Origin of the sequence: Streptomyces sp. NPDC048718 (genome assembly GCF_043198875.1) — a bacterium.
Lineage (GTDB): Bacteria > Actinomycetota > Actinomycetes > Streptomycetales > Streptomycetaceae > Streptomyces.
Genome location: NZ_JBICVG010000014.1, coordinates 57,672 through 173,014, shown reverse-complemented (window position 1 = coordinate 173,014; position 115,343 = coordinate 57,672). Strand labels below are relative to the sequence as shown.

At 73.1% G+C, this 115,343-nt stretch carries 72 protein-coding genes, 1 pseudogene and 1 CRISPR repeat array (2 of these 74 cut by a window edge); of the genes and pseudogenes, 37 read left to right on the top strand and 36 right to left on the bottom strand.

Annotated elements, in window-relative coordinates; translation table 11 throughout:
* A protein-coding gene (locus ACGFRB_RS25315; RefSeq protein ID WP_393246206.1) for a glycosyl hydrolase family 18 protein crosses the window boundary here: on the bottom strand, positions 1–764 show its 5' portion. The gene continues 763 nt to the left of window position 1, outside the view; only the first 764 of its 1,527 coding nucleotides appear in the window; the start codon lies at positions 762–764; its stop codon lies beyond the left edge, outside the window.
* 460 nt (positions 765–1,224) lie between these two features.
* Between ACGFRB_RS25315 and ACGFRB_RS25310 the strand changes: the two genes are divergently transcribed.
* Positions 1,225–2,970, top strand: coding sequence for a sigma-70 family RNA polymerase sigma factor (locus ACGFRB_RS25310; protein ID WP_393246204.1), 1,746 nt, complete (start codon positions 1,225–1,227; stop codon positions 2,968–2,970).
* A gap of 95 nt (positions 2,971–3,065) precedes the next feature.
* Here ACGFRB_RS25310 and ACGFRB_RS25305 read toward each other — a convergent pair whose 3' ends face one another.
* Positions 3,066–3,587, bottom strand: coding sequence for a GNAT family N-acetyltransferase (locus ACGFRB_RS25305; protein ID WP_393246202.1), 522 nt, complete (start codon positions 3,585–3,587; stop codon positions 3,066–3,068).
* Here ACGFRB_RS25305 and ACGFRB_RS25300 point away from each other — a divergent pair.
* The 8 genes from ACGFRB_RS25300 to ACGFRB_RS25265 all read left to right on the top strand — a co-directional run bounded on the left by ACGFRB_RS25300 (position 3,586) and on the right by ACGFRB_RS25265 (position 10,106).
* Positions 3,586–4,245 carry a helix-turn-helix domain-containing protein gene (locus tag ACGFRB_RS25300; RefSeq protein ID WP_393246200.1) on the top strand — a complete coding sequence of 220 codons (660 nt, stop codon included), beginning with the start codon at positions 3,586–3,588 and terminating at the stop codon, positions 4,243–4,245. The genes ACGFRB_RS25305 and ACGFRB_RS25300 overlap by 2 nt on opposite strands.
* Positions 4,246–4,259: 14 nt before the next feature.
* Complete coding sequence (locus tag ACGFRB_RS25295) at positions 4,260–5,489, top strand: MFS transporter (RefSeq protein ID WP_393246198.1); 1,230 nt, start codon at positions 4,260–4,262, stop codon at positions 5,487–5,489.
* Positions 5,490–5,550: 61 nt separating this feature from the next.
* Positions 5,551–5,922: a zinc ribbon domain-containing protein YjdM gene (locus ACGFRB_RS25290; RefSeq protein ID WP_393246196.1), complete on the top strand. Its 372-nt coding sequence runs from the start codon at positions 5,551–5,553 to the stop codon at positions 5,920–5,922.
* Positions 5,923–6,353: 431 nt separating this feature from the next.
* A complete protein-coding gene (locus ACGFRB_RS25285) occupies positions 6,354–8,117 on the top strand; it encodes a SulP family inorganic anion transporter (RefSeq protein ID WP_393246297.1) in 1,764 nt (587 codons plus the stop codon).
* Positions 8,114–8,614, top strand: a complete 501-nt coding sequence (locus ACGFRB_RS25280; protein WP_393246194.1) for a pyridoxamine 5'-phosphate oxidase family protein — start codon at positions 8,114–8,116, stop codon at positions 8,612–8,614. Before ACGFRB_RS25285 ends, ACGFRB_RS25280 begins: the two co-directional genes overlap by 4 nt.
* Positions 8,611–9,066, top strand: coding sequence for an ATP-binding protein (locus ACGFRB_RS25275; protein ID WP_393246192.1), 456 nt, complete (start codon positions 8,611–8,613; stop codon positions 9,064–9,066). Before ACGFRB_RS25280 ends, ACGFRB_RS25275 begins: the two co-directional genes overlap by 4 nt.
* A gap of 251 nt (positions 9,067–9,317) precedes the next feature.
* The gene (locus ACGFRB_RS25270; protein ID WP_361223689.1) at positions 9,318–9,668 is read left to right on the top strand and encodes a metalloregulator ArsR/SmtB family transcription factor; all 351 of its coding nucleotides are present in this window, start codon (positions 9,318–9,320) and stop codon (positions 9,666–9,668) included.
* 129 nt (positions 9,669–9,797) lie between these two features.
* Positions 9,798–10,106, top strand: coding sequence for an immunity 53 family protein (locus ACGFRB_RS25265; protein ID WP_393246190.1), 309 nt, complete (start codon positions 9,798–9,800; stop codon positions 10,104–10,106).
* A gap of 158 nt (positions 10,107–10,264) precedes the next feature.
* On the opposite strand, the gene ACGFRB_RS25260 is transcribed toward ACGFRB_RS25265, so the two are convergent.
* From ACGFRB_RS25260 to ACGFRB_RS25235, 6 genes are all read right to left on the bottom strand, one after another.
* Positions 10,265–11,494 carry a cytochrome P450 gene (locus ACGFRB_RS25260; RefSeq protein WP_393246188.1) on the bottom strand — a complete coding sequence of 410 codons (1,230 nt, stop codon included), beginning with the start codon at positions 11,492–11,494 and terminating at the stop codon, positions 10,265–10,267.
* Between the two features lie 289 nt (positions 11,495–11,783).
* Positions 11,784–12,530 (bottom strand): SDR family oxidoreductase, encoded by a 747-nt coding sequence (locus ACGFRB_RS25255; RefSeq protein ID WP_393246186.1) that lies wholly within the window; start codon positions 12,528–12,530, stop codon positions 11,784–11,786.
* Between the two features lie 153 nt (positions 12,531–12,683).
* Positions 12,684–13,157 carry a carboxymuconolactone decarboxylase family protein gene (locus ACGFRB_RS25250; protein ID WP_393246185.1) on the bottom strand — a complete coding sequence of 158 codons (474 nt, stop codon included), beginning with the start codon at positions 13,155–13,157 and terminating at the stop codon, positions 12,684–12,686.
* A 135-nt stretch (positions 13,158–13,292) separates the two neighbouring features.
* Entirely contained in the window at positions 13,293–13,751 is a 459-nt protein-coding gene (locus ACGFRB_RS25245; RefSeq protein ID WP_393246183.1) for a sigma factor, read from the bottom strand.
* A 320-nt stretch (positions 13,752–14,071) separates the two neighbouring features.
* On the bottom strand, positions 14,072–16,879 hold the full coding sequence (locus tag ACGFRB_RS25240; protein WP_393246181.1) for an ATP-binding protein: 2,808 nt from the start codon (positions 16,877–16,879) through the stop codon (positions 14,072–14,074).
* 153 nt (positions 16,880–17,032) lie between these two features.
* Positions 17,033–17,812 carry a PIG-L deacetylase family protein gene (locus ACGFRB_RS25235; protein ID WP_393246179.1) on the bottom strand — a complete coding sequence of 260 codons (780 nt, stop codon included), beginning with the start codon at positions 17,810–17,812 and terminating at the stop codon, positions 17,033–17,035.
* A 118-nt stretch (positions 17,813–17,930) separates the two neighbouring features.
* Here ACGFRB_RS25235 and ACGFRB_RS25230 point away from each other — a divergent pair, with 118 nt between their 5' ends.
* Positions 17,931–18,326, top strand: coding sequence for a VOC family protein (locus tag ACGFRB_RS25230; RefSeq protein WP_363007130.1), 396 nt, complete (start codon positions 17,931–17,933; stop codon positions 18,324–18,326).
* A gap of 70 nt (positions 18,327–18,396) precedes the next feature.
* Positions 18,397–19,221, top strand: coding sequence for an alpha/beta fold hydrolase (locus tag ACGFRB_RS25225; RefSeq protein WP_393246177.1), 825 nt, complete (start codon positions 18,397–18,399; stop codon positions 19,219–19,221).
* 107 nt (positions 19,222–19,328) lie between these two features.
* Here the strand turns inward: ACGFRB_RS25225 and ACGFRB_RS25220 are convergent, their stop codons facing one another.
* The 4 genes from ACGFRB_RS25220 to ACGFRB_RS25205 form a co-directional block, all read right to left on the bottom strand.
* Positions 19,329–20,141, bottom strand: a complete 813-nt coding sequence (locus ACGFRB_RS25220) for a histone-like nucleoid-structuring protein Lsr2 (protein ID WP_393246175.1) — start codon at positions 20,139–20,141, stop codon at positions 19,329–19,331.
* A 336-nt stretch (positions 20,142–20,477) separates the two neighbouring features.
* Positions 20,478–22,373, bottom strand: a complete 1,896-nt coding sequence (locus ACGFRB_RS25215) for an amidohydrolase (protein WP_393246174.1) — start codon at positions 22,371–22,373, stop codon at positions 20,478–20,480.
* Positions 22,374–22,684: 311 nt separating this feature from the next.
* A complete protein-coding gene (locus ACGFRB_RS25210; RefSeq protein ID WP_393246172.1) occupies positions 22,685–23,491 on the bottom strand; it encodes a GPR1/FUN34/YaaH family transporter in 807 nt (268 codons plus the stop codon).
* Positions 23,484–24,494, bottom strand: a complete 1,011-nt coding sequence (locus ACGFRB_RS25205; protein ID WP_393246170.1) for an alpha/beta hydrolase — start codon at positions 24,492–24,494, stop codon at positions 23,484–23,486. The genes ACGFRB_RS25210 and ACGFRB_RS25205 overlap by 8 nt, the downstream gene beginning before the upstream one ends.
* Here ACGFRB_RS25205 and ACGFRB_RS25200 point away from each other — a divergent pair.
* Together ACGFRB_RS25200 and ACGFRB_RS25195 are read left to right on the top strand one after the other, a co-directional pair.
* Positions 24,479–25,114, top strand: a pseudogene (locus ACGFRB_RS25200) (hypothetical protein); the annotation flags it as partial. The gene ACGFRB_RS25205 and the pseudogene ACGFRB_RS25200 overlap by 16 nt on opposite strands.
* A gap of 290 nt (positions 25,115–25,404) precedes the next feature.
* Positions 25,405–25,938 (top strand): helix-turn-helix domain-containing protein, encoded by a 534-nt coding sequence (locus tag ACGFRB_RS25195; RefSeq protein ID WP_393246295.1) that lies wholly within the window; start codon positions 25,405–25,407, stop codon positions 25,936–25,938.
* On the opposite strand, the gene ACGFRB_RS25190 is transcribed toward ACGFRB_RS25195, so the two are convergent.
* The 4 genes from ACGFRB_RS25190 to ACGFRB_RS25175 all read right to left on the bottom strand — a co-directional run bounded on the left by ACGFRB_RS25190 (position 25,877) and on the right by ACGFRB_RS25175 (position 33,234).
* Positions 25,877–29,251 (bottom strand): S8 family serine peptidase, encoded by a 3,375-nt coding sequence (locus tag ACGFRB_RS25190; RefSeq protein WP_393246168.1) that lies wholly within the window; start codon positions 29,249–29,251, stop codon positions 25,877–25,879. The two genes, ACGFRB_RS25195 and ACGFRB_RS25190, sit on opposite strands and share 62 nt — an antisense overlap.
* A 390-nt stretch (positions 29,252–29,641) precedes the next feature.
* A complete protein-coding gene (locus ACGFRB_RS25185; protein WP_393246166.1) occupies positions 29,642–30,661 on the bottom strand; it encodes a quinone oxidoreductase family protein in 1,020 nt (339 codons plus the stop codon).
* An 81-nt stretch (positions 30,662–30,742) separates the two neighbouring features.
* Positions 30,743–31,804, bottom strand: a complete 1,062-nt coding sequence (locus ACGFRB_RS25180; protein ID WP_393246164.1) for a sulfotransferase family protein — start codon at positions 31,802–31,804, stop codon at positions 30,743–30,745.
* A 125-nt stretch (positions 31,805–31,929) separates the two neighbouring features.
* Positions 31,930–33,234, bottom strand: coding sequence for an MFS transporter (locus tag ACGFRB_RS25175; protein WP_393246162.1), 1,305 nt, complete (start codon positions 33,232–33,234; stop codon positions 31,930–31,932).
* A gap of 56 nt (positions 33,235–33,290) precedes the next feature.
* On the opposite strand from ACGFRB_RS25175, the gene ACGFRB_RS25170 reads away from it, so the two are divergent.
* A complete protein-coding gene (locus ACGFRB_RS25170; protein ID WP_393246160.1) occupies positions 33,291–34,064 on the top strand; it encodes an ArsR/SmtB family transcription factor in 774 nt (257 codons plus the stop codon).
* 87 nt (positions 34,065–34,151) lie between these two features.
* Here ACGFRB_RS25170 and ACGFRB_RS25165 read toward each other — a convergent pair whose 3' ends face one another.
* Together ACGFRB_RS25165 and ACGFRB_RS25160 are read right to left on the bottom strand one after the other, a co-directional pair.
* On the bottom strand, positions 34,152–35,135 hold the full coding sequence (locus tag ACGFRB_RS25165) for a class I SAM-dependent methyltransferase (protein ID WP_393246158.1): 984 nt from the start codon (positions 35,133–35,135) through the stop codon (positions 34,152–34,154).
* 108 nt (positions 35,136–35,243) lie between these two features.
* Positions 35,244–44,765 (bottom strand): amino acid adenylation domain-containing protein, encoded by a 9,522-nt coding sequence (locus tag ACGFRB_RS25160; protein WP_393246156.1) that lies wholly within the window; start codon positions 44,763–44,765, stop codon positions 35,244–35,246.
* Between the two features lie 208 nt (positions 44,766–44,973).
* Between ACGFRB_RS25160 and ACGFRB_RS25155 the strand changes: the two genes are divergently transcribed.
* The 7 genes from ACGFRB_RS25155 to tgmC all read left to right on the top strand — a co-directional run bounded on the left by ACGFRB_RS25155 (position 44,974) and on the right by tgmC (position 56,646).
* Positions 44,974–52,062: an amino acid adenylation domain-containing protein gene (locus ACGFRB_RS25155; RefSeq protein ID WP_393246154.1), complete on the top strand. Its 7,089-nt coding sequence runs from the start codon at positions 44,974–44,976 to the stop codon at positions 52,060–52,062.
* Between the two features lie 112 nt (positions 52,063–52,174).
* Complete coding sequence (locus ACGFRB_RS25150; RefSeq protein WP_393246152.1) at positions 52,175–53,350, top strand: helix-turn-helix domain-containing protein; 1,176 nt, start codon at positions 52,175–52,177, stop codon at positions 53,348–53,350.
* A 77-nt stretch (positions 53,351–53,427) separates the two neighbouring features.
* The gene (locus tag ACGFRB_RS25145) at positions 53,428–53,679 is read left to right on the top strand and encodes a hypothetical protein (RefSeq protein ID WP_393246150.1); all 252 of its coding nucleotides are present in this window, start codon (positions 53,428–53,430) and stop codon (positions 53,677–53,679) included.
* Positions 53,676–53,915: a hypothetical protein gene (locus ACGFRB_RS25140; protein WP_393246148.1), complete on the top strand. Its 240-nt coding sequence runs from the start codon at positions 53,676–53,678 to the stop codon at positions 53,913–53,915. The genes ACGFRB_RS25145 and ACGFRB_RS25140 overlap by 4 nt, the downstream gene beginning before the upstream one ends.
* Positions 53,916–54,260: 345 nt before the next feature.
* A complete protein-coding gene (gene tgmA / locus ACGFRB_RS25135; RefSeq protein ID WP_393246146.1) occupies positions 54,261–54,524 on the top strand; it encodes a putative ATP-grasp-modified RiPP in 264 nt (87 codons plus the stop codon).
* Between the two features lie 5 nt (positions 54,525–54,529).
* The gene (gene tgmB / locus ACGFRB_RS25130; RefSeq protein ID WP_393246144.1) at positions 54,530–55,486 is read left to right on the top strand and encodes an ATP-grasp ribosomal peptide maturase; all 957 of its coding nucleotides are present in this window, start codon (positions 54,530–54,532) and stop codon (positions 55,484–55,486) included.
* Positions 55,483–56,646 carry an ATP-grasp peptide maturase system methyltransferase gene (tgmC, locus tag ACGFRB_RS25125; protein WP_393246142.1) on the top strand — a complete coding sequence of 388 codons (1,164 nt, stop codon included), beginning with the start codon at positions 55,483–55,485 and terminating at the stop codon, positions 56,644–56,646. The genes tgmB and tgmC overlap by 4 nt, the downstream gene beginning before the upstream one ends.
* A gap of 147 nt (positions 56,647–56,793) precedes the next feature.
* Here the strand turns inward: tgmC and ACGFRB_RS25120 are convergent, their stop codons facing one another.
* The 4 genes from ACGFRB_RS25120 to ACGFRB_RS25105 are packed head-to-tail and all read right to left on the bottom strand — an operon-like array spanning position 56,794 to position 61,258.
* The gene (locus tag ACGFRB_RS25120) at positions 56,794–57,075 is read right to left on the bottom strand and encodes a phosphopantetheine-binding protein (protein WP_393246140.1); all 282 of its coding nucleotides are present in this window, start codon (positions 57,073–57,075) and stop codon (positions 56,794–56,796) included.
* A gap of 23 nt (positions 57,076–57,098) precedes the next feature.
* On the bottom strand, positions 57,099–58,544 hold the full coding sequence (locus ACGFRB_RS25115) for a cytochrome P450 (protein WP_393246138.1): 1,446 nt from the start codon (positions 58,542–58,544) through the stop codon (positions 57,099–57,101).
* 6 nt (positions 58,545–58,550) lie between these two features.
* Complete coding sequence (locus tag ACGFRB_RS25110; RefSeq protein WP_393246136.1) at positions 58,551–59,771, bottom strand: methyltransferase; 1,221 nt, start codon at positions 59,769–59,771, stop codon at positions 58,551–58,553.
* Positions 59,772–59,773: 2 nt separating this feature from the next.
* On the bottom strand, positions 59,774–61,258 hold the full coding sequence (locus ACGFRB_RS25105; RefSeq protein WP_393246134.1) for an amino acid adenylation domain-containing protein: 1,485 nt from the start codon (positions 61,256–61,258) through the stop codon (positions 59,774–59,776).
* 273 nt (positions 61,259–61,531) lie between these two features.
* Between ACGFRB_RS25105 and hppD the strand changes: the two genes are divergently transcribed.
* The 12 genes from hppD to ACGFRB_RS25045 all read left to right on the top strand — a co-directional run bounded on the left by hppD (position 61,532) and on the right by ACGFRB_RS25045 (position 74,837).
* Entirely contained in the window at positions 61,532–62,617 is a 1,086-nt protein-coding gene (gene hppD / locus ACGFRB_RS25100) for a 4-hydroxyphenylpyruvate dioxygenase (RefSeq protein WP_393246132.1), read from the top strand.
* Complete coding sequence (locus ACGFRB_RS25095) at positions 62,614–63,723, top strand: alpha-hydroxy acid oxidase (RefSeq protein WP_393246130.1); 1,110 nt, start codon at positions 62,614–62,616, stop codon at positions 63,721–63,723. The genes hppD and ACGFRB_RS25095 overlap by 4 nt, the downstream gene beginning before the upstream one ends.
* Positions 63,720–65,858, top strand: a complete 2,139-nt coding sequence (locus ACGFRB_RS25090; protein WP_393246128.1) for an aminotransferase class I/II-fold pyridoxal phosphate-dependent enzyme — start codon at positions 63,720–63,722, stop codon at positions 65,856–65,858. The genes ACGFRB_RS25095 and ACGFRB_RS25090 overlap by 4 nt, the downstream gene beginning before the upstream one ends.
* A 659-nt stretch (positions 65,859–66,517) precedes the next feature.
* Positions 66,518–67,378 carry a 2-keto-4-pentenoate hydratase gene (locus ACGFRB_RS25085; RefSeq protein ID WP_393246126.1) on the top strand — a complete coding sequence of 287 codons (861 nt, stop codon included), beginning with the start codon at positions 66,518–66,520 and terminating at the stop codon, positions 67,376–67,378.
* A 52-nt stretch (positions 67,379–67,430) separates the two neighbouring features.
* Positions 67,431–68,336 (top strand): acetaldehyde dehydrogenase (acetylating), encoded by a 906-nt coding sequence (locus tag ACGFRB_RS25080; protein WP_393246124.1) that lies wholly within the window; start codon positions 67,431–67,433, stop codon positions 68,334–68,336.
* Entirely contained in the window at positions 68,333–69,370 is a 1,038-nt protein-coding gene (gene dmpG / locus ACGFRB_RS25075) for a 4-hydroxy-2-oxovalerate aldolase (RefSeq protein WP_393246122.1), read from the top strand. The genes ACGFRB_RS25080 and dmpG overlap by 4 nt, the downstream gene beginning before the upstream one ends.
* Before the next feature lie 55 nt (positions 69,371–69,425).
* The gene (locus ACGFRB_RS25070; protein ID WP_393246120.1) at positions 69,426–69,674 is read left to right on the top strand and encodes an acyl carrier protein; all 249 of its coding nucleotides are present in this window, start codon (positions 69,426–69,428) and stop codon (positions 69,672–69,674) included.
* A gap of 70 nt (positions 69,675–69,744) precedes the next feature.
* Positions 69,745–70,872: a histidinol-phosphate transaminase gene (locus ACGFRB_RS25065; RefSeq protein ID WP_393246118.1), complete on the top strand. Its 1,128-nt coding sequence runs from the start codon at positions 69,745–69,747 to the stop codon at positions 70,870–70,872.
* Positions 70,869–71,945 (top strand): LnmK family bifunctional acyltransferase/decarboxylase, encoded by a 1,077-nt coding sequence (locus ACGFRB_RS25060; RefSeq protein WP_393246116.1) that lies wholly within the window; start codon positions 70,869–70,871, stop codon positions 71,943–71,945. The genes ACGFRB_RS25065 and ACGFRB_RS25060 overlap by 4 nt, the downstream gene beginning before the upstream one ends.
* Positions 71,945–72,553, top strand: coding sequence for an adenylyl-sulfate kinase (gene cysC / locus ACGFRB_RS25055; protein WP_363007043.1), 609 nt, complete (start codon positions 71,945–71,947; stop codon positions 72,551–72,553). Before ACGFRB_RS25060 ends, cysC begins: the two co-directional genes overlap by 1 nt.
* Entirely contained in the window at positions 72,550–73,485 is a 936-nt protein-coding gene (gene cysD, locus ACGFRB_RS25050) for a sulfate adenylyltransferase subunit CysD (RefSeq protein WP_393246114.1), read from the top strand. Before cysC ends, cysD begins: the two co-directional genes overlap by 4 nt.
* Before the next feature lie 2 nt (positions 73,486–73,487).
* Complete coding sequence (locus ACGFRB_RS25045) at positions 73,488–74,837, top strand: sulfate adenylyltransferase subunit 1 (protein WP_393246112.1); 1,350 nt, start codon at positions 73,488–73,490, stop codon at positions 74,835–74,837.
* A 14-nt stretch (positions 74,838–74,851) separates the two neighbouring features.
* Positions 74,852–75,369: a CRISPR direct-repeat array (repeat unit 29 nt; unit sequence CGGAACACCCCCGCGCTGGCGGGGAGGAC).
* 749 nt (positions 75,370–76,118) lie between these two features.
* Here ACGFRB_RS25045 and ACGFRB_RS25040 read toward each other — a convergent pair.
* The 4 genes from ACGFRB_RS25040 to ACGFRB_RS25025 all read right to left on the bottom strand — a co-directional run bounded on the left by ACGFRB_RS25040 (position 76,119) and on the right by ACGFRB_RS25025 (position 92,409).
* Positions 76,119–80,042 carry an amino acid adenylation domain-containing protein gene (locus ACGFRB_RS25040; RefSeq protein ID WP_393246110.1) on the bottom strand — a complete coding sequence of 1,308 codons (3,924 nt, stop codon included), beginning with the start codon at positions 80,040–80,042 and terminating at the stop codon, positions 76,119–76,121.
* Positions 80,039–88,093, bottom strand: a complete 8,055-nt coding sequence (locus tag ACGFRB_RS25035) for an amino acid adenylation domain-containing protein (protein ID WP_393246108.1) — start codon at positions 88,091–88,093, stop codon at positions 80,039–80,041. Before ACGFRB_RS25035 ends, ACGFRB_RS25040 begins: the two co-directional genes overlap by 4 nt.
* Positions 88,094–88,165: 72 nt before the next feature.
* Positions 88,166–89,224 (bottom strand): MupA/Atu3671 family FMN-dependent luciferase-like monooxygenase, encoded by a 1,059-nt coding sequence (locus ACGFRB_RS25030; protein WP_393246106.1) that lies wholly within the window; start codon positions 89,222–89,224, stop codon positions 88,166–88,168.
* A 62-nt stretch (positions 89,225–89,286) separates the two neighbouring features.
* Positions 89,287–92,409, bottom strand: coding sequence for an amino acid adenylation domain-containing protein (locus ACGFRB_RS25025; RefSeq protein ID WP_393246104.1), 3,123 nt, complete (start codon positions 92,407–92,409; stop codon positions 89,287–89,289).
* Positions 92,410–92,937: 528 nt separating this feature from the next.
* On the opposite strand from ACGFRB_RS25025, the gene ACGFRB_RS25020 reads away from it, so the two are divergent.
* The 4 genes from ACGFRB_RS25020 (at position 92,938) to ACGFRB_RS25005 (ending at position 98,654) form a co-directional block, all read left to right on the top strand.
* Complete coding sequence (locus ACGFRB_RS25020) at positions 92,938–94,317, top strand: MFS transporter (protein ID WP_393246102.1); 1,380 nt, start codon at positions 92,938–92,940, stop codon at positions 94,315–94,317.
* 690 nt (positions 94,318–95,007) lie between these two features.
* A complete protein-coding gene (locus ACGFRB_RS25015; RefSeq protein WP_393246100.1) occupies positions 95,008–95,220 on the top strand; it encodes a hypothetical protein in 213 nt (70 codons plus the stop codon).
* A gap of 190 nt (positions 95,221–95,410) precedes the next feature.
* A complete protein-coding gene (locus ACGFRB_RS25010) occupies positions 95,411–97,999 on the top strand; it encodes an ATP-binding protein (protein ID WP_393246098.1) in 2,589 nt (862 codons plus the stop codon).
* Positions 98,000–98,276: 277 nt separating this feature from the next.
* Positions 98,277–98,654, top strand: coding sequence for a hypothetical protein (locus tag ACGFRB_RS25005; protein ID WP_393246096.1), 378 nt, complete (start codon positions 98,277–98,279; stop codon positions 98,652–98,654).
* Positions 98,655–98,723: 69 nt separating this feature from the next.
* Here ACGFRB_RS25005 and ACGFRB_RS25000 read toward each other — a convergent pair whose 3' ends face one another.
* The 10 genes from ACGFRB_RS25000 to ACGFRB_RS24955 all read right to left on the bottom strand — a co-directional run.
* Complete coding sequence (locus ACGFRB_RS25000; RefSeq protein WP_393246094.1) at positions 98,724–99,644, bottom strand: NAD-dependent epimerase/dehydratase family protein; 921 nt, start codon at positions 99,642–99,644, stop codon at positions 98,724–98,726.
* Positions 99,645–99,664: 20 nt separating this feature from the next.
* On the bottom strand, positions 99,665–100,882 hold the full coding sequence (locus ACGFRB_RS24995; protein ID WP_393246092.1) for a hypothetical protein: 1,218 nt from the start codon (positions 100,880–100,882) through the stop codon (positions 99,665–99,667).
* On the bottom strand, positions 100,879–101,652 hold the full coding sequence (locus ACGFRB_RS24990) for an HAD family hydrolase (protein WP_393246090.1): 774 nt from the start codon (positions 101,650–101,652) through the stop codon (positions 100,879–100,881). The genes ACGFRB_RS24995 and ACGFRB_RS24990 overlap by 4 nt, the downstream gene beginning before the upstream one ends.
* Entirely contained in the window at positions 101,645–102,898 is a 1,254-nt protein-coding gene (locus tag ACGFRB_RS24985) for an acetyl-CoA carboxylase biotin carboxylase subunit family protein (RefSeq protein ID WP_393246088.1), read from the bottom strand. The genes ACGFRB_RS24990 and ACGFRB_RS24985 overlap by 8 nt, the downstream gene beginning before the upstream one ends.
* 212 nt (positions 102,899–103,110) lie before the next feature.
* The gene (locus ACGFRB_RS24980) at positions 103,111–105,609 is read right to left on the bottom strand and encodes an amino acid adenylation domain-containing protein (protein ID WP_393246086.1); all 2,499 of its coding nucleotides are present in this window, start codon (positions 105,607–105,609) and stop codon (positions 103,111–103,113) included.
* Positions 105,606–107,243, bottom strand: a complete 1,638-nt coding sequence (locus ACGFRB_RS24975) for an AMP-binding protein (RefSeq protein WP_393246084.1) — start codon at positions 107,241–107,243, stop codon at positions 105,606–105,608. Before ACGFRB_RS24975 ends, ACGFRB_RS24980 begins: the two co-directional genes overlap by 4 nt.
* Positions 107,240–108,529, bottom strand: a complete 1,290-nt coding sequence (locus ACGFRB_RS24970; protein WP_393246083.1) for an enoyl-CoA hydratase/isomerase family protein — start codon at positions 108,527–108,529, stop codon at positions 107,240–107,242. Before ACGFRB_RS24970 ends, ACGFRB_RS24975 begins: the two co-directional genes overlap by 4 nt.
* Positions 108,526–111,825, bottom strand: coding sequence for a condensation domain-containing protein (locus ACGFRB_RS24965; protein WP_393246081.1), 3,300 nt, complete (start codon positions 111,823–111,825; stop codon positions 108,526–108,528). The genes ACGFRB_RS24970 and ACGFRB_RS24965 overlap by 4 nt, the downstream gene beginning before the upstream one ends.
* A complete protein-coding gene (locus tag ACGFRB_RS24960; RefSeq protein ID WP_393246079.1) occupies positions 111,822–113,069 on the bottom strand; it encodes an MFS transporter in 1,248 nt (415 codons plus the stop codon). The genes ACGFRB_RS24965 and ACGFRB_RS24960 overlap by 4 nt, the downstream gene beginning before the upstream one ends.
* Positions 113,062–115,343 carry the 3' portion of an amino acid adenylation domain-containing protein gene (locus ACGFRB_RS24955; RefSeq protein ID WP_393246077.1) on the bottom strand. 1,849 nt of this gene lie beyond the right edge of the window, so the window shows 2,282 of its 4,131 coding nt (coding positions 1,850–4,131); the start codon falls outside the window, past its right edge — the gene reads right to left on this strand; it ends in the stop codon at positions 113,062–113,064. Before ACGFRB_RS24955 ends, ACGFRB_RS24960 begins: the two co-directional genes overlap by 8 nt.

Genomic DNA, 115,343 nt, shown 5'->3' with positions numbered 1-115,343 from the left:
AGCTTGGCGAGCTGGTTGTACAGCCCCTGGGCCGCGGTCTGGGTGTCCTTGGCCATGTCGTGCGCGGCGTTGTCGTAATAGTCGAACGTCATGAGGTTGACGACGTCGACCCGCGCGCCGTTGGTCACGGCGTTCTTCAGTACGGCGAGTCCGCTCGCGGCCAGGCCCGTGGTCGTGGTGGGCAGCGTGTACGAGATCTCCAGGGGTCGCCCGGCGGCGGCCGACCGGTCCTGGAGGATCTTGATGGCCTTGTTGCGGCGGTCGACGCCCGCGCTGTCGTCGAGCGAGTCGACCTCGATGTCCATGTCGAGCCGGCTCACGTTGTAGGTCGTGAGCACCTTCTCGTACGCGTCGGCGATCTTGGTGACATCCGAGCAGCTGTCGGCGATCTCGGTACCGGTGGTGTCCGCGGTGTAGCCGCCGAAGGAGGGGATCACGTCCCCGCCGCGGGCCTGCATCGACGTGATGTCGCTGCCGAAGACGGCCGGGGAGATCGGCATCCCGGTGTCGCCGTTCCAGTACGGCGTGCACGAACCCTTCGTGGCGGTCTGGAGGAACGCCATGGTCAGGTGCTTGGTGCCGGAGGCGGCGGCCAGGGCGGCCGGGCTCTCGCCGGTCCACGCCTCGAAGTACGGGGCGAAGACCCGTGACGGCAGCGGGGTCGCGGCCTGGGCGGTGCCGCCGGCGAGCGTGGTCAGGCCGGCCGCGGCGACGGTCGTGGTGACGGCCGCGAGCATCGCGCGCAGGGAACGCATGCGTCTCATGTCAATCCCAGGGGTGTGAGGGGTCGGTTGACGGGCAGGCGCCCCGGATGGAGCGTGCGGGTGCGAGGGGGTGCGGGTGGTGCGGGCCGCTGGGGATCACGCGGGGTCGAGCGGGGTCGAGCGGACAGGGGCGCCGGATAAGGGGATATCGGCGGCTCCCGAACCGGGTCAATGGTCTGGACCAAAGTGCGACTAGACCGGACCGGGTCGCTCCTCGCCGTTTCCCCTGCCCACCGTGGAGATTATTGGCGTAGACCAATTCCCTTGGGTTTGACGATTCTTGACCTTCCATCAGGGCGCGCCGCGATGCCCCGGTCATCCGCTGTACGCACCCCCGTTCCGTACGCCGGACAAGGAAGTGAAAAAATTCCCGGCGCTTTTTCGTTATCCGGGGCCCGCCCCGTGATCTCCCAGGTGTAGGGCATCGGCGACAGGCAGGACGGACAGGATGAAGCAGGGCATGGCAGTGATGAACGGCACGGACCTGGTCAGGGCCGCCCGGAACGGCGACCTCGAAGCGCGCGACCGGCTCGTCACCGCTCATCTGCCGCTCGTCTACAACATCGTGGGCCGGGCGCTGAACGGCCACCACGATGTCGACGACGTCGTCCAGGAGACGATGCTGCGGGCGCTCGACGGACTCGGGACGCTGCGCTCCCCGGACAGCTTCCGCTCCTGGCTCGTCGCCATCACCATGAACACCCTGCGCGCCCACTGGCACAGCCGGCGGTCCGGCCAGATCGCCGGCGCCCTCGACGACGCCCGCGACCTTGCCCACCCCGGCGCCGACTTCGTGGAACTGACCGTGGCCCGGCTGCACCTGTCCGGGCAGCGGCGCGAGACCGCCGAGGCGACCCGCTGGCTGGCGCCCGAGGACAGCGCGCTGCTCTCGCTGTGGTGGCTGGAATACGCGGGCGAACTCACCCGCCACGAGGTCGCGGCCGCCCTGGAACTGTCCCCGGAGCACACTGCCGTACGCGTCCAGCGGATGAAGGAACAGCTGGAGACCGCCCGGATCGTCGTCCGCGCCCTGGGCGCCGCACCGCTCTGCCCAGATCTGCGCACCGGCCTCGCGGGCTGGGACGGACGGCCCTCGGTGCTCTGGCGCAAACGCATAGCCCGGCACGCCCGTACCTGCCCGCACTGCGCCGGACTCTGGACCGGTCTCGTGCCCGCCGAGGGCCTGCTCGCCGGACTGCTCCTCGTCCCGCCGGCCGCCGCCCTCCTCGCCGCCTTCCGTGAGCGCGCGGGCCTCGGCCTGGTCGCGTCGGCGCAGGAGGCGGGTGCGGGCGCGGGTGCCGGTTCGGGGGTCGCTCCGGGTGTCGGTTCGGGTGCGGCGCCAGGGGCCGGCGCGGTGCCCGGCGCGCGGTCGGGGGCCCGGCATGCTGCCGATTCCGGTTCCGGTTCCGGATCGCGTGGCGCCCGCCGCCGGGAACGCGAGCGCAGGCGTGGCCGCCGGAGGGCCGTCGCCGCCGCGGGTATAGCCGTGGTCGCGGTCGCCGGAGGCACGCTCTATCTCGCCACCGGTCCCGAGGACGGCGAGAACGACCCGGCCGACACGGCCCGCGCCGCCGCCCCCGGCGTCACCGCGGCCACGACGGCCTCCCCGGCGGCCCCTACCGCGAGCCCGTCCGCGAAGGCGTCGAAGACGCCCGCCGCCTCGGCCAGGCCGTCGAGCCACTCGCCCCGCCCCACTCCGAGCCGTACGACGCACCAGGCCACCCCCCACCCCACGAAGGCGCCCGAGTCGCGCCCGCAGGCCACGAAAACCGCAGGCGGCCAGACCGGCTCCGGGTCCGGCTCAGGTCCCGGTTCGGGTTCCGGATCCTCGTCCACGTCCCAGCAGGTCATCGCCCTGGTCAACACCGAGCGCTCCCGCGCCGGCTGCGGGCCGCTCACCGGGAACGCCCTGCTGACCCGCGCCGCACAGGGCCAGTCCGACGACATGGCCGCCCGCGACTTCTTCGACCACACCAACCCGGACGGCGACGGCCCCGGCGAACGCGTCACCGCCACCGGCTACCAGTGGTCCACCTACGGCGAGAACATCGCCAAGGGCCAGCGCACCCCCGCCGAGGTGATGGAGGCCTGGATGAACAGCCCCGGCCACCGGGCCAACATCCTCAACTGCGACTTTCGCGAGATCGGCATCGGTCTGCGTACCGGCGGCGGCCCTTACTGGACACAGGTCTTCGGTGCTCGCTGATCCGGACCGGCCGGCCCGGATCAGCGGGCCATGGACCCGCGGGAGCCGGACCCGCGGCCACCGGTGCCGGGGTGACCGGCCGGGGCGGTGGCAGGTCAGGACAGCCGCAGGGTCAGCAGCGCCAGATCGAGCCAGCGGCCGAACTTCGTGCCGACCTCCGGCACCGTGCCGGCATGCTCGAACCCGAACCGCTGGTGCAGCCGGATCGACGAGGTGTTCTCCGCCTCGATGCCCGCGACGACCACATGGTGACCGGCCGCGCGGGCCGAGTCGATGAGGGCGGCGAGCAGGGCGGAGCCGATGCCCCGGCCGTGCCGGTCCTCGCGTACGTACACCGAGTTCTCCACCGTGTGGCGGAAGCCGTCCAGTTCCCGCCACGGGCCGTAGACCGCGAAACCGGCCACTTCGCCGTCCACCTCGGCCACGAGAGCCGAGCCGCGCCCCAGATGGACGGTGAGCCAGGCGGCCGCCTCCTCGGAGGACTGCGGAGTCCGCGTCCACAGGGCCGTCGAGTGCTCGATCGCGTGATTGCGGATCGCCCGGATCGCCTCGGCGTCCTCGGGCCGGGCCGCCCGTACGACCGGCCCGGCGACCGCCTCTCGTATATTGGATTCCATGTCCAACATAGTAGATCCTCTGGTGGGGCGGATCGCGGCCCGCGTCCGGTTCGAACGGGAGCGGCGCGGCTGGACCCTGGCCCGGCTCGCGGACGCCTCCGGGGTCTCCCAGGCCATGATCAGCAGGATCGAGCGCGGCGAGAGCAGTCCCACGGCCGTGGTCCTCGGCAAACTGTCGGCCGCCTTCGAGCTCACCGTCGCCTCGCTGCTCGCCCTCGCCGAAGGCGCGCCGGATACCGAGGGCCCCACGGCTGCGGACGCCGAGGCCCCTGCCGCATCGGACGCCGGGAGAGGTGCGGACGGCCCGGGTGGCGGAGGAATGGAGGTCCGGCGCGCGGATGGCGCGGACGAGTGGTGCGACCCGGACACCGGCTACCGGCGCCGCCAGATCACCGGCCCGCGGTTCCCCGCCGAGGTGGCCGAGATCCGGCTGCCGGCCGGCGCCCGCGTCCCGTATCCCGCCGCCGCCTTCGCCTTCGTCCGCCAGCTCGTCTGGGTCCTCGACGGCCGGCTGACCTTCCACGACGGCGACACCGTCCACGAACTCGGCCCGGGCGACACCGTCGAACTCGGCGCGCCCACCGCGCGCGTCTTCGCCAACACCACCGGCTCCGAGTGCCGCTACGCCGTCGTCCTCACCCGCGGCGCGCGCCCGTGACCGGGGCCGAGCCCGTGCCCGGAACCACGGCGACGAACGGGTCCACGGCGACGAACGGGTCCTCGCCCCGGCCCCTGCCCCGGGGTGTGACGCTCCTGCTCGCCGTCATAGCCGGGACGGCGATCGCGAACAACTACGCCCTCCAGCCCGCGCTCACCGCCGTCGCCGCCGACCTGGGCGTCCCGCTGTCGGTGATCGGCCTGGTCCCGACGGCCGCGCTGGCCGGCTCGATGACCGGCTTCGCGCTGCTGCTGCCCCTCACCGACCGACTCGCGCCCCACCGCCTGGTCGCCACGCAGCTCACCGCCCTGGCCGCCGGTCTCGTGCTCGCCGCGACCGCGCGCGGCCCGCTTCCCCTGCTCCTCGCCTACCTGGCCATCGGCGCCGCCGCGAGCGTCGCGGCCCAGGCCGGCAACATCGCCGGACGTCACGCCCCACCCGGACGCCGGGGGAGCGGTGTCGCGACCGTCGCCGCCGGCATGTCCGCCGGCATCCTGCTCAGCCGTCTGGTGGGCGGAGCGCTCACCGACGCGTTCGGCTGGCGGCGGATGCTCCTCGTCTTCGCCGGTCTGGTCCTGCTCGGCGCGCTCGCCGTGGCGGTGCTGCTGCCCCGGGAGCGGCCGCCGGGGCGGCGTGGTTACGGGGCCACCCTGGCCGCCCTTCCGCCGCTGCTGCGCGATCACCCAGGGCTGCGCGTCGCCGTGCTGACCGGCGGCCTGTGGTACTTCGCCTTCAACATCGTCTGGGTCACGCTCGCTCTCGCGCTCGCGCAGCCGCCGTACTCCCTGGAGCCCACCGCCATCGGCCTGTACAGCCTGGCTGGTCTGCTCGGCTTCGTCGCGCTCCCGTTCACCGGCCGCCTCACCGACCGGTACGCCCCGCGCACGGTGATCACCGGCTCGCTGCTCGCCGCCGCGGCGGGGACCGCTTTCCTCGCCACCGGTCTGGGCAGCCCCGCGATCACCGCTCTCGGCCTCGCCCTGTTCGACGCCGGCTGCTTCGCCGCCCAGGCCGCCAACCAGAGCCGGGTGATCGCGCTCGACCCCGCCCGCTCCGGCAGTCTCAGCAGCGTCTATCTGGTCCTCTATTTCACGACTGGTGCGCTCGGCGCCTCGGTGGCGGCCCCGTTGCTGGCCGCCGTCGGCTGGCCGGGTGCCGCGCTGACCGCCCTCGCCGCCCTCCTGCTGGCGGCGGCCTTGACCCGGGTCCTCGGGCGGTCGCCGGACGGTCGCCGGGAGGACTGAGGAAACGGGCTCGCGAGTTGCGGATTTTCGCAATTAATGGCGGCGCTCGTATCATCGCGCGGTGAACGAGAACCTGCCCCCCTGCCCCACGTGCTCCGGCGTCTACACCTACGAGATGGGCACCCTGCTCGTCTGCCCCGAGTGCGGCCATGAGTGGACCCCGTCCGACGACTCCGCCGACCGGTCCGATGAGGCCGGTGAGGGCGGCGGCGAGAAGGTGATCCGGGACGCTGTCGGCAACGTCCTCGCCGACGGCGACACGGTCACCGTCGTCAAGACCCTCAAGGTCAAGGGCAGCCCGAGCGGCATCAAGGCCGGCACCAAGGTCCGCAACATCCGGCTGGTCGACGGCGTCGACGGTCACGACATCGACTGCAAGGTGGACGGCTTCGGACCCATGCAGCTCAAGTCCAGCGTGGTCAAGAAGGCCTGACGGGCGCACGCCGCACGGTGCTCACCACCGGCGGCTCGCCATCTCTGCGAATTGCAGAAAATGGCAATTAACTACATGATGGATTTGTTGTGCCCGCAGGTAGCCGCGGGCACAACCTCGATCCAGGCCCCGCCCGCGCGGGGGGTGAGGAGTCCGAAGGCCGTGCCGGTTCCGCTGTACGAGGCGCGCGGCGAGCGCTTTTGGACGCCGGGCCACCCGGCCGGCGTCCGGGCGCCCCAGCCGCGACAGAACAGGCCCGCGGCGGTCCGCGAGCCGCTCCCGGGCATCGCCGGACCGTCCGCCCGTCAGGGCGCGGCCCGATGAGCCCGCTGCCCCCGCCTCAGCCGGCTTCCTCGGCGGCGTCGTCGTCGGCGTTGTCGCCGCTCCGCCGGCTGCGGGCCCTCCTCCCGGTCCGCGCCGACTTCGCGGCCATGGCCCGCAACCCCCGCCGCGATCTGCTCGCCGGTCTGACCGTGGCCGTGGTCGCGCTGCCGCTCGCGCTCGGATTCGGGGTCTCCTCCGGTCTCGGCGCCGAGGCGGGTCTCGCGACCGCGGTGGTGGCCGGAGCGCTCGCCGCCCTGTTCGGCGGCTCGAACCTCCAGGTGTCCGGGCCGACCGGCGCGATGACCGTCGTCCTCGTTCCGATCGTGGCGCGGCACGGCCCCGGCGGTGTCCTCACCGTCGGGCTCATCGCCGGCGCACTCGTGATCGGCCTCGCCGTCCTCCGCGCGGGCCGGTACATGGCCTACATCCCGGCCTCCGTCGTGGAGGGCTTCACCCTCGGCATCGCGCTCGTCATCGGCCTCCAGCAGGTCCCGAACGCCCTCGGCGTCCCGAAGCCCGAGGGCGACCGGGTCCTCGAGGTCGGCTGGAACGCCGTCCGCGCGTTCGTCCAGCACCCGAACTGGACCGCCGTCGCCCTCGCCCTCGGCGTCGCGGCCCTCATGCTGGCCGGCGCCCGATGGCGGCCGGGCATCCCCTTCTCCCTCGTCGCGGTGGCCGGCGCCACCGTCGCCACCCAGGTCCTCCACCTCGACGCCGCGGCCCCCATCGGCGACCTGCCCGCCGGACTGCCCGCGCCGTCCCTGGGCTTCGTCGACCTCTCCCAGCTCGGTTCGCTGCTCGCCCCCGCCGTGGCGGTCGCCGCGCTCGCCGCCCTGGAATCGCTGCTTTCGGCGCAGGTCGCCGACCAGATGACCGTCGGCCAGAAGCACGACCCCGACCGCGAGCTGTTCGGTCAGGGCCTGGCCAACCTGGTCGCCCCGCTGTTCGGTGGCGTCCCCGCCACCGGCGCCATCGCCCGTACCGCGGTCAACGTGCGCAGCGGTGCCTCGTCCCGGCTCGCCGCCCTCACCCACGCGGCCGTCCTCGCGGTGATCGTCTTCGCGGCCGCCCCGCTCGTCTCGAAGATCCCGCTCGCCGCGCTCGCCGGCGTCCTGATCGCCACCGCCGTCCGCATGGTGGAGGTCGGCTCGCTGCGCGCGATGGCCAAGGCCACCCGGTCCGACGCCGTCGTCCTCGTCCTCACCGCCGTCGCGACCCTCGCGCTCGACCTCGTGTACGCGGTGATCATCGGCCTCCTGGTGGCCGGCACCCTCGCCCTGCGGGCCGTGGCCGCGCAGGCCCGCCTCGCGGAGGTCGACTTCCGCGCCGATCTGCCGGGCGAGCACAGCGCCGAGGAACACGCCCTGCTCGCCGAGCACATCGTCGCGTACCGCATCGACGGCCCGCTGTTCTTCGCCGCGGCCCACCGCTTCCTCCTCGAACTCGCCGAGGTGGCTGACGTCCGCGTGGTGATCCTGCGGATGTCCCGCGTCACCACGGTCGACGCCACCGGCGCCCTCGTCCTCAAGGGCACCGTGGAGAAACTGAACCGGCGCGGCATCACCGTCCTGGCCTCCGGGATCCGGCCGGAGCAGCGCCGCGCCCTCGACTCCGTCGGCGCGCTGGAACTGCTGCGGCCCGACGGACGGGAGTACGCCACCACCCCGGAGGCCATCGCCGGCGCCCGCGCCCGTCTCCAGGGCGCCGGGATCCTCCCCGGCGGGACCGCCGTAGTCGAAGAGACCGCCGTATCCGAGGTGACCGCCGTGCCCCAGGCGACCGCCGTACCGGCCGCCGCGACGACCGTGCCCGTACAGCCCGCCGGCTCCTCGGCCGGGCGGACCGCGCACGCGGGAAGGACCCCTTCATGACGACCCCGACCCCCTGGCCCGCGGCCCCCCGCCGGATGACCGAGGTCACCGGCGCCGAGGCGCTGTGGCTCCTCGGCGGCGCGGCACGGGGCCGCCTCGTGCACGCCCGCCGCGAACAGATTCTCGTGCGCCCCGCCGTCCACGTCCTCGCCTACGGCCGGCTCGTCGTCCGCGCCCCCGTCCAGGCCGACGCGCTCACCGGACGGCCCACCCTCACGTACCACGCCGACGAGATCAGTACCGGCGCGGTCGCGGGGGCGGGGGTTGGGCCCGAGGCCGGGGCCGGGCCCGAGGCCGGGGCCGGGGTCGGGGCCGGAGCTGGGGCCGGGTGGAGCGTGACCGTCACCGGACCGGCCGAACCGGTCGACGACGCCGCCGAGGCCGCGCACTACCGGCGCACCCTGCCCGGCTGGACGTACGGACCGCACGACACCCTGCTGCGGATCACCCCGCAGACCGTCACCGGCTACCGGCTCGGCGCGGCGGCGACGCCGTGACCCCGGCCGTCCGGGCCGAGCCGGCCCTGCCCCTGCGGCACGTCCTGACGGTTCCGACCCTGCCGGCGGCGGTACGGGTGGTGCGCGAGACGGCGGAGATGACCTTCGCCGAGTGGGGGATCGGCCGCGCCCACCCCGTCATGGGCCCGGCGCTGCTGATCCTCAGCGAACTCGTCACCAACAGCGTCCGGCACGCCGCACCCCGCTCGCCCAGCCTCACCGTCACCTTCGCCGCCGGCGCGACGGCGCTCGGCTTCGCCGTACACGACCGGCACCCCGACCATCCGGGCGTCCCCGATCACCCGGGCGTCCCCGCCTCCGCCGCCTCCGGCAGTGGCGGAGGCGGGCTCTCCGTCATCGCCGAGGTGATGGCCGGATCCGGCGGTACGGGCGCGGTGCGCCGGGACGCGGACGGAGAGGGAAAGAGCGTATGGATCACCCTGCCCCGGTGAAGGACGCCGGATCCGTCCGGCGACACGGCCCTGCCCACGGCGCGGCCGGCGCACTGGGGTGGGGTCGAGGTGATGCCGCCGCCCCGGAGACGCGAGGATAGGGCCATGACGATGAGTGCGGGATGGACGCGAGAGGCGCGGAAGTCGCGAGGGACACGGGGGACGCGATGGACACGGTGGCAGTGCGGGCGGACGGCCGGCGCACCGGCGACGGCGTTTCCCGCGGACCGGCCGGCCCGGCGGTGGGGCCGTTGAGCGCGCCGCTCTACCAGCTGAAAGCCGAGTTCTTCAAGACGCTCGGCCATCCCGTGCGCATCCGGGTCCTGGAACTGCTGAGCCGGCGGGAACACGCCGTCTCGGAGATGCTCGCCGAGGTCGGGGTCGAGCCCGCGCACCTCTCGCAGCAACTGGCGGTCCTGCGCCGGTCGAACCTGGTCGTCGCCCGCCGCGAGGGCTCGACCGTCTACTACACCCTGACCGATCCCCAGGTGGCGGAACTGCTCGCCGTCGCGCGCTCCATCCTCTCCGGCGTCCTCGCGGGCCAGGCGGAACTCCTCGCCGACCTGCGCGCGACCACTTCGGATACGGCGCCGCCGGACTGAGCGCGCCCACGAAAGACGGGTGGCCGCCTCTTGCCGCACGACGATGGACAGCGTTGGTGCGGCGGGGGCGGCCACCTCTTTGTCGGTCCGGTCTTTGTCGGTCCGACACGCTCGGCCATACTCCTTGGCGTGATCGAATCCTTGAACGAGCTCGAGTGGCTGCAGAGCTGGTACACCGCACAGTGTGACGGCGACTGGGAACACGAGTGGGGCGTGCGGATCGCGACGCTCGACAACCCGGGCTGGACGGTCTCGATCGACCTCGACGAGACGGATGTGGCGGACCGGGAGATGCCCCGGCGGGAGATCCGCCGGGGCGAGCGCGACTGGATCATCGCCTGGACCGCCGACGGCCGGTTCAAGGTCTCCTGCGGGCCCGGCAACCTGATCGAGTCGCTGGGGCTGTTCCGCGCCTGGGTGGCCGGGAGCCCCGAGTGAGCCCTCTCGCCACCACCCCGGGTGCGCCGCGTACGGCGTGACCGGTCCGGCCGGGCGTGGAGGCGCGGGGCCGGGCGTGCCTGCTTCCCTCCTCGAAGTCCCCCCGCCCCGGCACCTCGGGGCTCCTGGCCGGAGCCGGAGTCCCTTGGCCGTGATCGTCAGGCCGCAGGCCCCAGCCGGACCGGCAGCGCGACATGCCCATTGCTGATGAGAGAGGGCAGTGGCCGCAGCTCGTCGGCCGGTACGGCGAGCCTGATGTGAGGGAAGCGATCGAACAACGCGCGCAGGACGGTGGCGACTTCGAGGCGGGCGAGCGGCGCGCCGAGGCAGAAGTGGACGCCGTGCCCGAACGCCAGATGCTCCTTGGAGGTCCGGGTCGCGTCGAAGCGGTCGGCGTCCTCGCCGTGCCAGTCCGGGTGGCGGTTGGCGGCGGCGTACGACGGCAGGATCGCCTCCCCGGCCCGGATGGTCCGCCCGTCGGGCAGCGGGATGTCCTGGAGCGCGACCCGTAGCGGCAGATGTTTGAGGGACGGCTCGAAGCGGAGAGTCTCCTCGACGATGTCGTTCCAGTCGCACCGTCCCGCGCGCACGTGGGCCCGCTGCTCCGGGTCGGTCAGCAGCGACGTGATCGCCTGGTCGACGACGTTGACGGTCGTCTCGTAGCCGGCGCTGATCATCAGGACGAGTGTGCCGCGCAGTTCGGACTCGCTGAGGGCGCCGCCGTCGCCTTCCTCGTCGCGGGTCGCGATGAGGAACGACGTCATGTCGTCGCCGGGGGAGGCACGCTTCGCGGCGATCAGCTCGTCGAGCAGCCGGTACAGGGTGGCGGTGTTCTCCGCGGCCTCGTCGGTGGTCAGGGTGGTGGCAAAGACCCGGTCCACCACCGAACGCAGCCCGCTCAACTGGGCGGAGGTGAGCCCCAGCATCCGGCCGATGACCGCGATCGGCAGCGGATACGCCAGCCGTTCCCGCAGATCGACCGTCTCGGCGGCCGGCAGGTCGTCCAACTCGTCGAGGAGGCCGGTCACGAGCTCCTCGACGACCGGGGCCAGGTCGGCGACCCGGCGAGGGGAGAGGGCGGGGGCGATGAGGCGGCGCAGCCGGCGGTGGTCGCCACCGTAGGCGGTGAACATGTTGTCGACCGCCACCCAGAGCGCGAGCGGCCAGGTGGCGACCGTCTCGGCGAAGGCCGGCCAGTGCGCCCGGGCGTCCTTGGAGACGTAAGGGCGGGTCAGCAGGCGCTTCAGCAGGGCGGGGTCGGAGACGGACCACGCGGTCACCCCGAGTATGTCCACCGGCGTCGCCGCGCCGCGGGCGCGCAGCGCGCGGTCCTCGGCGTGGTGGTCGGCGCTGGTGGGGTCGAGGGCGAAGGGCTGTTCGTCACGCATGTCCAAGTTCCTGTCTCACAAGGGTGGCGGAGGTTGTCGGAGGGAGCGGTACGGTCCGGGCCCCGGAGGCCGCGTGGGCCGCCGGGCCCGGACCGTACCGCTCCCTCCGTGCGACTGACCGGGCAACCGGAAGATCCGTGACACGGATGGAATGCGGATGCCTGTGCGGGTGTGCGGGCGTGCATATGTACGTGTGCGCGGAGCCGGTGGAGTCTGTTTCCGGCCGCACACGGGACGACGGACCCCGGCGACCGACCCTGCGATCGATGCCGGGGAAGCGCCGGACGGTTCAGCTCTGCCGCGCGAGCCAGTCGGCGAAGCGGGTCGTGGTGATGTGCGCGCCGGGGCCGGGCAGCAGGGTGGTCTCCCGCAGCCCGGCACCGAAGTACGTGGCGTGGGGGTCCGTCACGACCGTCCGCGGGTCGTTTCCGGCGGCGAGCCCCACGCGGACGAGTTCGTCCAGGTGGAAGGTGTCGGGCCCGGCCACCTCCAGCACTCCGCCGACGGGGGAGCCGACGGCCGTACGGCCCACCGCGTCCACCACGTCGCCGGAATAAAGGGGCTGGACCCTCGCGGACGGCAGCCGGACGGAGCCGCCGTCGGTCGCCGAATCGGCGATGCCCCGTACGAACTCGAAGAACTGTGTGGCGTGGACGATCGAGTACGGCAGCCCAGAGGCCCCGATCAGTTCCTCCTGGGCCTGCTTGGCCCGGAAGTAGCCGCTCTCCTGGAGCCGTTCGGTGCCGACCACGGAGAGCGCGACATGGTGGGTCACACCGGCGTCCGCCCCGGCGGAGAGCAGGTTCGCGGTCGAGGTGCGGAAGAAGTCCATGACGGCGTCGTCCGCGAACGAGGGGGAGTTCGACACGTCGACCACGACCGACGCTCCCTCCAGGGCCTCGGCCAGCCCCTTGCCCGTCAGCGTGTCGACGCCGGTCCGGGGAGAGGCGGCCACCGCCTGATGGCCCTGCTCGCCGAGTCTGGTGACGAGTTGCGAGCCGATGAGCCCGGTGCCACCGATGACGACGACCTTCATGAGGAGAATCCTTTCTCGGGGGATGACAGTGTTTCTCCGGCGTCCGTCCGCCGGTGCTCTGGTGCCTGGTGTGCGCGGATCGCGCCCGCCCGCCTGCCCGGCCGGCCGCGTACCGGGCCCGGCGGGCGGGCAGGTGCGGCCGGGGGCGGGGTCTCAGCCGAACATGCCGGGCTGGTAGTCCCCGGCGGGCTGGCGGATGACGACGTTGATCCGGTTGTACGCGTTGATGACGGCGATGAGGGAGACCAGCGCGGCCAGCTGGTCCTCGTCGTAGTACTTCGCGGCGTTCGCCCAGGCCTCGTCGCCGACCCCGCCGGCGGCGTCGGCGATCCGCGTCCCCTGCTCCGCCAGCTCCAGTGCGGCGCGCTCGGCGTCGGTGAAGACCGTGGCCTCGCGCCAGGCCGCGACCATGTGGAGCCGCTGGACGGTCTCTCCGGCGTGGGCGGCGTCCTTGGTGTGCATGTCGGTGCAGAAGCCGCAGCCGTTGATCTGGCTCGCGCGGATCTTCACCAACTCCTGCGTCGCCTGCGGCAGCGTCGAGTCCGACACCACCTTGGAGGCCGAATTGATGTGCCGGAGAACCTTGGCGGCGAGCGGGTTGCCGAAGAAATCGAGACGTGCGTCCATGACGTGTGTTCCTTGCTCTCGTACGGGCTCGCCCTGCCGGCGGGATGGAGCCGGTGGGACGGGGGAGGGCGGGCCGTGTCGGTGTGTGAGGTGTTTCGGTGCGTGCGCACGCACGTGCGTGTGTGGCGGTGCTGGTCAGAGAGGTGACGTCGCGTCGCGACGAAGGCCGCCCGGCGCCGGTGGTGTTCGCCCGTGTCGGCAGGCTCCCGCGGCTCGGTCCGCAGCCGTGGCCGTGGCAGCGGCCATGGAGTCCGGCAGCCCGGGGACGAGCGGGTGCCCCCGGCGGAACCGGGCGGACCGGGGCGCGTCGAGGGCCGGCCGGGTGGTCGCGAGGGACAGGAAGGCGGCGGGACTGGCCGCCGTCGAACGGTCGGTCCGCTGCCGGCGCACCCACACGTCCCGGAGGATGTCCTCGGCTTCGGCGGTGCCGCCCAGCACCCGGTACGCGATGCCGAAGAGGCGGGGACGCGGCCCGGTGAAGACGGTGGCCGCCTCGTCGAGGGAGCCCGCCGGTGGCGGTGCCGGGCGGTCGGCGGGCGGCTCTGAGGACATCGGCCAGGCCGGTGACTTCAGCGGCTTCGGGGGCACGGTCACGACTCCGTTCGCACGGGGCATCCGGCGATGCCCGTACGTCCACACTCCCGCCCGGCCCGGGTCCTTCGCGCCCGGGAAAACCCTGGCCCACCCCCTGGTCCATCCGGGTGAGCCCGGCCCGGGTCCGCACCGGCCGTCGGCGAGCGGGGCACGGCGAGCGGCAAGCGGTGAACGGGTGCGAAGCGCGGAGCACGCGGCGACGAGCGTGCGGCGCGAAGAGCGCCGAATGGGCACGAACCCGGGCACGAACCCGGGCACGAACCCGGGCACGAACCCGGGCACGGACCCGGGCACAGGCCCGGGCGGGGCGCGGGAGAGCGTCAGGTACGGGCCAGCGCCGCGCGCAGCTTGTTCCGCGAGCCGACACCGAGCTTCGTGAAGACCTTGCGCAGATGCCACTCGACGGTGCGAGGGCTGATGAACAGCTCGGCACCGATCTCCGCGTTCGTCATCCCGTCGGCGGCCAGCCGGGCGATCTGCGCCTCCTGCGCGGTCAGCGCCTCGCGCGGGTCGCGCGCCCAGGCCGGACCGTGCCGAGGGGTCTCACCGGTGGCCAGGAGTTCACGGCGGGCCCGCTCGGCGAACGCCTTCGCCCCGAAGCCCCGCAGCGACTCGTAGGCGGTCCGCAGATGCTCCCGCGCGTCGGTGCGCCGGTTCTCGCGGCGCAGCCATTCGCCGTACACCAGGTGCGTACGGGCGAGATGGACGGCGATCCGGCCGCGCCCGAGGTGGTCTAGGGCCTCGCGGTAGCGCCGGTCGGCGTCCGGGCCCTCGCTCAGGAGAGCCGCCGACCGGGCCAGCATGCCGAGGGCCCAGTCCGTACCGGCGACACGGGCGCGTTCCTCAAGGCGCCGCAGGGCCGCCTCGGCCGGTTCGGGGGCATCCGCGCGGGTGCCCGCCTCGACCAGTTCGGCGAGGGCGAAGCCGGTGACGGACAGGTCCTCGTGCTCCACCGCGTGTCCCGCGTGGGCCAGGGCGTCCTGGTACCGGCCAAGGCCGTTGTGCAGGATCGCGAGCAGATAGTGCTGGAGGCCGATGGCCCGCCCCTCGCCCCAGGTGGTCGCGTGCCTGGTGGCGCTCTCGATCAGCTCCGCGGCCCGGGGGTCCTCGCCGCGCCAGGCCGTGAGCAGCAACAGGGGGTACTCCATGGGCGAGTGGCCGGTCGCCTCCGTGAGGGCCGCAGACTCGTCGACCAGTGCCTCGGCGAGCGCGAACTCACCCGCGTGTACGTGCATCGCGGCCCGGTAACCGAGCGCCAGCGGGAGGAAGTTGAGCGCGCCAGTCGCGCGGGCCGACCGGACCGCGCGGGTCGTCAGGACGTCCCAGGTCCCGTCGTCCCACAGATCGCCCGCGACCAGCCACGTCAGCCAGAGCCACCGCATGACGTCGGCGTCCCCCTCCCGGCCGGCGGCCTGCCCAAACGCCCGCAGCGCGGACTCCACCAGCGGCGCGCCCTCGGCACAGCCCTCGGCGAACCACAGCGCAAGACCGTCGAGCAGAAGGTCCGCCGGCCGCGCCGGACGCGGCCCGCACGGCGCCGAGCGGGCGGCCTTCGCCACCTCCCGCACCGGGATGTCGTGGAGACGGCCGGCGAAGACCGCCGCGCCGATCGCGTCGAGATACGCCTCCCGGGCCTCCCCGTCACCCACCCGGGCCAGCCGCCCGGCCGCGTCGAGCAGCAGCGGTAGTGCCTCCCCGCCGCGCCGCCGCGCGAACACGATCCGGGCCCGCAACCGGGCCAGCCGCGCCTGGCGGGCCTTGTCCAGCGGGCTCAGCTCCGCGGCGGCCAGCAGACCGAGCGCCTTGTCGGGTGCCCCGGCCTCGAACACGGCCTGCGCCGCGGCCGCCGCCCGCGCGCCCCGCGCCGCCGTGTCGGGCGTGAGCTCGGCCGCCCGGCGCAGGAACGCGGCCGCCGCCGCGATTCCGCCACGGGCCTCGGCCCGGCTCGCCGACCGCTCCAGCTCAACCGCCAGTGTCTCGTCGGGCTCGACTGCCGCGTGCGCCCGGTGCCAGGCCCGGCGATCCGAGTCGGTCTCGGGGTCGGTCGCCTCCGCCAGCGCCCGGTGCGCCTCCCGGCGTACCGCCGGATCGGCCGCCCGGTAGGCCGCCGAGCGCACCAGCGGATGGCGGAACCGCACCCGGGCGCCGAACTCGATCAGCCCCGCGGCCTCCGCCGTGCCCGCCGCGTCCGTACCGATGCCGAGCCGTTCGGCGGCCCGCCACAGCAAGGGCACGTCCCCCACCGGTTCGGCGGCCGCCGTGAGCAGGAGCCGCCGTGCCGGGTCCGGAAGTGCCGTGATCCGCCGTACGTAACTCTGCTCGATCCGGCTCGCCAGCGGCAGCGCGTCCGGCCGGCCGAACCCGCCGGCCAGCTCCGCCGCGCTCAGGCCTCGCGTCAGTTCCAGCAGAGCGAGCGGATTGCCGCGGGTCTCGGCGACGATCCGGTCACGGACCCGCTCGTCCAGCCGCCCCGGAACCACCGACTCCAGCAGCCCGGCGGCGTCGTCGTCCCGCAGCCCCAAAACCGTGAGCTCCCGCAGCCCCGTCCATGGATCATCGTCGGGGTCGGTGATCGTGGTGGGTGTGGGTGTGGGTGTGGGTGCGGGGAGTGGCGTCCGTATGGCGCACACCAGTGCCACCCGCTCCGCGAGCAGCCGGCGTGCCACGAACGCCAGGGTTTGCGCCGAGACCCGGTCGAGCCACTGCGCGTCGTCGACGACGCAGACGAGCGGCTGTTCCTCCGCGGCCTCCGCCAGCAGGCTGAGCACCGCGAGCCCGACCAGGAACCGGTCCGGCGCGCCACCCGCCCGCAGACCGAACGCCACGGCCAGCGCCTCGCGCTGGGGATCGGGAAGCCGGTCGAGATACCCCGACAACGGCGCGCACAGCTGGTGCAGCCCGGCGAACGCCAGCTCCATCTCGGACTCGACACCACAGGCCCGCAGGGTCCGGAGCCCAGCCGTGTGCTCCGTCAGATACTCCGTCAGCGCGGACTTGCCGACGCCCGCCTCACCCCGGAGGACGAGTACCTGGCTCCGGCCCGCGCGGGTGGCGGCGATCAGCTCATCCAGTACCCCGCACTCGCCGCGCCGGCCACGCAGTCCGCCCCGGGGAGCGCCGCCCGCCATCCATCACCACCGTGCAGGTCAAGGGTCGGCCCGTGAGCGTAGGGCCTGGCTCATCATACGTGCGGCCGGGGTGCCCGGATGCTGTCGTCGCATTTGCCTGATGGGCGGTCAATTCTCCTTGGTGGCCGGTGGATGGGTGAGGTGCGTGGGGTCTCAGCGGGTGAGACGATGCGGATCGGCCGGTACGGGGCCGGGGGTGAGCCGGGTGAACTGTTCGAGACGGATGATCGCCTCCCGTTCGGCCCGGGGCAGCCGGGCCAGCAGACCGGGCAGGGGCCGGGCGGCGGCGACCTCCCCCCGATGAGCGAGGATCGCCCGCCACTTCACCGCCGTCCACGGCCCGGCGTCGACGGTTGTGGTCACTAGCGCGTCGGGCACGGCGAGCACCTCCTTCCCGACCGTGCGGAGCAGATCACCGAGTGGTCCGGCCCCGCTGACGGAATGCGTGGCGGCGTACAGGGCCGTGGGCCGCCAGGGAGCACCCGCTTCCGGGTACAACGTCGTGACGGGCGCGGCCTCGACGGCGAGCAAGGTGATCTGGTGGGCCCGTCGATGGTCCGGGTGTCCGGTCAACTGGCCCACGCAGTCGTGTGCGAGCACGATGTCCGGCCGGAACTCGCGGATATGGGCGACCAGTCGGCCGACCGCTTCGTCGAGCGGCGCGTCGACGAGACGCTCGGCACCGTCCGGCGCCGATGCGGGGTTGCGGGCGTCGGCGTAGCCGAGCAGGCGGGGTTCGCCCGCACCCAGGACGGCGAGCGCGTCGGTGAGTTCGGGGATCCGGCGGCTGCCCGGGGCCCAGGTGGCGGTGACGACCCCGGTGCGGGCGCCCGCACCGGCGTGCCGGGCGAGGACCCCGCCGGCGAGCAGGGATTCGTCGTCGGGGTGGGCGAAGACGCCCAGCAGGCTCGGTGGTGTGTCCGGGGTTGCCAAGGTGATCCTCCTGGGCGGAGTGGCGGAGTGGCGGAGTGGGAGAACCGGGGGCAGGGGAGGGGCGGAGGTGACGAGGGACACGGTGGCCCGTGCGGGGAGGACAAGGAAGGATGCGGGCATGTATTCGGTAGTGCGCAATGTGGCGGTCGACTGTGCCGATGCCTACGGGCTGGCCCGGTTCTGGAGCGGTGTGACGGGCCGTCCGGTGGACCCGGACGACAAACCGGGGGACCGGGAGACTCAGGTGATCCTGGAGGGCGGACTGGTTCTGTACTTCCATCAGGTACCCGAGGCCGAGGCGGTCAAGACCGCGAAGAACCGGATCCACCTGTGCCTGCGCCCCAACGACTCGCGCGAGGGGGAAGTGGACCGGCTGCTCGGCCTCGGTGCCACCCTGCTCGCCGACCGCCGGAACCCCGACGGCTCGGGCTGGGCGGTCCTCGCGGATCCCGAGGGCAATGAATTCTGCGTCCTGCGCGGCGAAGCCGACCTGGCCGGCCACCCCGCTTCCTGACACCGACACGGCCGAACGGCCGCCGACCGCGTTGCCGCCGGCCACGCTCGCGAGCGGCGACACTGGGCCCATGGAAACCATGGTGCCAGTCGACGGCGGCGAGGTCTGGGCGGACGACACCGGAGGGGACGGACCGCCGTTGGTCCTGCTCCACCCCGGGGTCGGCGACTCCACGATCTGGGACCCGGTGCTCAAGGATCTCGGCGGCCGGCGCCGGGTGATCCGGTACGACGCCCGGGGCTACGGCCGTTCCCCCGCGCCCGTCACCTCGTACACCCCCTCCGGCGATCTCGCCGCGGTCCTCGACCACTTCGCCCTGGACCGCGCGGTCCTCGTCGCCTCCAGCATGGGTGGCGCCGCCGCGCTCAGCTTCACCCTCGACGCGCCGGAACGGGTGGCGGGCCTCGCGCTGTTCGTGCCCGGGGTCAGCGGCTACGACCTCGACGAGTCGGCGTTGTACGAGGAGGTGGGGCGACTCGCCGAGGCGGGCGACATGGAGGGCATCGTCCGGTTCGGCCTCGGCATGTGGGGGCGGGCCGGAGGCGGCACGCCCGAGTCCGACCCGGTCGCCGCGGCCCAGTTCAGGGCCGTCCGGCCCGCCTGGTTCGCCAATGTGGGCCATCAGCGCGCCGACCCGCCCGCCTTCGACCGGCTGGGTGAGATCACGGCGCCGACGCTCCTCGCCCTGGGGGAGCGGGACCGCCCCGAGATCGTGCGCTGCAACGAGGAGACGGCCGCCCGGATCCCCGGCTGCCGCCTGGTCCGCCTGGCGGCCTCGGACCACTACCCGACCCTGCGCGTACCCAAGACCGTCGCCCGTCTGGTGGAGGAGCTGTACGAGGAGGCTCTCCGGCGCTCCGACGAGGGAGGCCGCCCGGATTCAGGCAGAGGGTAGAGGCCCCGCGGCGGTGACCGCGCCGGTCCACGGGCCGCGGCGACCGGATCCGTGCCGAAGCAGTCCGACGGCATGCACCGGGCTCGGTGGCCGAGGCGTCCCCCTGGTCACTGTGACGCCTCGTAGGATTCGCGGATCGCCGACGGGACGCGTCCGCGGTCGTTGATCAGGTACCCCTGCGCGCGGGCCCAGCGACGTATCGCCTCGGTTCTCTCGTCGGTCCCCTCGTCCGTCAGCCGGCGGCCGGGAGAGCCAGGGCGGGCGCCCCCGCTCGCCCCGTCGTACCGGATCCCCGCCAACTGGTCCGCCACGTCGTGGAAGAAGGCGGACAACGAGGGGTATGTGTTCTCCACCGGGGAGGAACCTTCGGTCCAGGACCCGAGGCTTCCGGTGCGGGTGTCGAGGAACCTCCCGTGGAAGCCGTCCGCCTCCGCCGAGATCGGGATCCACTCCCGGCGCCAGAACGGGTGGTCGGGGTCGCCGGACGGTGCCCGCTCCGCCGTGTTCACCATGTGGAGGTAGACCCGCTCGATGCCGGTGAGGCCGAGCAGGACTTCCCCGTCGGGGAGGAGGTCCGGCGCCCCCGAGTTCCCCCAAGTGCGAGTGATGAGAGGCAGTTGGCGCGCGTCGGCGTCGATTGCCAAGAGCCACTCCCGCAGCTCTGCGGGCGGCTTCAGGCCCATGCGAGTCCCGGCTTCGTCGATGGCCGCCGCGTTCCCGGGGCCGCCGAGGCCACTGAGGGCGTCAGGGGCATGTCGTTGGAGCCATCCCGTGATCCGTCCCCACGCCTGCCGTACGTCCTCCACCTCCACCCTGTGCGCCGGCACGCTGCTCGTCTCGCGGGCTCGGGGTGAGCCCGGCCCGGAGTTCCGGGGCGGGAAGCCGTCCACCGAAGGAAGAAGCTGCTCCTGATCACTCATGAGCAGACCCTGGGCGGACCCACTGACACAGGGCGGAGGAGTGTCTTCGTGAACGCCTTCCCCGGCAGCGGCAAGGGAGTTCAGCAACGTATACCTCCGCGACTTCGCGAAGGATCGGCTCCCTCACAGCCCGGCCATGGCGAAGTCCCCTTGCGGTGCGCTGCGCTGCGCGAGGGGACTTCGGCGCGGTGGGATCGGGGGCGGGGGAATCCGGAGGGGACTCCTGTGGATGTGGATGCGGTAAGGGGGAGCGCCGGGCGGGCGGTGCGGCAGCGTACGGGAAAGGGGCGGGTGCAAGGGCGCGGGCCGGCGCCAGTGGCACCGGCCCGCTCGGGATCAGGGCGCCAGGCAGGGGTCGAAGACCGCCGGCGTCTGCTCGGGGAGCGGCCCTCGGGCGGCGCGCCACCGGCGGTGCTCCTCGGACTCGGCGGCCGCCTCGACCAGCAGATCGGCCTGCCGGGCGCCGCCCGACGACGGCGGGACACTCGCCTGGTAGCCGCCGAAGTGTGCGACCGGGCTCCACGCGGGGCTGATGGCCGGCACGGTCTCGTCCATGCCCTCGTAGGTGTCCCGCGCGTACACGATCCGGCCGCCGACCACCGTCAGCAGGGACTCGATGTGCGGGATGTCCTCGGCCGGCACGGTGAGATAGTCGTGGGACAGGACGGCGAAGTCCGCGAACCGGCCCTCGGCGAGGATGCCCTTGTCCGCCTCCTCGCCCGTGATGCGGGCCCCGCCCAGGGTGTACAGCTCCAGGGCCTTCTCGCGGGAGACGAGCCGGTCGGCCGGTCGGAGCGACAGCCCGCCGATGACCCGGCCGGTGACCAGCCAGTGCAGGGCGACCCAGGGGTTGTACGAGGAGACCCGGGTAGCGTCGGTGCCGGCCCCGACCGGGATCCCCAGGCTCAGCATGTCCGTGACGGGCGGCGCCATCGCGGCGGCCTCGGCCCCGTACCGCTCGGTGAACGCCCGGCCCTGGAAGGACATCCGGTTCTGCACACCGATCGAGCCGCCGAGCGCGGCGATCCGCTCCAGGCTGTCTCGCGAGACGGTCTCGGCGTGGTCGAAGAGCCAGCGGTTGCCGCCCGGGAACAGCCCCTCGGCGGCGAGCTTCTCGAACACGGCGAGGTCGCGGCGGATGGTCTCGTCGTACGTCGCGTGCAGCCGGAAACCCCAGCCGTTCGCCCTCAGAAGACGGACCGCTTCCTCGAACTCGTTCTCGTAGGCGGCGAGTTCGGGGCGGGGCTCGGAGAAGTTCTCGAAGTCGGCGGCGGCCCAGGTCAGGTTCTCGCCGGCGCCGTTGAGGCGCAGCCACTCGTCGCCGTCGCCCGGCCGTACGGTCTCCGTCCAGCGGCGCAGGTCCGCCAGCTCCTGGCCGGGGGTCTGCGGGAAGAGGTGATAGCCGATCCGCACGCTGAGTTCGCCGGCGCGGGCGAGTTCGGTGACGGTGGCGTAGTTCTCGGGGAAGTTCTGGAACCCGCCCGCCGCGTCGACCGCCGAGGTCAGACCGAAGCGGTTCAGCTCGCGCAGGAAGTGACGGGTGGAGATCTTCTTGTCGGCCTCGTCGAGCGTGGGCGCCTTGGCGAGGGTGGAGTAGAGGATCAGCGCGCTGGGGGCGGCGAGCAGTAGGCCGTTGGGGTCGCCGACGCGGTCCCGGACGATCTGCCCGCCCTTCGGGTCGGGGGTGTCCCGGGTGAATCCGGCGGCCCGCACGGCGGCCCGGTTGAGGATCGCCGACTGGTACAGGTGCAGCACGAACACGGGGGTGTCGGGTGCCGCGGCGTTCAGTTCGGCGGGGGTCGGCAGCCGCCGCTCGGCGAACTGGTCGGCCGTCCAGCCGCCGACGACCCGGATCCACTGGCCCTTGGGCGTGCGTCCGGCCTGCTCGCGCAGCATCGCCAGGGCCTGGCGCAGCGAGCGGACGCCGTCCCAGCGCAGTTCCAGTACGTAGTTCAGACCGCCGCGGATGACGTGCAGATGGGAGTCGTTCAGGCCGGGGACGACCCGGCGGCCGAGGGCGTCGACGACCCGGGTGCCGGGGCCGACGAGTCCGGCGATGTCGGCGTCGTCGCCCACGGCGGCGATCCGGCCGCCGCGTATCGCGAGGGCGGAGGCGGCGGGCCGGGCCGGATCCTGGGTGTGGATCTTCCCGTTGCGCAGAACGAGATCGGCGGGGCCTCCGTCCGGAGAGCCGAGGGCGGGGACGATCCCGCCGACGGGCATGCTGGTCATGGCACTCGCTTTCGATCGTGGTGAGGAAGGGTGAAGACGGGGGAGGGACGGCGTCCGTCCCGGGGGCCGGCCTCCCGTACGGAAGGCGCCAGGGCCTTCCGCACGGCGGGCGCGGTGGGGTACGGCGGGGTACCGGCGGGCACGAGGGGGCCGGCGAGGCGCTACGAGGGGCCGGCGGGGCACGGTCACGGCACGGCCGCCCGGTGAGGTGGCCCGTACCGTGCGTGGGCCCGGAACGTACGGAGCCGCGGTGGATCCATTGGATGCAATGGATCCGGCGGGTCCGTACGACGGACCACGGGGGCGGCGGGTCAGAGCGTGCGGCGCACGCCCGCCTGCCGTTCGATGTCGTGCAACTGGACGGACAGGCCGCCCTCGACGGCGTGGTGCGCGGGGCCGCTGCGGCCGATGGGCAGGACCTCCGTGCCGCGCATGTCCTCCAGCATCAGCGCGAACGCCGTGTAGAGCGCGACGGCGGCGAGCAGCAGCCCGAGACCGCCCGAGGCAAGTCCCAGCCACTCGACACCGGTGAGGTTGGCGAGCGCGGCCACCGTGAACCGGGGGACCGCCGTGCACAACACCAGCCACATGGCCCGCTTGCGGCCGGCGACGAGCGCCATCAGCAGGGCGAACAGCGCGAAGACGGCGTTGAGGACACCGAGGACGCGCACCCCGTCCGGCGGGGCGAGCACCATGGTCAGCGCACTCGCCAGCCACAGTCCCGAGAAGCAGGTCATCAGCGTGGCCGCCAGCACGTCACGGGCGCCGAACGCCAGGATTCCCACCAGGAGTTGGAGGACGAACGCGGGCAGGATCACCAGACCGACGGCCCGCCGCGCGCCGTCCTCGAAGACCCCCAGCTGGAAGCAGCCGACGATCACCGAGGCGATGGCGACGGCGTAGAACCCGAGAGGCATCGGGGAGGCGATCGGGCGCAGGTTGACCCGGGTCATCCGGCGCAGGTCCGGCTCGAAGTGCCGTCCGCCGTCGAGCGGATCGGCACCCGGGGCCGGGACGCCGCCGGCACCGGACCCAGTCCCGGGCACGGCCCCGGACGCGGTGCCGGCGGGAAGAACGGTCTGGGACGGTGCCGACGACTCGGCTATCGGCTCAGTCATCGGACAGCGCCTGCTGGAGCGTCCGGGTCGCCAGGTCGACCGCCGACCGGGCCGCGTGCGTGTCGCGTAGGGCGTTCAGCATCACGAAGTCGTGGATGATGCCCTGGTAGCGGACCGCGGTCACCGGCACTCCGGCGGTGCGGAGCTTGGCGGCGTACGCCTCGCCCTCGTCACGCAGCACGTCGGCCTCGCCGGTGACGACGAGGGCCGGCGGCAGACCGGCCAGCTGCTCGGTGGTGGCCCGCAGCGGGGAGGCGGTGATCCGGGCGCGGTCGGCCTCGTCCGTCGTGTACTGGTCCCAGAACCACCGCATGCCGTCACGGCTCAGGAAGTAGCCCTCGGCGAACTGACGGTAGGAACCCGTGTCGAAGTTCGCGTCGGTGACCGGGTAGAAGAGCACCTGCGCGCGCAGGTCGAGACCGCCGCGTTCCTTGGCCATCAGCGTCAGCGCGGCGCTCATGTTGCCGCCGACCGAGTCGCCCGCGACGGCGATCCGGGCCGGGTCCAGGCAGTGCTCCCGCCCGTGGGTGACGACCCAGCGGGCCACGGTCCAGTTCTGCTCGATGGCCACCGGGTAGCGGTGCTCGGGGGACAGGTCGTACTCGGGGAAGACCACGGCCGCGCCCGTGCCGACGGCGAGCTCGCGCACCAGCCGGTCGTGCGTGTGGGCGTTGCCGAAGACCCAGCCCGCACCGTGGATGTAGACGATGACCGGCAGTGGGCCGGCCACCCCCTCGGGCCGCACGATCCGGGCGCGGACCGACCCGGTCGGGCCGCCCGGCACGGTCACCCACTCCTCGTCCACGGCGGGCAGCTCGACGGGGCCGGACTGCACGTCGTCGACGGCCTTGCGGCCCTCGGCCGGCGGCATCTGGAACAGGAACGGCGGCCGGGACGTGGCCTCGGCGAACTCGCGCGCGGCCGGTTCCAGAACGGGCGTGACGGGAGTGACGGTGACAGGAGTGTCGGGGGTGGCGGGGGTGGCGGATGCGGGGTCGTGCATGCTCCGGCCTCTCGGTGGGGGACGGGAAGGGACTGTCGGGGAGGGGAGGGCAGGCGGCCCGGTGGTGGCCGCCGGCGAGGTGTCCTCGCGCCGGTTTCGCGGGGACAGTGGAGAACGTAGACGGGCGCCGGCGCCCGGGGTCGCCCCTCGGTGCAGAGGACTTGACCCTCAGTGCAGCGTCCGGCGCGAAAGGCCGCGGGCCGTCCGGCACCGCCGGGCGGGAACCGGCCCCGGGGCCGGTTTCGGAGGGAGGGAACCGCGTGTTGCTACTGGACCTGGAAACCTTAGATCCGAAGGACCGGGTGGAGGCGTTCCACCACGCGCTGACGGACGAATCGGTGCCGAACGACATCGCCCACGAGGAACCCGGTACGACGATGCGCGCCCGGATGGAGGTATGGCGGCTGGGAGCGTTCGACCTGCTCGGCATCCGAGGAACCGGCTTCGAGGTCCGGCGGAGGGCCCGGCGCGGGCGCGGACACCGGGCACGTCCGGTGGTCTCCGTCTCGCTCCGGACCTCCGGCGTCCACCGCGCCGAGAACGGCGCCGAGCGCTACACCCTCGGCACGGACGACATCGCCGTCTTCCACGAACTCGCGCCCCGCCGTGACGGCTGGTCGGGCGAGGGCGCCTCCCAGGCGCTCACCCTCGACATGGAGCTATTGGGCTCCCGGTGGACACCGTCGTACGTGCCTCCGTACGCTTGCGGTCGAGCCCCCCGCACGACCTCGTCCTCGGCCATCTGCGCACTCTCTGGCGTAACCCCGGCACGTCGGCAGCGGACCCCGGAGCGGCGGCGCTCGCGCACGCCACCACCGAACTGGTCCGGGCCCTGCTCGTCTCGGCCACCCGCGACCCGGACGACGGCGAGGTCCGCTCGGTGCTCCACGACTGCCTCGCCACCCGGATCATGGCGTACGCACGCCGTCACCTCACCGGCCCCGACCTCACACCCGACCGCCTCGCGCACGAACACGCCGTCTCCAGACGGCAGTTGTACGCGGTCCTCGGCCGGGCCGGCATCAGTCTGGAACAGTGGGTCATCAGTGAACGACCGGAGGCGGCCCGCCGCCTGCTCGTCTCCCCACGCCATGCCGGACTTGCGGTCTTTGCGGTGGCGGCGCGCTGCGGATTCACCAGCCCCCGTCACATCGCCCGCCGCTTCCGGGAGCGGCCTACGGGGTCACCCCGCGTGAATGGCGACGGCTACGGATCCAGGACACCGTCCGGATCCGTGCCTCCGTGGGGCGTTGACGCGGCGTCGCCCTCCCGGTCCCACCGCGGGAACCGCGAAGGCGTCCGCCCCGGGCCGAAACCCGGGACGGACGCCCTCCTTCAGTGCGACCGGCCCCTGGTGTGCGGGCCGGGAGGGTGGGGCAAGGTCACTTGCCGAACCACGCGTTGTGGACGGTCAGCTTCGAGACGTTGCCCTCCTTGTCCGTGACCTCGGCGGACAGGGAGACGGCGGCGTTCGCCGCAGGGCTCTTCACGATGATCGTGCCGTTCTGTACCGGAACCGGCTTCCAGGTCTTTCCGTTGTCGTAACTCACCGAAACTGTCAGAGACTTGAGGTTGGCGCCGGCCGCCGCGCCCTGCACGGTCACCGGAACCGTGAGCGGAGCGAGCGCCGGGGTACGCGAGGAGAGGTCGACCGGCGGCGCGAAGCGGACCGTGGACACCGGGAGCGCGGTGGTGGCCGTGACCGGCTTCGAGCGGAAGGTGAAATCGGTGTCGATCCGGGTGGAGGCGGCGGCCAGGGTCGCCGGGCGTTCCACGGTGGTCGTCAGCCGGTACGAGGCGTCGGAGCCGTCGACGGTGAAGGGCTTCCAGCCGCTGAGGGCGTCGTCGTTCTCGCCGACCTTGACGCCGTCGCGGTAGAGCGCCGTCGTGGCCGTCAGGTCCGGCATCATGCCCGCGTGGCCCTCGCCGTCGGAGAACAGCGGTACGGAGCCGATGATCTGCTGCTCACCGGTGGACGGGTCCGGCGCGGTGCGGAAGACACCCGTGTTCTCGCCCAGGAGGGGGCCGATGACACCCGTGTTGAAGGTCTCCCGGTAGGCCTTGCCCGCCTCGTAGCGCTTCGGCCGGACCATCTCGAAGGAGCCCTCAAGGGCCGGGCCGCCCCACTCGTCGGGCGCGCCCAGCTGGTGGTAGCGGGTGAGCCAGGTGGCGCCGTCGGCGGTGGAGACATAGAAGGTGCGGATGCCCGGCGCCGCCTGCGGCGCGAAGAAGCCGTTGCCTTCCGGGGCGTCCGGCAGCTGGGCGAACGGGGAGACGAAGGCCTTCTTCCCGGCGACGGAGGCACCGAGACCGACCTTGACCGTGGCGAGCTCGCTCGCCTTCACATGCCGCGTGTAGCCGGTCGCGACCGTGCTTGTCTTGCCGCCGAAGGCCACCGCGTACTGGCTGGTGGCGTCCTTGAGGAAGTGCGCGTCCCAGGTCTGCAGGAGCGAGCCGTCGGTGAGTGCCGGACCCATGTGGGCGGTGCGGAAGCCGGCGAAGCCGCGCAGCACCCAGCCGTCGCCGACATGGCCGATCTCCGGGGTGGAACGCTGGTAGAACGTGCCGCCGAAGTCGGCCTGGTCGATACCGGGCACGGTGAGGTCGACCGGCTTGGTGGTCCGGGCGTCCGGGGTGACGGTGGTGTCCTCGGTGATGTCCAGCTTCGGCTGGGCGATCCAGTCCGTGCCCTGGGTGTAGTCGGACGGGTCCTGGTAGACGGCGGTGCTCAGGGTGTACGAGCCCTTCGGCACCCGCAGCGTGTGACTGCCCGGCTCGTCGGCGATCCGGGCCTGGTAGCCCGCGGCCGGGCCGGAGACGCCGAGCAGCGTGCTGGTGAAGTTCGCGGCGTCGGCGCCGTCGCGGCCGAGGGTCCGGATCGTCAGGTCGTACGACTCTGCCTCACGGACCGCCACGGCGGCCGTACGGACGCTTTGGCCCGCGCCGGTGGCGGTGACGTACGCCGAGTAGGTGCCGTCGGCGTCGCCCACGCTCGTGTCGGCGACGAGGTCGACCTCGGCCGTGCCGCCGGCGGGCACGGTCACCCGCGGGGCGCCGAGCGCGAAGAACCCGGCCGGGGCGGGCTTGCCCGCCGGATCGAGCGCGGACACCGCGAGGTCCAGGGTGACGTCCGAGGTCCCGAGGTTGCGATAGGCGAGCTTCCGGGTGACGGGCTTGTCGTCGGTGTGCGGCCACTGGGCCGTGCCGAAGTTCAGCGACACCGGCTCGGCGACGACGTTCTGCGCGAGCGCCTCGGCCACCTGGATCCGGCCCGTGCCCTGCTGGTAGGGGGTGTAGTCGCCGCCCTTGGCGGATCCGGTCAGCGCGCCCTTCAGTTCGGCGGACTTCCACTCCGGGTGCCGCTGCTTCAGGATCGCGGCGGCGCCCGCGACATGCGGGGTCGCCATCGAGGTGCCGTCGATCCGCAGATACCCCGGCGCCGGGTGCGGAGTTCCGGGGTCGGTGTCGATGGCGCTGCCGGCGGCCGCCGCCGCGGCGATGGCGACACCGGGCGCGGTCACGTCCGGCTTGACGGCGCCGTCACCGACGCGCGGGCCGGTGCTGGAGAAGGACGCGAGCTTGTCGTCCTTGTCGACGGCGCCGACGGTCAGCGCCGCGTCGGCGGTGCCCGGCGAGTCCACGCTCGACGCGCCGTACGCGCCCTCGTTGCCCGCCGCGATGGCGAACAGGACGCCCTTCTCGGCGGACAGCCGGTCGACGGTCTCCTCCAACGGGTCGACGCCGGGGCCGTCGGGGGAGCCGAGGCTGAGGTTGATCACGTCGGCGCCCTCGGCCGCGGCCCACTCCATGCCCGCGATGATGGCGGAGTCGTCGCCCCAGCCCTCGTCACCGAGGACCTTTCCGCTGAGCAGCTTGGCGCCGGGGGCGACGCCCTTGTAGCGGCCACCGGACGCGGCGCCGGTGCCGGCCGCGATCGACGCGACATGGGTGCCGTGGCCGACCCGGTCCACGGTGTCGGCCGACGTGGAGAAGTTCTTCGCCTCGACGACCTGGGTCTTCAGATCGGCGTGGGTCGTGTCGACACCGGTGTCGAGGACGGCGATTTTGACGCCCGTGCCGTCGAACCCGGACTCCCACGCCTTGTCGGCGCCGATCTGCCGGACGCTGCGGTCCAGGCTGGCTCCGCGTACCCCGTCCAGCCACACGCCGGCGATGCCGGGCGCGGCGGCCCGGATGCCGGTCTTCCCCTGGCTGGTCAGCGCGTTCCACACCTGGGCGAGGTCGTCCGGGGAGGTACGGATCGCGTCGGCGCCGATGGCCGGGAAGGTACGGCGCACCTCGGTGTCGCCGGCCGCGCGCACCTCGGCGCGGGCGGCGGTGGCGTTCTTTCCATACCGCACGATCAGCTTGAGCCCGGCGCGGTGGCTCTCGCGCAGCCGAGGATCGGTCAGCACCTTGAGATCGAACAGCCGCTGGTCCAGCCGGCCCGTCGCGATCAGGTGCTGCGCGTCGGCGGGGATCAGCAGGGTGCGGTCCTTGAGGCGCTGTACCTCGACGGGTATGTGCTCGCGGCCCTTGGCGGGCTCGAAGCCCACCATCCGGCCCTTGCCGTCGACCACCACACGGTCGCCGGTGACGAGCGGGATCCGCTCGCCGCCGGCGGTGTGCGGGGTGCCGGGTGTGCCGCCGGACGCGGCCGTGGTGTGCGCGTCGATCGCCGTCGCGGGGCCGGTCATGCCGGCGAGCAGGGCCACCGAGGTGGCCGCCGCGATGGTGAAGGCGCGTGCTCTGTTCACATGTGCGCGCAAGTCTCCCCCAGGAGGGTGGGATGAGGTGGAGTGATGACGTCCAGCCGGGGGTATCAGGAACCCGCCGCTGGTCAGCGCAGTATGTGAGGGAGCGGGAAGCCGATCAACGCCGGCCGGCCCGTGAGGGCAGGTGTTTCGGACACGCCGAAGTCCCCGGGCGCGATGGGGCGATGATGGCTGTGTGACCGCTGTGTGACAGCCATGCGATTCCTGTGCGACACCGCCTGCCGCCGACCGCGCTCCCGGCCGGTGATCAGGCGCTTTTCAAGTCTTGAAGCCTCACGCGGCCGGGGCGCGGTCCTGGATTGGCTGCAATCGGACCCGGACGAAGGCTCTGTTCTCCGGGCCCGATCAGGTGGTTCAGGCGGCTCAGGCGGTTCAGTCGCAGATCAGCAGAGTCTTCGCGAGGGTTGTCCGCGCTTCGAGGGCGGCGTGGGCGTCCGCCGCCTCCGACAGGGCGTACCGCTGTTCGATCCGTACGTCCAGGTGCCCGTCACGGACCAGTTCGAGTACGGCCGTTCCCCGGCGCAGCAGCTCGGCCCGGTCCTGGATGTGGTGGACCAGGTTCGGGCGGGTGACGTACACGGACCCGGCGGCGTTCAGGCGCTGAAGGTCGACCGGTGGCACCGCGCCGCCGGCCTGCCCGTACACCGCGAGGACCCCCCGCGGCCGCAGCGCGGCCAGGCCCTCGTCGAACGTCGGACCGCCGATGCCGTCGTACACCGCGGCGGCGCCGATGCCCCCGGAGTGCCGCCGTACCGCCTCCAGCAGCGCGCCCGGCCGGTAGTCGACGACCTCCGTCGCACCCACGGCCCGCGCGGCCTGTGCCTTCGCGGCGGTCGACGCGGTGCCGACCACCGTGGCGCCCCGCGCCACCGCGAGCTGGGTCAGCAGCATCCCGACCCCGCCCGCGGCGGCGTGCACGACGACCGTGTCGCCCTCCTGGACCGGATAGGTGTCGTGGCACAGATAGTGAGCGGTCATGCCCTGCAGCAGGGCGGCCGCCGCCTGTTCGGGGGCCAGCCCGTCCGGCACCGGCACCAGCCGGTCCGCGTCGATCAGCGCGTACTGCGCGTAGGCACCCGGCAGGTTCGCCCAGGCGACCACGTCGCCGACGGCGACCCCGCCGGCCCCGGGGCCGACCCCGGGCCCGGTCTCGACGACGGTCCCGGCGCCCTCCTGCCCGGGGACGAAGGGCAGCTCCGCCGGGTAGAGACCGGACCGCAGATAGACGTCGATGTAGTTGACCCCGGCGGCGGCGAGACGTACGAGCACCTGGCCCGCGCCCGGCGACGGGCGGGGCAGGTCGACGAGTTCGAGGACCTCGGGCCCGCCGGCCCGGCCGACCCGCACGGCCTTCATGAGCTGGATGTCCTTCATCTCCTGGATTTCCTTCATGTTCTGAGGGAGCGTCACAGTTGGGGCCCCGCAGTCGTGTTCATCCGTCCCCTTCCGGTGCCGGTCCCGGGGACTCGGCGGTCAGCGCACGTCGTAGCCGGCCTCCTCGGCGAGGTCGCGCACGAGCGGCAGGACCGGGAGGATCTCCGACTCGTGACGGCGCCACTTCTCCGGGTCGGGAGTGGTCTGGGTCATCACGACGGGCAGATCGCGGCGGCCCCAGGCATCGGAGAAGGGCAGGTCCGCCGCCTCGGCCACGGCCTCCATCGCGGAGACCGGGTCGGCCTGGACGTCCTCGTAACGGACCAGGACGGAGTTGCCGGTGGGGGCCAGGGCCGAGGCGGCGTCCAGGACGGCCCGGTTGTGGGCCAGCCAGTTGCGGGCGCAGACCTCGGCGAGCCGCAGGTCCACCCAGTCCTGCCAGCCGGGCGGCAGGCTCAGGTTCCACCACTCCTTGCCCCACGGGAACACGTCCGAGTACCCCTGGATACGCAGCGGCACCGGCATCTTGTACGAGAAGAACATCCGCGGGTTGAGCCAGGCGTCCATCAGGGACCCGACGCTGGTACGCGGATCACGGACGACGAACACGAACCGCGCGTCCGGGTAGAGGGCCTGGAGGAACGGGATCCGGAAGCAGGACTGGATGCTCTTCTCCACCAGCCGGATCCCGTCCGCGAGTTCGGCCTCGGTCGGGCGCTCGCCGCGCGGCGGGAAGCAGAACGGGGTGATCTCGTCGAGCTCGCCGCCGTCGCGCGTGGTGGGCGGGCCCTCCGGCAAGTCGCCGGGGAAGCGCTCCTGGAGCGCCTTCAGCGGCACGTCGTAGTAGTACGGCTGGGGGCCCTGCGAGCGGAGGAAGTCGAGGTGGTCGAGCTTGTCGGCGACCGACCACTCGGCGCCGGGCCGGCGCGCGGCGGCGAGCAGGTCCGCGTTCAGCCGGGCCGCCACCTCGGGGGTCGCGTCGGAGGCGTCCAGGGCGTTGGACTGCCAGCCGCGGCGGCCCGGGTGGAGGCTGTCGCGCTCCCAGATCGGCTTGCCTTCGCGGCCGATGCTCCACACGTGCTCGCTGCGTTCGATCAGACTGCGGACCAGACTGGTGCCGGAACGGGGGTGGCCGACGATGAAGATGGGCTGCTTGAGCATGGCTGAGCTTCGCTTTCGTAAGGAGGCGGGTTCTCAGACGGGTTCTGGGGTGGGTTCTTGGGCGGGTTTTTCGGCGGGGGTGGCCGGGCGGTCGGCCGAAGGGCGGCGCGGGGTGGTGCGGGTGGTCAGGCCGGCCAGCGGGCGGATCTGACGTGCCGGCTCGCGAGCCCGGCGGCGGTGATCACGGCCTGGATGCCCGCGATCAGCACGATGGCGCCGGTGACACCGAGGAACTGCAGCGACAGACCACCGGCCAGGGAACCGAGCGGGGATCCGGCGCCGATGAGGGTGATGGTCGCGGCGATGGCGCGGCCCCGCCGGTGATCCGGGGTCTGCCGGAAGATCATGATGTCGACCAGGACCTTCAGCGCCGGCAACCCGAGTGCCGCCAGGGCCAGCAGGGCGAAGACCCAGACCGGACCGAACGGCAGCGCGAGCAGGGCCACCGCGACGGTGGTCAGGGTGGACGCGGCGAGCAGCAGGGCCCCGGGGCTGAGCAGCCGGTTGAGACGAGGCACCAGGACCGAGCCGGCGAGCATGCCGACGGCGGTGCCGGTGAGCGCGAGGCCGATCGCCCTGGGGGAGTGGTGCTGGTCGCGCAGGGTCACCAGGACCATGAGGATCGCGGCGGTGACGCTGAAGTAGAAGATGCTGATCAGGGCCAGCGCGGACCGCAGCAGCCGGTCGCCGAGCAGTTCGCGCACCCCGGAGAAGGCGGTGGCCAGCGGCCCGAAGGCGCTCTTCCTCGGCTGCTCGGCCGTCGGCTCGCCGCCGCTCACCGGCTCCTCGTCCGCCGGTGCGGCGGGCTTGGCCGCCTCCGGTACGCGGATGAACAGGGCGCAGAGGAACGAGATCGCGAATCCGGCGATCGCCGCGAGGAACGGAAACGTACGGGAGACCAGGTAGAGCGCGCCGCCGAGCGGCGGCCCGGCCAGGGCGGCGGCGCCGCCGCGCGCCTCGTCCTGGCTGAGCGCCGCGGTCAGCTGATGGTCCGGCACGACGGCGCGGATCAGCAGCATGCGGGCCGGGGCGCCGAAAGCCGTGCCGGTACCGAGGACGATCGCGGCCACGATCAGCAGGACGAAGTCGGCCCGGTCCGTCGTCAGCATCAGGACGATGAAGGCGAGGGTGAGGGCGCGGACGGCCTCGGATATCAGCAGGATCCGGCGCCGGTCCATGCGGTCGACCACCACCCCGGCCGGCAGCCCGACCAGGAGGGCGGTGCCGATCTGGGTGAAGCCGAACAGGCCCGCCAGCGCGGGCGACCCGGTCAGGGTCATGATCAGCAGGGGATAGGCGACCTCTACGGTCTCCAGGCCGAGGTTGGCCGCGGCCGCCCCGATCCAGAGAGTCTGGAAGCGCCGGTTGTGGCGCAGGGGGACCGTGGGGGCGGGAGCTTCGCTATCACCTTGCAGCAAGCGTTCACTCATGCGTGAACGGTAGCATCTGAGTAAATGGTTCGCTACGAGGAAACGGAGAAGGATTCATGGCTGAAGAAGCCGACGCGAGAGTGGTCGTCCGGGAGGTGGACGACGTGGAGACGCTCAAGGCCCTGTCCGACCCGCTGAGGCTGGCGATCCTGCGGACGATGATGAGCGACGTACAGGCGTCGCACCGGGTCAAGGACATCGCCCGGCTGCTGGACCAGCCGACCACCCGGCTCTACCGGCACATCAAGGTGCTGGAGGCGGCGGGGCTGATCAGGGTGGCGCAGACCCGAATGGTCTCCGGCATTCAGGAGAGCCAGTACCAGGTGGCGCAGTTCGCGCTGCGGCTGAGCCGCGATCTGCTCGCCGCGCCGGACCACGCGGACGAGCTGGCCGACGCGTTCGCCGCGACGCTGAACGACTTCCGCGACCGGCTCGTACGGGACGTCATCAGCGGTCGCTTCCAGCCCGAGTCCAAGCGCGGGGCCGAATCCGAATCCGAATCCGAATCCGAATCCGAGTCCGAGTCCGGGGCAGAGCGCGGGGCCGGAGCGGAGGGTGTCGCCGGGCCGGAAGCCGGGAGCGGGACCGTGCCCGGGCGGGAGGTCGCGGAGGGCGAACGGCCGGACCCGCTCGGGCCGATGGTCGTGGCACTGGACCGCCGGCTGACGCCGGAGCGGGCCGTCGAGTTCCGGTCCCGGCTGTCCGCGCTGATGGAGGAGTTCAACCGGCCCGACGACGAGGAGAACGCCACGGTGCCGGTCGAGTTCCTGCTGATGTTCTGGGCGCCCAGGGAGCCCTCGGGTGAGCCCTCAGGGCAGTCGCCCGGGTAGACGTACGGGGACGCGGCAAGGCGCACCCCGCCCGGGGGAATGTCCCCATCGGGCGGGGTGCGCCTTGCCGCCTTGGAGCGGCCTGTCTCACTTCGTGGCGATGAAGAGCCGGCCGCCCGGGAAACGGTGCGGCACGCGCCGCGCCTGGTCGAAGCCGGCCTGCCGGAAGCGGTCCAGCCAGTCCTCCTCCGGGGGCAGCTCCACGTTCATGAATCCGGCGTGCAGATAGGTGAACAGCGCGCTGAAGCGGCGCTCGCGCTCCGCCGGCGCGTACGGCACCGCGTCGGTGATCGCCATGATGCCGCCCGGGCGCAGCGCGTCCCGGCACTGGCGCAGCACCCGGTCGAAGACGTCGCCCTCCTTCACGATGTCGTGGAAGACGAAACCGGCGTGGATGACATCGGCGCCCTCGACCGGCGTGGGGTCGTCGGCGATGGACTGGATCGGCCGCTCCACCACGTCGAGCCGGTCGCCCATGCCCGCGGCCCGCGCCGCGCGGGCCGCTTCCTGGCACGCGCCGGCGCTCATGTCCAGCGCCACTCCGGTGGTCTTTGGCAGCCGGCCGAGCAGGTCGATCAGCAGACCGGCCGCACCGGCGCCGAGGTCGGCGATCCGCTTGGGCTGGGCCGCGAGGATCGTCTCGGTCGCCGCCGGGTAGAAGCCCTGGCTGCCGATCCACCGCGAACTGACCGCCACCTCACGGCCGTTGCGCTGGTACAGCGCGGCGGCACCGGCCGGGTCGCGCAGGAACTCGGCGGGGTGCTCGACGTACGGCTGGTTGGCTCGGAGCGACCAGGTGAGATAGCCGGCCTGGTAGATCCGGTCCGCGAAGTCGTCCGCGACCTTGAACTCCTTGCCCCCGGCCGGCACCAGCAGCGCCGCCGCGACCAGCGTGGACATGAAACCGGCCATGCCCTCTTCCGGCACCTGCGCGGCCACGGCCAGTTCGGCCGCGGTGACCGGCTCGCCGCGCTCCAGCAGCGGGACGATGCCCAGCCGGTCGGCCATCTCCAGCAGGGCGGCGACGGCGGCGAGATCGGCCGCGGTCTCCGGGGAACTGACGCTAGACATCGCGCTCTCCTACTCCATGTCGGTGTGCAGAGTTCAGATGGGTGTGTTCCGCGCCGCCGGCCCGGCGGCGGGGGTGAAAACGGGGGGTGGTTGCCGGGGCCCCTCGCCTCAACGGGCGGTCGATTCCCCGTCAGTTGAGCCCGATCCCGTAGAGCCCGTAGAGCCCGTAGAGCACGCAGGGCCGTCGGGGCTTCCGGCGTCCGCGGGTCCCGTGCGCCGCCGGAGCTTCGGCCGGGCACGCCGCTCGGACGTACCGAGGCGCGCGGCGAGCGCGGCGACCGTCGGGGCCTCGAAGAGCACGGGCACATTGAGGCTCGACCCGAACCGGGTACGGACCCGGTTCAGCAGACGGGTCGCGAGGAGCGAGTGGCCGCCGAGGTCGAAGAAGTTGTCGTGCACGCCGACCCGGGGCGCCTTCAGGACCTCCGCGAACATCGCGCACAGCGCCTCTTCGCGCTCGTCCCGGGGCGCCACGTAGCCGGCCTCGGACGTGACCGGCCCGGGGGCCGGCAGCGCCTTGCGGTCGACCTTGCCGTTGCCGGTCAGCGGCAGCCGGTCCAGGGTGACGAACACGCTCGGCACCATGTAGTCCGGCAGGGTCCGGGCGGCGTGCGCCCGTACGGCGGCCACGTCGGCCCCCGCCGGGACGAGATAGCCGACCAGCCGTTCGCCGTCCGCCGTGACCGTCGCGTGGGTCACGTCCGGATGGCCGGTCAGGACCGCCTCGACCTCGGCCGGTTCGATCCGGAACCCGCGCACCTTCAGCTGCGCGTCGGCGCGCCCCTCGAATTCGAGGACCCCGTCGGGCCGGCGGCGGGCGAGGTCGCCGGTCCGGTACATCCGCCCGCCGGCCGGGCCGTACGGGTCGGCCACGAACCGGGCGGCCGTCACGTCCGGCTGGTACGCGTAACCCCGGGCCAGGCCCGTACCGGTCACGTACACCTCGCCCTGCACCCCGGGCGGCACCGGCCGCAGCCGCTCGTCGAGCAGATAGATCCCCGTGTGGTCCATCGCCCGGCCGATCGGCACCGTACGCGCCGGGGCCGACCCGATCGGATGCCAGGTGGAGATGATGGTGGTCTCCGTGGTGCCCCAGGCGGCCGCGACGGCGGTCCGGGGCGCGGCGACCAGCAGATCGGCGACCGCCCCGGGCGACACCACGTCACCGGCCATCCAGACCAGGTCCATCTCGGCCAGGGCCGGCGCGGCCTCGGCCACCATCAGGTTGAACAGGGCGGAGGTGAAGACCGCGGTGGTGGGCTTGCCCTCGCTGATGACGCGGGCCAGCACCTCGGTGTCCAACTCGCCCTCGGGCGCCACGACCACCCGGCCGCCAGTGAGCCAGGGCAGCCAGATCTCGTACGTGGACGGGTCGAACGACGTCGGCGAGTGCATCAGCGTGTCCGCCGGGTCCAGCTCTCCCCAGGCGCGGTCGGCGACGAACTCGGCGACGGCCCGGTGCGGGACGCTGACGGCCTTGGGTGTGCCGGTCGAGCCGCTGGTGAACATCGTGTACGCGGTGAGGTCCGGGTGGGTGAGGACCGCGGGCGGGTGCTCCTCCGTGCCCGGCGAGGGCGCGACGACCGTGACGCCGGTCAGCTCGGTGGGCCCCTCGGTGACGAGCAGCGTGGCCCGCATGTGGTCGACCATCCGCTGCTGCCGGGCGAGCGGCGCGGACGCGGACAGGGGCAGACAGCCGCCGCCCGCCTTGATCACGGCGAGGACCGTCACGAGGTAGTCGATGCCGCGCGGCTGACGTATCGCCACCGGGTCGTCGGGCCGGCAGCCCGCCGCCACCAGCCGGTGCGCCAGATGATTGGCGCGCCGGTCCAGGTCCCGGTAGGAGACCGACCGGCCGCCCTCGACCGCGGCGATCGCGTCCGGGGTGGCGGCGGCCTGCCGGGCGAAGAGGACGGCGAGGTCCTCGGCGACGACCGGCCGCCCCGTGCCGCGCCAGTCCGTCAGAGCGGCCCGCCGCTCGGCGCCGGAGAGCAGGTCGATCGCGCCGATCGGCGTGTCCGGGGCCGTGACGGCCGCCTCCAGGATCCGCAGCAGCCGGTCCATCAGGGTGGCCACGGTGTCCCGGTCGAACAGGTCGGTGCGGTAGCGCACCTCGCCGGTGATGCCCTCGGGCGCCCGGCCGTCCCCGTGGTGCTCGGTGAAGCTGAGGTTGAGGTCGAAGTCCACCGGGCCGACCCGGATCGCCTCGACCGCGCCCTTTGCCGGCGCCGGCGACACGTCCACGCCGGACAGGGCGAAGGCCGACTCGGCGTTGTTCTGGAGTACCAGCATGGTCTGGAACAGCGGGTGCCGGCCCAGCGAGCGGGCCGGGTTGAGCGCGTCGACGATCCGGTCGAACGGCAGCTCCTGATGGGCGTAGGCCGCCAGGTCCAACTCGCGCACCCTGCCCAGCAGTTCGGCGAAGCTCGGATCCCCGGAGGTGTCGGTGCGCAGCACCAGGCTGTTGACGAAGCAGCCGACCAGATGGTCGAGACCGTCGTCGCTGCGCCCGGCGACCGTGGTGCCGAGCGGGATGTCGGTGCCTGCGCCGAGCCGGGTGTAGAGCGTCGCGAGGGCGGCGTGCAGCACCATGAACAGCGTGGTGTGCGTACGCCGGGCCAGGTCCAGCAGGCCGGTGTGGAGTGCGGCGGGCAGGGTGACCGGCAGCAGCGCACCGGGCAACCGCGCGGAGTCGGGACGGGGCCGGTCGTAGGGCAGGGGAAGCTCCGCCGGGAGCCCGGCGAGCCGCTTTGTCCAGTACGCCGACAGGCGCTGTCCGGCCGGTCCCGCGAGCAGATTCCGCTGCCACAGCGTGTAGTCGGCGTACTGCACCGGCAGCGGACGCCAGAGCGGGGCGTCTCCCCGGAGGCGGGCGGCGTACGCCTGCGCCAGGTCGCGGGTCAGCGGGCCCAGGGACCAGCCGTCGCCCGCGATGTGGTGCATCAGCAGGAGCAGTGTGTGCCGGTCGGGTCCGGTCGTGAACAGGTGGAGCCGCAGCGGCAGTTCGGTGGTGAGGTCGAAGCGGTGCCCGGCGGCGGCCGTCAGCGCGGCGTCGAGTCCGGCCGGATCGGAGGGATCGACCGGGGCGACCCGGAGCACCTCGTCCGGGTCGGCCGACTCCAGGATCTGCTGACGGGGCGTCCCGTCGTCCTCCGGGAACCGGGTGCGCAGCGTCTCGTGCCGTTCCAGCAGATCGCCCACCGCGGCGCGCAGCGCCCCGGTGTCCAGCGGCCCGTCCAGGCGCAGCACCAGCGGCCAGCCGAGGCCGTTCCACCGGGAGACGAACCACAGCCGTTCCTGGGCGTACGACAGCGGCAGCGGGCGTGGCCGTACGACGGGCAGCAGGGCGTCGCGGGTTTTGTCCTGCGCTAGGTCGCCGGAGCCCGGGCGCGCGCCGATCCGCGCGGCGAGCGCGGCGGCCGTCGGGGCCTCGAACAGGTCGGCGACGCCGAGGTCCGCTCCCAGATGGGTACGGATCCGGTTGACGAGCCGGGTGGCGAGGAGCGAATGGCCGCCCAGGTCGAAGAAGTTGTCGTGGGCGCCGATCACGGACCGGCCGAGCAGCTCGCCCATGAGCGCGACGAGGATCTCCTCGGCGGGGGTGCGCGGCGCGGTGTACCCGGACCCGGTCTCGAACTCCGGCTCGGGCAGGGCCCGTCGGTCGATCTTGCCGTTGCCGGTGAGCGGCAGCCGGCCGAGCACGACACAGGCGCTGGGCACCATGTACTCGGGCAGGGCGGCGGCGAGCCGGCCGAGGACACCGGCTACATCGAGAGCGGGAGCCGGCGCGCCGGAGGCGTCGGGGCCGTCGTCGGGAGCGCCGGAGCCGGAGCCGGCCGGCCCGGCGAGGTCCAAGGCCGCGCCCTCGGGGACGAGATACGCGACGAGCCTGCGCTCCCCGCCCCGGTCCTCATGGGCGGTGACGAATGCCTGTCCGATCTCCGGCAGGGCGGTGAGCGCGGACTCCACCTCGGCCGGTTCGACCCGGAAGCCGCGGATCTTCACCTGGGCGTCGGCCCGTCCGACGAAGTCCAGGGTGCCGTCCCCCCGCCACCGGGTGATGTCGCCGGTGCGGTACATCCGGCCGCCCGGCGGGCCCCACGGATCGGCGGTGAACCGTTCGGCGGTGAGACCGGGCTGTCCGGCGTATCCGCGCGAGACCCCCGAACCGGCGATGTACAGCTCGCCCGGGACCCCGGCCGGTACCGGCTGGAGTCGGCCGTCGAGCACGTACAGCCGGGTGTTGTCCATCGGGCCGCCGATCGGCACCCGGCCGGGGACGTCCTGCCCGGCGGACATCGAGAACCGGCTGGAACAGGTGGTGGTCTCGGTCGGGCCGTACAGCGCGCGGACCGTCAGACCGGGGTGGCGGTAGAGGACCCGGGCGACCGCCGCGGGCGGCACCACGTCACCGCCGGTGAGGATCTCCCGGATCCCGGCGAAGCAGTCCGGGTTCTCCGCGAGCGCCGCGAACAGGCCGGAGGTGAGCCAGACCCGGTCCACCCTGGACGCGGTCGCCGCGCGGGCGAGGCCCGCGTCGTCGAGGACGTCGCCGGGCGCCACCACGACCGTTCCGCCGGTCAGCAGCGGTGTCCAGATCTCGTGCACCGACGCGTCGAATCCTGTCGCCGAGTGCATGAGGACGGTACCGCCGGCCCGCCAGAGCCGGTCGCGGACGAACCCGGCCGCGTTCCGGTGGGTCAGGACGACGGCCTTGGGCATGCCCGTCGAGCCGCTGGTGAACATCACATAGGCGGCCTGGTCCGGGTGCGGGTCCCGGCCGGGTGCCTCGGCCGACTCGCCGTCGCCCGGTGTCAGTACGGTCAATTCCGCCAGTTCCCGCGGCAGTTCCACAGTCGGCAGATCGGTGACGAGCAGCGTGGCGCCGGCCTGCTCGGTCATCAGCCGCAGCCGGCCCGGCGGCGCGGACGACGGCAGCGGCAGATACGAGGAACCCGCCTTGAGCGCCGCGAGCATGGACACGACCAGATCGGCCGACCGTCCCTGCGACAGCGCCACCGGCCGGTCCGGAGCCGCTCCGGCCGCGATCAGCCGGTGCGCCAGATGGTTGGCCCGCCGGTCCAGTTCGGCGTAGGTGAGGGTGACCGGCCCGGTCACCGCTACCGCGTCCGGGGTCGCGGCGACACGCTCGGCGAACAGCCGGGGAAGCGAGGCGTCCGGCAGCGGCCGGTCCGTGTCGTTCCAGGCCCGCAGGATCGTCTCGCGCTCTGCGCCGTCCAGAATGTCGAGGGCGCCGAGCCGCTGGTCGGGATCGGCGGCCACGGCCTGGAGGACCCGGACGAACCGGTCGGCCAGCGCCCGCACCGTGTCCTCGTCGAAGAGCCCGGTGCGGTACACGATCTCGCCGGTCATGCCGTCGGCTGTGCCGTCCCGCCGATAGGAGTCGGTGAGGTTGACGAAGAGGTCGAGCTGCGCCGCCGAGGGGGTCGACCGGACCGATTCCACATCTACGCCGGGCAGCGCGAAGTCGGCGCCCGCGTTGTTCTGCAGGACCAGCATGGTCTGGAAGAGCGGGTGGCGGCTGAGCGTACGGGACGGGTTGAGCGCCTCGACGAGCCGGTCGAACGGCAGCTCCTGCCGGCTGAGGGCGGCCACGTCGGCGGTCCTCGTACGCTCCAGGAGCTCGCGGAAGGTCGGATCGCCCGAGGTGTCGGTGCGCAGCACCAGGTTGTTGACGAAGAAGCCGATCAGATGGTCGAGGCTGTCGTCGCCGCGCCCGGCGACCACGGTGCCGACCGGGATGTCGGTGCCCGCGCCGATCCGGGTGTAGAGCGCGGCCAGGGCGGCGTGCAGCACCATGAACAGCGTGGTCCGGCTCCGCTGTGACAGCGCGAGCAGATCCGCGTGCAGCGCGGCGGGGATCCGCAGCGGGATCTGCGCGCCGTCGTGGTCTGCGCCGCTGGGCCGGGGCCGGTCGTAGGGGAGGGCCAGTTCCTCCGGAAGCCCGGCCAGGTAGTCCCGCCAGAACGCGGTCTGCCGCTCCTGGAACTCCGTGGTCAGCTGGTCGCGCTGCCACAGCGCGTAGTCGGCGTACTGCACCGGCAGCGGCTGCCAGGCCGGCGCGGCACCGGCGGCCCGCGCCGTGTACGCGACGGCCAGATCCTGCGCCAGCGGCCGCATCGACCAGCCGTCACCGGCGATGTGGTGCAGGACGAAGACCAGCACATGCCGGTCCGGCGCGGTGCGCAGCAGCGTCACCCGTACCGGTACGTCGGCGGTGATGTCGAACGGCTGCCGGCAGGCGGTGCGGATCGCCTCGTCCAGCTCGTCCTCGGCCACATCGAGCACCCGGACGACCTCGTCCGTCGGCACGGCGGGGAGGATCCGCTGGTACGGCTGCCCGTCCCGCTCGTCGAAGACGGTACGCAGCGACTCGTGCCGTGCCGTCAGATCCAGAGCGGCGGCGGTCAGCGCGGCCGGGTCGACCGGGCCGGTCAGCCGCAGTACCACGGGAAGGTTGTAGGTCCAGCCGAGCGGGTCCATCCGCTGGACGAACCACAGGCGCTGCTGGGCCCAGGACAGCGGAAGCCGCTCCGGTCGCGGGGCCGCCACCAGGGCCGGCGCCTCCGGCCCGGCCGCCTCGCCGAGGTCCGGGGAGTCCTGTCCGGCCGCCTGGGCGAGGGCCGCCGCGAGCCCCGCGACGGTGGGCGCGGCGAACAGCGTGTCGAGCCCGAGCCGGACGCCGAAGGCCGCCCGGATCCGGTGTAGCAGCCGGGTCGCGAGGAGCGAGTGGCCGCCGAGATCGAAGAAGTCGTCGTCGATGCCGACCCAGGCCCGGTCGAGCAGTTCGGCGGCGAGCTCGCAGAGCAGCTTCTCCCGCGCGTCGCGCGGCGCCCGGCCGGACGCGTCGCTCCGGAAACCGGGCTCGGGCAGCGCCTTGCGGTCCAGCTTGCCGCTCGCGGTCAGGGGCAGGGCGTCGAGTACCAGGAACGCGGAGGGTACGAGGGAGGCGGGCAGCCGCTCCTTGGCCCAGTCGCGCAGCGACGCGACGAGCAGCCCGCGGCGGCGGGTCGCGATCGGGTCGTTGGTGAAGGTGACCGGACCCTCGGGGCCTTCGGCATCTTCGGTGCCACGGGCGGTGGCCGGGGCGTGGGACAGATGGACGCCGTCCAGCACCGGCGAGCCGCCGGAGGCCGGGAAGAGCACGTCGACCAGGTCCGGGCCGTCCGCCGACCAGGTGACCACGGCGCTGCGGCCGTGCTCCGCGGCCAGGGCGTGCCAGTACTCCGGGTCGACCTGGTCACGGGGCCCGGTGAGCGCGGCGCGGGTCGCCTCCACCGGCGCGCCCGCCCGGACCGACCGCGCGGCGGCGACCTCGCCGGCGACGCGCGCGTTGCGCACCCCGGTGAGCCGCAGCGCCGTGCCGTCAGCCAGCCGCGCGGCCAGATCCTCGGCGCCCCGGACGTCCGCCTTCCAGCGTATGGCCGGGGCCGCCGCCAGATCCTGCGCGCCGGCGCCGTCCTTGTGCAGGACCACGTCGTAGCGGTGTCCGGTCAGCTCGTTGCGGTCCGCGCCGCGCTTGAGCCGCAGATCGACCGCGCCGGCACCGACGGTGGCGAAGAGGCCCGGGGCGATGAGGAGTTCCTTCTCCAGGATCACGGCCTGCTCGATCTCGCGGCGCAGCACCGAGGGCTCCACCGCGTGGTCGAGCTGTCCGAGCCGTACGCCGGTCCACATGGCGTCCACGAGCGGCAGGCACCGCACGTCGCCGATGAACAGCCGACCGCCCGGCGCCAGCAGATCGAGCAACTTGACCAGCACGTCCCGCAGATAACCCTCGTCGGGGAAGTACTGCACGACCGAGTTGACGATGATCGTGTCGAAGCGTCCTCGGGGCAGACCGGTGGTCACGTCGGCGGCCTGGGCGCGCAGGGTGACCTTCGCGGCGGTGTCCGGATCGCCGGCGAGCCGGGCCCGCAGACCCTCGATCGCGGACGCCGAGTAGTCGGTGCCCCAGTACTCGTCCACCCGGCCGACCAGCGGCGTCAGGATCAGACCGGATCCGACGCCGACCTCCAGGACGCGGCGCGGCGCGAACTCCAGGACGCGGCGGACGAACTCCTCGCGCCAGCGGGCCATTTCCTCGACGGGGATGCCCTCGCCGGTGTAAGTGGAGTTCCAGCCGGAGAAGTCGCTGCCGAAGGCCGAGCGGTCGGACTCGTCGTAGAACGTGTCGTAGATCTGCTGCCACTCGTCGACATGCCGGTCGGCGTTGCCGTCGTCGGTCTTGGCGACCCGGCCCGCGACGACGTACGCGGCGAGCCGCTTCTCGCCGGCCCGGTCCTCGTGCACCAGGACCCGGGCCTGGTCCACCGCCGGGTGTCCGGCGAGGACCGCCTCGATCTCGCCCGGCTCGATCCGCAAGCCCCGGATCTTGACCTGGTCGTCGGCCCGGCCGCAGTAGGCGAGTTGTCCGTCCGGCAGCTGTCGCACCAGGTCGCCGGTGCGGTACATCCGGGTGCCCGGCTCCCCGAAGGGGTCGGCGACATAGCGCTGCGCGGTGAGCCCGGCGCGGGCGACGTAGCCGCGGCTCACACCGCCGCCCCCGCTGTACAGTTCGCCGATCTCGCCGGGGGGCGTCGGGCGCAGCGTGTCGTCCAGCACGTACAGCCGGGTGTCGCCGGACGCGGAGCCGATCGGCGGGGCGTCCGGGCCCGGTGTGAGCGGGGCCGAGAGAGTGATCGCCATGGTGGTCTCGGTGGGGCCGTAGCCGTTGACCATCCGGCGGCCGGGGCTCCAGACGCCCACAAGACGTGCCGGGCAGGCCTCGCCGCCGACCATCAGCGCCCGCAGCGCGGGCAGTTCGGCGGGCGGCACGGTGGCGAGCACCGACGGCGGGGCGAACGCGTGGGTGATCCCCTGGTCCGCGAGGAACGCGGCCAGCTCCTCGCCGGCCAGCGTGTCGGGCGGCCCGACGACCAGGGTGCCGCCCGGGGCGAGCGCGAGCAGCACCTCGATGACCATGGCGTCGAAGCTGGGCGAGGCGAGCTGCGACACCACACAGCCGGGGCCCGCCGCCATCCGGTCCGCCAGATCGGCGGCGAACGGCAGCAGCCCCCGGTGCGGGACCGCGACGCCCTTGGGTCGGCCCGTCGAACCGGACGTGTAGATGACGTACGCGAGGGACAGCGGACGGTCCACCGGGTCGGGGGCGGTCCGCGGCGCCGTCGCCGCCTCGGCGAGCAGCTCCGCGAGCGACCACTGGGCGGTGCCGGGGGTCTCCGGCAGGCCCGGCAGCACCCTCTCGGTCGACAGCAGGGCGCGCGGCGCGCTGTCGGCGCACATGAAGGCGATCCGGTCGGCCGGGTGATGGACGTCGACCGGCAGGAACGCGGCCCCCGCCTTCCCCACCGCCAGCAGGGCGACGATCAGTTCGGCCGAGCGCGGCAGCGCCAGCGCCACCACGTCCTCGGCGCCGATCCCGCGCCCGCGCAGCACATGGGCCAACTGATTGGCACGTGCGTCCAGTTCGGCGTACGACAGCTCGACCGCGCCACAGCGCAGAGCCGGCACGTCACCCTGACGCGCGGCGTGCCGCGCCACCCGGGCGTGCAAGGACCCTGACGGGTCGCTTTTCGCTGACGGCAAGCGCTCCGGCGAAATCGGCATCGCGGCCCTCCAAGATCAGTCTCAGCCGTGGTCCCCCTGCGGGCCGGCTCATGATGGGCGGACCGCGAGCGGCCCGACAACCCCTAGACCGGGCCCCCACAACCCCTTGGGACAGGGCCTTTTCGGCCTCGATGACCTTGAGTTCCACGGAACCGGCCTATCGTGTGCCGCCGATGACCGTCGACGTCTTTCAGGCGCAGGAGGATCCGTGTTCCCGTTGTCATTCGCGCAACAGCGACTGTGGTTCCTCAACCGTCTCGACACCGAAGCCTGGACCTACAACCTGCCCCTCGCGCTCCGCCTCGAAGGCCCGCTCGACACCCAGGCCCTGCACGCGGCCCTGGGTGATCTGGTGGCCCGGCACGAGAGCCTGCGCACCGTCTTCCCCGAGGTCGACGGCGAGCCGAGGCAGCACGTACGGGACACCGTGGACGTCGACGAGTTCGTCACCGGACTCGACATCGCGGAAGGCGACCTCCCGGGGACCCTCGACCGGCTGGCCCGGCACGCCTTCGACCTGACGGCAGAACTACCGCTCCACGTCTGGCTGTTGCGCACCGGTGAGCAGAGCCACACGCTCTACCTGGTGCTCCATCACATCGTCGGCGACGGCTGGTCGACGGCGCTGCTCGGCCGCGACCTGGGCGCCGCCTACGCGGCCCGCCGGGCCGGCGACGCACCCGGCTGGGAACCGCTGCCCGTCCAGTACGCCGACTACGCGCTGTGGCAGCGGGAACTCCTCGACGGCCCGGACGGCGCGGACCTCCTCGCCCACTGGACCGGACGGCTCGCCGGACTGCCCGACGAACTGCCGCTGCCGCTCGACCGGCCCCGCCCCGAAGTCCTCGGCGACGACGGCGGCGAAGTGCTGCTGGACCTGCCGAAGGAACTGCACGCGCGGCTGCTGCGGCTCGCCCGCGACGCCGACGCGTCGCTGTTCATGGTCGTACACGCGGCCCTCGCGGCCCTGCTGACCCGGCTGGGCGCCGGCACCGACATCCCGCTCGGCACGATGGACGCGGGCCGAGGCGAGGAAGACCTCGAAGACCTGATCGGGTTCTTCGTGAACACCCTCGTGCTGCGGCTGGACACGGGCGGCGACCCGACGTTCCGGCAACTGCTCGCACGGGCCCGGGAGACCGACCTCGCCGCCCTCGCCCACCCCGAACTTCCCTTCGACCGGCTCGTCGAGGCGCTCAACCCGAGCCGCGCACTCAACCGGCACCCGCTCTTCCAGGTCGCGCTGGTCCTCCAGAACAACGCCGCCGCCGACTACACCCTCGACGGCCTGACCGTGACCGAACTGCGCAACCGGACCATCGCCGCGCACTTCGACCTGTCGGTCGCCTTCACCGACCGGTACGCCGACGACGGCACCCCCCTCGCCCTGTCCACGCAGATCGTCTACCGCACCGCGCTCTTCGACCGGGAGACCGTCACCGCGTTCGCCGACCGCCTGGTGCGGCTGCTCGAAGCGGTGGCCGACGACCCGGACCGGGCGCTCGGCGACATCGACCTGCTCGACGCCTCGGAGCGCGACACCGTACTGCGCGCGTGGAACGGCACGACCGGCCCGGACATCACGGAAGGACTCGCACGGACCTTCGCCCGGCAGGCCGACCGCACCCCCAAAGCGCCCGCCGTATCCGACCCCGCCGGCACCCTGAGCTACGCCGAACTGGACCGCAGGAGCGGCCTCCTGGCCGGCCGGCTGCGCCGACTGGGCGTGAGCGCCGAGACCCCAGTCGCGATCCTCCAGCAGCGCTCCGCCGACCTCATCGTGTCGATGCTCGCGATCCTCAAGGCGGGCGGCTGCTTCGTACCGCTGCCGCTGACCGCGCCCACCGAACGGCTGCGCGACATCCTGACGCAGTCCGGCGTGGAACTGCTGCTCGTCGACGACGCGTTGGCCGGCCACGAACTGGCGGCCGGGACCACGGCGGCCACCCTGTCCGTGACCGGCTTCCAGGCCACCGAGGCCGACGAAGCCGCCGTCCCGGACGGCGACGCCCACCCCGACCAGACCGCGTACATCATGTACACCTCCGGTTCGACGGGCGCGCCCAAGGGCGTCGTCACCACCCAGCGCGGCGTACTCGCCTTCGCCCGCGACGCCTGCTGGCGGGACGACCGGGGACCTCGCCGCGCGCTGCTGCACGCGCCGCACGCCTTCGACGCGTCGACCTGCGAGATCTGGGTGCCACTGCTGTCCGGCGGAGAGGTCGTCGTGGCCCCGCCCGGCGAGGTCGACGGCGCCGTCGTCCGCGCCGCCGGACTCACCGACGCCCTGCTGGTCTCCGGCCTCTTCCAGGTCGTCACCGAGGAGGACCCGGACTGCTTCGCCGGACTGCGCGAGGTCATGACCGGCGGCGACGTCATCAGCCCCGCCGCCGTCCGCGCGGCCCTGCGCCGCCACCCCGGCCTGCGGATCCGCGCCACGTACGGCCCCACCGAACTGACCATGTGCTCGGTGCAGATGCCCCTGAGCGACCCGGACACGGTGCCGGACAGCGTCCCGCTGGGCCGGCCCATGGACGACACCGCCGTCTACGTGCTCGACGAGCGGCTGCGGCCGGTCCCGGTCGGAGTGGTCGGCGAGCTGTACGCGTCCGGCGCCGGACTCGCCCGCGGCTACGCCGGCCGGGCCGGGCTGAGCGCCGAACGCTTCACCGCCGACCCCTTCGGCCCGCCCGGCACCCGGATGTACCGCACCGGCGACCTCGCCCGGTGGCGGGCCGACGGGATCCTCGAATTCGCGGGGCGCGCCGACAGCCAGGTCAAGATCCGCGGCTTCCGGGTCGAACCCGGCGAGGTGGAGAGCGTACTGGTCCGCCACCCGCACGTGGCACAGGCCCATGTCCACGCCCGCGAGGACCGGCCCGGCGACAAACGGCTCGTCGGCTACCTGGTGCCCGCCGTGCCGGCGCCGGACCTCGCCGGGATCCGCGCCGCGGCTGCCTCGGTCCTTCCCCCGTACATGGTGCCCACCGCACTGGTCCCGCTCGACGCGCTGCCGCTCACCCCGAACGGCAAGATCGACCGGCGGCTGCTGCCGGCCCCCGACGAGGCCGACCCCGCGGCGGAGTACGTGGCCCCGCGCGACGACACCGAGCGCGCCCTGTGCGCCTTGTTCGCCGAAGTGCTCCAGGTGCCTCAAGTCGGCGTGCACGACGGCTTCTTCGCGCTCGGCGGCCACTCGCTCCTCGCGATCCGGCTGATCAACCGCATCCGCGCCGCCCTCGGCGCGGACCTCGGGGTGGCCACCCTGTTCCAGGCCTCCACCGTCGCCGAACTCGCCGGCCGGCTCGCCGCGCCGGACACCGGCCGGCGGATCCCCGCCGTCCCGCGCACCGCCTCGCTCCCGCTGTCGTACCAGCAGGAAGGGCTGTGGTTCCTCCACCAGCTCGACCCGGCCTCCCCGGTCTACAACGTGCCCCTGGCGCTGCGGCTGCGCGGCCGGCTCGACACCGACCGCCTCTCCCGCGTTCTCGGCCTGCTGGTCGCCCGCCACGAGAGCCTGCGCACCCGCTTCGTCGCGGTCGACGGGGTCCCGGTCCAGGTGGCCGACCCCGCCCCGGAGACCTGGCCGCTCACCCTCACCCCGACCCACCCGGACGACGTGCCCGAGGCGCTTGCGCGGGCCGCCACCCGCCCCTTCGACCTGGCCGCCGACCGGCTGCTGCGCACGGAACTGCTGCGGCTCGGCCCGACCGAGCACGTCCTGGTGCTGTGCACCCACCACATCATCGCCGACGGCTGGTCGGCGGGCGTCCTGCTCGACGAACTGGCCACCCTGTACACGGACATGCGTGCCGAACTGCCCGCCCTGGACATCCAGCCGGCCGACCACGCCGTCTGGCAGCGTGACCGACTCGCCGACGTCGTCCTGGACCAGCAGCTCGGCTACTGGCGCGAGCGGCTCCACGCGCTGCCGCGCCTCGACTTCCCGACCGACCGCCCGCGTGGCACCGGCGCCGGACACCCCGGTGCCACGGTCGAACTCCGACTCGGCGACGGCCTCGGCGCTTCGCTGCGCAGACTCGCCGACACCGAACGCGGCTCGCTGCTGTCCGTCGTCATGGCCGGATTCCTCACCGTCCTGTCCCGGCACACCGGTCAGGACGACATCGGTATCGGCTCGGTCTTCTACGGCCGGGGCCGCCCTGAACTCGAGCCGCTGGTCGGTTACTTCGCCAACACCGTCGTGCTGCGCGCCAGCGCCGCGGGCAATCCCGGCTTCCGGCAGCTGGTGCGCCGCTGCGAGCAGGCCGTGCGGGGCGCCACCGAACACCAGGACCTCCCCTTCAGCACCCTGGTCGAACAACTGCGGCCGGAGCGCGAGCCGGGCCGCAACCCGCTCTTCCAGATCAGCCTCACCCTGCACGCCGACGAGGTCTCCGCGGCCGCCCCGGCCCTCGGCCAGGTCACGGCAGAACCGCTGCCCGTGGCCGGCACGGTCGCCCGCTTCGACCTCGCCGCGCACGCCACCGTCACCGCCGACGGCGGCCTCAGGCTCCAGGCCGAATACGCCACCGACCTCTTCGACGCCGACCGGATCACCCGGCTCCTCGAACACCTCGGCAGGGTCCTCACCCACGCGGCGACGGCCCCCGACACCCCGCTCTTCGACTTCGTCCTGACCGGCCCCGACGAGACGGCGAACCTGAAACGGTGGAGCGCCGCCCGCCGCGAGATGCCCGCCGGCGAGTCCCTGTGGGACCTGTTCGCCGCACAGGTCCGGCTGCGCCCCGACGCGGTGGCGGTGGTCGCCGGCGAGGAACGGACCACCTACCGCGAACTGGCCCGGCGCGCCGAACGGCTGGCCGCCCGGCTCGCCGCCCGCGGCGTCATGCGGGGCAGCCTGGTCGGCCTGTGCGTCCGCCGGGACACCGACCTCGTCGTCGGGATCCTCGGCATCCTGCGCGCCGGAGCCGCCTATGTGCCGCTCGACCCCGACCACCCGGCGCAGCGCCTCGCCTACATGGCAGCCGACGCGGGCCTGAAGCTGATCGTCACCCAGCAGGGGATCGAGGTGCCCGCCGCCGCGCTTGCGCTGGACGCCGACACCGACGGCGACCTCCCGGTGCCGGCGGCGACGGCGACCGGCGCCGATCTCGCCTATCTGATCTACACCTCGGGCTCGACCGGACAGCCCAAGGCCGTCACCATTCCGCACGGCCGGGTCGTCCGTCTGATGCGGGCCACCCAGGACTGGTTCCGGTTCGACGAGCGGGACGTGTGGACGCTGTTCCACTCCTGCGCCTTCGACTTCTCCGTCTGGGAACTGTGGGGCGCCCTCGTCCACGGCGGCCGGCTGGTCGTGGTGCCGTTCTGGCAGACCCGCTCGCCCGAGGACTTCCTGCGGCTGCTGGCCCGCGAGAAGGTCACGGTGCTCAACCAGACCCCGGCCGCGTTCCGCCAGCTCGTCGCGGCCGACGAGGAACGACCCGAGGAACTCGCCCTGCGCTACGTCGTCTTCGGCGGCGACGCGCTCGACGTCGACGCGGTACGGCGCTGGTTCGACCGGCACGGCGAGGACCGGCCGCGGCTGGTCAACATGTACGGCATCACCGAGACCACCGTCCATGTCACCTACTGCCCGCTGACCCGGGACCTGCTGCGCGACAACACCAGCCCCATCGGCGAGCCGATCCCCGACCTCTCCCTGTGGGTCGTCGACCGGGCCGGACAGCCCGCACCCATCGGCGTTCCCGGCGAACTCCTCGTCGGCGGCGCCGGGTTGTCCTGGGGCTATCTGCACCGGCCCGGTCTGAGCGCCGAACGCTTCGTCGCCGACCGGTTCGGCGGCGCCCCCGGCGCCCGGCTCTATCGCTCCGGCGACCTGGCCCGGCGCCGCGCCGACGGCGGCCTGGAGTACCTGGGCCGGATCGACCACCAGGTCAAGATCCGCGGCTACCGCATCGAACTCGGCGAGATCGAAGCCGTACTCGCCGCCCATCCCCACGTCGACACCGCGTGCGTCACCGTACGCGACGACCGCCTCGTCGGGTACGTGGTGCCCCGGGCCGGTCTCGACCTGGCCGGTGAAAGCGGCGAACTCGCGCAAATCCGCGCCCACTTGGCGGCAGGGCTGCCCGACTACATGGTGCCGTCCGCCCTGGTCCCGGTCGAACGCATCGCGCTGACCGGCAACGGCAAGGTGGACCGGGCCGCGCTGCCCGCGCCGGAACCGAGCCGCGCCGGCGAGTTCGTCGCACCACGCGACGACACCGAACGCGCGGTAGCCGAGGTCTGGTCCGCGCTGCTCGGCACCGACCGGATAGGCGTCCACGACAGCTTCTTCGACCTCGGCGGCACCTCGCTCGACCTGACCCGGCTGCGCGCCGAGATCCGCCGCGCGTTCGGCGCCGAGCTGGACGTACGCGACCTGTACGCGGCGCCGACGGTGGAGCGCACCGCCAAGCTGCTCGACCGATCCCGCAGCGATTCGTCCCACCACGACCCGGCCCGCCCCGGGGCCGCCGGTGCCTCGCCGCTGGTGCCGATCAAACCCACCGGCAGCCGGCCCCCGCTCTTCCTGGTCCACGCCGTCGGCGGATCCGTGGTGCCGTATCTGCCGCTGGCCCGGCTGACCGACCCCGAACAGCCCCTCTACGGACTGGAGGACCCGGGCCTGAACGGCGGCCCGGTCACCACCTCGCTGACCGACCTGGCCGCGCGGTACGTCGACGCGATCCGCGCCGTCCAGCCGCACGGCCCGTACCACCTCGGCGGCTGGTCCCTGGGCGGCATGGTCGCCGCGGAGATGGCCGGGCAGCTGACCGCCGCGGGTGAACCGATCGCGCTGGTCGTCATGCTCGACACCGGAATGCCCCCGTACCTGGGCGCGGACCTGCCGGACCGCGCGGTGCTCCTCGGCGGCTTCCTCCACGACCTGGCCGGCCAGGCCGGCGTACCGGCGCCCCCGTACGACGAGTCCGCGCTCCGCGGCCTCGCGCCCGAGGACCAGGACGAGGCTCTGCTCGATCTCCTGGAACGCGCGGCCCTCGTCCCGGAGGGCATCCGGGAGGACATGCGGGAGCGGATACGGGTCTTCGAGGCCAACACCCGGGCCCTGCTGCGGCACCGCCCCGGCCCGGTCGGCGGCCGCCTGGTGCTGCTCTCGGCGGAGCACCAGCCCCGCCGCCTGAAGACCCGCCCCTGGCGCCTCCTCGCCCGGTCCGGCTTCGAACTGCACACGGTCCCGGGCGACCACCACAGCATGATGCGGGAGCCCCAACTGGCCACGCTGGCGGAGAGTCTGCGGGGGGTGCTGGAGCGGCTGAGCCGGGCCTGAGCACCAGGCGGGCGGGGCGAGTAAAACGCCTGAGCTGCAAGGTTCCCGAATTTTCGACGGGGGTCTTGCTATCTCTGCTGACGTTCGCTAGCGAGAGCCGTACTCTCGGTACATGAGCGCCAACATCGGGGAACGGCTCCGGGACGTCCGCAAGCGCCGGGGCATGAGTCAAAGAGAACTCGCCATTCAATCCGGCCTCTCCCTCTCCTTGATCCGCAAGCTGGAGCAGGGGGAGCGCAGCGATACGCGGCTCGAGACGGCACGCCGGCTCGCATCCGCGCTTCGGGTGCCCACGACCACCCTCATGGCGGAATCCAGGGAAGAGACCGCGAAGCAGGTGGTCGTCGACCAGTGGGAGCCGGTGCGCCGAGCCCTGGTTGGTTCCCCGCCGAGCGGTGAACTCGAAGAACCCACTCTTCAGGGCGTGACCACGGCCCTGCGTGACGTGATGCCTCTATTCCGTGGAGACCGCTTCGCAGAGCTTGGCGCCATCCTTCCTCCGCTCCTGCGTGATGCCGAAGTGCTTGCCGGGCTTCACCCGGACGGCCGGGCGGTGCGGGTGAAGCTGATGCAGCTCACCGGATGGCTCCTGACCCAGACCAGGCAGTTCGACGCCGCGGAGATGGCGCTTGAACGAGCCCTCGACGAGTCCGCAGATCGACTTCAGGGTGCGTCCACGGTCAATACCCAGTGCTGGCTCCTTCTGCGCCGTGGAAGGCTCGCGGAAGCCCGGGAGCTGGCCACCGAATGGGCAGACGAGACTGAGCCACGGTTGTCGAAGGCCACCCCCGAAGAGCTGAGCGCCTGGGGCGGGCTCCTGCTGCGCGTTTCGGCCGCGAGTGTCAGGGATAACCGCCCCGGCGAGGCTGAACACGCCATGCGTCTGGCGAAGGCGGCGGCAGTGGCCATGGGGCGTGAGTACGCACCGCGCGAGGACTCCTTGCGCACCTTCGGGCCCGTCACAGTGGCGCTGAAGCGCGCCGAGAACGCCATGATCATCGACCGGCCCGACAAAGTGCTCCAGCTTGCAACCGAGGTGCCGGCAGACAAGCTGAGGCCGACCTCGAACAACCGTCATCGCCACCTGCTTGACGTATCCGATGCCTACGCCCGTACTCGTCGCTACGCGGAGGCGATCGAGGTGCTTCAGGGCATCCGGAACTCGTCGCCGCAATGGCTGTCGAACCAGAGCTACGCCCGGGACATCCTGGGGCGCGTAGTGAGCAAGCGGCGCACCCTCACGCCCGAGATGCGGACGCTCGCGGATGCGGTGAACCTGCCGATGTAGCGCATCGTGGTACTTCGATCCGACGCCCCGTCAAAGTGCCATCGACGGGGCGCCGTTGGTGCCCGTAGCTTCGGACCATGGCAACAACGGAGGAAGACGGAACGACCGTAGCGCCCCAGGACTGCAAGCTCGGCGCACTGATGATGGACATCAGCCGCGGTGTGGCCGGCATCGTCATGGGGCGGGACGGCGGGGTCCGGGTACAGCTTCGCCCGCTGGGCGGCGGCCGAGAGTGGGACGCGGATCGCGTCCGGCACCTGACGCCCCACGAGGAGCTGAACATCCGCTGCGCGGCGCGCGACGAGATGTTGCGGAGGCGCGGTCTGTGAGCGGCCCGAAGACGATCATCAAGCCCATGCTCTGGTCCCTCATACCCGACCGTGAGCCGGACGCCGAGCCGATGACCCACGCCATACGGTGTGCCGTGTGCGGTGACGGCTCCGAGGGCAGCGGCTCGTGGGAAGCGCCGCAGATATGGGCGCTGGAGCACTCGGGCCGCAACCCGTCGCACCACACGTACCGCGAGATCGTCGAGCGGCCGTGGCGCACGATCATGCACCGCTGACGCACCGACTGCCCGCTCGGGCAGAACGCCGGATGGCAGGGCGCACCAGCCCCTTCCCGGCTTCATGGGCGCGGGCCGCCTGACGGCGAACTCCTGAGATCGCCCCTCATGGACGCTTTTGCCGTCGACCGTGAGGGGGTCTCGCCCATCCCTCGTCTTCCGTCCGCGGAGAGCGGGCGGATTCCCAAGCTCCCGATCCGGCTGTCGTGTTGGGGAACTCCCGCCGGATCGGGCCGGCCCCTCCTCGTACTCCACCGGCGAGGCGGGGCCACCTCGGCACACCTGGTGACGAAGCTCAGGGCCGGCCATTTCGGGGCCGGCCCTCCCACCTTGAAGGAGCGATCGATGTCCGCAACCGCACATCTGGCCCCCGTCCGTCCGTGGGGCGTCGGGCGACTCGCGCCGTACCCCACGACCGTTCACCTGCCGCACGCGTCCGTGTCGGTCGACCCCGAGACGCAACTCGGTGTCTTCCGGGATCGGTACGGCCTCGTCGTCGAGATGGGCAAGCACGGCACCCACTCCGGTACGGAGACCTCGACGATCACGAGCCCCGACGGGCAGTCCGGCAACGACCAGGGCAGTGACCAGGACAGCAACCAGGACTGATGGTCATGCCCGAGAAGAGGCCGGTCCTTGTGGTCACCGAGGCGGACGACGTCACCGCCGACATGGTCATCAGGGAACTCAACCGGCTCGATGTCCCGGTCGTGCGGGTCAACCCGGCCGACATCGGGGCGGACCTGACGGTCTCGGCTCGGTTCGGCACGCGCCCGGCCTCCATGGCCGGGCGCGTGCGTACTCCGTCGAGAACCGCAGACCTCTCGGATGTCCGCTCGGTGTACTGGCGCCGGCCTGTCTGGCCCACCTTCCCGGATCTGGGGGAGCATGACGCCCAGTTCGCCGCGGCGCAGGTCCGCTTCGGGCTGGGCGGCTCCCTGTACGCGATGGAGGGCCCCGTTTGGGTGAATCACCCCCTCCGCGTCGCGGCGGCCGACTACAAGCCCGCCCAATTGGCAACGGCCCAGCGTCTTGGTCTCACCGTGCCGGCCACGCTGGTGACGAACGATCCCGATGAGGCGAGGGAGTTCATCTCCTCTCACGAGCGCGTCATCTACAAGGCGCTGCGCTGGACGCCCTATCAGCGAGAAGGCGTTCCCATGGCGGGTTGGACCGAGACCGTCGCCGCCGCCGAGATCGACGAGAGTCTGCGCGTGGCGCCCCACCTCTTCCAGACCTTCGTCGACAAGGTCGCCGACCTCCGCGTCCTGGTCGTCGGCCGACAGGCGTTCGCCGTACGGATCACCTCCGGTCTGCTGGACTGGCGCAAGGACTACTCGGCCTTGTCCTACGCCGTGGTGGACCTGCCCGGAGCGATCGAGAGCGCACTTCTCTCGTATCTGGATCACTACGGACTGGCGTCCGGCAGCTTCGACTTCGCCGAGGACCGACAAGGCGACCTGTGGTGGCTGGAGCTGAACCCCAACGGGCAGTGGGGATGGCTGGAGCCGCACACCGGATTGCCCATGGCCGCCGCGTTCGCGGCCCTACTGACAGGAGAGACCACATGACCGACACCGGGCCCGAGCGCCAAAGGCTCGCCGCTCGACTCGCGCAGTCCGGCGCCCTCGTGACGGACGCGTGGAGGGCGGCCGTCGAAGCCGTTCCCCGTGAACTCTTCCTGAACCCGGGAGTGTTCCTTCCCGAAGGCGCGCTGTGGCGGCCGGTCACGGCCACCGGCTCCGATCCCGCGGAATGGATCCGGACCGCCTACAGTCTCGACACACTGACGACGCAGCTCGACGGGCACCTCACCGCCGACCAGGTGAGCGAACCCGTGGCAGGACTTCCCACGTCCTCCTCCACCATGCCGGCCCTCGTGCTCGGCATGCTCGAAAGCCTGGGCGTGGAGGACGGCCACCAGGTCCTGGAGATCGGTACCGGCACCGGTTACTCCGGCGCCCTGTTGTGCCACCGTCTCGGCGAGGACAACGTGACCACCGTGGAGGTGGATCCGGGGGTCGCCGCACGCGCGGACGCCGCCCTGGAGACGGCCGGCCACTCCACGTGGACCGTGACCGGCGACGGTCTTCTCGGGTATCCCCGGCGGGCTCCGTACGACAGGGTCATCGCCACCTGCCTGGTCCGCCGCATCCCTTACGCGTGGGTGCGGCAGACCAAGCCGGGCGGAATCATCCTGGCCACCGTCGGCTCGTGGGCGAACGGCTCCGGTCTGGCGAAGGTGACCGTGCGCGAGGACGGCACGGCCGAGGGCCGGATCATCGGGCGCGCGAGCTTCATGCAGGCACGCTCGCAGGCCACCACGCCTGTTGCCGGTGACCTCTCGGCGCGTGCGGCCTACGCCGACAGCGAGCGGCCGGCCAAGGTGACACCGCTCGCGCTGGACGAGTGGACGCCCGCCTTCCTCGCCCAGCTCGCCGCACCGGGCGCTCAGTTCGTACGTGCCACGACGAGCACGGGTGCGCGACTCCTCTACCTCTTCGACCCCGAGCGCGAGTCGTTCGCCGAGTTCACGATCGACGGGCCGGAGTGGCGAGTTCGCCAGGGCGGCCCCGTCTCTCTGTGGGACCGTGTCGAAGAGGCGTTGATCGCCTGGGAGGCCGCGGGGAGCCCCGACATCACCGCCGTGCGGCTCCGCGTCACCCAGGCGTCGCACCGCTACTGGATCGAGGGCGAGTCCAGGGCGATCTGGGAACACCACCTCGACTGAGTACGGCCGGGCGTCGCCGGTTCATCGTCCGGACGATGGCACTGCGGTGCCCACCGGCCCCGCCACCGGAGACGTGCGGGGACGGCAGGAGCGCATCAGCGCTTCCGCCGTCCCGTGCGCGGTCACGCGCGGGGCCTGGTCCGGCATCTACGCCGTCGGCACGGCCAGTTGGCCGGCGAAGTCCGCGAGCACCGGGTGCTCCAGCAGGACCCGGACCCGGATCGTGACGCCGAGGCGGCGGCGCAGCGCGGCCACCACCTCCATGGCGGCCAGCGACTGGCCGCCCAGGGCGAAGAAGTCGTCGTTTTCCGCGACCGGGACGCCCAGGACCTCCTGCCAGATCGCGGCGATCGCCGCGCTCGTGGGGGCACTGGCTGTCGCGGGTGTCGCGAGGCGTTCGGTGGTCGCGGAAATGTCGGTGGTGCTCATCGTTCATCAGCTCCTTGGCGGGCTCACGCCGGGCTCAGCCGCACCGGCAGACTGGTCAGTCCGTGGATGAAGTTGCCGGTGCCCCACACCGGCGGGCCGGCCAGGGTCACCGTGCGCACCCGGCGGGTCAGCGCGGTCAGCAGTGCGCTCAGTTCGAGCCGGGCGACCCGGGACCCGACGCAGACATGGGGGCCCCAGCCGAAGGCGAGGTGCCGGTTCGGCGTGCGGTCGAGCCGGAAGGTGTTCGGGTCGGCGAAGACGGCCGGATCGCGGTTGGCCGAGCAGAGCCAGGCGGTCACCCGGTCGCCGGGCAGCAGCGCGGTGCCCGCCACGGTGACCGGGCGGGTCACCGTACGCAGCGCGTGCAGCCCGGGGGTGGTCCAGCGCAGGATCTCCTCGACGGTGGTGGGCAGCAGCTCCGGCGTCGCGCGCAACCGGGCCCACAGCTCGGGCTGTTCGGCGAAGACCAGCAGTGCCCCGGCCGCCGCGTACCGGACGGTCTCGCTGGCGCCGGTCAGCACCCCGCCGCAGTTGACGATCAGCTCCTCGTCGGTCAGGTCGCCGCCCGCCGTGAGCAGCGCGCTGATCAGGTCGTCGCCGGGACGGGCCCGGCGCTCGTCGAGCAGGTCGGCGAAGTAGCCGAAGATCTCCGCGTTGGCGTCGAGACGGTCGATCGGATCGGGGGAGTCCAGGCCGTCGGTGGTGAGCCGGCCGATCAGCGGCCAGTCGGCCCGGGGCAGATCCATCATGGCGCAGATGACCTGGTTGGGCAGCCGCCGGGCCAGATCGCCGACGGCGTCCAGGACCACCGGCCCGGGCAGCCCGGGCGGCCGGTCGCCCCCGTTGCCGTCTCCGATTCTGTCCCCGCTCCCGCCCCTGTCCCTGTTCCCGCCCCGGTCATCGGAGGTGGCCGCGCCGACCACCTCGTCCACCAGATCGGTGACCCCGTCGACGATCCGGTCCTGCCGGCGGCGCAGCGCCGCAGGGGTGAACGGCGCGCCCACCACGCGGCGGATCCGGCCGTGCCGGGGCGGGTCGCTGACCACCATCAGCCGGTCCGCGACCCGGTCGGCCGCCTCGTGGGAGCCGCCGAGCCGGATGCCGACCCGGGAGCTGAAGGTGGCCGGATCGCCCAGGACCGCCAGGACATCGTCGTACCGGGTGGCCACCAGGAACCCGGGGCCGTCCGGCTCCGGATGCCGGGCGAGGCCGGGACGGGCGCGCAGGGCGGCCAACTGGCCGAGATGCCGTTGCCCGGCGAAGATCTCCGGCGAGAGCAGATCGAGGTCCGGAGCGAGGTACGGAGCGAGGTACGGAGCGGCACCGGGGACGGAACCGGAGCCGGGGCAGGGAACGGGACCGAGAGCGGTTCCCGGACCCGGACACGTACCGGAGCCAGAGGCAGGGCCGGCGCCAGGGCCGGGAGCGAGGCCGACGAGGCCGTGGGCGGGTGCGGAGTCGGTGTCCATCGGCGCTCAGCGCGCCTCGATGACGGAGAACGGTGAACCGGGGATCGGCTGGACCCGGTGCGCGGGGTAGCCGGCGGCCCGGAGGATCCGGGCGAAGCCCGACCGGCTGCGTTCCCGGCCGCCGGTGAGGACCATCATTCCCAGATCGCTCCAGTGGCCGAGATGCGGCGAGCCGTCCTCCGGTACCAGCATCTCGATCACCAGCAGCCGGCCGCCGGGCGCCAGCGCGCGCCGGCTCGACCGCAGGATGTCCACGGCCTGGGCGTCGGTCCAGTCGTGCAGGACGCTGCACAGCAGATGGGTGTCCGCGCCGTCGGGCACCGACTCGAAGAAATCGCCCGCCACCGTGCGGCAACGGGGCACGCCGCCATGGGAGTTCACCTCGTCGATCACCGAGGGGCGGTCGAACAGGATGCCGCTCGCGTGCGGGGCGGCCGCGAGTATCTCCCCGAGGAGGAAGCCGTCGGCGCCGCCGATGTCGAGGATGACCCCGGACGGTGTCCAGTCGACGGCCCGGGCCGCCTGCCGGTAGAGCCGGCCGGTGCGCTCGCGCATCCGGCGCAGGAACGCGAGGTTCTCGCCGTGCCGGGTGTTCTTGACCCCGAAGAAGTCGCCGCTGTCGTCGCCCCCGTCGTCGAAGGCGGCCACGCCCGTACGGAAGGTGTCGGTGGCGCGCAGCCAGGCGTGCTGGCTCTCGGCGTTGACCAGCGACGCGGAGAGGCCCTCCGGGTCGTCCCGGCGCAGCCGGGAGCCGAGCGCGGTCAGCCGGAAGCCGCCGGCCGGGTCGCCGGCGAAGAAGCCCGCGGCGGCGAGGGCGGAGAGCAGCCGGGCCAAGGCGTCGGGGTGGGTCCCGGTCAGTTCCGCCGTGGTCGCGACGGGCTGCGGGGCCAGGAAGTCCATCACATCGGCCACGCCGAGTTCGACGGCGATGCGCAGGGCGTGTGGCAGCACCGCGACCATGCTGTCGTCGACGAGCGTCAGATAGTCCGCCACGATCCGGGCGGTGGTCTCGGCCGTGGCGGTCTCGGCCGCGAGGGTGCCGGCGGCGAGGGCGCCGACCGCGGTGATGCCGGCCGCGGCGGGCCCGGTGCTCGCGGCGGCAAGGCTCCCGGCGGCCTGGCCCCCGGCGGTGGCGGGGCCCGCGGCGACCCCGGCTCTCTCGAAGGTCTCGAAGGCCTCGGTGATCTCCGGGATCTCGGTGCTCTCGGCGGTCTTGTACGTGTTCATCGTCAGTCCCTTTCCGAAGCCGGGGCGCGCAGCAGCTCCGCCACCGCCCGGTGATCGACCTTGCCGTTGGCGTTGTGAGGGAGTGCGCCGAAGCGGCGCACCAGATCCGGCACCAGATGGCCGGGGAGCCGGTCCCGCAGCTCCGCGCGGACCCGGGCCGGGTCCGCGGCGCCGCTGAAGGCCAGCGCCAGACGTTCGTACGCGCCACCGCGGCCGGGCAGCGCCATCGCCGCGCAGTCGCCCACGCCGGGGCGGCCGGCGGCGTGGCTTTCCACCTCGGCCAGTTCCACCCGGTAGCCGCGGATCTTCACCTGCCGGTCGGCGCGCCCCAGGAAGTGCAGCACCCCGTCGGCGTCGCGCTCGGCGCGGTCGCCGGTGCGGTAGACCCGCGTCGGCACCCCGTCGACGTCGACGGTGACGAACCGCTCGGCGGTGCGCTCCGGGTCGCGGAGGTACCCCTGGGCCAGTCCGGTGCCCGCGACGCACAGTTCGCCGTCGACCAGATGGACCTGGGTGCCGGGCACCGGCCGCCCGATGGGGACGCCGTGCGGCCGGTCGCAGTCCTCGGGCCGGATGTGGTGCATCGTGGCGAAGGCGAAGGACTCGACCGGGCCGTAGCAGTTGTGGACGGTCGTGTCCGGGTGGTGCGTCAGCAGGGAGCGGACGGGCCCGGGAGCCAGCCGTTCCCCGCCGATGAACATGAGGTCGACCCCGTCGAAACAGTCGGGGTCCAGCCGGACCAGCAGGTTCACCACGGACGCGACCAGGACGAGGGTGTTCACCCCGTGCCGCGCGATCAGATCGCGCAGGGTGTCCGGCAGCAGATGGTCCTCGTCGGGCAGCACCACGGTGCCGCCCCGGCTCAGCATGCCCCACAGCTCCAGGCCGCAGGCGTCCCAGCCGACGGGGGAGAGCTGCGGCAGCACCCGTCCGGGGCCGAAGGCCGCGAGGGGGCCGCTGTCGAAGAGCCGCAGCACGGCCTGATGCGGGGTCACCACCCCCTTGGGGGTGCCGGTGCTGCCGGAGGTGAAGAAGACACAGGCCGGGTCGGCCGGCTCGATGTCCGCCCGCACCGCCGAGGCCGCCCGCACTGCCGGGAATACCGGGGCCTTCCGGGTCTTGTGCGCCGGCCCGTCCGGGGGAGTCCAGCACGGCGCGCCGGCGAGCGGCGTGTCCGTGACGAACAGCGGTGCCCGCAGCAGGCCCAGCAGTTCCCGTACGCGTGCCTCCGGCCACCCCACGTCGATGGGACAGTACGCCGCGCCTGTCTTCAGTACGGCCAGCAGCAGTGCCACCATCCGGGCCGAACGGGGGACGCGTACCGGCACCAGAGCACCCGGTCCCACCCCCGCCCCGGCCAACTCGGCGGCATACGAATCGGCCATGGAAACAAGTCGTGAATAGGTGACCGGTCCCGCGGCGTCGACGAGAGCTATTCGGTCGCCGTATTCTGCCGCGCGCTTGTCGAGTGCCTGATGAATCAGCACGTATCGCTCCTTGTCCGCAGCTTCGATCGCACGCATATTCGGCCTGTCGTGGCGTGAAGTGCAACCCCTAGGAACCCCAACCCCTATGAACCCCATAGCGGATGACCCGCCACCCTGGTGCGGGGCGAGGCGTTCCGCAGTATCGGGCGGCTCGTGCCGGCATTCGTTGACATTCTTCGGCGCCCGTCCGTAGCGTTTTTTCGTCGCGGCACCGGGACCGGCAATTTCTGTTCCCGCCGTAGAAACCGATTATCCAGACCTTGGGGGGAATTGGTGTCGTCCGCACCCCGGACCAGAAATCGGCACGCCCTCGATGCCGGTATCGACCACATCACCATCGCCGTCGGCGATGCCCGTGCCCGTGCCGCCGAGTTCGTCGACCGCTACGGCTTCGACGTCATCGCCGCCGGGGACAACCCGGAGTTCACCGCCGTGGCGGTGCGGCAGCGGGACATCGTCCTGGTGCTGCTGCAGGGCCGCTCCGACGACCACCCGGCCACCCTGTTCACCGCCCGGCACGGCGACGGCGTGAGCGACATCGCCCTGCGCGTGGAGTCGCGGCCGGAGACGGATCCGGGCACGGACCCCGAAACGGAGCCGGAGCGCACGGCGCTCCAGCCCTTCGGAGACGTGACCCACACCTTCGTACGCCGGGCCGCCGGCGAGCCCTGGTCGCTGCCCGGCATCGAGCCGATGGCCGCCGAGGAATCCGCGGTCTCCGAGGTCTCCGCGGAGACCGCAGGGTCCGCCGCGGACGCGATATCCGCGAAGCGCCATCTGATGTGCGTGGACCACATAGCGATCTGTCTGGAGAACGGCGAGCTGGACCCCACCGTCGCGTTCTACGAGCGCGAGCTCGGCTGGGGCGTGGTGTTCGCCGAGGACATCCACGTCGGCGCGCAGGCCATGCAGTCCAAGGTGGTGCAGAGCCCGAACGGACAGGTGACGCTGACCCTGCTGCAGCCCATGAGCGGGGCCGTCCCGGGTCAGATCGACGACTTCCTGAAGAAGCACGGCGGCGGCGGCGTCCAGCACCTGGCGTTCGCGGTGCCGGACATCGTGGCGGCCGTGGGCGATCTCACCACCTCGGGCGTACGGTTCCTGTCCACGCCCGACGCCTACTACGAGAACCTCGAAGAGCGCCTCGGCCCGGCCGGTCACCCGGTGGCGGAGCTGCGCGAGCACCGGGTGCTCGCCGACCGGGACCACGACGGCGAGCTGTTCCAGATCTTCACCCGCTCCGAGCACCCGCGCCGCACCTTGTTCATGGAGGTCGTCGAACGCCGGGGCGCCACCACGTTCGGCAGCAACAACATCCGCAAGCTGTACGAGGCGGTCGAGCGGCAGGACCTGGCGTGACGGACAGGCCGGCCGTCCAGGCGACGGATCCGCTCACCCTCGCCGACGTCGAGGACCGCGCCCGCGCGGTGCTGGCGCCCGAGGTGTACGACTTCGTGGCCGGCGGCAGCGGCGCCGAGTCGACGCTGGACGCCAACCGGGCCGCGTTCGATCGCTGTCATCTCGTCCCGCGGGTGCTGTCCGGGGTGGGCACCGCCGACACCACGACCACCCTTCTCGGGGTGCCGGCGTCCCTGCCGGTCGCCGTGGCGCCGATGGCGTTCCACGCCGTCGTGCACCCGGACGGCGAACCGGCGGTGGCCCGGGCCGCCGCGGCGGCCGGCCTGCCCTTCACGGGGGCGACCCTGGCCGGCTGCCCGCTGGACGAACTGGCGGTGCCCGGCGGCACGTTGTTCTTCCAGCTCTACTGGCTGCGCGATCGGGCCCGTACCGAGTGGCTGATCGACGAAGCCGAGCGGCTCGGCGCCCGCGCCCTGATGCTCACCGTGGACGTCCCGTTCATGGGCCGGCGGCTGCGTGATCTGCGCAACGGTTTCGCCGTGCCCGCGCACGCCGCCCCGGTGAACCTGCCCGGCGGCCAGCGCGGCGGCGGCCAGAGCGTCGGCGCGCACGCGGCCGCGGTGATCGACCCCACCCTCACCTGGTCCGACCTGGAATGGCTGCGGCGGCGCACCCGGCTTCCGCTGGTGCTCAAGGGAATCCTCGACCCGGCGGACGCGCGACGCGCGGCGGATCTCGGCGCGGACGGTCTCGTGGTGTCCAACCACGGCGGCCGGCAGCTCGACGGCGCCGTGCCCGGCCTGCTGGCCCTGCCCGCGATCCGCGACGAGGTCGGCGGCGCGTGCGAGGTCCTCGTGGACAGCGGGGTGCGCAGCGGTACGGACGTGTTGCGCGCGCTGGCCCTCGGCGCGTCCGGAGTACTGCTCGGCCGGCCGGTCCTGTGGGGGCTGGCCGTGGGCGGTGAGCAGGGCGTGAGCGGCGTACTGGAGTTGCTGCGCGCCGAACTCGCGACATCGATGGCCCTCGCCGGCGCGCCGGACGTGGCCGCCGCGGCACGGCTGGGTGTGCGATGGGCGTCCGAGGCGAGCGAACGGGAGAAACCATGACCGAGTCGTCCAGCGGTCGGACCGCACCGACCACCCCCACCGGCCGGACCACCCCCACCGGACCGGCCACACCGACGGACCCGACCACACCGACGGACCCGACCACACCGACGGACCAGCACCAGGACCAGGACCAGACCGGCCTGGCCGTCCCGGCCACCGGGACCACACCCGCCCCCCGCCCCGCGACGGCGCTGGACCTGGCCGAGCTGCACGGTTCGCTGTCCGATCCCGCGCTGGTGTCGATGAACCTGCTGAACGAGGTCTCCGACCTCTACCCGGACGCGGTCTCCTTCGCGCCCGGCCGGCCGGACCCGGGCGGCTTCGCGATCGAGGATGTCCACCGTTACCTGCGCATCTGGACCGACCATGTCGCCGGCACCGAGCCCGGCGGCGGGGAGACCGCCCGCAAGCGGCTCTACCAGTACGGCCGGACCAAGGGCGTGATCCAGGACCTGGTGGCCCGGAACCTCTCGACCGACGAGAACATCCACGTCGACCCGGAGTCGATCCTGGTGACCGTCGGCTGCCAGGAGGCCATGGTCCTGGTCCTGCGCGCGCTGCGCGCCGACGACCGCGACGTCCTCCTCGCCACCTCCCCGGCGTACGTCGGTATCACCGGCGCGGCCCGGCTTGTCGACCTGCCGGTCGTCCCGGTCGACAGCGGCACCGGCGGTATCGACCTGGACGACCTGGCGGCCAAGGTCCACAAGGCACGGGCGGCGGGACTGCGGCCCCGCGCCTGCTATCTGGTGCCCGACTTCGCCAATCCGACCGGGCTCAGCCTCGACGTACCGACCCGGCGCGGGCTGTCGGACGGCCGAGCGGCGCGTCCATCGGGGCGAGGGGCCGCGGGTGTTCCAGGTGCGGGCTCCGCCGTGCCGCCCCGTCGCCTGCCCTCCACCGCCGTGCCGGGGCCGTTCGTTCCCCTTCCCGGCGGTGTGGGGGGGGCGCGGAATTCCGGCGACGACGCCGGCAGGACTCCCGCGACGCGGTGTGCGCCCGCCGCCCCGGCGCGCGGGCGCGCCGCCAGCAGAGGGAGGGAAGAGTTGTCCGACGAACAGCAGCCGACGCTTCACATCGTGCCGGTCGCATCCCTGCTGCCGGCGGACTCGCCGCGCCTGGAGGGCCTGAACGAGGACCACGCACGGGCGCTGGCGGAGAGCGGCATCGAGTTCGAACCGCTCCTCGTGCACCGGGACACGGGACGCGTGGTCGACGGCATGCACCGGCTGCGGGCCGCGATCCTGCGCGGGCAGGACCACATCACGGTCCGCCACGTCGACGGCGCCTCGGCCGATCTGTTCATCCGCGCGGTGCAGGCGAACATCCGCCACGGCCTTCCCCTGACACTCGGCGACCGCAAGGCGGCGGCCCTGCGCATCCTCGCCACCCACCCCCACTGGTCGGACAGGGCCATCGCCGCCGTCACAGGGGTCTCGCCGAAGACGGTAGGGGTCGTACGGGGCAGACGTTCGACTGAGGAATCTCCTCAGTCGAACCCCGCGATCCCGCCGGTCCCGCGCGTGGGCCGGGATGGCCGGACGCGCCCGGCGGACATGCCGGAGCGGCGCGAGAAGGCCCGGTCCCTGCTGGCCGCGCGGCCCCGCGCGACCCTGCGCGAAGTGGCCCAGGAGGCCGGGGTCTCCGTCAGTACCGCGCACCGCCTGCGCCAGGAACTGCGCTCCCGCACACCCGCTTCCGCCCCGGCCGGCGCGGGCCCGCGTGAACCGGCCGCGCCGGGCGATCCCGCGCACGAGGACGCCGCGTACCTCGCCTCGCTCATGGTCGCGGCGGCCCGGCGGCACCCCGGCCCGGCCTCCCCCGACGGCCCGGCGGACCTCTCGGTCCAGGGGGCGGCACCGGGGCCCGCACGCCTCCGGGTGCGTGCCCTGGACGTCCTCTCCAACGACCCGTCGATCCGCTTCACCGACAGCGGACGGGCGCTGCTGCGCTGGCTCAACGGACAGGCGCAGGGCCTCGCGGCGGGCGAGCAGCTGCTGGCCGCCGTACCCCCGCACTGTGCCGGGGCCCTCACCGAGGTGGTGTGCCACTACGCCAGGGAGTGGGAGCGGCTGGCCGCCGTCCTGCAACAGACCGATACGGCGAACGGCGCCTGGCGAACGGTCCGTTGAGGTCGCGGCCATCGGCATCGCGCCGGCGCCGGCGGACCGTCCGTGCGCGGTCCGGCCGCCGCCTGCCGTAGCCGCCTGCCCGCGCCCCCTGCCCCGTACCCCTCCCTCCCGGCCGTCTCTCCCCGCTGTCCGCACCCCCCCCGCATCTCGCCACCCCCGCCCCTCGACCGACGGGACCGCTCCCCTGCGAGTCCCGCGCGTCCAGGGGCTTTCGGGCATTTCCGGGGCGAGGGACACCTCTGGGAATTCGGTGGTGACGAGGCTCACGTTTGAGGCGGGTATCCCGCCCCGGCGACCCCTTTCGCATGGATCCACGGTGGCGAATATGCCCAATTGCCGGACTCGCGCGTGGAAGGGAACACTTCTGCGACGGTCGCTTCGTGGCTACGGTGAGACGCGAAACGAGGGGGCAGGCATCGAGCCCCGGGCTTCACGGCCGTGCGCCTCCCTCGTCCGGATCCGTTCCGCTGATCCGAATGATGCGGTCCGTACGCCATGGACCTCGTGCTCCCCGGCCGGTTCTCCCCGGCCGCCGGTGGCAGCCCGTCGAAGGCGGGCCGGCGCCGCGGGTGACGCCGCGCGCCGGCACACGAGACCGTCCGCGGACAGATGACCGGCAGTCCCATGCGGCAGACGCGATGTGCGCGGACAGGAGCAGAGTGAACATCTCGGTGGACGACGCCAGAGTCAAGGCCAAAGCGCTGTACGAGGCACGCGCGACCGGCCGCCCCATCCCGCCCTTCACCGACGAGGAGCCGGCGCTGGACATGGGCGACGGTTACGCCATCCAGCGCGAACTGGTCGCGATGCTCACCGGCGCCGGCGACCGGGTCGTCGGCTACAAGGCGGGCCTCACCTCCGTACCGATGCAGCAGATGCTCGGGGTCGACACCCCGGACTACGGTCCGGTGCTGGCCTCGACCGTGTACGAGAACGGGGCCACCACGCCGGGCGGGGTGTTCATCGCGCCCAAGGTCGAGGCGGAGATCGTCTTCCGGCTCGGAAAGTCCCTTCAGGGGCCCGGCGTCACCGTGGCCGCCGCCCGGGAGGCGATCTCCGAGGTCATGGCGGGTCTGGAGATCGTCGACTCCCGGATCGAGGACTGGCGGATCCGGCTCGCGGACACCGTCGCCGACCTCGCGTCGAACGGTGCGGTCGTGCTCGGTCCGCCGGTCGCGCTGCCCGACGACTGCGATGTCCGCCTCATCGGGATGGCCTTCTCCCGCAACGGCGACCTCGTGGCGACCGGAGCGGGTGCCGCCGCGCTGGGTGACCCGGCGGCGGTGGTCGCCTGGCTGGCGAACGTCCTCGGCGAGCACGGTGTGACGCTCGAAGCGGGGCAGTTGATCATGACGGGCGCGCTCCACGCAGCGGTCCCGATGAGCCCCGGGGACGCTTTCGTCGCCGAGTTCGACCGGCTGGGCACCGTCACGCTCCAGGTGGGCGGCACGGACCCGGGCGAGGGCCCGGACCCGGTCCAGGGCACGGACGCGAGCACGGGCACGGGCACCCGGTCGTAGGACCTCGACGCGCCGCAAGGTGAATCTCCAGACAGGGAAGGGCGATGCAGCCATGAAGCGAAACGGGCGCCTGCCCGTGGCCGTCCTCGGTGCCGGCCTCATCGGGGTCGATCTGGCCGAGAAGATCATGCGTTCGGAATTCCTCGACTGCGGCCTGGTCGTGGGACGCGACGAGAACACGCCGGGCCTGCGGCAGGCGGCCGATCTCGGTCTTCCCATCGGGACGCGCGGGATCGATTCCCTCCTGGACGCCCCCGAGCCGTTCGGCATCGTGTTCGACGCGACCAATGCCATGGCGCACGCCGAGCACGCGGAACGCCTGAGTCTGTCGGGCGTGAAGCTCGTGGACCTGACGCCGAGCAAGGTGGGGCGGATGGTGATCCCGAGCGTCAACGCCGCCGACGCCCTGGACTGCGACGACGTCAACATGATCAGCTGCGGTGGCCAGGCCTCGATCCCGGTCCTGCACGCGATCACCCGGACCCACCGGGTCGAGTACGTCGAAGTCGTCACCACCGCTGCCAGCCCGAGCGTCGGGCGCTCCACACGGCTCAATCTCGACGAGTATGTGGAGACCACACAAGACGCCGTGCGCGACTTCACCGGCGTCAAGGACGTCAAGGCGATTCTCAACATCAGCCCGGCCCGGCCGCCGGCCACCTTCCGGGTCGCCATGTCGATGCTGGGAGAGGGATTCGGCGAGGCGTCGGTGCACGCCGCCGTGACCGCCGCGGCCGAGCGGGTCCGCTCCTTCGTCCCGGGCTACCGGATCTCCGCGTGCGTCGTGGAGGAGCACAAGGTGTTCGTCGCCGCCGAGGTCACCTCCTCCGGCGGACGCATCCCCCGGTACGCGGGCAACCTCGACATCATCAACTCCGCCGCCGTCCATGTCGCCGAACAGTGCGCGGCGGCCGGCCTGGCGGGCATCGCGACCGGGACGGAGACGGAGACGCCATGAGTGTCAGCACAGCGCCGGGAGACGGAGGAAAGCGGATCCTCCTCTACGACGCGTCCCTGCGCGACGGCCATCACGCCGTCCGCCACCAGCTGGACGGCGAGCAGCTGCGCGTCTACGCGGAGGCGGCGGACGCCGCCGGCATCCCGATGGTCGAGGTGGGCCACGGCAACGGCCTGGGAGCCTCCTCCCTCCAGGTCGGACAGGCCCGGCTGAGCGACGACGAGATGCTGTCGATCGTCCGCGAAGCCTTGGGCAACAGCCGGATGGCCGTCTTCATGCTGCCCGGCTGGGGCACGACCGCCGACCTCAAGCGGGCCATCGCCCACCAGGTGGACGTGGTGCGGATCGGGGTCCACTGCACCGAGGGCGACCTCGCCGAACGGCACCTGGGCCAGCTGCGCGAGCAGGGCGTCCAGGCACAGGCCGTCCTGCTGATGAGCCATATGGCGAGCCCCGACCGGCTGGCGCGCGAATGCGCCCGTCTGGTCGAGTTTGGCGCGGACGCGGTCGGCATCATGGACTCCTCCGGCCACTATCTGCCGGCCGACGTCACCGAGCGCGTCGGCGCCATGCGGGAAGCCGTCGACGTACCGGTGATGTTCCACGCCCACAACAACCTCGGGATGGCGATCGCCAATTCGGTCGCCGCCGTGGAAGCGGGCGCCGACATCCTGGACGCCTGCGCCCGGGGCTTCGGCGCGGGGGCCGGGAACACCCAGATGGAGGTCCTGGTTCCGGTCCTCGAACGGATGGGTTTCCCGACGGGGATCGATCTGTACGGCCTGCTGGACGCGGCCGACATAGCCGAGCGCGAACTCATGTCCGCCCCGCCCACCATCGACTCGGTGAGCGTCGTCAGCGGTCTGGCCGGAGTGTTCTCCGGGTTCAAGACCCGGGTCCTGGACATCGCGCGGCGTGAGGGCGTCGACCCGCGCGACATCTTCTTCGAGCTGGGCCGGCGGCAGGCCGTCGCGGGCCAGGAGGACCTCATCGTCGAGGTGGCCCTCGGCCTGAAGGCGGCGCGCGGTGCGTGAGAGCCGCGGCCCCGCGGCGTGTGATCGGGTGAGGACAGCGAGAGAAGAGCCGGTTGTGGACGACACACTGAACGACATCACGCTCATCAAGGACATCCTGGTGAACGAACTGCACATCCGCGAGGAGGACGTCGTCCCCACCGCGACCCGCGAAGAGGTCGGGCTCGACTCCCTCGCCGTGCTCGAACTCGCCACCGCGCTGAACGAGCGGCTCGGCATCGAGGTGTACGACTACGAACTGCTGGACGCCGGCACCGTCGCCGACGTGGCCCGTCTGGTGGCGGAGCGACGGCCGGGAGGCTGAGCCCCACTGTCGATCCGGGTACCGCTCGCCCGACCGAGCGCGGCGGTGCCCTCTCCATCGGGAGCCCCCCATGTCTTCTCCACCCCTGCGCGCGGTTCTCGGAACCCTCGCCTCCTACAAGCCGTCCGACGGCCTCTACGCGTCGGACGACCGGACCTGCCCGCTGTCGGCCAACGAGTCGCCGCACGACCCGCTTCCCGGTATCGCCGAGGCGATCGCGGCGGCCGGCGCCACCGTGAACCGCTATCCGGACCCCGGCTGCGGGCCGCTGATCCGTGCCCTCGCCCGGACCCACGGGATCACGGAGGACCGGATCGCGGTCGGAGCCGGTTCCCTGTCGCTCCTCCAGGCGCTGTTCCAGGCGGTCGCCGACCCCGGCGCCGAAGCCGTCTACGCCTGGCCGTCGTTCGAGGTGTACCCCGCACTCGCCGCCCTGGCCGGCGTGGAGTCCGTGCGGGTGCCGCTGACCCGTGACACGCACGACCCACGGGCCATGGCGGACCGGATCACGCCCCGGACCCGGCTGGCCGTCGTCTGCAACCCCAACAATCCGACGGGCACGGCCCTCGGATTCGACGAGTTGCGGGCGTTCGTGGAGTCGGTGCCGCCGACCTGCCTGGTGGCCGTGGACGAGGCCTATCACGAGTACGTCCGCGACCAGACCGTGGCCAGTGCCCTGCCGCTGTGCGACGCGCACCCGAACCTGGTCGTGCTGCGTACGTTCTCCAAGGCCTACGGACTGGCCGGACTGCGGACCGGCTACCTGGTGGGCAGCGCCCCGATCGTCGAGGCGCTGCGCAAGGCCTGCCTCCCTTACGCGGTGAGCTCCGTCGCGCAGCGGGCGGCCGTCGCGGCCCTCGGCCTCGGCGGGGAGCTGATGCGACGGGTCGACGACACGGTCGCGGAGCGCACTCGCGTACGGGACACCCTGCTGGGCCAGGGCTGGGAGATACCGGACAGCCAGGGGAACTTCGTCTGGCTGGGCCTCGGTCCCCATGCCGAGGACTTCGGAGTGTGGTGCGCGCACAGGGGTGTCGCCGTACGGGCGTTCCCGGACATGGGGGTGCGGGTGTCGATCGGCTCCGCCGAGGACAACGACCGGTTCCTGACGGTCGCGGACGCATGGCGCTCCTCACGACAGATGGCCACGGCCGGTGCCGGGCAGACGCTTCGGGACCGAAAGGCGGCACGGACATGACCACCCCGCACACCGCGCACGGCGCCGTGGACACGTACACGTCCGCGGCCTTTGAAGAGGCCACGGCTTCGGGTACGGCCCCGGCAACGGTCACGGATGTGGCCACGGCCCCGGCAACGGCCCCGACCGCGTCCGCGTGGGCGATCCAGGGGGACGCCGGGATCTCCCGCCATGTCGTCGTCGCACCGGGCATGTGCAGCGGCGGGTCCCTGGTCTTCGGCCGGATCGGCGACTGGACCTGGGAGGTGGTGGGCGAGTCGTGCGACATCAACGTGCACGCCGCCACGACCGCCGGGGGAGACCCCGCGTACCTCTCCTTCTATTACTTCCATGTGCGCGGCGGGGACACCGTTCATCCCCACGGGCTCACCTTCGGCGACGAACTCCGGGTCGACTCACGCTCCTTCCAGTTCGGCAGCCAGTCCGTGGTCACCCTGCACCGGCTGGCCCCCGCCGGCCTGGAGCTTCCCGAAGGCCCGCTGGACCCGTCGGAGGTGTACGAACACCCGCACCCGCACTGCCTGTACGCGGAGAACTTCAACCGGTGGATCGCCCGCACCACCCAGGGCAGCAACCGGGGCCTCGCCCAGGTGGCGCCTCCGGACTTCACCTACCGGAACCTGGCGCCGCTGCCCAACGCCTACTCGCCCCGCTCCCTGGTGGGCCGGGCCCGGGTTACCGGCAGCTTCCACCCCGAGGGTCCCCCCGGATTCCACGAGGCGGGCCGGCCGCACACCTTCACGTACACCCTGGACGTCGTACGCGACCTCAACGGCGCCGGACTGATGTACTTCGCCTCCTACTTCGCGGTCTTCGACACGATGCTGCTGCGGGTGTGGCGCTCGCTGGGACGCACCGACGAGGAGTTCCTGCGGCGCAAGGTGACCGACCAGAAGCTCGGTTACTTCGGCAACGCCGACCCCGGCACGGTCTTCGAGATCACTGTCCGCAGATGGCGCAGCACCACCTCCCCGGGCGTGGAAGTGTTCGACATGGCCCTGCGCGAGACGGCCACCGGGCAGCTGATCGCCGTCACCGCGATCGAACTCTGCGACGTCCCGGAGGAAGCGTGATGTCCGGACAGCGGCCCACGGCGGAGGCCGTGGCCGGAGGCGGTCGTCCGACCGAGGACGCCGACGGTTCCCGTGACCTCGGCGCCACGGTGTGGCTGACCGGTCTGCCCAGCGCGGGCAAGAGCACGATCGCGCGGACGGCCGCCGCCGAACTGCGGGCGGCCGGACGGCGGGTGCACATCCTGGACGGCGACGAGGTGCGCGCTCGGCTGACCGCCGATCTCGGATTCTCCCGCGAGGACCGGAACGCCAACGTCCAACGGATCGGGTTTGTCGCGGAGTTGCTCGCCTCGCACGGCGTGACGGTCCTGGTGCCGGTCATCGCCCCGTACGCGGACGCCCGCGCGACGGTGCGCGCGCGGCACGAGGCCGCCGGCACCGCGTACCTCGAAGTGCACGTGGCCACCCCGGTCGAGGTGTGCTCCGTACGCGATGTGAAGGGACTGTACGCCCGGCAGGCAGCGGGCGAGATCTCCGGACTGACCGGGGTGGACGATCCGTACGAACCGCCGGCCGCACCCGAGCTGCGGATCCCGGCGCACGAGCAGAGCAGCGAGGAATCGGCGCGGGCACTGGTCGCGCTGCTGCGGGAGAAAGGGCTGGCATGACGACGGCGACGACACGGTTGGGGAGAACCGGCGAACCGCACGCGCTGACCCACGCGGACCTGCTGGAGTCGGAGGCGGTGCACATCTTCCGTGAGGTCGCGGGGGAGTTCGAACGGCCGGTGATCCTCTTCTCCGGCGGCAAGGACTCCATCGTCATGCTGCATCTGGCGCTGAAGGCGTTCGCCCCGGCGCCCCTGCCGTTCGCGCTGCTGCATGTGGACACCGGACACAACTTCCCCGAGGTCCTGGAGTTCCGGGACCGTGTGGTGGCCACCCATGGGCTGCGCCTCCATGTGGCCTCCGTACAGGACTACATCGACCGCGGTGTGCTCAAGGAACGCCCCGATGGGACCCGCAATCCCCTGCAGACCCTGCCGCTCACGGAGCGGATCCAGGCGGAGCGGTTCGACGCGGTCTTCGGCGGCGGACGCCGTGACGAGGAGAAGGCCCGTGCCAAGGAACGGGTGTTCAGCCTCCGGGACCAGTTCTCGCAGTGGGATCCGCGCCGCCAGCGCCCCGAGCTGTGGCAGCTGTACAACGGGCGGCACGCCCCCGGCGAACACGTACGGGTGTTCCCGCTGTCCGACTGGACCGAGCTGGACGTGTGGCAGTACATCGCCCGCGAGGGCATCGAGCTGCCGGAGATCTACTTCGCCCACGAACGCGAGGTCTTCCAGCGCTCCGGGATGTGGCTGCCCGTGGGCGAATGGGGAGCCCCGAGGGACGGCGAGACGACCGAGAAGCGGCGGGTCCGCTACCGCACGGTCGGCGACATGTCCTGCACCGGCGCCGTCGAGTCCGACGCGGTGACCCTGGACCAGGTGATCGCGGAGATCGCCGCGTCCCGGCTGACCGAGCGGGGCGCGACCCGCGCCGACGACAAGCTCTCCGAGGCCTCCATGGAGGACCGCAAGCGCGAGGGGTACTTCTGAGCATGACCACGACGACCACGCCCGCCACCGCGGAACTCACGACCAGCGCGCTGCTGCGGTTCGCCACCGCCGGATCCGTCGACGACGGCAAGTCCACCCTGGTCGGCCGGCTGCTGCACGACTCCAAGTCGGTCCTGGCCGACCAGATGGAGGCCGTGGAACGGGCATCGGCCGGCCGGGGCCAGGACACACCCGACCTCGCCCTGCTCACCGACGGTCTGCGTGCCGAACGCGAACAGGGCATCACCATCGATGTCGCCTACCGCTACTTCGCCACTCCGAAGCGGCGGTTCATCCTGGCCGACACACCCGGGCACGTGCAGTACACCCGCAACATGGTCACCGGCGCGTCCACCGCCGAACTGACCGTGATCCTCGTCGACGCCCGCAACGGCGTCGTCGAACAGACCCGCCGCCACGCCGCCATCGCCGCCCTGCTCCGCGTCCCGCATGTCGTCCTCGCGGTGAACAAGATGGACCTGGCCGGCTATCGGGAGTCCGTCTTCGCCGCGATCGCCGAGGAGTTCACGGCGTACGCGACCGGACTGGGCATCGGCGAGATCACCACGATCCCGATCTCCGCCCTGGCCGGCGACAACGTCGTGGAGCCGTCGGCGCACATGGACTGGTACAGCGGTCCGACGGTGCTCGAATACCTGGAATCGGTCCCGGTCGGCCACGACCTCACCCACCACCACGCCCGGCTGCCCGTCCAGTACGTCATCCGCCCCCGCACCGCCGAACACCCCGATTACCGCGGTTACGCCGGCCAGATCGCCTCCGGCACCTTCCGTGTCGGCGAGCAGGTCACGATCCTCCCGTCGGGCCGTACGACGCGGATCGCCGGCATCGACCTGCTCGGCAAGCGGGTCGACACCGCCTGGGCCAGGCAATCGGTTACCGTCCTGCTGGAGGACGACCTCGACGTCGCGCGGGGCGACCTGATCGTCCCGACCCGGGACGCCCCGCCGACCACGCGGGACATCCAGGCGACCGTCTGCCACGTCGCCGACGAGGCCCTGACCGTCGGCCACCGGGTGCTGCTCAAACACGGCACCCGCACGGTCAAGGCCATCGTCGAGGCGATCCCGGCCCGGCTCACCCTCGACGACCTGTCCCTGCACCCGCACCCCGCCCGGCTGGTCGCGAACGACATCGCCCACGTCACACTCCGCACCGCCGAACCCCTCCCGGTCGACCCTTACGCGACCTCCCGCAGCACCGGTTCCTTCATCCTGATCGACCCGGGGGACGGGACGACCCTGACGGCGGGGATGGTCGGCGAGTCCTTCGCGGCGCCGGGGGAGCGGATTGAGGAGAGTGCTGAAGGGGACGAGGGCTGGGACTTCTGAGGGGGCGGGTCTGGGGGAGAGTGGGGAAGGGGGCGGGGAGGACTTCACCGGAATCCACGGGGCGCCGAGCTTGGCCGGAGCACCCCCGCGGCTGGCGGGGAGGACAACCTCTTCCACAACCAAGTCGCCAACGGCACCGGAACACCCCCGCGCTGGCGGGGAGGACCGTCGCTACCTGTACGCGAGCCCGTGGTGCGTCGGAACACCCCCGCGCTGGCGGGGAGGACGCCACCCCGTGGTGCCTGGCGGAATTCGGGTCCGGAACACCCCCGCGCTGGCGGGGAGGACACCTCCACCATCTGGTCGTGTACGTCGTCGGCCGGAACACCCCCGCGCTGGCGGGGAGGACACACGATCGGCAGGATCGACCCCGCGCCACACCGGAACACCCCCGCGCTGGCGGGGAGGACACGAAGAAGGGCTCGGACGCCGTCAACCGGGTCGGAACACCCCCGCGCTGGCGGGGAGGACACACTCCCGCGCAGACCGGGTACCTGTCCGCGCGGAACACCCCCGCGCTGGCGGGGAGGACCCTTCCTGACCTGCGACTCAAGAGTGGCTTTGCTCGTTCTTTGACGAAGGGGGAATGGGGACGTACTCGCGTAGCTGCATAGGTCCACCCTATCCAAGGCGGGGACACCCGACGGCTGTTCGGAACGGTGCTGTCGGAGGATGCAGCCGCTCCTCATGTGCCTCTGTCATGCCCGTCTTTGGTTGGCGTGTCAGTGGCCGGTGCTTGGATCCAGGGAGCGCGTCGGCCCCGCTGAGCGGAGGCGTGCCGAGGCCGGACGCAGCGGTGGAGGAGGCAGTCGTGTTGCCCAGGAATGACGCACCGGACGAGTCGTTGACATCGCCCGCGACCTCACCATCTGGATGGCTGCCCGCAGTATCAGCACTCGCTAGCCCCGATCGCGCCTCGGCGTCGAACCTCTGCGGCCTGTTTCCGGGCCGCTGCTGCCTCTGCTCTGGCCCTGGCACGATCCTCCTCGAAGACCAGCACACAGGCCAGCGCGTCCAAAGCTCCAGCGATCCTCTCCCGCCAGTCACCGAACTCGACGGAGTCCGCATCGGACGGCTTCTGCGACTTCACAGAACGGAGATGGCGCAGGGCGTGCTTGAGCATGGGGTCAACCACGAGGCTTCTTTCGATCGGTACGCGGTCGACCCCATCGTCCACCACTTTCAAAACCCGGCCTAGTTCTCCCCGCCGACCCGGGGCCCTTCCAGCCCAGCGCGGCGGCAGCGCGGCCTGGTCTCTCCCGGCCCGCGCCGCCGCTCCGCTCACAGCCCCTCCCGTCCTCCCGTCGCCCACTCCGACAGCGTCTCCCCGATCGCCACCAGCGGGGCCGGGTCCAGCATTTCGTAGTGGCCGCAAGGGACGTCGACCGTCGAGAGCCGGCCGCCGCCGAGGGCCTGCCAGGCTTTCGGATCCGCGTTCGCGGCGTCCGTGGCGGCACGGAAGTGGAGTATGTCCACGCCCTGGGTGCGCGGCGGGGGAGTGCGCAGGGCGTCCACCGCCGAGCGCACCGCGAGCCGCGACCCTTCCACCACCCGCTCGCCGAGCAGGGAGATCTGCTCCGGTGGTGTCCCCTCCGCCGTGAACCCGGCCGATCCGGCAACGTGCCGGTGGGTCTCCTCCCAGCCGGGGAGAGTGTCGGGAGCAGGGTAGGAGTCGAGCAGGGCCACGAACTCCACCGTGTGTCCCGTCTCCACCAGTTCCGCGGCCACCGCGTAGGCGAGGGTTCCGCCGACCGACCAGCCGAGGAGGCGGTAGGGGCCCTCCGGTTGGACCTCCAGGATCCGCCGGGCGTACTCCCGCACCAGGTCGCCGGGTTTGCGTGCGCCGCCCTCGGGGTCGGTGAGGCTCGGGGACTGGAGGCCGTAGAGCGGGACGTCCGGGGCGAGGTGGGGCAGGAGGCGGGCGTACGGCCAGGCGAGGCCGCTGGCCGCGTGCACGGCGAACAGCGGGCGCAGGCGTCCGCCTGTGCGCAGGGGCAGGAGGACGTCCAGGCCGGAGCCGTCGCTCTCGCCGTCGAACCGGCGGGCGAGGGCCGCCGGGGTCGGGGCCTCGAAGAGCGCGCGGACGGACAGTTCGGTGCCGAGGACCGCGCGGACCCGGCTCACCAGCCGGGTCGCGAGGAGGGAATGCCCGCCCAGGTCGAAGAAGCCGTCGTCTGGGCCGACCCGGTCCACGCCGAGCACTTCGGCGAACAGCGCGCACAGCGGCTCCTCGTGCGCGTGGGCCGTCTCCCGCCGGGCCGCCGTGTCGTACGTGGGGGCGGGCAGGGCCGCGCGGTCCAGCTTGCCGTTCGGCATCAGCGGGAACCGCTCCAGCGGCACGACCGCCGACGGCACCATGTGGTCCGGCAGAGTGGCGCGGGTGGAGCGCCGCAGCTCGGCGCCGTCGAGCACGGTCCCGGGTGCGGCCACCACGTACGCGACCAGTCTGCGGTCGCCCGCGCGGTCCTCCCGGACGACCGCGACGGCCTGCCCCACGTCCGTGTGCCGCAGCAGGGCCGTCTCCACGTCGCCGAGTTCGATCCGGAAGCCGCGGACCTTGACCTGGCTGTCGAACCGCCCCAGATACTCCAGTTGGCCGTCGGCCCGCCACCGCACCTGGTCGCCCGTGCGGTACATCCGGCCGCCGGGCTCACCGAACGGGCAGGCCACGAAGCGCTCGGAGGTCGGCACCGGCCGGTTCAGATAGCCGCGGGTGACGCCCGCGCCGGCGATGTACAGCTCGCCCGGCTGTCCCACCGCGACCGGCTGGAGCCAGGGATCCAGCACGTACATCCGGGAGTTGGGCACCGGCCGGCCGATCGGCGGATCGCCGTCGGGGTCCGTCTCGCCGCTGCGCCACCAGGTCGAGTACGTGGTGGCCTCGGTGGGACCGTAGATGTTGGTGACCGCGCAGCCGGGCACCCGCTCCCGCAGTTCGCTTAGCAGGGCACGCGGCACCGCCTCCCCGCCGAGCACCACGTGCCCTGCCGACACGTCGAGGGTTCCGCCGGCCAGCATGCTCGCCATAGCCGAGGGCACGCCGCTGACCAGGCTGCCCTCCCAGCCGTCCCGTTCGATCAGGGTGAACAGGTCGTCGACCAGCTCCAGCCGGCCGCCGAGCGCCAGCGTGGTGACGATCTCGAAGACCGACACGTCGAAGCTGAGCGAGGTGGACGCCAGGACCCGTGCCATGCCGTCGGCGCCGAAGTGGTCCTCCACGGTCGCCACGAAGTTGACGGCGTTCGCGTGCTCGACGACCACGCCCTTGGGGATGCCGGTGGTGCCCGAGGTGTAGATGACATAGGCGGGGTGTCGGGGGAGAAGCGGGACCGGGCGTTCCGCGTCCGCGACGCCAGCGTTCGGCTGCTCCTCGACCCGTCGCGTCACGGCGGGGTCGTCGAGGACGAGCGCGACCGAACCTTCCGGCAGTACGTTCCTGCTCGCTTTCGTGACCACCGCGAGCCGGGGCCGCGCGTCGCCGAGCATCCGCGCCACCCGGTCGGCCGGGTAGCGCACGTCGACCGGTACATAGGCGGCGCCGGTCTTGAGGACGGCGAGCAGGGCGACGACCATCTCCGGCGTCCTCGGCAGGGCCAGGGCCACCCGCGTCTCCGGTCCGGCGCCCTCGGCCAGCAGGACGCGCGCCAGACGGTTCGCCCGGCGGTCGAGCTCGGCGTAGTCGAAGGTCCGCCCCTGGTACACGAGGGCGGGGCGGTGCGGCGTACGGGCGGCTTGTTCCGCTATCAGGGAGGGCAGCGTGGCCGGTGCCACCGGGCGGGCCGTGGCGTTCCACTCCTCCAGCACCTGTCGTCGCTCACCGGCGGAGAGGACCGGCAAAGCGGCGACCGGGCGGTGCGGATCCTCGGCGATCGCCGTCAGGATCCGCGCGAACCGCTCGGCGATGTCCTCCACCGTCCCGCGTGCGAGCAGATCGGGCCGGAAGTCGAGCCGGATGCCCAACTCCTCGGCCGGTGTGCAGATCAGGGACAGCGGATAGTGAGTGGCGTCGAACCCCGTGACGCCGACGAGGAGCGCCTCGCCGAGCCGGCGCTCGCCCGAACCCATCGGATAGTTGTCGAAGACCGTCGTGGTGTCGAACAGGGCGCCGAATCCCGCCTGTTGCTGGATCTCCGTGAGCCCGACATGGTGGTGCTCGAACAGGTCGAGCTGTTCGTCCTGGACCCGTTCGAGGAGATCGAGCAGGGTGTCCCTCGGGTCGATCCGCACCCGGGCCGGAATGGTGTTGATGAGCAGCCCGACCATCGACTCGACACCGTCGACCTCGGCGCCCCGCCCCGACACCGTCGTCCCGAACAACACATCGGTCTGCCCCGTCAGTTGACGCAACAGCAGACCCCAGGCCGTCTGCATCGCCGTGCCGAGCGTGACCCCCGCCTCCCGGGCCCGGTCCGTCAGAGCGGCGGTGGACGAGGCGGACAGGGTACGCAGCACCCGCTCGGGCACCACCGTGCCCGAGCCCGGCGCCCGCGGAGCCACCAGCGTCGGCCCCTCGATCCCCGCCAGTGCCTCCGCCCAGGCGTCCTGGGACCACTGTGGATCGACCTCGCCGAGCCAGTCCAGATAGTCGGTGTACGAGGGGGCCGCCGGCAGCACGTCCGTCGCCGCGACGCCCGACCCGGCCTCGTACAGCCGGAACAGCTCGTCGAGCAGGATCGAGGTGGACCAGCCGTCCAGGATGATGTGATGGTTCGTCAGGACGAAGCGCCAGCGGGCCTCGTCCAGACGGATCAGCAGGAAGCGGATCAGCGGCGGCCGGGCGGTGTCGAAACGTCTTTGGCGCTCCTCCTCGACCAGCCGCGCGGCCTCCGTCTCCTGGTCCTCGGGCGCGGTCTGGGAGAGGTCGGCCGTCCGCCAGTCCACCGGGACCCGGTGCGGGACGAACCGTACGGGCGCGCCCGACGCGTCCGTACGGAACCTCGAACGCAGGCTGTCGTGCCGGTCCAGGAGCGCCTGGCAGACCTCCCGCAGCAGCCCGGGGTCGACCGGTCCCTCGAAGTCCAGCGCCAACTGGATGGTGTAGATGTCCTGGCCGTCCGCGTCGAACGCCGTGTGGAAGAACAGCCCTTGCTGGAGCGGCGCCGGCTTCGACGTCGGCCCATGGGTCCGGTCGTCGGCGCGCTCGTGAGCGGGCTCACGGGCGGGCTCGTGCGAGGGCTCGTGGATACGGTCTGGGCTTGCGGTCACGCCGTCTCTCCCGGTTCGCCGGTACAAGCGGTCAGGGTCTCCAGGGCCTCGAACCAGGCGTCGGCCAGCTCCTCCACCCGCGACCGGGCCAGCAAGGCCTCCGGGTACGCCCAGGTGACATGGAGTTCCGGCCCGTCCCCGCGGTCGTGGACGATCACGGACACCTCCAGGAGGTGCGTCAGGGGCATCTCCGGGTCGCCGCCACCGGCGACCGCGCCGGCTTCCGGCGCCAGACCCCAGTCGGCCTCGTCCGGCCGGTCGAACCGTCCCAGGTAGTTGAACAGGATCTGTGCCCGGGGCCCCGCCCCGAGCACCGGGGCGGACTCCGCGTTCAGATGACGCAGCAGGCCGAAGCCGATTCCCTTGTCCGGCATGCTCCCGAGCTGGCCGTCCAAGGCCCGTACGGTGCCGCGCGGATCGTCCGGCCGCCCCGGGAGCCGTACGGGGAACATGCTGGTGAACCAGCCCACGGTCGAGGACAGATCGAGGCCGTCGGCGATCTCCTCACGGCCGTGCCCTTCCACGTCCACAAGGAAAGGCGCGTCACGGCGGGACAGTGTGCCCTCGGGTTCTGGGTCGGCGGGGAGGCCGGAAGACGAGCCCGTGAAGGAGCCCGCGAACGCGCCCGCGGAAGCGCCCACGGGAGCGGCGGCGCGCGCCGAACGCCAGCGCCCCGCCGCCGTGCTCAGCGCGCCGAGCAGCACCGCGTTCACACCGACGCCGAGCCGCGCGGGCACCCGGGTCAGAAGCGGCTCCGTCCGGTCGGCCGGAAGCACCTGGGTGACCATGCGCTTCGATCCCTCGACATCACGGGCGGCCACGAGATCCGCGCCGGGGACGAGATCGGCCGCCCCCTCGACGAGCCCGAGCCAGAAGGGGAGTTCGCCCGCGCGCCCGCGTGCCTCGCGCTCCAGCCGCCGTCCCCAGCCGGCGAACGACACCGGTGTGAAGTCCGGTTCCACCGTGCAGGGGGAGACGCCCGTGCGCAGCTCCTCCAGGAGGATTCGCCAGGAAACACCGTCCACCACAAGGTGGTTGATCATCAGTAGCAGCCTGCCGGAGCTTCCCGGCCCCGCGTCGAACCACACCGCCTGGACCATGTTCCCGTCGCCGGGGGCCAGTCGGCGCCGGGCCGCGTCCGCCTCGGTGCGGACCAGGTCCGCGAGCTTCTCGGTGGCGAGGCCCGCCGTGTCGATCCGTACGATCCGGCCGGCCGCGTCGACCGCGCCGCGCGGCAGGACCTCCAGGCGCCAGGCGGGGCCGCGCGTCAGCCGTATCCGCAACGCGTCGTGCCGGTCGAGCAGCGACTGGAGGAGCGCGCGCAGCCGCGCCAGGGACAGGTCCGACGGGGTCCGCACGAGCACGGACTGGTGGAAACCGTCGACGGGGCCGCCCCGTTCGCGCTGCCAGTGGACGATCGGGGTGAGCGGCACCTCCTCGGAGGGCATCTCGCTGAAAGGTGCTTCGCCGTTCGGCGCTTCCCCGGGCGGGGCGCCTGCCGCGGCCGTCCCCGCCTTCGCTCCTGCCTTCGCGCCCGCCTTGGGGGGCCGTACCTTGGCGTGGGCGGCCAGCTCGGCGACGGTCCGGTACCGGAAGACGTCCCGGGTGGACAGACCCAGACCACGTGAACGGGCCCGGGACACCAGCCGGATCGACACGATGCTGTCGCCGCCGAGGTCGAAGAAGTCGTCCTCGACACCGACTTCGGGCCGGCCGAGCACGGCCGCGAACAGCTCGCAGAGCAGCTTCTCGGCGGGGGTCTCCGGCTCCCGGGTCCTGCGGGCCGGGGGCGCGGACGTCTGCGGGGCGGGCAGCGCGGACCGGTCGAGCTTTCCGTTGGGGGTGAGCGGCAGCCCGCCGGGGAGGACGACGACGGCCGGGACCATGTACGGCGGCAGTGTCCGCCGCGCCCACTCGACGAGTGCGGAGGCGAGTGCGGAGTCCGGCTCGGCGGCGGGCTCGGAGTCCCGCTCCGGGCCGGGGTCCGGGGTGGTCGGGGAGGCCGGGGGCCTGGTGGCGCCGGGCACCCGGGCGGGTGCGGCGTAGGCGACGAGCCGGCGCTCGCCCGGACGGTCCTCGCGCACCACGACGGCGCTGCGCACCACCCGGTGGTGCCGGTCCAAGGCCGCCTCGATCTCCCGGGGTTCGATGCGGAAGCCGCGCAGTTTCACCTGGTCGTCGGTGCGGCCGAGGAAGTGGAGCTTCCCTTCGGCGGTCCACCGGACCAGGTCGCCGGTCCGGTACAGGCGGGCGCCCGGCGGACCGTACGGGTCGGCGACGAACCGCTCGGCGGTCTGCCCCGGGCGGCCGAGGTAGCCCCGGGCCAGCCCCGGGCCTCCCAGGTACAGCTCGCCGGGCACCCCCGGGGGCACCGGTCGCAGCGCCTCGTTCAGGACGTACGCCCGGGTGGCGCCCAGTGGGGAGCCGAGCGGCGGGTGCGCGGCGTCGCGCGGACCGACCTGGGCGGCGAGGGACCAGATGGTCGTCTCGGTGGGGCCGTAGACGTGGGTGACCTCGGAGGCCAGGGAGACGAGCGAGCCGGCCAGGGAGGGCGGCAGCGCCTCGCCGCCGACGAGTACGCGCAGCCCACGGATCGCGTCGGGGATCTCGGCGACGAGGCCGGACCACAGGGAGGGCGTCGCCTGGACGGCGGTGACCTCGTACCGCTCGATCAGCCGGCCGAGGGCGTGCGGCTCGCGCACCTCCTCGGGAGAGGCGAGGACGACCGCGGCGCCGCCGAGCAGGGGCAGCAGGAGTTCGAGGTGGGCGATGTCGAAGGCGACGGTCGTCACCGCGAGCAGCCGGTCGGCGGGTTTCAGCGGCAGCCGGCCGCCCATGGCGGCGAGCAGATGGGCGAGGTTGCCGTGGGTGACGGCGACCCCCTTGGGCCGGCCCGTCGAGCCGGACGTGTAGAGGACGTACGCGGTGGCGTCGGCGGGGACCTCCTCATCCGGACGGCCCGGACCCGGGACCGGATCAGGGACCGGGCCCCGGGGGGACGCGGCACCGGCCGTCCCGGCGGCGAGCGCGGCCGCGAACCCTGGCTCGTCCAGGGCGATCCAGTCGTCGGCACCGAGCGCGGTGCGGGTGGCACGGTCCGAGAGCACCAGGAGCGGCGCGGCCTCGGAAAGCACCCCCGTCACCCGCTCCCGGGGGTGGTGCGGGTCGAGCGGGAGGTACGCGGCGCCGGTCCGGTGCACGGCGAGGAGCGCGACCAGGAGATCGGGGGTGCGGTTCATGGCGACGGCGATCAGCCGCTCCGGCCCGGCGCCGAGCCCGCGCAGATGCCCGGCCAACCGGTCCACCCGTGCGTCGAGTTCGCCGTAGCTGATCCGGTCCGCCCCGTGGAACACCGCCGTGGCGTCGGGCGTCCGGGCGGCCTGCTCCCGGAACCACAGGGGTGCCGAGCCGAGGGGCTTCGTCGCATTCGCCGCCGCACCGCTCCACTCGGCGAGAAGGGTGTGCCGCTCGGAGGAGGGCAGGATGTCCAACTGCCCTGTCCGGCGCGACGGATGAGCGGCCGCGTCGGCGAGCAGGCGGGTGAAGTATCCGGCGAGCCGTTCGGCCGTCGCGGGGTCGAACCGGTCCCAGGCGTAGACCAGGGTGCCGTCCAGACCCCCGCCGGACTCGGTGAGGTCGAAGAGCAGATCGAAGGGGGCGGTCCGGTACCGGCCGCCGTACGGCATGTCGACGCGCAGGCCCGGCAGTTCCACGGCACCGGTCGCGTTGTTCTGCAGACTCAGCATCACCTGGAAGAGCGGGTGCCGGGCCGCCGACCGGGCCGGGGCGACGGCGTCCACGACGTGCTCGAAGGGGACGTCCTGGTGCTCCAGCGCGGCGAGGACCGTGTCCCGGACGCGGTCGATCAGTGCGCCGAAGTCCGGATCGCCGGAGAGGTCGGTGCGCACCACCACGGTGTTCACGAAGCAGCCGACGAGGTTGTCGAGTCCGCTGTCGGTGCGCCCGGCGACCGGGCTGCCGACGAGGATGTCCGTCCCCGCGCCGAGCTGCCGCAACAGGGCGGCCAGGGCCGCGTGCAGCACCATGAACAGGCTCGCGCCGTGCCGCTGCGCCAGCGCGGCGAGCCGCGCGTGGTCCTCGGGAGCGAGATGGAACGGCACCGTGCCGGCGCGCTGGGTGGCGGCGGCGGGGCGCGGCCGGTCGGCGGGCAGCGGGGTGTCGTCGGGGGCGTCGGCCAGCGTACGGGTCCAGTGGGCGAGCCGGTGGGTGAAGGCGCTGTCAGGGTCCTCGGGCCGTCCGAGACTCTCGCGCTGCCACAAGGTGAAGTCACCGTATTGAACGGGCAGTTCGGTGAACTCCGGGGCTTGCCCCCGCAGCCGGGCGGCATAGGCCCGGGAGAGGTCCCGCAGAAGGGGAGTGGCGGACCAGCCGTCGAAGGCGATGTGGTGGATCGTGACCGCGAGGACGTGCTCCTTGGGCGCGCAGGAGAGGAGTTCGGCCCGCAGGGGTGTCTCGCGCGCCAGATCGAACGCGTGGTCCGAGGCGGCGGCCACCGCCGCCGCCATGTCCGATGACGCCACCTCCCTCACCGGGAGCTCGACATCGAAATCCCCCGGCTCCAGGACACGTTGGCGAGGAGACCCATCGGTGACCGGGAACACGGTCCGCAGACTCTCGTGCCGCCCCACCACGTCCCGCAGGGCCGCCGACAGCGCCCCGGTGTCCAGCGGACCCGTCAGCCGCAGGGCGATGGTGATGGAGTGCGAGGCCGCGTCCTGCGCCATCTCGCCCTGAAGCCAGAACCGCAACTGGGAGAAGGAAGGCGGCAGTACGTCCCCGCGCGGCCGGGGCCGCAGCGCGGAGTCGCCGTCTCCCGCGCTCCCGCCCCCGAATCGCTCGGCGAGGCCGGCGGGCGTCGGCGACTCGAAGACCGCCCGCAGCCCGATCCCGGCATCCAGTTCCTCGCGCAGCCGGTTGGCCAGCCGGATGGCCAGCAGGGAGTGCCCGCCGAGGGCGAAGAAGTCGTCGTCCGCGCCGACCACCGGGACTCCGAGGACCTCGGCGAACAGGTCGCACAGCAGCCGCTCGGCGGGTGTGCCGGGCGGGCGGGAGCCGGGGCTCGCCGGGGGGACGGGCAGGGCCGCGCGGTCGATCTTGCCGTGCGGCGTGAGGGGAAGGCCGTCGGGGAGCACGACCACGAAGGGGACCATGTAATCGGGCAGGGCCCGTCGGGCGTGTGCGGCCAGTTCGGCCGCGAGGTCGCCGACGGCGCCCGTGGCGGCATCGCCGGCCACACCCGCGGCCGGAACGGCGTAGGCCACGAGGCCGCGTTCCCCAGGCCGGTCCTCGCGGACCAGGACGGCGGCGCGGCCGACGCCCGGGTGGCGCTCCAACACGGCCTCGATCTCGCGGGGTTCGATGCGAAAGCCGCGTATCTTCACCTGGTCGTCGGCACGGGCGAGGAAGTCGAGTTCGCCGTCGGCGGTCCACCGCACCACATCGCCCGTGCGGTACATACGGGTGCCGGGCGGACCGTACGGGTCGGCGACGAACCGCCCCGAGGTGAGATCCGGGCGGCCGAGATAGCCGCGCGCCAGGCCGGCGCCCGCGAGGTACAGCTCGCCGGGCACTCCCACCGGCACCGGCTGGAAGCGTTCGTCCAGCACGTACGCCCGGGTGTTCGCCATGGGCCGGCCGATCGGCGGCTTGCCGCCGTCCGCCTCGCGGGCCCTCTCCTCGGCACCGGCCCAGGTGGGGGCCAGGCGGCTGAAGGTGGTGAACGTCGTGTTCTCGGTCGGCCCGTACACATGGGTGAGCGCGGTGCCGGGGAATTCCCTCAGCATCCGCCGTACGGCCCCGGCCGACGGCTGCTCGCCTCCCGTCCAGACCTGCCCGAGCAGCCCGAGCACCGGGCTCTTGTCCGCGACCAGCACATTGAAGAGCGCGGTGGTGAGGAACGCACTCGTCGCACCGCCCTCGGCCGCGGCCCGCACCAGTGCCTCGGGCGAGGAGTCCCCGGCCGGCACCACCACGACCGTGCCGCCGCCGAGCAGCGGCACCCACAGCTCGTACGTCGAGGCGTCGAAGGAGTGCGGCGAGTGGGTCAGCACCCGCGTATGACCGCCGTCCTTCGCCCAGCAGGGATCGGCGGCGAGCGCGACGATGTTCCGGTGGGTCACCAGAACGCCCTTGGGGCGGCCGGTGGAGCCGGAGGTGTACATCGCGTACGCGGCCCGGTCGCCGGTGATGTCCGCCTGACCGTTCTCGTCGGTGGGCGAACCGTCCGCAGCGTCCTCCAGCCCGGCGGCGTCCGAGCCGAGACCGTCCGGACCCGGTTCCTCGGCGGGGACCAGCGGAAGGCCGTGCGGCGCGCCCGCGAGGCGCTCGGCCCGCTCTCGCGTGGCCGCGTCCGTCAGCAGCAGACAGGGCCGTGCCTCCTGAAGGACCGCGCGCTGCCGCTCGTCCGGGTTGCGCGGATCCAGGGGCAGATAGGCGGCCCCCGTCTTCAGTACGGCGAGCAGGGCGACGACCAGGTCGGCCGAGCGGTTCATGGCGACGGCGACCAACTGCTCCGGACCCGCGCCGGCGCGGCGCAGCCGGCCGGCGAGACGGTCGGACCGGGCGTCGAGGCCGGCGTAGGTGAGCCGGGTGTCGCCGCAGATCACGGCGGTGTCGCCGGGGCGGGCGGCCGCACGCCGCCGGAACAGTTCCGGGACGGACTCGGCGGGGAGCGTTGTGCCGGGGCCGTTCCAGCTCTCCAGCGTCGTGCGGCGCTCTTCGGCGGAGAGGAGTTCGAGCCGGCCGACCGGCCGCTCCGGCGTGGTCACCGCCTGGGTCAGGAAGGCGGTGAAGCAGCGGGCCAGCCGCTCGGCGGTGGCGTGGTCGAAGAGATCGAGGGGATAGGCCAGGGCGCCGCTCAGCGCCCCGTCGGTCTCCGTGACGTCGAGGAGCAGGTCGTACGCGACCGTCCGGTGGGTGTAGTCGAGCAGCCGGGTGTCGAGGCGCGGCAGGCTTACGGCGGCGCCCGCGTTGTTCTGGAGGCTCAGCACCACGTGGAAGAGCGGGTGGCGGGCCGCCGACCGCGCGGGGTTGACGGCTTCCACGACCTGCTCGAACGGCACGTCCTGGTGGTCCAGAGCCGCCACGACGTTCGTCCGGGTCTGCCGGACCAGTTCGTGGAAGTCGGGGTCGCCCGAGGTGTCCGTACGGATGACGACGGTGTTGACGAAACAGCCGACGAGGTCGTCGAGACCGACGTCGGTGCGCCCCGCGACCGGGCTGCCGACCAGGATGTCGGTGCCCGCGCCGAGCCGGGAGAGGAGCCCGGCGAGCGCCGCGTGCAGGACCATGAAGGTGCTGGCGCCGTGCCGGCGGGCGAGCCGGGTGAGCAGCCGGAAGTCGTCGGGGGGCAGCCGGAAGGGGACGGTGCCGGCCCGGTGGACGGCGGTGGAGCGGCGCGGCCGGTCGAGCGGGAGGGGGAGTTCGGCCGGTGCGTCGGCGAGCGCCCGGGTCCAGTGGGCCAGTTGCTCGGCGAGAAGACTGTCCGGATCCTCGGCAGTGCCCAGCCCCTCCCGCTGCCACAGAGTGAAGTCCGCGTACTGGAAGGGTAGTTCCTCCCGCTCGGGCGACCGGCCGGTGAGCCGGGAGGCGTAGGCGTGCGAGAGGTCGCGGAGGAACGGGGCGATCGACCAGCCGTCGAAGGCGATGTGGTGCACGGTGATCGCCAGTACATGACGCTCGGGTCCCAGGGCGAGTAGGACGGCCCGCAGCGGGATTTCGTGCTCCAGATCGAAGACCCGACCGGTCGTGTCGGCCACGGCCGCCTCGACGTCCTCCTCCGTGACCTGCCGTACGGGCAGTTCGACCGTCACGTCCGAAAGGATCCGCTGCTCGGGCACTCCCGCCGTGACGGTGAAGACGGTGCGCAGGCTCTCGTGCCGCGTCACCACGTCCCGCAGCGCGTCGCGCATCGCCGTCGCGTCCAGCCGGCCCGTCAGCCGGAGCGTCATCGACGTGTTGGGCGACTCGCCTCCGCGGTCCATCTCGCCCTGGAACCAGAACCGCAGCTGCGAAAACGACAGAGGGATCACGTGGTCTCGGCCTCTCGGGTCACTCGGTTGCTCGGGGTGCTCGGGTCAATCGGGTCGTCCGGCTTGCTCGGGTCACGCGGGCCGGTGCGCTTCGGACGCCTCGCGAAGGGCGTTCAGATGGCGCAGCCCGTCCAGGACGGTCTTGGTGTCGATGCCGAAGTCGACGAGGCAGGCGATCTCGTCCACACCGACGCCCCGCAGCCGCTCGACCGTCTCCCTCGCCCGCTCCACCGTCCCGAACAGGCCCCGCTGCTCGAAGTAGGTGTCGAAGGACTGGTCGACGAGGAAGTCCAGGTCCTCGTCCTCCAGCGCGTCGATGTCGAAGTCCGGGTCGAGGGCGCCGAACGAGCGGGCGAGGAGATGGGCCGAACTCTTGAGATACGCGCGCAGCGGTCCGTCGACGGTGGCGCGCACCTCGTCCCGGTCGGTGCCGAGGAAGGTGTGCAGCATCAGGACGACATGGCCGTCCCAGCCGTCGTGGGTCTCGCGCGCCGTCCTCCGGTACGCGGCGATCTTCGCGGCCAGCTCGTCGACGTCCTGGTGCAGCAGATGGGTGAGGACCCCGGCCCGCGCGACCGCGGCCGTACGGAAGGTCTCCGTGTCCCCCGCGCTGGTCACCCAGAGCGGGAGCTCCCGCTGCACCGGCGGCGGGAAGACCCGTACGGTCGCCGGAGCGCCGTTGCCGTCCACCACATCGAGGCCGTCCCCTCGCCACAGCGCGCGCAACTGCCCGATGCTCTGGGCCAGTACGCGCTTGCGGTCCGGGTACGGAACCCGGCTCAGCGCGAAGTCCACCGGGTGCCAGCCGGAGGCGAGGGACACCCCGACGCGCCCGCCCGAGAGGTTGTCCACCACCGACCACTCCTCCGCGATCCGCAGCGGATGGTGGAGGGGCGCGACGACGCTCCCGGCGCGCAGGGCCACGGTGTTCGTGATCATCGCCAGGGCCGCGGCGGCCACGGACGGGTTCGGGTAGAGCCCGCCGAAGGGGTGGAAGTGCCGTTCGGGCGTCCAGACCGCGCGGAATCCGTTCCGGTCGGCGAACCGGGCTCCTTCGAGAAGGAGTTCGTACCGTCCGGCGTCCCCGTCCGGTGTGCTGTCGTCGGCGAAGTAGAAGAGGCTGAAGTCCATCGGATTCCTTCGATGACCTTGGTCGTACGTGATCCGGTCGGTGTCGCGGGCCCGAGCCGCCGTCAGTCGGGGCGAGGCATCCTCCGCAGGGCCGGGCGCGCCGTGCGGGCTCCGGCGAGCCGGGACGCGAGGGCGGCCACAGTGGGCGCGTCGAAGACCGTCCCCACCTGGACCTCCACTCCCAGCTCGGCGCGGATACGGCTCACCAGCCGGGTGACGAGCAGCGAATGTCCGCCGAGGGCGAAGAAGTCGTCGTCCATCCCCACCGGGTACGTCTCGCCCGCTGTCGCGCCGGGTCCCGCCGCGCCCGGTTCAGCCGTCGCGATGGTCGCCGAACCGGCCGTCGCGGCCAGTCCCAGAACCTCCGCGTACATCCGGCACAGCGCGGCCTCCTGCGGCGTTTGGGGCGGGCGGCCGGTGCCGCGCGGGGCGGTGCGCGGCGCGGGCAGTGCGGCCCGGTCGAGCTTGCCGTGCGCGGTCAGCGGGAACTCCTCCAGGGCGACGATCGTGGACGGCACCATGTACCCGGGGAGGTGCGCGGACGCCCACGCGGCGACCGAAGCGAGGAGGTCCGTGTCGCCGGTCGCGGCGAAGGGCACGTTGACATGGCGCTCGGGATCCCCCGCCGGTCCGGAGGGGGACTCGGAAGGGAAGTCCCGCTCCCCGAAGCAGAATTCGGCGTCGACATGGGCCGGTCCCGCCGTCGCGGACCAGCGCAGGGCGACCCGGCAGCCCAGCCGTTCGCCGAGCCGGGCCAGCTCCTCCGGATCAGGACCGGTGCCCGGCGCCCCGCCCGACAGACGCAGATCCTCGGCGAGGCGCGCGTTGGGCACCCCGGTGACCCGGACGGGATCCGAGCCGTGGACGCAATCCGTGTCGTGCGCGTGGTGGTCCCGCAGAGTGTCGGCGAGACCGTCCAGTGTGTGGACGTCGGCACCCCACGACAGCTCGCGCACCGTACCGCCCCGCGCGGGCGCCCCGTCGGCGCGGCGCAGAACGACGTCGTAGCGGTAGCGCGTCAGCTCGCTGTGGTGGGAGCCCCGCTTCAGACGTACGTCGCAGGCGGTGAAGTGCGGCTCGCGGCCCGCCGGTGCGACCGTCAGCGACCGGAAGTACTCCGGATCCACCAGCAGTTCCGGCTCGGTGGCCCTCCGGTGCGCCACCACCCGGCGGTGCTCCTCACCACCGGGGGGCGCACCCTGGGAGCGGGCCGCCGCCGCGCCGTGGAAGACGTCCGCGAGGCCCAGGTGGCGGACGTCGCCGACGAACACCGCGCCGCCGGGTGCCAGGGCCGCGGCGGCGAGGTCCAGAACCCGTGCGAGATAGTGCCCGCTGGGGAAGTACTGCACCACGGAGTTGAGGACGACGACATCGAAGTACCCGCGCGGTACGCCCTCCTGGTCGTCGGCCGGCCGGCTGTCCAGGACGACCCGGCCGGTGAGGTCCGGCCGCTCGTCCACCTGCCGCCGCAGCCGCTCGATCACACGGGGCGAGAGGTCGAGCCCCCAGTAGGTTTCCGTCCGAGGGGCGAGACGCGACAGCAACAGACCGCTGCCCACTCCCAGTTCGAGAATGCGCCGGGGCCGGAGCGCGCGGATGCTCCGGACCGTCTCGTCGCGCCACTCCCGCAGCTGTTCCAGTGGCAGTGTGCTGCCGTCGTAGCCGCTGGTCCACCCGCTGAAGTCCTCGCCGAACGGCGCCGATTCGGCCTCGGCCGGAACGGCGTCGTGGACGCGCCGCCAGTCGGCGACACGGTCCGCGTCGCTTGGGCGGCCGGCGCTCGCGTCCGCCCCGGCGGGCTCACGGCGGACATAGGCGACGAGTTTTCGGTCGCCGTCCGGGCCCTCGCGCACCGCCACCGCGGCGGCCGACACGCCGGGGTGACCGGCCAGCCGTGCCTCGATCTCCCCGGGCTCGATCCGGTGGCCGCGCACCTTGATCTGATCGTCCGCACGACCGGCGAACTCCAGTTCGCCCGAGGTGTTCCGGCGTACCAGATCGCCCGTGCGGTAGAGCCGGGTCCCGGCCGGGCCGTACGGGTCCGCCACGAAGCGCTCCGCCGTCAGACCGGGCCGGCCGAGATAGCCGCGCGCCAGGCCCGCCCCGGCGACGTACAGCTCGCCCACCACGCCGTCCGGCACCGGCCGCAGATCGGCGCCGAGGACATGGACCCGTGCGCCCCGGATCGCCCCGCCGATAGGGGGTGTGACGGCACGCGGCGTCAGGGGTCGGCTCATGGTGGCGCACACCGTGGTCTCCGTCGGCCCGTACGCGTTGATCAGCGTCCGGCCCGGCGCCCACCGCCGCCGCTGTTCCGCGTCCAGGGCCTCGCCCGCGGCGACCAGTACGCGTACGCCCGGCAGAGCGCCGGACGGCAGGACCCGCAGCACCGACGGAGGCAGGGTCGCGTGCGTGATCCGCCGTTCCTCGGCCAGACGGCACAGACCGGGCCCCGGCAGCAGGCTGCGGGCGGGCGCGAGGACGAGCGCGGCCCCCGCGGACAGCGCCATCGCCAGCTCCCAGAAGAACGCGTCGAAGCCGGCCGGGGCGAACTGCAGGACGCGATCGCCCTCCTCCACCGCGAGCGTGTCGCGCTGATGGGCGGCCAGCCGGGCCAGACCGGAGCGGGTGACGACCACACCCTTGGGCAGGCCGGTGGACCCCGAGGTGTACACGACGTACGCGGGCAGATCGCCCAGCGCGCGCCGGGCGCCGCCCGGCGGATGCGACACCGGAGCGTCCCGCAGCGCGGCGCCGGTCTCCGGGCCGTCCACATCGCTGCGGGCGACCGCGAGACCGGCCGGCAAGGCCGTCCCGGAATCGGCGAGGAGCAGGGCCGGGGCGGCGTCGGCCAGGATGTGGGCGATCCGCCGCGCCGGGTAGCCGGGGTCCACCGGAAGGTGGGCGGCGCCCGCCTTCATCACCGCCAGCACCGCGACGACCAGCTCCACCGAGCGGCCGAGCGCCGAGGCGACCACCGTCTCCGGCCCCACGCCCCGCGCGGCCAGCACATGGGCCAGCCGGTTCGCGCGGGCGTCGAGATCCGCGTACGAGACCGTGTCCTCACCGAACACCAGGGCCGTGGCGGCCGGGGCGGTCCTGGCCCGCTCCTCGAAGAGGTCGAGCAGCGGCCGGGCCGCGTCCCGCGGGAAGCGCGTGGGGAGATCGAGCGCGCTGGTGACCACGGACATCTCCTTGCACGGGAAGAGGGCGGCGTCGGTGCGGGGTGTCGGACAGGCGTCAGGGAGGGGAGGGAGGAAGGGAGCGGGAAGAGCCGGGTCCGTCGCGGCGCCTCAGCGCGGACGGTTCCGGGCCGCGCCCCTCGCGGTGCCCGGGCGGACCGGCCGCGTACCGGTCCGGGCGTGCTCCGCGCGCGGGGGACGCGCCGCCCGCGCATCCGGTCCGAATACCGGGTCCCTCCGGGTCGGAATTGCGAATTCCAAGGGCCGGGAGGAGTACGGGCCCTCGGCATTGGCAAGGGAGAGGAATTGACCGGATTCATTCTCGGGCTGATTGATCATCCGGGCTCGACCTTCCCACGAGGCATGGTTCGTTGGCAATGGCGTGGTCGAGAGTAAGCGGCACCGGCGGGAAATGGCCACTCTGGTTTCCCGGACGATGCTCTTGTACGATCCAGCCCCGAACTGGCCGCCCCCGCACGTACTCTGCGGCAGATCGAATAACCGTCGGGTCATCGAAGTCCGGAGGCCGCCGTGGAATCCGCCGCGCCCACTGCCGCACCGCCGGCGACAGTCCAGGGCCGACGCCCCCACCGGAACTTCCGGTTGCTGCTCGTCGGCGAGACCACCAGCAAGCTCGGAACCAGCGTCACCTCGGTCCTGCTGCCGCTGGTGGCCGTCACTACCCTGCACGCCTCGCCGTTCACGATGGGCCTGCTCACCGCCGCCCCGTGGCTGCCGTGGCTGGTCATCGGACTGCCGGCCGGCGCGTGGGTCGACCGGCTCGCGCCGCGCCGGGTGATGCTCGTGTGCAACGCCGTCTCCGCGGCGGTGTTCGTGAGCGTGCCCGCCGCCTGGTGGCTGGGGGCCTTGACCATCGGACACGTCCTCGGGACCGCCCTGATCTCCGGTTGCGCCTCGGTCTTCTTCTCCACCGCCTACTCGGCCTACTTACCCCGGCTGGTTCCCGCGAGCGACCTGATGGGCCGCAACGCCCAACTGCAGGCAGGGGAACAAGGCGCCAGGGTGGCGGGCCCCGGCCTCGGCGGACTGATCGCCCAGGGCCTGGGCAGCGTGCCCGGACTGCTGCTCGACGCGGCCTCCTTCGTGGTGTCGTCGGTCTGCCTCGCGTTCATCCGCACCGACGGGCCGCGCCCCGCGCCGGCACCCCGGCGCCGGCTGGCGCGCGAGATCTCCGAAGGGCTGCGCTTCGTCGTCGGCGACGCGTGGGTACGGGCCGTCACCGGCTTCGGCGCGGCGGTCAATCTGGCGATGGCCGGCCTCCAGGCCGTCCAGATCGTCTTTCTCGTACGGACCGTCGGCGTCGGCTCCGACCTGCTCGGCTGGCTCGTGTCGTGCGGTGGACTCGGCGGAGTGCTCGGCGGTCTGGCGGCCGGCCGGCTGGCCCGGCGGCTGGGTACGGCGCGTGCCCTGCTGGTCGTCCAGTTCACCGCTTCGCCCTTCGGACTGCTCGCCGCGCTCGCCGCTCCCGGCCCGAGGCTGGCGTTCTTCGTGGTCGGAACGGTCGTCCTGTTCGCCGGGGTCGTGGCCTGCAACGTCGTCATCGTCAGCTTCCGTCAGGCGTACTGCCCGGCCGGGCTGCTGGGGCGGGTCACCGCGACTACCCTGTTCCTGAACTACAGCACGATTCCGCTCGGCGCCCTCGTGGGCGGATCCCTCGCCGTGCTCTTCGGCGCCCGCTCCGCGATGTGGGTGGTGACGGCCGCACTGGTGGCCGCCGGCGGATTCCTGCTCGTGGGGCCGTTGCGCGGTCTGCGTGACCTTCCGGTTGTTTCCGCTTCCGCTTCCTCTTCCGCCCTCGGGGACGAGACCGGCGAGAACGGCAAGCACACCGAGAACGGCACACACGCCGAGAACAGTGGGAACGGCCGCGGCGGAGACACCGACACTTGAGAATTCCGGCCAAAAATCGCCGGTGCCGGAAAACGCTCGAAGAGTCGCCGGACAAGCGGTGCCGAATGGCCGGTCGGCGAGAGTGCCGCGAAGACGAATGGCGGCGGACGACGCCACCGTGTGACAGCGGTGGCAGAAACCAGGCTTACCCGGAATGCATTCGGCCCGCAGAAGGCGTCCTTTCCGGTCACATGGCCGGGCCGCTTCTCCGGATGACACCGGTGCCACCGTCTCGCGGTCTCGCCGTCCTGTCACCCCGGGACGGTCGCGGGGCGGACACTGCCCGAGCCCGCCCCGCATCTGCGTTGTCTTCTCCCTGTGCCCACCGTCCCCTTGCCGGGCTTGGGTACGCCTAGCCTGACTTACCGGAATGACTCCTTCCGGCGGGTCCCCGGCAGGGGGTGCCGACCGATGCGGCGTCGGGGGAACGCCGATCGGCACCCATGCCACCGGGGAGCCCGGCCGGGGCGGGGCGAGCCGGCCTTGCCGACAGCTGTCCGGGACGGGTCCGGGACAGGTTCGGAACAAGACGCTGACCTGCGCGGACGGACCGGTCGCCGTACGGGACAGGGACGCGCTCTTGCCCCGCGCCGTCGGCTTCGCGATGGTCGGGCCCAGCGGAGACGCTCACTTCGACGTCTCCGGACCCGGGGCGGGCGGTGCCCGGACCCGAGAAAACGGAGGGAAGAGATGCGCAATGGATCGGCCGCCGCTGTGGCGGTCGCCGCGGCGGTCGCCACGGTGCTTCTTCCGGTGGCGGTACGGACGTCCGCACCCGCGGCCGCTGTCTCGCGGGTCGCCGGATCGGTCACGGCCCTGGCGGAACGAGTGGCACCGCACACGGTACCGGCCAGGGCGCACGACTCCGGGAGGATCCTCGCGGACATGGTCCACTGCTGCTGAGACCGTCCGCCGCCGCACACGGGGGAGGGGGCGGTGGACCGGAAACCGGTGCGCGTCCGGTCGCGGCCCCGGCCGCCACTGCGCGCACCGGTACTCCCGCCGCTGTCGCCGGCCGGAGCGACGGGCGGACACACATCTGGCCGATTTCGCAGGCTGGTCGGGTTCTCCTGAATGAGTAGCCTGTCCCCTTGTGACTACGCCGTTACCCCTGCCCGGCAGCGCCCGGACCGTCGCCGAGTTCGTCGCCCTGCTGCGTGTCGCGAAGAACCGGTCCGGTCTCTCCTACCGGGCGTTGGAGAGCGCGGCCCGCAAGGCCGGCGACCATCTGCCCGTGAGTACGGTGGCGAGTGCGCTCAGCCGGGGCGCGCTGCCCAGGCCGGACGTGGTGGCGGCGCTGATCCGGGCGTGCGGCGGTGACCCGTCGACGGTACGGAACTGGGTGGAGGCGCGCGCGGCGCTGGCCCGGCGGGAGAACGCCGCGGGACCCGGGAGCGCGCCCTGGCCGCCTTCCGCGCCGCCGGACCGGATGGCCGAGCGCGGTGACGAGACCGAGACCGAGACCGAGGGCGGGGCGGCCGCACGGCAGCTCACGCCCTGCCTGCTCCCGGCGGACCAGACCCTGTTCGTGGGGCGCCACGACGAGTTGAGCACCGCGTACCGGCTGATGGACCGGGAGGGCCCGGGGCCGGTGACCCTGTTGATCACCGGCCCCGCAGGCATCGGCAAGACGGCCTTCGCCATCCGCGTGGGGCACCTGCTGGCCGCCCGCTTCCCGGACGGCCAACTGTATGTGGATCTCCGGGGGTTCGACGAGGGGCCGGCCGAACCGTTCACGGTGCTGGGGGCGTTCCTCCGCGCGCTCGGCGTGCACGGCGGCGTCATGCCTCCCGAGATGACCGGCCGCGTCCATCTGTACCGCACCCTGCTGGCCCGCCGCCGGATGCTGATCGTGCTGGACAACGCGGCCGCCGCGCGGCAGGTGAGCGACCTGCTCCCCAACGGCGCGCGCTGCGCCGTCGTCGTCACCAGCCGGACCACGCTGGCGGACATGAGCGGGCACCGGCTTCCCCTCGGCGTACTCGACTCCGCGACCGGCCTGGCCCTCCTGCGCGAGATGCTGGGATCCGACCGGATGGACACGGAGTCCGCGTCGGCACTCTCCATCGTCGACACCTGCGGGGGACTTCCCCTCGCCGTGTGGGTCGCGGGGGCCCGGCTGGCGGCGAGGCCGCACTGGCCGCTGGCGAAGGTCGCCCGTGCCCTCGTCGACGAGCAGCGCAAGCTCGACGAACTGGCCGTCGGACACATCGCCGTGCGAGCGAGCCTCGAACTGACCTACCGGGGAATGGCTCCGGCGGCACGGCACGCCCTGTGTCTGCTCTCGATCCTGCCCATGGCCGAATTCGGGGCCTGGGCCCTGGCCGCCCTGCTGGGCGTCGGCCTGGCCGAAGCGGAGAGCCTGCTGGACGACCTGCTGGAGGTCCATCTCGTCGGAGTCCGGGCCGTCGGCACGACGGGCTTCCGCTACCAACTGCACGATCTGGTAAGGGCACTCGGCCGCGAGCGGGCGCGGAGCGAGGTGGAGCGGCGGGAGCACGACGAGGCCCTCGCCCGGCTCCTCGGCGCGAGCCTGCATCTCGCCGACCTCGCCGCGGACACCCTCAGCGTCGACTTCCAAGGCGTCTCCCAGACCGATCTGGTCTCCTGGCGCCCGTCGCCCGCGGACACGGACCTGCTGCTCGCCGCTCCCCTGGACTGGTTCACCGAGGAGCGCCAGTTCCTCATCAGCGTCGCGGACCAGGCGCTGGACCGGGTGGACGTGGCACCGGCGGCCGGACTGGCCACGGCGTTGACGACGCTCTTCCAGGTCGGCAGTCACTTCGACGACTGGGAACGCCTGCAGGAACGGGCGCTGAAGGCGGCGCTGCACGTCGACGACAAGCGCAGCGCCTCCCAGCTGCACCGCTGCCTCGGCGAACTCACCACCATCCTCGACCGCTATCCGGAGGCTCTGACCCACTTCGAGCGGGCCCTGCTCCTGGCAGAGGGGCTGGGGCCGTCCTACCGGGCCGGCGCGACGGCAGGGCTGGCGTACGTGCACCGGCTCCTCGGCCAGTACGACGAGGCCGTGACGCGCTTCGAGGAGGCCGCCGAACTGGCCCGGGTGGCCGGCAACGCGAACTGTCTCGTGTACGCGACCAACGGCATCGGCGTCATCGATCTGGAGCACGGCCGGGTCGACGCCGCCATGGAGCGCTTCGCCGAATGTCTGCGGGTGAGCCGTGACGCGGGCTATCGGCCCGGTGAGGCACAGGCCCTGCGCTGCCTGGGCCAGGGACACCGCGCTGCCGGCGACCACACTTCCGCCGTCGACTGTTTCCGGCCTGCCGCCGCGATCAGCGAGGAACTAGGCGACCGGCTCAGTGCCACCCACGCGACCTGCTGGCTCGGGGACGTCCTCGTCCGCTGCGGGGCCCCGCTCGAAGGCCGCCGCATGCTGGCCCGGAGCCTGTGGACGTATCGCGAGTTCGGCAATCTCTGGGGGGAGGCGGCCACGCTGTACGCGCTCGCGGAGGCGCAGTTGGCGGCCGGCCGGCCGGAGCAGGCCCGCCGTCGTGCCGAGGCCGCCGTGGGCCTGTGGCGGCGTATCGGGGCCCGGTCATGGCTGGCCACCGGCCTCGACACCCTGGCGCGGGCCCATGAGCTGGCCGGTGACCACGCGGACGCGGCTCGGGCACGCGAGGCGGCCGAGGCGGCGCGGGCGGCCCGGAACGGCTGAGCCGGGTACCGCCCGGCCGGACACGAGGACGAGGACCGCGGAACCCGGCCGGCTGATTGCCGCGGGGACACGGGGACACGGGGGAGTTCGGGACGATCCGGGACGACGGCTGCGAACACGCCGGCCGGCCGGGTGGAACGGCCACCGGGGCGTCCGGGACTGTCCGGGACGGCCGAGCCGCGTAGCCGGCCCGGCGCGGGCGGCCCGAGACTCCTTGTCGTCCGGCCTGGTCGACCGGAACGGGCACCCAGCACCCCACTCACCAAGGAGTGAACGCATGCGTGTACGTCGTGTTCTCGGCGGGGCCGTCGCGGGCGCCGCACTGCTGCTCGGCGGCATCGCGGTCCCGGCGGCCCAGGCCGGCACCGCCGACGCGTCAGCCGTCACCTGCGGCAACGCGTACTGGCCGCACAACCCCAACGACGGGCGCCTCGGCTCGGTGCGCAAGACCGGTGGCGCGGCCGCGCACACCGGGCCCTACGGCGACTGCACCACGGTGGGTATCGTCGCCGACGGCACCACCGTCCGGTACGACTGTTATGTGGTCAACGACTACGGGAACACCTGGACATGGGTCCGTACCCAGGGCGGCAGCAGCCTCGGCTGGGTCTACGACGCCTACCTGAGCGGCAACGGAGCCTCCGAACCCTGCTGACCCCCGCGGGAACCCGGGCTCGGTACGGCGGTTTCCCCGCCGGACCGGGCCCGGCACCCGGTGGACGGCTCAGGCGCCGTCCGGGGCGTTCAGCCCCGCCCAGGTGTCCTCGACCGTCTCCGTCACCGGGCGGACGCGCAGGCCCGTGGCGAGCGCGCGGGTCACGTCGCCGCAGTGGAGGGCGTCATGGAGTTCGCCGCCGGGCGGACACCAGATAGGGAGGTCCGACCAGCCGGAGACCCCGGCAGCGGCCAGGGTCTCCGGATCGACCCAGACGAGCGTGGTGTCCGCGCCGGTCGCGGTGACGCAGGCGTCCAGCAGTCCGCCGATCGTGGTGTGGCCGGACGGGCCGACCATGTCGTACGGGCCGGCGAGCCCCGCCTCCAGGGCGTCCAGGATCCACACCGCCATGTCGCGCACGTCCACGTACTGCAGCGGCGTGTCCCGGGGCGCGGGAGCGAGCAGCGGGCCGCCCAGGGCGATCCGCCTCAGCCACCACGGCAGGCGGTCGCAGTTCTCCCGGGGGCCGAGCAGCAGCCCGGCGCGGACCAGCAGGGACCGCCCCTCGCCGAACTCGCGCAGCACGGCCAGCTCCGCGCCCCGCTTGTCGGCGGCGTAGTCGGTCGCGTCCGCGTCCGGGTCGGCGTCCACCACCGGGCCGTTCTCGTCCAGACCGGCCGGAATGGGCCAGGCGTAGACGGAACGGCTCGACACGAAGACGTACCGCCCGGCGCGCCGCGCGAGCAGCCGGGCGGAGTCCCGGACGACCCGGGGCGCCGCCGACCAGGTGTCCACGACGGCGTCCCAGGTGCCCTCCGCGAGTGCGGCCAGGCCATCGGGCTTCGTACGGTCGCCGTTCAGCACCGTCACACCCGGCGGCGCCGGATGCTCGCCCCGATGGAAGACCGTCACGTCCCAGCCCCGGTCCCGCGCCGCCTCCGCGACCGCGCGGCCCGCGAAATCGGTGCCGCCGAGCAGCAGAATCCTCATCCGTCCGTCCCTTCCCGTGCTCAGGCGGCCAACGCGGGCGCCGACGTGCGCTCCCGGTAGGCGGCGAACCGGTCGGCGATCTCCCGCGCCCGGTCCTCGGCCTCCGACAGCTTCATCTCCGGGCAGTCGTACCCGAGTTCCTCCGTCATGATCGCCATCGCGGAGGGCTCGAAGACCACCGTGCCGTTCTCCTGGATCTCGCTGATGCCGTCCCACGCCTGGCCGGAGAGGCTGATCGCGTCGGCTTGCTCCCGGGTCATCCCGTCGGGCAGGACGATCTCGTACGAGCCGTCCGCGGCGAGCGCCACCGGGTGGCCGCCCACCGCCCCGCCCGCGCCGGGCGCGTGGACGAGGGCCGCCCGGCCGTCGGCCAGCGGTTCGAGCACACTGAGCGCCGAGGCGGCCGTCATCACCTGACCGGGCAGCCCGCCGGTGCGCCGGTAGCGCTCGGGCAGCCGGTTCAGCAGCGCCGGCACGTCGAGCTCCGCGGTGATGTCCCGCCCGTCCACCCGGATGCCCAGACCCATCCGCGCCGGACCGCTGTTCCCGGTCCGCGACAGCCGGTGCGAGACGTAGTGGTGGGCGACGAGCCGCACCTCCACGTCACCGGACGGGCGGCCGAGTTCGTCGGCGACGGCCGCGGTGATGCCGGGCACGTTGTTGGCGACATTGCCGATGCCGAGGTCCGGGGAGAGGCCCACGGCGGCGAGCGCCGGGTGGACGGCGTCCGGGTAGGCGGCGTTGACGACGACCGGGTCCACCCCGGACATCCGGACCGCCTCCATGGCCTTCATCGCCGGCACCAGGTGCATCGGCAGCCAGGGCCCGTAGTTGGCCGCGTACAGCCGCTGGAACGCCGACTGCTCCAGGGTCGAGATGACCCACCACGACTGGTAACTCGCCGCCAGGAAGAGGATGTCGGGCCGGAACTCGGAGATGACCTGCGCCGTCCGGGCCACATCGCGCAGATCGGTCAGCGCGTGGCCGACCCGGGGCTGGTGGCCGCGCTGGATCGCGCAGAACCGGGCCAGGTTGGTGGCGCGGAGCACCGTCTCCTCGTCCCGGCCGACCAGCCGCAGTTCGCGCGCGGGGTCGCTCTGCGCGAGCGCGTGGAACGCCTGCCGGCCGATGTCGCCCGCGCCCAGGACCATGACCCTGCGCGCCTCACGCGCGCAACTCGCCGAAGGGGCGAGGGGAGCGGGGTGGGTGAAGTGTGCGGGGTTCGCGGGGCTGTTCATCGGGTCCCTCCAGAGGTCGCGAGCGCGGAAGCGGCGAAGAGGCCGGCCGGGCCGGGTGCGGTGGGCGCGGTCCGTGCGGTCCGTGCGGTCCGCTGGGCGATGGCGGACGCCACCAGGCCCGGCAGGTCCCGCATCGAACGGAACACCTCCGCGCCCTCCCGGTGCGCCCCGGTGCCGGGGTCGGCGGTGTACTGCAGGACCCGCATCCCGGCGTCGAGACCGGCGTCGACCCCGACCGGGCTGTCCTCGATCACCAGACAGTCGCGGACGGCGGCTCCGCACCGCTCCGCCGCCCAACGGAAGAGCTTCGGGTCGGGCTTCCAGGCGTCCACGTCGTACGCGGAGAACAGCCGCCCGCCGAAGTGGTGCAGGATGCCCGCCTTGGCCAGCCGGCGCTCGATCAGTTCCAGCGGACTGTTGGACGCCACGCACATCGCGGCCACGCCCGGCAGGGCGGCGAGCCGCCGCAGCGCGTAAGCCACGCCGTCGAGGGGTTCGAGGTGGTCGCCGATCAGCTCCTCGCACCTGGCCCGCGCGATCGGCATGGCGTCGGCGGGCGGCGGCGTGCCCGTCAGCTCCGCCATCAGGTCGAGGCACTCCTGCATCTTCTTGCCGGAGAACAGCTCGTCCCGGCGCTCCTTGCCGAGCGTCAGTCCCATCAGCTCGCCGACGTGGGCGAGTCCGCCGTTCTCGGCGTCCTGGGTGTCGACGAGGACCCCGTCCAGGTCGAAGACCAGCAGCAGGCCCGGGGGCCCGTGGAGCTCACTCATATGCGTACTCGATCCACTCGACGCTCTCGATGGCGGCCACGGTCCTGGCCAGTTCCTCGTGGGAGGCGGCGGTTCCGGTGACCGCCGCCGTGTTGCCGCGCGCGCCGATCCGCCAGTCGGCCGGGGCGCCGGGCTCGACGAGCACGGTCACCCGGTCGACGTTCGGCAGCCGGCGCAGCGCGGTGACGTTGCGGATGCCCCGGACGCTGCGCGCGCCGGCGGGCGGCACGATCAGGTAGTGGAAGGCGATCGGTCCGTCCTTCTTGATGCCGGGTGTCTCGTACGGCAACCCGAGCGCGGCCGCCACCGCCACGTACGCCGGATCGGAGGTGCCGGAGCGGACGGCGAGATCGTCCACCCACGCGCCGAGCCGGCCGTTGACCTCGATGACCCGGGGGCCGTCGGCGGTCAGCTTGATCTCGACGTCGGCCACCCCGTGGATGTTCAGGGCGCCGACGGCCCGGCAGGCCAGGTCGCGCACGGCCCGCTCGTCCTCCTCGGACACGAAGGAGAACCCGCCGTAGCCGCCGCGCTCGCGGAAGGGTTCGGCCAGTGCGAACTTGCTGGTGACGAAGACCGGGCGGACATCGTCGCCGTCGGCGACGCAGTCCACGGCGATGTAGTCGCCCCAGGGGGCCTCGGTGGGCCGGCCGAGCAGCAGTTCCTCGATCATCACCGCCGTCTCGACGGGGCCGCCGCCGGCGGCGTCGAAGCACTCGGCGATGGCCGCATGGCACTCTTGCTCTGTCGTCACGGCCCGGGTGTTGCGGCTGGAGGCGCCGACGACCGGCTTGATGATGGCGGGCAGCCCGACGTACGCCAGGGCTTCGTCGGTCTGCTCGGGCGAGGTGACCGTACGGAAGCGGACGGCGTCCACACCCGCCTCGGCGAAGCGCTCGCGCTGGAGGTCCTTGTGGGTGATCGCGGCCACATCGGCGGGGGAGTGGTAGCGCAGCCCGAGCGCGGCGGCCAGCCGGACGGTGACGGCGATCTGGAACTCGCTGAAGGTGACGATGCCGGCGGGAGCGAGCGCCTTCAGCGCCGTGACCGTCTCCTCCTCGGTCCGGTCCGCCATGTCGACGACGGTGCCGACGGTGCGAAGGGTCGGGATCATCTCCCGGGCGTGGTCGGTGCCGGCGGTGACGAACACCAGGGCGCAGCCCGCCCGCCGCGCGGCCTCGGCCAGCCGGGTCGGGGCCAGGCTGCCGGCGTCGTACACCACCAGCAGGACCGGTTGGTCACTCATGTCTGACGTCCACCTCTGTGATCGGAACGGCGAAGGAAGGCGAGAGAAGGGGAGGAAAGGAAGAGCGAGGGAATGCGAGGGAGGAGAGGGTTGAGAGTGGCGATACGCGGCCGGCCGGGTCCGGGGCCGGGTCCCGAGCGGGGCCAGGGCCGGGACGGGGGAGGGGGGTCGAGACCCGCCCCGGCCTGGCGGCATCGGGGGTGCGGCGGCCGTCAGTCCTCGGGCCACTCGCCGCCGCGGCGCACGGTCATCAGCGCCTGTGCGAGGGACTCCACGGTCGTACGGGCGAACAGCACCCGCACCGGGATCTCCAGGCCGAACTCCTCCTGGAGCTTCAGGGCGACCCGGGTCGCGACCAGCGAGTCGCCGCCCAGTTCGAAGAAGTCGTCGTGCGCGCCGACCTCGTCCGCCCACAGCGCCGCGGCCCAGGCGCGGGCCACCGCCCGTTCGGCGGCATTGCGGGGCGCCACGAACTCCGCCTCCAGGGCGGGGCGTTCGCCGTCCGGAGCGGGCAGCGCCGCCCGGTCGGTCTTGCCGCTGCCGGTCAGCGGCAGCGCGTCGAGGAAGACGAACCGGGCGGGCACCATGTAGCCGGGCAGGGTGCGCCCGCACCAGTCGCGCAGCGCCGTCACGCCGAGCGTGCGCCCGGCGGCCGGCACACAGTACGCGACGAGCGCCCGCTCGCCCGGTACGGCGTCGTCCCGCACGGTCACCACGGCCGCCGCCACGTCCTCGTGGGCGAGCAACGACGCCTCGATCTCGCCGAGTTCGATCCGGAAGCCGCGCACCTTCACCTGGTGGTCGAGCCGTCCCAGGAACTCCAGGTCGCCGCCGGGCCGCCAGCGCGCCAGATCCCCGGTGCGGTAGACGCCGCCGGCGAAGCGCTCCGCCGTCAGATCCGGCCTGCCGAGGTAGCCGCGGGCCACGCCCGCGCCGCCGACGAGGAGTTCGCCGGGCACCCCGACCGGAACGGGCCGGCCGTGCTCGTCCACGACCGACACCTCGGTGTTGGGGGACGGCCGGCCGATCGGGACCGGGCCCGCCGCCTCGGTGATCTCCGCGAGGGTGGCGTACACCGTGGTCTCCGTCGGACCGTACCCGTTGACGACCCGGCGGCCCGCGCGCAGCATCCGCGCCGCCAGCTCGGCCGGCAGCGCCTCCCCGGCGGTGAACACGGTCAGCTCGCGCCGGGTGTCGCCGAGGGCGTCGAGCAGCGGCCGCCAGGCCGACGGGGTGGCCTGGGCGAGCGTCACGGAATGCCGGTCGATCAGGTCGGCCAGCGCGCGCGGGGTGTGCACCTGCTCACGGGTGGCGCCGATGATCCGGCCGCCGGTGACCAGCGGCAGGAACAGCTCCACACCCGCGATGTCGAAGGTGGCGGAGGTGGTGAAGAGCACCCGGTCGCTCTGCGGCGCGGGGAAGGTGTCCCGCATCCCGTACAGCAGGTTGACCAGCGAACCGACCGTGACGGCCACGCCCTTGGGCGTGCCGGTGGAGCCGGAGGTGTAGAGGACGTACGCGAGATCGTCCGGACCCGCGCCGGCGAGGGAACCCCCGGCGGGCTCGTGCGCCGCGATCGCCGCCCGGTCGGTGTCCACCGCGACGAGGGCCCGGCCCGGTCCGGCGAGCCGGCCGCGCAGCGACTCCTGGGTGACGACCACCGGTGCCGCCGTGTCCGTGAGAACGAACTCCAGCCGCTCCGACGGGTGTTCGGGATCGAGCGGGACGTACGCCCCGCCCGCTCGCAGTACGGCGAGCAGCGCCACGATCAGCTCGGTGCCGCGCTCCAGGCACACCCCGACCGGCACGTCCCGGCCCACGCCGAGGTCCCGCAGATGCCGGGCGAGCCGTCCGGCCCGGATGTCCAGCTCCCGGTAGGTGACCTCCTCCTCGCCGAAGACGACGGCGACCGCGTCCGGGGTCCGGGCCGCCTGCACGGCGAACAGGCCCGTGACCGTGCCGCCCTGGGGGTAGGCGGCCGGGTTGCGACCCCAGGCGCGCAAGGTCGCGAGCTGTTCGGGCGGGACGACGTCCAGTTCGCCGAGGGCGGCGCCGGGCCGCTCGCGGACGTCCGCCAGCAGATGGAGCAGGGAGCCCGCGAACCGCTCGGCGGTGGCCCCGGCGAGGACGGCGGGCCGGTAATGGAGCCGGAGCGAGAGCCCCCGTTCCTCGTCGTCGGCCCAGAACAGCGCCAGGTCGGGCGCGCCGAACCCGTCCGGAGCGGTATATCCGGCCGAGGCCTCGCCGAACACCGCCCGCACCAGCGGGTGATGGCCGCCCGAGTGCTCCGGTCCCGCGCCGAGCGCCGCCGCCACCTCGGCGAACGGCGTCCCGGCATGCGCCCGTGCCTCCCGTACGGCCGCGGCGACCCGCGCCGTCGCCTCGGCGAACGTGCCGTCCCCGAAGCCGGCGCGGACCACGACCAGGTTCCCGTCGACCGGGATGCCGACGGCCACGTCCTTCGTCCGGGCCCACCGGCCGAGCACCACGCCGTACGCGGCGAGCAGCACCTCCGGCAGCCCGGTGCCCAGTTCGGCCGCGGTCTTGCGCAGAGCGTCCACCGTCGAGGCCGGGACGGCGACCGGAAGCCCGGCCAGGGGCGGACCGGCCTCGACGGCCGCCGGGCCCGGCCGGTCGAGCGGCAGCTCCAGCGGCTCCAGGCCGTCGAGCGCGGCCCGCCAGTAGGCGGTCTCGTCCAGCGCGCCTGTCATGATCCCTCCCGGGTGCCGAGGATCCGCGCCAGAGCGATGCGGTCCGTCTTTCCGTTGTCGTTCAGCGGCAGCCCGTCGAGCAGCCGGATCCGGGCCGGCACCATGTGCAGCGGCATCCGCTCGCGCAGCCAGGCGTCGAACGCCGCCGGTTCCACCGCGCGGCCCGCGTAGGCGGCGGCCAGCTCGCTCTCGCCGTCCTCGGCGGTCACCGCGACCACCGCCACGTCCACCACCTGCGGATGGCGCCGCAGCACCGCCTCCACCTCGCCGATCTCCACCCGGTGGCCGCGCAGTTTGACCTGCTGGTCGAGCCGGCCGCAGTGGATCAGGACGCCGTCCTCGCGGCGGACCCGGTCGCCGGTGCGGTACCAGTGGCGGTCGGTGAGCGGCTCCGAGCCGTCGTACACGACGGCGGGGCCCGTGCCCTCCTCGTACGAGCAGAACCGGCCCGCGTTCTCCCGCGGGTCCAGATAGCCGTCGAAGCGCTGCGGGCCGCGTACGCACAACTCGCCCTGCTCGGCGGGCAGTCCGTCCTCGTCGAGGAGGACGCCCTCCATGTGGGGGTACATCGTGCCGATCGGCACCGTACCGCCCGGGTACGCCGGCCAGGATGAACTCGGGCCGGTGAGGCGGTGGTTGGAACAGCACAGGGACAGCTCGGTGGGCCCGTACACATTGTGGATCTCGGAGTGCGGGGCCACCTCGCGCCACAGGTCGACATGTTCCCGGGTGACCGGCTCGGCGCCGAAGACGCTGTGCCGCAGGGTGACCGCCCGGCCCAGCGGGAGAGCACCGAGCCGCTGCGCCTCGCGGATCACCGAGGGCACCGAGAACCAGTGGGTCAGCCCGCGCTCCACGATGAACTCGACCGGCTGGTACAGCTCCTGGGCCGAGGGCACCACCAGAGTGCCGCCCCCGCCCCAGGTGGCGAACAGATCGAAGGCGTGCGCGTCGAAGGTCAGGCCGAACACCCCCGACAGGCGGGAGCCGGGTTCGATCCCGAAGCGCGGGATGTTGTGCGCGAGGAACGGTGAGAAGTGCCGCTGCAGGATCGGTACGCCCTTGGGCTGACCGGTCGAACCCGAGGTGAACAGGAGGTAGGCCTCGGCGTCCAGGTCGTCCGGCACCGGCGGAAGGATTTCACCCGAGGGCGTGCCGGCGGCCCGCTCGGTGTCGTCCAGCTCCAGGACGGTCGGCCGGTACCGCTCGGGCAGCACCCGGAAGAGATCCGCCGAGCGGGAGCCGACGAGCGCGGCCTCCACGCCGGCGCGCTGGGCCACGTCCAGATTGCGCTGCGCGGGATGGTCCGGGTTGAGCGGCAGCACCCCGGCGCCCAGCCGCTGGATCGCCAGATAACCGGCGTACGCGGCGACGGACCGCGAGGCGACGAGCGCCACCCGGCGCGGTACGCCGCCGTGCTTCCGTACGATCCGCTCGGCCAGCGTCAGGGCCAGCGCCCGCAGTTCGGCGTAGGTGAGGACCTCGTCGCCGATCTCCAGGGCGGGCCGGCCGGGCAGCCGCAGGGCCGAGTTCTCGAACCGCCGGTAGAAGGTGAGCTGTCGCGCCGGATCGGCCGGATCACCCGGACCGGCCAGGGGCACGGGCGTGGGCGCGGTGGGGGTCTCGGCGGTCATCGGTTCCTCGATATCCACGTGCGTTCCAGGTTCTCGACCAGGTCGGGGCTGTGCAGGCGCCGGCTCTGCTCGATCGCGTAGGCCGCCATGTAGCGGCGCAGTTCGTCCTCCGGCTCTTCGTGCGCGTGCAGCACCCGCCGGTTGCCCAGGACGGCCGGGGCGGCGAGGGTCGCGGCGGCCTCGGCGACCGCCGTCTCCATCCGCTCCTCGGGCACCACCTCGTCGCACAGCAGCCGGCCCTCGGGGGAGTCCGCCTCGATCCGCCGGTCCGCGAAGATCATCTGACGGGACAGCCGGTTGCCGCCCGTCCTCGGCAGCCGCAGATTCGCGACGCCCGGGATGATGCCCTCGCGCAGCGCGGGCAGCGTCAGATACGCCCCCTCGGCGCAGATCACCCGGTCGAAGACCAGCAGGATCTGCGCGCCGCCGCCGATCGCGAACGAGTCCACGGCCGCCACCCACGGCTTCTCCACGGGCTCCGGCCACCAGTCGCGGCCGTCGTCCGGCACGCTCAGACCGCGCAGGATCTTGTGGATGTAGCCGAGTTCCCGCGTCAGGAAGAAGTCGATCAGCGAGATCCGGCCCTCGTACAGCCGGGTGAGGTTGATGCCGGCGCCGAACACCCGGCGGCGGGCGTAGCGCGGATGCGTCATCGGCCCGCCGCGCATCACGCCGACCCGCACCGAGTCGTCGAGGAGCACCAGGTCCACGGCCGCCTCCAGGGCAGCGACCAGCAGATCGTCCTCGGCGTTGAGGAACGCCGTGTTGGCCACGGTCACCTCGCCGACGTCACCGCGCCGTTCGACCGTGACCACACCGAAGTCGGCGCGGCCGGTGGCCCGGAAACCGCTGAGGGCCGCGAGCGCCCGCTCGGTGGGCCGGCGCATCGCGTCCAGCAGATGCCGCCCCGACAGCTCCGAGCCGAGCAGGGCATGGAAGAAGATCCCGTGGTCGATCTCCAGACCCAGCTTCTCGCGCTGCGAACGGCATCGCTCCACTTCCAGCTCGGCCTTGGTCGGGACCAGACCGGGCACCGCGTCGGCCGCCGCGCCCGCCAGGTCGTCCAGCCGGTGGAACGCCCGCCGTCCGTCGGTCAGTTCCTCGTACAGCCGGTCCGCGTGCCGCTCCAGGAACCGCCGCCGCGCCAGCCGAGCCGCCGTGCGCAGCGGCCCGTGCGCCGGCTCGCCCGTCGATCGTCCCGCGAGATCGCCGAGGAAGCGGGTCAGCGCCGTGGAGTCGGTGTGGAAGTCCCCGGTGAGCCCGGGTTTTGGTGTCGTCGCCGTCATCGTGATCCCCCTTGAGTACGTGTGGTGCCCGTGGTGCGTGGGGCGCGTGCCGTGCGGGCCCGGGCACGGGCCCTCAGGGCCTGCTGCCGGGCCTGGCCCCGGTCCGCGCCGGCGTCCAAAGCGGCCCCGTCGCCGTCCCGGCCTGCGCCCTCGGCGCCGCGGCCTGGGCCGCTGTCGCCGAAGTGCGCGGCCATCGCCCGGATCGTGGAGTGCCGGAACAGGTCGATCACCTCGATCTCCCGGCCCAGCGCCGTCCGCAGCCGGTCTCGGAGCCGGACCAGGAGAAGCGAGTTCCCGCCCACGTCGAAGAAGCCGCTCTCCGCGCCGACCGCCCGCCCGAGGACCTGCTCCCAGGACTCCGCGACCAGTCGCTCCACCTCGCTCACCGGCCGCTCGGCCGCCCGCGCCGTGTCGCGTGCCGCGCGCACCCCGGCCGCCTCGGCGACCGCGTCGAGCAGCGCGGCCCGGTCGGCACGGCCGCTGGGCAGCAGCGGCAGCCGGTCGAGCACCTCCAGCCGGGCCGGCAGGAGATGGCCGGGCAGGATCCCGGCGAGATGGGCGCGCAGGGCGTCGGCGCCGAGGCCGGTACCGGACCGCGCCACGACGGCGGCCACCAGGACCCCGTCGGCGCCGGCGGGTGCCCCGGATCCCGCCGGGCCGGTGGGGGCTCCCGGCGGCCCGGCGGCCACGATCACCTCGGCCCGGGCCACGCCGGGGTGGGCGAGCAGCGCCGTACGGACGTCCAGCGCGGCCACCCGGACCCCCGAGACCGTCGTCCGGTCGACGGCCCGCCCGGCGAACTCCAGCCGCCCGTCGGGCGTCCGGCGCGCCAGGTCGCCGGTCGCGAAGAGCCGGCCGCCCGGCTCCGTACCGTACGGGTCGGGCCGGAACCGATCGGCGGTCGTCCCGGGGTGCCCCAGGTAGCCCCGGGCGACGGCGGCGCCGCCGATGTGCAGCTCGCCGACGACCCCGGGCGCGGCGAGGCAGCCCGCGCGGTCCAGGACATAAGCGGTGGCGCCGGCCGGAGCGCCGAGCTCCGCGGTCCCGCCGTCCCCGGCAGGGGCGGCCAGCGCGGGCCCGCCCGTCTCGGCTGCCGCGTACAGCCGGTGCACGGCCACACCGGGCAGCCGCACCGGGCCCCACGGCTCGCCCGCCGCGAGGACGTACCCGGGCTCGACCCCGCTCTCGCCGAGGGAGTCGAGCGCCGACGGCGCCGCGCACACCGTGCCGGTCGCCTCCCCGAGGGGAATCACGACCCGGCCGCCGCGCACCAGCGGGGCGAACAGCTCGAAGATGGCGCCCGGCGCGTCCGGCGCCCCCACCGGGACCACGGATTCCAGTGCCCCGGCGGGCAGTTCGCGCGCGGCCCAGCGCAGCCGGGACGCGAGCTGCCGGTGCTCCAGGACCACGGGCAGCGGCTCGCCGGTGGCGCCGGAGGTACGCAGCACGGCGGCGGCGTTCCGGGGACGGACGTCCGGCCCCGCGCCGGCGACGGGCGGGCCGTCCGGGGAGGCGGAACCGTCGGGGTCCGCCTCCACCACCGCGACCTGCGTGTGGTCGAAGAGCGGTGCGGCCACCGGGTCCGCCAGGACGACCCCGAGATCCGCGTCGGCCACCGCGAGCCGCAGCAGGAAGGCGGGGAGGTCGAGGGGCAGGGGGACACAGACACCGCCCGCCTTCCACACGGCCAGCTCGGCGGCGATCAGGGCGAAGGAGACGGGGGCGCAGACGCCGACCCGTACCTCCGGACCGACACCCCGCTCGCGCAGCCGCGCCGCCTGCCGCTCCGCCGCCGCCTCCAGCTCGCGGTACGTCCAGGTGCGCGGCCCGGCGGCCACGGCGACCGCGTCCGGGGTCCGCGCCGCCTGGGCGGCGACCAGCGCGTGGACGCACTCCTCCACGGGAGCGTCGCCGGCCGCCGGGTTTCCCGCCGCCAGCAGCGCCCGGTGCTGGGCCTCGTCCGGCCGCAGCAGCTCCGACACCCGCAGGGCCGGATCCGCGCCGACGCGTTCGAGGACGGTCCGCAGCCGGGCGAGCAGCAGCCCGGCGGTGGCGGTGTCGAACAGGTCGGCCCGGTAGTCGGCCACCGCGAGCAGCCCGCCGTCGACGGTCTCCAGGGTGTCGATCGCCAGATCGGCCTTGGTGGTGGGCAGCCGCAGCTCGGCGGCGCGGAAGACCGCGCCGCCCGCCCGGCGCTCGGCCGAGGCCGGCTGATGGGTGTACATGACCTGGTAGAGCGGATGGTGACTGGGATCGCGGGGGATGCCCAGGGCGTCGACGACCTCGTCGACCGGGAGATCGGCGTGGTCGAGCGCGTCGAGGAGGTCGCCGCGCACCCGGGTGAGGAGCGCGGTGAACTCCGGGTCGTCCGACAGGTCCGCCCGCAGCACGACCGGGCGCGTCAGATAGCCGACGAGCCCGGCGGACTCGACGGTGTCGCGGCCCGACACGGCCATGCCGGTGAGCACATCGGTGGTGCCGTACGCGCGGAGCACCACGTCCACGGCGGCCTTCAGCACCATGTACAGGCTGGCGCGCTTCCCCCGTGCCAGGGCGCGCAGCGGCTCCACGACGGCGGCCGGTACGAGCATGGTGTGGCGGTCCCCGGTGTGCCCGGCCGCCGGGCCGCGCGGGGCTCGTGCCGGCAACTCCGTGACCAGGGGCGCGCCGGCCAGCCGGGCGGTCCAGTAGCGGAGATTGTCGGCGCGGTCCCGCTCGTCGTGCGCGGTGCGGGCGGCGAGGAAGTCGCCGTACGCCACCGCGGGCTCCGGCAGCGGCGAGGGCAGGCCCTCGGCGAACGCCCCGTACAGCGCGGCCAGTTCATCGGTGAAGAGGGTGAGGGAGGCTCCGTCGAAGACGATGTGGTGGACGGCCACGAGCAGCCGGTGCGCGGGGGCCGCGGAGCCGGTGAGCCGGAGCAGTCGCAGCCGGAGCAGCGGACCGCCGTCGACGTCGAAGGGCTCCGCCGCGAACTCCTCGGCGAGCACGGCCGCTTCGGACTCGTCCACCGGCTCGGCGACGGGCGTCGCCGGGGTGCCGGACGCGACGCCGAGCACCGACTGGACAGGATCGCCGTCGGCGCCCTGGACGATCCGGACCCGCAACGCGGGGTGCCTGCGTACGAGTTCGGTGAGCGCGCGGCCCAGCGCGCCCTCGTCCAGCGGGCCTTCGATGTCGAGGGCGAAGGGCACGCTGAAGAAGGGGTCGCGCGGGCGTAGATGCGCGAGCGTCCACAGGCGGCTCTGAGCCCGGGTGAGCGGGAGCAGCGGCTCCCCGGCGGGCGCGTGGGGGGTCATGAGACGGCCTCCGATTCCGGGGCGGCGGCGCGGCTTTGGCCGAGCGGGGAGAGGGCGAGCACGATCGCGACGGGCAGCAGCACCGCTCCGGTGAGGACGATCGACCAGCCGATGCCGGCCAGGTCGGCGGCGGCACCGCCGACCACCACACCGATGATCATGAAGTTGACCATGAGCGCGTTGAGCAGACCGACGCCTCGGCCACGCAGCTCCTCGGGCAGATCGCTGAGCAGGGTGTTGGCGACCGGCACCTGGAAAAGCCCCGAGCCGAGACCCGCCACCAGGCACCACAGCAGCACGACCGCCACGCCGAGGGTGTCCCGCAGCCGCTCCGTGGGGGCGAGCAGCAGCAACGACACGGCGAACAGCGCGATCGACCAGACCAGCAGCTTCCGGTCGCCGGCCCGGCGCACCAGCGGCGGTCCGACCAGCGCCCCGACGACTGCGCCGGCGCCGAACCCCGCCTGCGCGAGGCCGTAGTCGAACGCCCCGAGACGGAAGCCGGAGAGCAACTGGGTGTTGAGGTTGGTGGAGAACAGTCCGAGGGCCAGCATCACCGGAACGAGGACGACGGCGAGAAAACGCAGCGACGGCACGGCCATCACCCCGCCGAGCCCGACCCGCAGCGACCGCCAGTACGACTCGCGGGTGACGCCCGCCGCGGCCGGCACGGGCACCTCCTTCAGCACGGCCATGGAGCCGAGCAGCAGCGCCGAGATCACGAAGGTCGCGGCGTCGGCGACGAAGACCACCGGGACGCTGCCGAGGGCGAGCAGCACGCCGCCGAGGGCGGGGCCGACCAGGTTCAGGGTGTGGTTGGTCGACTGGAACAGCGCCACCGCCGTGGGGATGCTGTGGCCGCGCACGATCAGCGGGATCGCGCTGATCCGCGCGGTCTCGAAGAACGCCTTGCCGATGCCGCTCAGCAGGATCAGCGCCAGCAGCGGCAGCGGCGAGTCCCGGACGGCGATCATGAGCAGCGCCAGGACGGCCCGGACCAGGTCCGAGCCGACCATCAGGACCCGGGCCGGCACCCGGTCGGCCAGCGGCCCGACGAAGGCGCCGAGCACACCGGACGGCAGCAGCTGGGCGATGACGACCAGGGATACGTACAGGACCGGGTTCGACGTCTCGGTCGCCACCACGTAGATCAGGGTGATCTTGGTGATGGCGTCACCCAGGAAGGACGCCACGACCGCCAGCCAGTAGCGGATGTACGTGCGGTCCTTGAGCAGTTCAAGCATGTGTCCCACCGTTCTCGTCCGTGCCCGCCGTGCTGCGCAGCACCTCGTTGAGGACGTCCGCGACGCCCTCGACGTGCGGATGGCGCATCATCGTGTAGTGGTTTCCGGCCACCGTGCGGACGTCGATGTCCCGGCCCGTCAGCTCCCGCCAGGAGCCGGACGGGTCGTGTTCCTCCTGCGCCGCGCGGATCAGCGTGACCCTGCCCTTGACGGCGTCCGGGCGGAAGTTCCACAGCAGGCGCAGATTGGCCACCCACAGGTCGAGCACGTCCGCGATCTGCTCGCGCCCGGCGTCCGGCGGCAGATAGTCCGAGGCCCGGGCCAGGCCGAGCAGATAATCGAGGTGCTCGTCCGGGGACATCCCGCGCAGCTCGTCCACCGGCTTCAGCCGGTCGCCGTAGTCCCACTGGAGATTGGCGGCGACGGCCTCCACGATGTCGGCGCGGTCCGGCTCGTCGCCCTCGGGGACGACCGCCGGGGCGTGCGAGTCCATCATGATCACGGACACGTCCGCGCCGTCCTTCTCCAGCTCGGCGGCGACCGCGTAGGCGTTGGCACCGCCGTAACACCAGCCGGCCACGGTGTACGGCCCCTCGGGCTGCGTCTCGCGGATCAGCCGCGCGTAGGCCGCGGCCCGCTCGCCGAAGCCGTCGAACGGCAGCCGGCCGTCCACCGGCGGCGGCGAGGCGAGCGCGTACACCGGCCGGCCGCCCTCGACGAGGCCGGTGAACGGCATGTAGCAGACCACCTCGCTGCCCGCGGGGTGGGCGAAGAACACCGGGGCCGCCGGGCTCTTCGCCCGGTCGGCGCCGCCCGCCGCCCCGCCGAGCTCCACCAGGTGGACGCCGTCCTCCTCGGTGTACCCCTCGCGCAGCATCCGCGCGAAACGCTCCACGGTCGCGCCCCGGAAGATCGCCGCCATCGGCAGCCGGCGGTCGTACCGGCGCTCGATCTCCGCCATCAGCCGCAGCACGAGCAGCGAGTGCCCGCCGAGCTCGAAGAACCCGTCGTGCAGACCGACCGGCGAGACCCCGAGGACCTCCTCCCAGATACGCGCGACCTCCAGCTCCAGGGCGTCGCGCGGCGGGACGTAGCCGGCCGTGCGCTCGGCCACCGGCGCCGGCAGCGCCCGGCGGTCGATCTTGCCGCTGGTGCCCAGCGGGAAGGAGTCGAGCCGGACGACGACCGACGGGACCATGTAGTCGGGCAGGAAACCGCGCAGCAGCTCCCGCAGTTCCTCCTGCGACGGCGCCGTGTCCTCGCCGGCCTCGACATAGCCGACCAGGCGCTTGTCGCCGGGCCGGTCCTCGCGGACCAGGGCCACGGCGCGCCGCACGGCCGGATGCCGCTCCAGGCGGGCCTCGATCTCGCCCAGTTCGATCCGGAAGCCCCGCAGCTTCACCTGGCCGTCGTCGCGGCCGAGGAAGACCAGGGTGCCGTCCTCGCGCAGCCGCGCCTTGTCGCCGGTGGCGTACAGCCGCGCGCCCGGGCGGCCGGAGAACGGGTCGGGTACGAACCGCTCCGCCGTCAGCGCGGGCCGTCCTCGGTAGCCGCGGGCCACGCCCGTGCCACCCAGGTACAGGTCGCCCGGGACGCCGACCGGCACCGGGGCGAGCCGCTCGTCGAGCACGTACACCTGGGTGTTGGCGAGCGGGCGGCCGATGGAGATCTGCTCGGTGCCGCTGTCCAGCCGGTGCGCGGTGGACCAGATGGTGGTCTCCGTCGGGCCGTACACGTTCCAGGTGCGGCCCGGCTCGCGGACCAGGGCGGCGGCGAGCGACGGCGGCAGCGCCTCGCCGCCGACCAGGGCGGTGAGCCCGCTGTCGTTCTCCCAGCCCGCCTCCACCAGCAGTTGCCAGGTCGCCGGGGTGGCCTGGAGGAAGGTCGCGCCGGTCTCGGCGAGCACCTCGGCGAGCCCGCGCCCGTCGACGGCCTCCTCCTTGCGCACGATGTGCGTCCTGGCGCCGGAGATCAGCGGCGCGTACAGCTCCAGACCGGAGATGTCGAAGGTGACCGGGGTGACGGCGGCGAGGGTGTCACCGGGGCCGAGGCCTGTCTCGCCGGCCATGGCGATCAGCAGATTGACCAGATTGCGGTGGGTGACCTCGACGCCCTTGGGGCGGCCGGTCGAGCCGGAGGTGTAGATGACGTACGCGAGCCGGTCCTCGGCCGTCGCCGCGGGCAGGGGCCCGGACGGCGCGGCGGCGATGGCCGCCGCGTCGGTGTCCAGACAGACCCGCTCACCCGGACAATCCGCGAGCACGTCCAGATGGG

What these genes read in the sequence shown, in the direction of transcription:
- ACGFRB_RS25310 (WP_393246204.1), top strand. Translation starts at nt 1,225, where the DNA reads ATGGCAGTGATGAACGGCACGGACCTGGTCAGGGCCGCCCGGAACGGC.
- ACGFRB_RS25300 (WP_393246200.1), top strand. Translation starts at nt 3,586, where the DNA reads ATGTCCAACATAGTAGATCCTCTGGTGGGGCGGATCGCGGCCCGCGTC.
- ACGFRB_RS25305 (WP_393246202.1), bottom strand. Translation starts at nt 3,587, where the DNA reads ATGGAATCCAATATACGAGAGGCGGTCGCCGGGCCGGTCGTACGGGCG.
- ACGFRB_RS25285 (WP_393246297.1), top strand. Translation starts at nt 6,354, where the DNA reads ATGGCCCGCAACCCCCGCCGCGATCTGCTCGCCGGTCTGACCGTGGCC.
- ACGFRB_RS25280 (WP_393246194.1), top strand. Translation starts at nt 8,114, where the DNA reads ATGACGACCCCGACCCCCTGGCCCGCGGCCCCCCGCCGGATGACCGAG.
- ACGFRB_RS25260 (WP_393246188.1), bottom strand. Translation starts at nt 11,494, where the DNA reads ATGCGTGACGAACAGCCCTTCGCCCTCGACCCCACCAGCGCCGACCAC.
- ACGFRB_RS25255 (WP_393246186.1), bottom strand. Translation starts at nt 12,530, where the DNA reads ATGAAGGTCGTCGTCATCGGTGGCACCGGGCTCATCGGCTCGCAACTC.
- ACGFRB_RS25250 (WP_393246185.1), bottom strand. Translation starts at nt 13,157, where the DNA reads ATGGACGCACGTCTCGATTTCTTCGGCAACCCGCTCGCCGCCAAGGTT.
- ACGFRB_RS25240 (WP_393246181.1), bottom strand. Translation starts at nt 16,879, where the DNA reads ATGGCGGGCGGCGCTCCCCGGGGCGGACTGCGTGGCCGGCGCGGCGAG.
- ACGFRB_RS25230 (WP_363007130.1), top strand. Translation starts at nt 17,931, where the DNA reads ATGTATTCGGTAGTGCGCAATGTGGCGGTCGACTGTGCCGATGCCTAC.
- ACGFRB_RS25225 (WP_393246177.1), top strand. Translation starts at nt 18,397, where the DNA reads ATGGAAACCATGGTGCCAGTCGACGGCGGCGAGGTCTGGGCGGACGAC.
- ACGFRB_RS25220 (WP_393246175.1), bottom strand. Translation starts at nt 20,141, where the DNA reads ATGAGTGATCAGGAGCAGCTTCTTCCTTCGGTGGACGGCTTCCCGCCC.
- ACGFRB_RS25215 (WP_393246174.1), bottom strand. Translation starts at nt 22,373, where the DNA reads ATGACCAGCATGCCCGTCGGCGGGATCGTCCCCGCCCTCGGCTCTCCG.
- ACGFRB_RS25210 (WP_393246172.1), bottom strand. Translation starts at nt 23,491, where the DNA reads ATGACTGAGCCGATAGCCGAGTCGTCGGCACCGTCCCAGACCGTTCTT.
- ACGFRB_RS25205 (WP_393246170.1), bottom strand. Translation starts at nt 24,494, where the DNA reads ATGCACGACCCCGCATCCGCCACCCCCGCCACCCCCGACACTCCTGTC.
- ACGFRB_RS25195 (WP_393246295.1), top strand. Translation starts at nt 25,405, where the DNA reads ATGGCGTACGCACGCCGTCACCTCACCGGCCCCGACCTCACACCCGAC.
- ACGFRB_RS25185 (WP_393246166.1), bottom strand. Translation starts at nt 30,661, where the DNA reads ATGAAGGAAATCCAGGAGATGAAGGACATCCAGCTCATGAAGGCCGTG.
- ACGFRB_RS25180 (WP_393246164.1), bottom strand. Translation starts at nt 31,804, where the DNA reads ATGCTCAAGCAGCCCATCTTCATCGTCGGCCACCCCCGTTCCGGCACC.
- ACGFRB_RS25175 (WP_393246162.1), bottom strand. Translation starts at nt 33,234, where the DNA reads ATGAGTGAACGCTTGCTGCAAGGTGATAGCGAAGCTCCCGCCCCCACG.
- ACGFRB_RS25170 (WP_393246160.1), top strand. Translation starts at nt 33,291, where the DNA reads ATGGCTGAAGAAGCCGACGCGAGAGTGGTCGTCCGGGAGGTGGACGAC.
- ACGFRB_RS25165 (WP_393246158.1), bottom strand. Translation starts at nt 35,135, where the DNA reads ATGTCTAGCGTCAGTTCCCCGGAGACCGCGGCCGATCTCGCCGCCGTC.
- ACGFRB_RS25160 (WP_393246156.1), bottom strand. Translation starts at nt 44,765, where the DNA reads ATGCCGATTTCGCCGGAGCGCTTGCCGTCAGCGAAAAGCGACCCGTCA.
- ACGFRB_RS25150 (WP_393246152.1), top strand. Translation starts at nt 52,175, where the DNA reads ATGAGCGCCAACATCGGGGAACGGCTCCGGGACGTCCGCAAGCGCCGG.
- ACGFRB_RS25145 (WP_393246150.1), top strand. Translation starts at nt 53,428, where the DNA reads ATGGCAACAACGGAGGAAGACGGAACGACCGTAGCGCCCCAGGACTGC.
- tgmA (WP_393246146.1), top strand. Translation starts at nt 54,261, where the DNA reads ATGTCCGCAACCGCACATCTGGCCCCCGTCCGTCCGTGGGGCGTCGGG.
- tgmB (WP_393246144.1), top strand. Translation starts at nt 54,530, where the DNA reads ATGCCCGAGAAGAGGCCGGTCCTTGTGGTCACCGAGGCGGACGACGTC.
- tgmC (WP_393246142.1), top strand. Translation starts at nt 55,483, where the DNA reads ATGACCGACACCGGGCCCGAGCGCCAAAGGCTCGCCGCTCGACTCGCG.
- ACGFRB_RS25120 (WP_393246140.1), bottom strand. Translation starts at nt 57,075, where the DNA reads ATGAGCACCACCGACATTTCCGCGACCACCGAACGCCTCGCGACACCC.
- ACGFRB_RS25115 (WP_393246138.1), bottom strand. Translation starts at nt 58,544, where the DNA reads ATGGACACCGACTCCGCACCCGCCCACGGCCTCGTCGGCCTCGCTCCC.
- ACGFRB_RS25110 (WP_393246136.1), bottom strand. Translation starts at nt 59,771, where the DNA reads ATGAACACGTACAAGACCGCCGAGAGCACCGAGATCCCGGAGATCACC.
- ACGFRB_RS25090 (WP_393246128.1), top strand. Translation starts at nt 63,720, where the DNA reads ATGACCGAGTCGTCCAGCGGTCGGACCGCACCGACCACCCCCACCGGC.
- ACGFRB_RS25080 (WP_393246124.1), top strand. Translation starts at nt 67,431, where the DNA reads ATGAAGCGAAACGGGCGCCTGCCCGTGGCCGTCCTCGGTGCCGGCCTC.
- dmpG (WP_393246122.1), top strand. Translation starts at nt 68,333, where the DNA reads ATGAGTGTCAGCACAGCGCCGGGAGACGGAGGAAAGCGGATCCTCCTC.
- ACGFRB_RS25065 (WP_393246118.1), top strand. Translation starts at nt 69,745, where the DNA reads ATGTCTTCTCCACCCCTGCGCGCGGTTCTCGGAACCCTCGCCTCCTAC.
- ACGFRB_RS25060 (WP_393246116.1), top strand. Translation starts at nt 70,869, where the DNA reads ATGACCACCCCGCACACCGCGCACGGCGCCGTGGACACGTACACGTCC.
- cysC (WP_363007043.1), top strand. Translation starts at nt 71,945, where the DNA reads ATGTCCGGACAGCGGCCCACGGCGGAGGCCGTGGCCGGAGGCGGTCGT.
- cysD (WP_393246114.1), top strand. Translation starts at nt 72,550, where the DNA reads ATGACGACGGCGACGACACGGTTGGGGAGAACCGGCGAACCGCACGCG.
- ACGFRB_RS25045 (WP_393246112.1), top strand. Translation starts at nt 73,488, where the DNA reads ATGACCACGACGACCACGCCCGCCACCGCGGAACTCACGACCAGCGCG.
- ACGFRB_RS25030 (WP_393246106.1), bottom strand. Translation starts at nt 89,224, where the DNA reads ATGGACTTCAGCCTCTTCTACTTCGCCGACGACAGCACACCGGACGGG.
- ACGFRB_RS25015 (WP_393246100.1), top strand. Translation starts at nt 95,008, where the DNA reads ATGCGCAATGGATCGGCCGCCGCTGTGGCGGTCGCCGCGGCGGTCGCC.
- ACGFRB_RS25005 (WP_393246096.1), top strand. Translation starts at nt 98,277, where the DNA reads ATGCGTGTACGTCGTGTTCTCGGCGGGGCCGTCGCGGGCGCCGCACTG.
- ACGFRB_RS25000 (WP_393246094.1), bottom strand. Translation starts at nt 99,644, where the DNA reads ATGAGGATTCTGCTGCTCGGCGGCACCGATTTCGCGGGCCGCGCGGTC.
- ACGFRB_RS24995 (WP_393246092.1), bottom strand. Translation starts at nt 100,882, where the DNA reads ATGAACAGCCCCGCGAACCCCGCACACTTCACCCACCCCGCTCCCCTC.
- ACGFRB_RS24990 (WP_393246090.1), bottom strand. Translation starts at nt 101,652, where the DNA reads ATGAGTGAGCTCCACGGGCCCCCGGGCCTGCTGCTGGTCTTCGACCTG.
- ACGFRB_RS24985 (WP_393246088.1), bottom strand. Translation starts at nt 102,898, where the DNA reads ATGAGTGACCAACCGGTCCTGCTGGTGGTGTACGACGCCGGCAGCCTG.
- ACGFRB_RS24980 (WP_393246086.1), bottom strand. Translation starts at nt 105,609, where the DNA reads ATGACAGGCGCGCTGGACGAGACCGCCTACTGGCGGGCCGCGCTCGAC.
- ACGFRB_RS24975 (WP_393246084.1), bottom strand. Translation starts at nt 107,243, where the DNA reads ATGACCGCCGAGACCCCCACCGCGCCCACGCCCGTGCCCCTGGCCGGT.
- ACGFRB_RS24970 (WP_393246083.1), bottom strand. Translation starts at nt 108,529, where the DNA reads ATGACGGCGACGACACCAAAACCCGGGCTCACCGGGGACTTCCACACC.
- ACGFRB_RS24965 (WP_393246081.1), bottom strand. Translation starts at nt 111,825, where the DNA reads ATGACCCCCCACGCGCCCGCCGGGGAGCCGCTGCTCCCGCTCACCCGG.
- ACGFRB_RS24960 (WP_393246079.1), bottom strand. Translation starts at nt 113,069, where the DNA reads ATGCTTGAACTGCTCAAGGACCGCACGTACATCCGCTACTGGCTGGCG.